A 95,514-nucleotide genomic window follows, 5' to 3' on the forward strand; every position below is an offset into this window, starting at 1 on the left:
CGTCCTCGTCGCGGCCGTCGCCACCGTCGTCCGTCTCGTGACGTCCGTCGCTTCGCCGGACCAGATCACCCAGACCTACGACACGGTCTTCCACGACAACGTCGTGGCGCATATCGTCCAGACGGGCGAGGCGTCGTCGCTGCACGCGCTGCCGCCCATCCGCGACGTCTATCCGATCGCGTTCCAGCAGTTCGCGGCGCTCGGCGACATGGCGTTCCCCGCGCTGACCGCGCCGGCCGCCGTCACGTGCGCCTGGCTGGTGTTCGGCGCCGTGGTGTGGCCCGTGTCCATCCTGTTTCTCGTGCGCACGGTGTGCGGCCGCCACGCGCTTTCCGATTTCGTCGCGCCCCTGCTGGCGGTTTCGGTCGCCGGCGGCCCGTTCCTGCTGTTGGATTGGGGCACGTTGTATTCGATGTTCGCCGGCCAGACGCTGCTGCCGGTGCTGTTCGCGCTCACCTGGCGATGGTGCATGCGCGATTGGCGGCGTGGCGCGTCCGTGTGCGTCTCCGGTCTGGCGTGGATCGCGGTGGCCGGTCTGGCGGTGTCGTTCGCGCATTTCCGCGTCATCATGACGTTCCTGCTGACGGCGATGCCGTTGGCGTTGTTCTGGCTGTGGTCCGTGGCGGTCCGTCTGCGCGAGACGCGCGGCGTGAGGGCGATGCGGATTGCGGTGGGCGCGTTCGCGGCCGTGGTGCTGGCGGTGTTCGCCGCCGGTTGCGCGGTGTTCGCGCGCATGTACGTCTTCGACACGTCCCGCCCGATCTCCGACCATCTCAACGGCGGCCCCGCCCTGCCCACGGAGGACATCCCGTCCGCGATCGGCCGGTTCCTGACGGGCACGCCCATCAATGCGGTGAACCAGCGGTTGGCGACGGATTGGCTGGTGGTGGCGCTGCTGGTGGTGGCGTTGGTCGGCATCGTCACGTGCGGTCATGCCGCCCGTGACGCCCATGATGTCCGGTCCGCCCGTGCCGCCCGCGATGGAGACGCCGATCCCGCCGAACGTCCCGATTCCGCCGGACGTGCGACGCGTCGCGACGGCCTGCTGCTGGTGGCGGGTTTCGTGCTGTTGGGCTTCGTGTTCGTGGCGTGCGCGGGCACGCACACCGATTGGGCGAAGGTCGTGTCCGCGCTGTGGTACAAGGACCAGCGTCGTCTGTTCGCCGCTTGGCCGATGATGGCCGCGCCGATCATCTGCCTGGGCGTGCGGGCGCTGTGCGGCCGCCTTGCGTCGTCCGCCCGCGCCGCGTCGATTGGTCTCCACGATTCTTCCGACCGGTCCGATTCGTCCGATGGCGCTGCCCCGTCCGTCCCGTCCGCCCCCTTCCGCCCGTCCGACGTCGCCACGGCCCACCGTCCCGCCGGAATCGCGCCGCACGCGCTGCGGACGGTGATCGCCGTCCTCGCCGTGCTCGTCTGCGTAGCGAGCCCGCAGATGACGGGCATGATGCATGCGGTGAAGGGCACATACGCGTTCGCGGAGAACGGCAAGGACTATCCGATGCTCACCAGCGACGAATACCTGCTGCTCAAGCGGATCGGCACGCATGTGCCGGAGGATGAGATGGTCGTCTCCGACCCATGGAACGGCAGCGCCCTCATGCTGGCGGTGGGTCGTCGCACCCCGTTCTACGCGCACTTGTACATGGCGTGGGACTATGACCACGCCTATCTCGGCGGCAATCTGAAGAACCTGGGCACCGACCCGCAGGTGTGCGAGATCATCCGCCGCAACGATCTGCACTGGTACGTTTCGATGGGCGGCCCGTATGCGCCGGACGATCCGAACCAGAACGTGTTCGACGGTCTGGCCGTGGTGCCGGACGCCATGCAGGCGGTGGACCGGCAGGGCGACGCCGTGCTGTACCGCATCACCGGTTGTGGTGTGTGACCCTGCGTCCTGTCCCGTGCGTCCTGCCCGCCATGCGCCCCGCCCTGTGCGTCCAAGGTCGTGCTGCCGTGAGACTGTGCGGAAGTGCCGGGAACGTCTGCGCGGCGGCCGATGCACCGCCTCCCGCATCCCCGGCCCCGGCCGCACCCTATAATGGTCGGCATGCAGCTCACCGTTACCGCCGTAGTCGTGTCGTACAACCGCGAAGCCCTGTTGCAGGAGTGTCTGGACGGAATCGCCGCGCAGACGCGGCCGGTCGACCGCATCGTGGTGGTCGACAACGCGAGCACCGACGGCGCGTTGCAGGTGATTCGCAACCACCCGCTGCTCGCCCGCGCGACGTACCTGACCGCGGACGGCGATGCCGCCTCCACGTCGCCCGACATCGCCGCTTCCACCGCACCGGACGCCACCGTCATCGCCCTGCCGCATAACACGGGCGGCGCCGGCGGCTTCTGCGCCGGCATCGCCGAGGCCATCGCCGGGTTCGGCGGCGACGCCGTCGCGCAGTCCCGCCACTACGTGTGGGTGATGGACGACGACACCGTGCCCACGCCGGGCGCGTTGGAGGCGCTGCTCGCCGCGGTGGCGCGCTGCGCGTACGAGAACCGTACGATGCCGGCGGTCCTGGGCTCCAAGGCTTTGTGGGTGGACGGCCGCGAGCATCTGATGAACAAGCCGCGCCAGCGCACGTGGGTGCGTAAGGGCGACCGTCTGCTCGACATGTCCAGCTTCGCCGACGAATCGGAACCGTCCGAATCGTCCGTGCCGTCCGGACCGGCCGCCTATCAGGTGCGTTCGCTCTCGTTCGTCTCCTGCCTGATGAACGCGGGCGCCATCCTGACGCTCAGCCGTCTGCCGCGCGCCGCGTACTTCCTGTGGAACGACGATTTCGAATTCACGTCGGCCCTGCTGCGTCGCGGCATCGGCTACTACGTGCCGGCCAGCGAGGTGGTGCACAAGACGAAGGTGTTCGGCTCCTCGGACGCCGATCCGGGCGCCCGCTTCTACAACGAGGTGCGCAACAAGATCTGGCTGTTCCGCTTCTCGCGCGGCAATTTCTCCGGTTCGGAGCTCGTCGAGTTCCTGTTGAAGACGGCCCGTCGCTGGGTGCTGACCTGGCTGCGGTCGTCCGACCGTGCGACGATCGCCGACTGCTTCCGTCGCGGCCGTCACGACGGCTTCCGCACGAAGCCGGCGTCGAACGCCGAAATCTTCGCGGACGTTCCTGAAGTCGTCGAAGCCATTCGCGTCGTCGAACCCGAACGATAGCGCTCTCTCAGCGCCTCCCGCGATTGCGCAGCGCGGTGAGCGCGCGGTACGCGGCCCGACGCGCGCGCGTGGGGACGAGACGGTAGACGGCGCGGACCGTCACGTTGCGCAGGAACTGCGTGCGCGTGACGAACCCGTCGGCGAGGAACCGACGCTGCAGCCGGACCTCCTCACGGAACATGTCGCGTCCGCCGCGGCGCTCGTAGGCGCCGGCATCCACGCGGTAGAGCACGAGCGGCGCGCCCACGTTGCGCATGCGCGCGCCGCGCAGCAGCATCCGCTCCCACAGCAGATAGTCTTCGAACCGTCCGGCATGCTCCGGATAGCCGCCGGCGGCGAGCACCGCGGATTTGCGGAACACCACGCTGGGGTGGTGCAGCGGGGATTGCAGTCGCGCGTAACGGGCCAGCTCCGGGCCGCCCGCCGGCAGCGTGCGCACCTGGCCGAGATGCGTCTCGTCGCCGCTGAATTCGCGGATGGCGCTGCCCGCCACGTCGATCGCGCCGCTCCGGAACAGCGGCAGCTGGGTGGCGAAGCGGTCCGGCAGCGAGATGTCGTCGCTGTCCGCGCGGGCCACGAGCTCGTGGTCGCAGTGGGCGAGTCCGACGTTCAGCGCGTGCGCCAGCCCGTCGTTGTGCTCGAGCGGGACGATGGTGAAGCGTGTGATGTGGCGGGCGGAATCGTCGTCCTCCAGGTCGTCGAGGTACCGCTGCATGTCCTGCGGCACCGGTCCGTCGCGCACGATGACGCATTGTTCGGGCGGCAGCGTCTGTTCCACCGTGGCCGACGCCACCGCGCGCTGCAGGTGCGCCAAGGTCTCGCCTTGGTAGACGCTCATGAGCACGCAGAACGGTTGCACGGTTTCAGTCATGCCCACCAGTGTAACCGCCGGTTCTTGTGAGCGGATAGGTCCGGGGGATGATTCACAGGAGGTCTGTGTAGGCAAGTCCGTCAGCCGCGACGGCGGCGACGGCGCTGCATCCGCGCCACCACCTGCTTCGAGCCGCGGTCGGCGAGCTGGGAGACGGCCGCGCCCACGGCGGCGGAGACGGCGGCGAACGCGATGCTCATGAGCAGGCCCTGCGGGGCGTCGGCGTCGAGCCCCTTGCGCAGGTTGCGTCGCGCGGTGCCGCGGCGCCACGTGGTGTCGAGCAGCTTGCCCGCCACGAGTCCGGCGATGGACGGCAGTGCCCAGGTGAACAGCTTGTCGCCCAGGGTGTCCGGGTCGTTGAGACGTTGCTCGCGCAGGGCGTCGACCTTGCGGTCGATGCGGTGGAGGGCTTCGACGGCGGCGTCGGCTTCGGAGGGGGTGCTGGTGGAGCGGTGTTTCGCGGCGTTCATGCGTTCCAGTCTAGTCCGCGCCGGCCCGGGTCGTGCGGTTCCGCGCCCGTTCCGCCGGTCGTTGCGGGACCCCGGCCGGTCGCCTTGACACCCGTCCGGCCTTCCCGCGCGGGAGGAAACGGCAACAGGGTTGGAGCCGGATGCGGGGACGGGCTACAGTGGGTGTCATGAGTGAACATGTTGAAGGCGGCACTGTGGCCGTCGACGCCCGCGGCGGCTCCGGCTTCCTGGTGCTGCTGCGTCATGGACAGACCGCGTGGAGCGAATCGGGACAGCACACCGGGCGCACGAACGTGCCGCTGACTTCGGTGGGACGGGAGCAGGCCGCGGCGGCCGGGGAACGCTTGCGCGCCGCGTTCCCCGGAGGGTTCCGTGCCGACTGCGTCTTCTCCAGCCCGCTGAAGCGTGCGCAGCAGACGGCCGAACTGGCCGGGTTCGCGGAGCACGGCACGCTGGACGGCATCGCGGAGTGGGATTACGGCCGTGCGGAGGGTCGCACGCGCCAGCGCGTGCGCGAGATGAGCGGATTCGACTGGGACGTCTGGCGTGACGGCCCGCAGTCGCTGCCGGCATCGATGGACGCCGATTGGACCGAGCGTCTGCCGGAGGGCGGCGAGGTGCAGGTGCACGCCGGTACCGGCGAGACGGTGGAGGAGGCTGCCGCGCGCGCCCGCGGCGCCATCGCGCAGGTGACGCCGCTGCTGGAGGCCGGACATGACGTGCTGCTCGTCGCGCACGCGCACATCCTGCGCATCCTCACCTCGCAGTGGCTGGGCGTGGACCCGCGGTTCGCGCGCCTGCTGCGTCTGGACACGGCCCACTATTCGGTGCTGAGCCGCTACAAGGGCGACAACGTCATTGAACGCTGGAACTGCTAGCGTCGGTATCGTCGGCCGACGGTCCGGACGGCTGACGGCACCGCCGGCCGTCAGCCGTCCAGCCGCGTCGTGCTGGAGCGGACGATGAGCTGCGGCGGGATCTCGTGGAACGGCTGGTCCACGTCGCGTCCGTTGATGAGGTCCATCGTCATGCGTGCGGCGGTGTGCGCCATGTCCACCGGGTCCTGGCGGATGGTGGTCAGGCCGATGTCGTCCGTGTAGAAGCTGTCGTCGTAGCCGATGAGCGACACGTCGCCCGGTACGGACAGGCCGTTGCGTTCCAGCTGGAACATGAGCGGCAGCGCGATGCCGTCCTCCTGGCAGGCGATGGCGGTGGGCATGTCCGGCAGGCTCATGAGCTGCGTGACCACGTCGCCGATGCGGTAGTGTCCGGCGTCGTCCACCTTGCAGACGATGACCTGCGGTTCGATGCCCTCCTGTCGGCAGCGTTCGGTGAACGCGTCGAAACGGCCGCGCACGGAGAAGCTCAGGGACACGTCGCGGTCGGTGCGGATGTAGGCGATGCTGCGATGCCCCAGGTTGATGAGGTGGCGTGCGGCCAGCGTGGAGCCCTGCTCGTCGTTGATGGTGACGGCCGCGGCGAAGCCGTGCTGCGCGGCGTCGGCCGTGTTGATGCCGATGATCGGCACGCCCACGGTGGCGAGCTGCGCGGTCTCCTCGTTGTCGATGTCGAAGGAGACGACGATGACGGCGTCCGCGTTGCGGCGGACGGGCAGCATGTCGAAGAACTCCTTGCGCTCCTCGATGCTGGACACCTGGAAGACGGAGATGTCGTAGCCCTCCGCGTGGAAGACGTCATTGAGGCCTTCGATGACGGATGCGGTGAACCACAGGCGGATGTGGCCGCTCATAAGTACGGCCACGCGCAGCGCGCGTCCGGATTTGAGCGCGGCCGCGGAACGGGAGAGGGAGAAGTTGAGCCGGTCGGCCGCGGCGAGCACGCGTTCGCGCGTCTTCTCCGAGACCAGCGTGGGGCGGGTGAACGACCGCGACACGGTGGAGATGGAGACGCCCGCCGCCTTGGCCACGTCCTGGATGCTGCTGCTCATGGGACCCCCTGTTCGTGCCGGTGAATCGGGTGGGGAGCGCCGTCGAGCCATGCCGGCACCCCGTTATGCTAACGAATGCAGTACCAGTGTACACGCGTTGCCGTGTGCGGTCACATCGTTGGAATGACGGGGTTTGCAGGCGTCTCTCGGCGCGCTCCCGGCGGAGTTTCGGCGCGCGTTCAGCACGCGAGCCAGGCGGCGGCGTCGGCCGGCAGGCGGTCGTCGTCGGTGAGCGGGGCGGAGGTGAGCAGCAGCGCGGCGTCGTCCGGAAGCGGCACCGGCTCCGTGCCGAAATTGGTCACGCACACGAGCGTGCGGCCGTCGGCCGTCGGACGGGCGTAGGCGATGACCTCGTCGCCGGAACCCTCGTCGTCCAGCCACTCCACCGTCGACGTGTCGCCGGTGGCGGTGAGCAGCTTCGCGCGCAACGCCAACGCGCGACGGTACAGGTTGAGCATCGAGGAGCCGTCGGCGGCCTCGACGTCGGCCGCGAAATCCCTGAACCACAGGGGCTGCGGCAGGTGCGGCGCGGCCGCGGGCGTGCCGTCGGGGCGCGTGGCGGGGGAGAAACCGAACGACGTGGACGCGCCGTCCGCGAACGCGGGGTCCCAATCGGCCGGAACCGGGCCGTCGCCGGACCTGTCATCCGCGGTCCACGGCAGCGGCACGCGGCAGCCGTCGCGGCCCTTGTCGGTGAAGTTGCGGCGCGTGTTGAACGGCGTCGGATCCTCCAAGCGGTCCCACGGGATGTTCGCCACCTCGAACAGGCCCAGCTCCTCGCCCTGGTAGATGTACACGGATCCGGGCAGCGCGAGCTCCATGAGCGCGGCGGCGCGGGCGCGGCGCGTGCCGAGCGCACGGTCCTCGGTGTAGGAGGCGCCGTCGCGCAGCAGCCAGTCGTGCGCGAGCTGATGGTAGACCGGCCCCTTCACCTGCGGCAGGCCGTAGCGGGAGGGGCTGCGCGGCACGTCGTGGTTGTTCATCACCCACGTGGTGGTCGAACCCTGCGTCTCCGCGGCCGTCTCGAGCCCGTGGCGGATGGCGGAGCGGAACTCGCCGGCGTCCCAGTTCGCCTCGGCGAACTCGAAGTTGAACACCTGCCCCAGGCCGGCCGGGTCGGCGTACAGATGCTGGTGCTCGGGCACCACCCACGCCTCGCCCACGGCGAAGCGCGGCGGATCGTACTCGTCGAACACCTCGCGCCATTCGCGGTAGATGTCGTGCACCTCGCGGCGGTCCCACAGGGGGCTGGTGAAGTCGTGGTTGAGCACCTGCTGCACGGTGTCCGCGGGCATGTCCTCGAGCGGCGTGGAATCGAGGTCCTTGGCCAGGCCGTGCGCCACGTCGATGCGGAAGCCGTCGGCGCCGTGGTCGGACCAGAATCGCAGCGTGGTCTTGAACTCCTCGTGCACGTCCGGGTTCCTCCAGTTGAGGTCCGGCTGCTCCTTGGCGAAGATGTGCAGGTACCACTGGCCGTCCTCCACCCGCTGCCAGGCCGGGCCGCCGAACAGCGACTGCCAGTCGTTCGGCGGCAGTTCGCCGTTCGCCCCGCGCCCCTCGCGGAAGATGTAGCGGTCGCGCGCGGCCGAGCCGCGGCCGGCCTTGAGGGCCTCCTGGAACATCACGTGCTTGTCCGCCGTGTGGTTGGGTACGATGTCGACGATCACCTTGATGCCGGCCTCGTGCGCGGCGGCCGCCATCCGGTCGAAGTCGTCCATGGTGCCGAGACGCGGGTCGACGTTCCGGTAGTCGATGACGTCGTAGCCGCCGTCCGCCAGGTCGGAGGGGTAGAACGGGCTCAGCCAGACGGCGTCGACGCCGAGCGCCTTGAGGTAGCCCATCTTCTCGGTGACGCCGGCGATGTCGCCCAGGCCGTCGCCGTTCACGTCCTTGAAGCTGCGCGGATAGACCTGATAGACGACGGCCTGCTTCCACCAGTCGCTGCGTTCGTTGTTCGCGGTCATGCGCGTTCCGTCCTTTCCTGTGCGACGCCGCGCCGGCGCGTCTCCCGCGTCCGACGACGATTCGATGACAACGATAGCAGCGTCGTCGCGGTGCTGCCGGCGTTGTCCGATGCTCAGGCGGCGCGGGTCCCCATTGCGTCGTCGCTCGGATCGTGAACCGGAGGGCTGTGCGATTGCACATGACAAAGCCCGGAATCAGAGCGAAAGCCGATTCCGGGCGTGTGTGATGATGTGCGTTTCCGGTTCACGATTTCCACCCTGCGGAAATCGTGAACCGGGGTGGATCACTTGCCGCTCATCACCTCGGCCAGGGACAGCACGCGCGGGTCTTTGAACACCTCGTCGGTGTGCACCACGCGGCCTTCCGCATCCTGCAGCGGGATGCGCCAGTTCGGATACTGGTCCGACGTGCCCGGCTGGTTCACCGAGGCGTGCTGGCCGGTGCCGTCCACCAGCGCCGCCTGCCGCAGCAGCGACGGCGTCTCGGTGAGCATCGCGTGCATCGCCTCCACGATCTCCTGCTCGTAGGCGGGCATGTCCCGTTCGGCTGCGGCCGCATCCGCTGCCGGCAGCCATCCGCCTTCGACGAGCATGTCCAGCATGGCACGGCGTTCGGCGCGTGCCAGGGCCGCGAAGCCGGACACCGGCCCGTCCAGCAGGTGCAGTCGCTCGCGCAGCTTCACATGCTCGAACTCGAGATAGCCGGCCGTGGGCGGCAGGTCGTGCGTCGTCACCGAGGCCAGGGTCTGACGGCGGTAGTCGGTCGGCGGCTTGTACGGGTCGCCCGCGTTCGGCGAATCGTCCACGCGGGAGAACCAGGCCACGTCGGTGCCGAACACGCCGTGCGAGGACAGCACCTCGTGCACGTAGTCGGGCACGGTGCCCAGATCCTCGCCGACCACCACGCCGTTCGCGCGCGTCGCCTCGATGGCGAGCACCGCGAGCATCGCCTCATGGTCGTACGTCACGTACGCGCCGCCCTTCGCGCCCTTGCCGCGCGGGATCCACCACAGGCGGAACAGGCCGAGGATATGGTCGATGCGCACCGCGCCCGCATGCGCGAACATGGCGTGCACCATCTCCCGGTACACGCGGTACCCGGTCTCCTCGAGATAGCGCGGGTGGAACGGAGGCTGGCCCCAATCCTGCCCTTGCTGGTTGTAGAAGTCCGGCGGACAGCCCACGGTGACGCCGTCGGCCGCGAACCGCTCCGGATACCACCAGGCGTCCGCACCGAGGGAATGCACGCCCACGGCCATGTCCATCATGAGGCCCAGCGCCATGCCGGAAGCTTTGGCGGCGCGCTGCGCGGCGGTGAGCTGCTCGTCGGCGATCCACTGCAGCCACCGGTTGAACTCGAACAGGTCCCGGTGCTCCTCGACGAGCTTCCGCACCTCCGGCGAATCGCGGTTCGTGGTGTGGAACCACGAGGGCTCCTCCCACGGCGCGCCCCACACCTCGAACGCCACGCACCACGTGGCGAAGGCGTCCAGATCCGGGCCTGCCTGACGCTTGAACTCCTCGAACGCGGCCTCGCGCTCCGGGCTGCGCGGCGCCTCGAAGATGAGACGCAGGGCCTGGCGCTTCGCCCGCCACGCCTCGTTGAGATCCATTGGCTTCGCGTCGTCGTTGCGGTATGCGACGAGCGCGTGCAGCTCCTGCACGCGGGCCACGGCCCGGGCGTCCATGAGCTCCGTGTCTTGCCTTTCGCCCGCCGAGCCGGCGCCGGCACCGGTCGTGCCCGCCGTGCGGTCCGCCGCGGCCGCGTATTCGGGGATGTCCTGCGGACGGATGTACGTGGCGTTGAGGAAGCGGCGCGATTCCGGCAGATACGGCGAAGGCTCCAGCGGCGGGACGGGCGCGCAGGCGTGCACCGGGTTGATGAGCATGAAATCGGCGCCGGAGCGTTCGCCGGCGTCGGCGAGCAGACGCTTCAGATCGCCGTAGTCGCCCACACCCCAGGAGCCGCGCGACCGCACCGAGTACAGCTGCGTCATCCACCCCCAGCGCGGATGCTCCGCGATGGGCTTCGGCAGCGGAATGCGCTTGGGAGCCACGATGAGCGTGGCCGATTCGCCCGTGGCTTCGCCGTCCGCGGTGGCTGTGGCGGTCGCAGTGTTCACGTCGTCCACGTCTCCGGACAGGGTGACGCGCAGCGTGTGGTAGCCGATCGGCAGGTCCGCCGGCAGCGTGAGGAGCCAGTCGGCGCTGTTGAGGTCGGGCAGCAGGTCGGACTGCTCGTTGCGCAGCGTGGAGCCGTCCTCCAGCGTGAGGGTCACGGACGGCTCCGCGCCCTCCGGGCAGTGCAGGCGGATGACGGCGGGCGTGAGACGGCGTGCGGTCTCCGGCTTCGCGGCGGACGCGGCGGTGCCGGTCGCCCCGGTGTCCGCCGCGCCCTTCGGGGCCGGGCTCCCCTCCGCGACGGTGACGACGATGGTCTTCGAGGGCAGCACGCGGTGGGCGTCCCGTTCGTCGAGGGCGGCCTGCGAGCGGGCGATGGCCTCGGGGGAGGAGGCGTCGACGCCGAGCGCGGCGAGCACGTCGACCAGCACGTCGTCGGCGATCTCCACGTAGTCGCCGAGCTGGTCGATGTACGAGGTGGCCACGCCGCTCGCCTTGGCGAGGCGGATGAGCGGCCGCGCCAGTCGTTCGGCGCTTTCCGTGCGTGCGGATGGTTGATGGGATGTTGCGGTCATGAGTGCTCCTTGAGATGCATCGGTGCGGCTTCCACGCCGCCTCCCCGGTACGGTCGTCCGTGGCGTATCGGGCGGGATGATGGATTGGTGAAGTGACGTTGCCCTCGACCATAGCGCGGAATGACATCGTTTGCAATACGGTCGGGTGTTCGCGCGTGAGGCCGGCGTCGGCGCGGCGGGACCGTATGCGGCGTCGCGGGGAGCCGCATGCGACCGTATACACGCTATGAGGGGTACTTTGCCGCTGTTCCGGAATGCCATCTCGCGTATAAGGGGTGCCACGTTGGAGTATCACTCCCCGGAAACCGCATGGTCGCAACGGCATTAAGCCGATTCGGGCCCGTCGTACCGGGAGCGGATACCCCTCGTAAGCGAGGTGGAATTTCGGAACAACGGTAAAGCACCCCTTGTAACGCAGTCAGCTCAGCACCGCGAAGGATTGGGGTGGCAGCAGCAGCTCCCCGTCCTCGATGAGCGGCCCGCCGATGGATAGGGCGACGGCGCGGTCCTTGTCCGGCCCGTCCAGCGGCAGGCGCAGCGTGTCCCGGCCCGGGTTCATCGCGATGATGACCGATTCGGTGGAGGCGCCGCCGTCATTTCCGGAAGGATGCGCCGCCGTGCGGCGGTAGGCGAACAGACGCCCGTCACCGGAGAGCACCTCGAAGCCGGCGGACGAGGCCAATGCGGGCGTGGCGTGGCGGAACGCGAGCACCGCGCGCATCCACTGCCGCAGCGAATCCGGATCGGCCATCGCGGCGGCCGCCGTGACCGGGGCGTCCCCGTCACCGTCCGCAGGCTCCTGCACCGGCAGATACAGGCGGTCCGCCGGGGCCGTGGAGAAGCCGAGGTTCGGCAGCGAGGCGTCCCACTGCATCGGCGTGCGGCTGCCGGTGCGCACATAGCCGCCCTCCTTGGTGGGCAGCGGGCGGTACGACAGACCGATCTCATCGCCGTAGTAGACGAACGGGCAGCCCGGCATGGTCAGCAGCATGCCGTACGCCACCTTGAGTTCGCGTGCGGAGAGTCGCTGGGCCAGGCGCAGCGTGTCATGGTTGCAGGTGATGAGGTCGAACCGTCCGCCCGCGCGCTCGCAGTCCCTGAGCTGCGGGACGTACTGCTCAAGGAACGGGCGGATCGAGGCGCCGGAGTCTGCGTTGAAGTAGCTCGCGTCGCCCTCGTGCTTCAGCGGCGTATCGGTGTTGCGCAGCAGCATGTTGTAGCCGTTCGGATTGCCGTCCCAACGCCAGTCGAGGTAGAAGTCCATGTCGAAGCCGGCCTGCATGGATTCCGCCGGCCGGCCCCATTCGGACACGAACACGGCGTCCGGGAACTCCGGGCGGATCTTCGAGAACAGGTGTTGCCAGGTGCGGATCGTCGCCGGCTTGCCCCAGTCGTCATGCTTGACGAGGCTGTCGGCCATGTCCACGCGGAAGCCGTCTGCGCCGCGGGAGAGCCAGAAGCGCATCACGCCGAGCAGCGCCTCGCAGGTGGCGAGGGCGTCCGGGCCGAGCGCGGGCTTCTGCCACGGCTGCTTCGGGTGCGCGAAGCCGTAGTTCAGCGCCGGCTGGCACTTGAAGAAGTTGAGGATGTACGTGCCGTCGCGTTCGGTCTCGCCGCCGATGAATGGCAGGCCGTCGCCGCCGGAGATCCAGCAGTCGGTCCAGATGTAGCGTTCGGACACGTTCTCGGTTGTGCCGTCGACGCTCGTGACGACGCGCGCGGCCGCCTCGGGGTGCGCGGAGGCCCGGAACCAGGCGTGCTCCTCGCTGGTGTGTCCGGGCACGAGGTCGAGCAGCACGTGCATGCCGCGTTCGTGGGCGGCCTCGAACAGGGCGACGAGGTCGTCGTTGGTGCCGTAGCGTTCGGCCACCTTCGTGTAGTCGCGCACGTCATAGCCGGCGTCCTTGAACGGCGAGTCGTAGCACGGGTTGATCCACAGGGCGTTGCAGCCGAGGTCGCGGATGTAGTCGAGGTGGACGGTGATGCCGGGGAGGTCGCCGATGCCGTCGCCGTTCGTGTCGGCGAAGCTCTGCGGGTAGACCTCGTAGAAGCAGGCGTCGTCCAGCCATTGCGGGCGTCCGCCGCGCCGCGTTTGCAGACCAGGCTGCGTTGCGGTCTGCGATGCGGCGGCGGGGGAGGTGTTCCACGGGGTGTCGGCGGAGGGTTCGTGCTGGGCGTGTCGCGTGGGTTCGGTCATGGGAAACTCCTGTGTTCGTGCGGTTTTCGGCCGGTGCATGACGGCTGCGCCGGAGGCCTGCAACCATCATATGCCAACGTATGCAAAAACCGTGCTATAGTTGCAGTCAACGATGTTCCGCAGCGTTGCAAACGAAACATTTCAAAGCCATACCGAACCAATGTGAACGTATGCAACGAAGCTTTCAGCACAGGAACTGAAAACGTGGGCATCCGGAGATCGGAAACACCGAACTGAGAAAGGAACGGATCAACGATGATCAACTGGAAGAAGGCCATCGGCCTCGCCGCCGCAACCGCCATGCTGCTGCCGCTCGCCGCCTGCGGCTCCGACAACGACTCGAACGGAGGCTCCTCCGACGGCGGCGCCATCACCCTGAAGGTCTGGGCCCCGCAGGAGGACCAGGACGGCAAGAACTCCTGGCTGAGCCAGGTGGAGGCCGGCTTCGAGAAGGCCCACCCCGAATACCAGATCACGTGGAAGAACGACGTCGTCTCCGAGGGCGACGCCTCCAAGACCGTGCAGACCGACCCGTCCTCCGCTGCCGACGTCTACATGTTCGCCTCCGACCAGCTCGGCACCCTCATCGACTCCGGCGCCATCGGCCAGCTCGGCACCGACGCCGCCAAGCAGGTCAAGGAGCAGAACGGCGACCTCGAGGTCAGCTCCGTCACCGGCCCCGACGGCATCCTGTACGGCGTGCCCTACACCGGCAACACCTGGTTCATGTACTACGACAAGTCCGCGTTCTCCGAGGAGGACGTCAAGAGCCTCGACACGATGGTCTCCAAGGCCGCCGTCGCCTTCCCGCTCTCCAACTCCTGGTACATCGGCGGCTTCTATGACGGCCTGAGCCTGTTCGGCGAGAAGGGCAACAACGCGAAGGCCGGCATGGTCTTCCCGAAGGACTCCGCCGACATCACCACGTACCTCGCGAACCTCGTCGCCAACCCGAACTTCCATGACTCCGCCGACAACTCCGGCCTCTCCGAACTGCAGGCCGGCACCGTCAAGGCCTACTTCTCCGGCACTTGGGACGCCGCCACCATCCAGAAGGCCCTCGGCGGCAACTACGCCGCCACGCAGCTGCCGACCTTCACCGTCAACGGCCAGACCAAGCAGATGAAGTCCTTCGCCGCCACCAAGGCCGCCGCGTACAACCCGAACGCCTCCAACCCGAAGGCCGCCGCCCAGTTCGCCGCCTACCTCGGTTCCACCGAGGCGCAGAAGCTGCACTACGAGGCCCGCCAGATCCCGCCGACCGACAAGTCCCTGTCCGACCTGACCACCGACGACATCGCCGCCAAGGCCCAGGCCGACACCATGGCCAACACCGCCATCCTGCAGTCCGGTCTGTCCGGCATGAACGACTGGTGGACCCCGGCCGAGACCTTCGGCAAGGCCCTCGTCAACAAGGAAGTCACCGCCGACAACGCCCAGGCCAAGACCGACGACTGGGTCAAGCAGGTCGGCAAGTACGCCGAGTGAGCATGACGGCCGGGACTCCGGTCCCGGCCGTCCAGGCCGCCCCGGCCCCGCCGATCGCAGGACCGGCTGACCGACACCGGCACTGACTCCTTCTATCTCTTTACCTCTCCTCCTCCTTCGTGACAGGGCCCGGGCGACATGCTGTTGACGCAGACGGCGCCCGGGCCCTGTCGCGGTTCCTTCATGTTCCTTCCCATCCACTCGATTCGTTCGAAATTCGATTCATTCGAAATTCGATTCGTTCGAACCATCCATCCAATCCATTCACTGAGAGGCGGTAGGGTGCAATGACATCGGCAACCCTTTCCCCACGCGAGATGAAGCGCCGTCGCAAGCTGGGCGCGGACTACGTGGCCCCCTCGCCGTATTCGGTCCGCAACGCGCTGACCCGCGGCGACATCTTCACCAAACTGTCGGCGGTCGTGTTCGGCCTCGGCAACATCGTGCGCAAGCAGTTCGTCAAGGGCATCGCATTGCTGGCCCTCGAGATCGCGTTCATCGTCTTCATGGTCGTGGGCGGCGCGGAATACCTGGGCAAGCTCCCCGGCCTGGGCGACCAGAAGCAGGGCAAGAAGCTGGTCGACGGCTTCTGGGTGTACACCGCCGGCGACAACTCCGTGGTCATCCTGCTGTACGGCGTGTGCACGCTCGTCATCTGCGCGCTGTTCGTCTACTTGTGGACCATCTCCCTCAAGTGCGCGTACAAGGCCGAATGCCTGGCGCGCGAGCACGGCCAGGCCCCGAGCCTCTCCGACGACCTGCACACGTTGACCAACCAGAAGGCCAACCAGCTGCTCATGTTCCTGCCGACGCTCGGCATCCTCGTGTTCACCGTGCTGCCGCTCATCTTCATGATCTCGATGGCGTTCACCAGCTACGACCATAAGCACCTGACCCTGTTCGACTGGGTGGGCTTCCAGAACTTCGCCGAGGTGTTCTCCAACAGCGGCGGCACCGTCAACGCCGGACTGTTCATGTCCGTGCTCGCCTGGACCCTGGTGTGGGCGTTCTTCGCCACGTTCCTCAACTTCTTCTTCGGCATGTTCTTCGCGATGATCATCAACCGCAGGACCACCCGCTTCAAGGGTTTCTGGCGCGCCTGCTTCTCGATGTCCATCGCCGTGCCGCAGTTCGTGTCCCTGCTGGTCATGCGCACCATGCTGCAGCCCACCGGCGCCATCAACCGTCTGCTCATGGAATGGGGCTGGATCGACTCCGCGCTGCCGTTCTTCACGAACGCCACGTGGGCGCGCGTCACCGTCATCGTCATCAACCTGTGGGTCGGCATCCCGTACACCATCATGCAGATCACCGGCATCCTGCAGAACATCCCGGCCGACCTGTACGAGGCCGCGAAGATCGACGGCGCCAACTGGTGGCAGATCTTCGTGAAGATCACGATGCCGTACATCATCTTCGTGCTCACCCCGTACCTCATCACCACGTTCACCGGCAACGTGAACAACTTCAACGTCATCTACCTGCTCTCCGCGGGCAACCCGACGCCCGTCGGCTCGTCCGCAGGCAAGACGGACCTGCTCATCACCTGGTTGTACAAGCTCACGGTGGACAAGAACGACTACAACCTCGGTGCCGTCATCGGCATCATGACCTTCATCGTCCTCGCGGTGGTGTCGCTCGTCACCTACCGCAATTCCGGTTCCTACAAGAATGAGGAGGCATTCCGCTGATGAGTGACCACAGCGTTCAGAAGGCCGAATCGCACGGCCTCATGCACGACGCCAAGAAGCGCCGCATCCTCGGCGACGTCCTGTCGCACCTGTTCCTCGCCGTCATGGCGGTCATCTGGCTCATCCCGATCGTGTGGGTGTTCGCGGAGAGCTTCAACAAGAACACCGCGCCGTACACGAAGACGTTCTTCCCCACCGAGTTCTCGCTGGACAACTACGTGGCGCTGTTCACGGACAAGTCGGTGCTGAACTTCCCGAAGATGTTCATGAACACGTTCATCGTCGCGGTGTTCGTGTGCCTGATCTCCATGTTCTTCGTGCTTTCGGTGGCTTACTGCATGAGCCGCCTGCGCTTCCGCACGCGCCGCACGTTCATGAACGTGGTGCTCATCCTGGGCATGTTCCCGGGCATCATGGCCGTCTCCGCCATCTACTTCATTCTCAAGGCTGTGGGCCTCACCGGCGAGGGCATGACCACCATCGCCCTGATTCTGGTCTACTCGGCCGGCTCCGGAGCGGGCTTCTACGTGATGAAGGGCTACATGGACACCATCCCGACCTCGCTCGACGAGGCCGCCATGCTCGACGGCTGCACCCGTCTGCAGGTGTTCACCAAGATCATCATCCCGATCTGCAAGCCCATGATCGTCTACCAGGCCATCATCGGCTTCCTGACCCCGTGGCTCGACTTCGTCATGGCGAAGGTGATCTGCCGCACGCAGTCGAACTACACGGTGGCTCTGGGCCTGTGGCTCATGCTGGACAAGGAGTACATCCAGAACTGGTACGCCCGCTTCGCCGCCGCGGCCGTGGTGATCTCGATCCCGATCGCCATCCTGTTCATCGTGATGCAGCGCTTCTACCAGGAGTCCATGAGCGGTTCCGTCAAGGGCTGACGCGTTCAGCGGGAAGCCCGGTGGGCTTCCCGTAGCGTCAGCCTGAGTGAGGCGACAGCCGAACGAAGGCAGGATTGGGTCCGGCCGTAGGCCGGTCCGTTCTTGCAGGGCCGGAGGAGACGCGTTCAGCGGGAAGCCCGGTGGACTGTCCGTAGGCTCAGCCTGAGTGAGGCGACAGCCGAACGAAGGCAGGATTGAGCCTCGCGCGTAGCGCGAGTCCGTTCTTGCGGGACTGAGCCAGGTCCCTCACGCACATCATCGCGGCGCTCGCCGGCCTGTCCGGCGGGCGCCGCGTTCCATGAAAGGAGACTTCGATGGAGAAGCCCGAGCAGATTCTGGCCGTGGCCGACGGCACGCCCGCCGAGCCGGCCCTGCCGTGCCCCGACTATCCGGTGTACGCCGGTGACGACCTCGGCGCCGTGCCGGACGACGCGGGCACTACGTTCCGCGTGTGGGCGCCTTCGGCGAGCGGCGTCACGCTGCGTCTGTTCGCCGCCGGTTCCGCCGGCGAACGCCCCGACATGTCCGATGCCGCGTCCGACGATGCCCCGTCCGCCGACGCGTCCGAACCGTTCGCCGTGCGCGACCTCGCCCCCGGCGCGGACGGCACGTGGTCGGTGCGCTGCGACGGCGTGGGCCACGGCGTCTACTACGACTACGTCGTGCGTTTCCCCGACGGCACGGCGAACCGCACGGCCGACCCGTGGGCGCGTGCGGCCGGCGTGAACGGCCGCCGCAGCATGGTGGTGGACCTGCGTCGCACGGATCCGGACGGCTGGGACGTGGACGTGCGTCCGCACATCGCCAGCCGCGACCTCGTCATCTGGGAGACGCACATCGGCGACTTCAGCAACGATCCGCACAGCGGCGTGCCGGCGTGCCATCGCGGCACGTATCTCGCGTTCACGCACGACGGCACCAGCGTGGACGGTGAGGGCGATTTCCCCACGTGCGTGGCGTATCTCAAACGTTTCGGCGTGACCGCCGTGCAGCTGCTGCCGTTCTACGACTACGGTTCCGTGGACGAGTCGGTCACGCCGCCGGCCTGCGGCGGCGCGCGCGGCGACGCCTGTGGAACGTCGCGTGAAACATCCGACGGCGCACGTGAAACCGCCCGTGAAACACCCGCATGCGCATGTGGAACGTCCCGTGAAACACCCGACCGCCCGTTCAACTGGGGCTACGACCCGCTCAACTACAACGTGCCCGAAGGCTCGTACAGCACCGACCCGTTCCACGGCGAGGTGCGCATCAGGGAATGCAAGCGCATGATCCAGGCGCTGCACGCCGCCGGCATCAAGGTCATCATGGACGTGGTCTACAACCACATGTTCTCCACGGACAACTGGTTCGAGCGCATGATCCCCGGCTACTGCCTGCGCCGCCGTGCCGACGGCTCGTTCGCGGACGGCTCCGCCTGCACGAATGACGTGGCCACCGAGCATCCGATGATGCGCCGGTACATCGTGGACTCGGTGACATACTGGGCGCGCGAATACCATATCGACGGCTTCCGCTTCGACCTCATGGGCCTCATCGACGTGGACACGATGAACGCGGTCCGCACGTCCCTGGACCAGTTGCCCGGCGGCGCCACGATCCTCATGCACGGCGAACCGTGGTCGGCCCGCCGCACGGCCCTCGAACCGGGCGCCGGCGTGGTGCTGGCGGACAAGCGCGGCATGCCGTATCTGAGCCCGCGCATCGGCGCGTTCTGCGATTCCACGCGCGACGCGGTGCGCGGCCACGTGTTCTTCCAGAAGGAGCCCGGCTATCTCACCGGCGCGGCCGCCGATTTCGCGGGCGACATCCGCCATGCGTCGGACGCGTGGCGCGGCACGATGCACGAGGCCGCGTCCGTGGGACAGGTCATCCAGTACGTGTCCGCCCACGACGACCTCACCTTGTGGGACAAGCTGTGCGCCGCGATGCGCCGCTTCCCTACGGAGGCCGATTACGCGGCCGACGGCGTGGATGCCGGAGGCCGGTGCGCGGACCTCATGCGCGCGAACCGTCTGGCCGCCGGCATCGTGTTCACCGCCGCCGGCGTGCCGTTCCTGCTGTCCGGCGAGGAGTTCGCCCGCACCAAGCACGGCGACTCCGATTCCTACCGCAGCCCCGCCTCGCTCAACCGGCTCGACTGGCGCCGCGCGCGGCGCCTGAACGCGCTGGTGGCCCATTACGCGACGCTCATCCGGTTGCGTCGCGGCAATCCCGCGTATTTCGGCGGCGCGCGCACGATCGTGCCGCGCACCGACGAGACGGTGGTGTTCCGTGTGGGCGACGACTGTGTGGCCGTGAATCCGGTGGGGGAGACGCGCATGCAGTCCACGGTGGCGTTGGAGACGCCCGCCCCGTACGACGAGGTCTCGAGGATCGCGCCCGACGACTGGCGGTGCCTCTATTGCGCCGCCGACGGGTTCGCGTCCGGTCCGGCCGCGGCATACGATTGGACTGTTCCGTCCGATGCCGAGGGTGCGTCCGGCGATGCGGCCGTCCTGCCGCTGCCGTCCGTGGAGGATCGCGAGATGCCGTTGCCCCCGTACAGCATCACCGTGTGGAGGAGGCGCCGTCATGGTTGAGTACGTCCCGGAACGCCGTTATGACACGGTGTTCTTCGACTTGTATGGCACGTTGGTGGACATCCGCACCGACGAGGAGTCGCCGGCCGCGTGGGAGGCGCTGCGCGAGATGCTGGAGGACCATTCCGGCGTGACGTTCCGTGACGCGGCCGCGCTCAAGGCCCGGTTCGAGGCGCTGGCCTCGTTCGTGTGGGCGCGCGAGGTCGACCTGCGCGGCGGGAACGCCGAACCCGACCTGCTGCCCGTCTACGCGTCGTTCACGGCTGAAAGGACCGTCGTCGACCCCGACTTCAGGGACCCGCGGGCGGTTGCGATGGCCGACGTGGGCGACCTGACCAACATGGGGCCGATGGTGCTTCTCGCGGCCCTTCAGCTGGCCTGGACGTTCCGTCGCGCCAGCACCAGCCTGCTGTGCCTCTACCCGGGCGCCGCGGCCATGCTCGCGCGGCTGCGCGAGGCGGGCCTCACGGTGGTGCTCGTCAGCAACGCGCAATCGGGCTACACGCGGCCGGAACTGCGTGGGCTGGATTTGGAGCCGCTGTTCGACAACATCGTCATCTCCAGCGAGGTGGGCGTGCGCAAGCCGTCGCCGCGCATCTACCGCATCGCGCTGGATGGGGTCCTGGCCGACCCGGGCCGCACGGTGATGGTCGGCAACGACGAACGCGCCGACATCCTCGGCGCGAAGGGCGCAGGCATCGACGGTGTCTACCTGCGCACCGCGATCTCCCCGCAGAACGATCCGCAGGCCAGCGCGCACGCCGTCCTCTCCCTGGACGGCCCCGATTATGCTGGGCTCATGAAGTACCTGGGCGTCTGAACGCCCGGGTCATGCCGGCCGGACGGGCGATGCCGGAAGGCGCACGAACGCAACGGAGGAACGATGAACGACATCGAAATGGAACGGCAGCGCAAGCAGGCCGCGGGCGGCAGGCGCCGCAAGGGCCTGTCCGTGTTCCGGCTCAAGACGATCGCCGCGGTGTTCATGGCCTTGTCCGTCGCCTCCACCACGCTCGTGCCGCTGCTGGTCGGCCCGCCCACGGCGGACAACATGACCGGCCTGACCGTGGCCGTGGTGTGCGAGGTGGCCTCCTGGTGCGCGGTGCCGATCTACGCGTGGCTGCTGGTGAACGGCCTGAACCACACGCGAAGCGTCCCCCGCTATGCGCTGCGGCTGCTCGTCCTGGCCGTGGTGTGCGAGGCGCCGTATATGCGCCTCATGACCGGGCATTGGTTCGACATGCGCGCCCACAACCCGGTGTGGGGCCTGCTGGTCGCGCTCGTGGTGCTCGTGGCCGCCGACTGGATCGCGAAGCGGTACGCGGGCGCGCCGCGCGTGCTGCTCACCGTGGCGGTGGTCGCGGCCGGCGTGCTGTGGGATCTGCTGCTGCGCGTGGGCGTGAGCCAGCAGGTCATGTATACCGGCGTGCTCACCCTGGCGTTCGCGCTGGTGTTCCGTTATCTTGGCGCCCATGAGAACACGATGATGTTCACCGCCGGCCTGCTGGGCGCGGTGATGTGCATCACGCCGGGCGTGGGTGTGGCGTTCCTGCACTACCGCAACGACGAGCCCGGCTGGCGTCACGCGTGGACGCAATGGGTGTTCTACGCGCTCTACCCGATCATGCTGGTGGCCGGCTGCCTGATGCTGGGCTGACGGGCGGGCCGCCCGTCCCGCGGCTAGTCCTCCACCGGGGCGTCGGAGCCGCGCAGGATCAGCTGCGCCTCCACCACTTCGTGCGGCTTGAGCAGCGACTTGCCCTCGATGAGCTTCAGCGCCTTGACGGCGGCGGAACGGCCCATCGCATACGGGTCCTGACGCATGGTGGTGAGGTTGATGGTGTCCGCGTAGGGGCTGTCGTCGAAGCCGACGATCGAATAGTCGCGCGGCGTGCGGTGTCCGTAGCGGCCGAGCTTGATGACGAGCGGGATGGCCATCATGTCCATCTGGCAGCAGATCGCGTCCGGGAACTCGTCCAGCGCGAGCAGCGCGGAGAGCGCTGAGTCGGCGAACGCCGGGCCGCGCGGCACGGACAGCACGCGCCAGTCGAGGTCCATGTTGCCTTTCTCCTGCGCGTTCCGGCAGGCGCGGATGAAGCCGCGGGCGCGCGCGTCGATGGAGGAGTCGAGCAGGGCGGCCTCGGAGCACGGGTAGACGATGCGCTTGTGGCCCAGGTTGATGAGATGCTGGGTGGCGGTGAACATGCCCTTCTCGTCGTCGATGCTGATGGTCGCGTCGAAGCCGTCCGCGGAGGGCGTGTTGATGCCGATGATCGGCACGTGGATGCGCTTGAGCTGCTCCACCTCGTGCGGGTCGATGGCGAACGAGGCCACGAACACGGCGTCCACGTTGCGCCGGATGGGCAGGTCTCCGAAGAACTCGCGGCGGTTGGCCTCGGTGTCGATGTGCTGGAAGAGGGAGATGTCGTAGCCGGCGGGATGCATGACCGATTCGATGCCGGCGAACGTCTGCGTGTTGAACCAGCTGGTGATCTCCTCGTTCATGAGCATGGCCACGCGGTTGGTGCGCCCGGATTTGAGCGCGGTGGCGGAACGGGAGATGTTGAAGTCGAGGCGGTCGGCCATTTCGAGCACCTTGGCGCGGGTCTTCGCGGAGACGAGCTCCGGACGGGTGAAGGCGCGGGACACCGTGGAGATGGAGACGCCGGCTTCCTTCGCCACCTCGTGGATGTCTGACTTGGCCATGGTGCTCCTCCTTGCCGTGTGGTGCGTGCCGTCGCGTGGTCCGTCCGCCGGCGCGTGCGGTTGCGCCGTGCCGTTCCGGCCGTCTCGTCCGTGTCGCCCGTACCTGTGGGGCGATGATACTTCGGTGTGTCGTCGGATGACACGACCATCATACGCTGCAAACGTTCGCGAAACGTCGCGGGTCGGATTGCCAAGCATGTTACAGTGAGTACTGCACATTGTTGCAAACGTATGCACTCGATGGGGAGACCAATGGAGATACATCGGCCGCATCCGCGGCAGGCATACGTGTCACCGAACACCAGGGAAGGAAGGACCTCGCCGATGAGGGACAGGAAGCACACGGGGACGGGAGGATCCGTCCCCATCGTCCGAAGACTGGTCGCGGCAGGCGCGGCGGTGGCGACGCTCGCCGCCGCGCTGACGGCCACGCCGGCCGCGCTCGCGGCCGCGGACACGACGGGCGCGGCGCAGACCGTCGCGCAATCGCAGACCACCACGCAAACCGTCGCACAGACCGCCGCACGATCGGACGCCCACAGCGACGTCATCGCCATCGCGTTCCAGAACAACTGGAACTCCGTCGCCGCCGAATGCACGCAGACCTACGGGCCGGAAGGTGTGGGCTACGTGCAGGTCTCGCCACCCATGGAAAGCATCAAGGGCACCGCCTGGTGGACCTCCTACCAGCCGGTGAGCTACAAGCTCGACTCCAAACTCGGCACCGAAGCCGAATTCCAGAACATGATCAAGGTGTGCAACGCGGCCGGCGTCGAGATCATCGCCGACGCGGTCATCAACCACACCAGCGGCGCCGATCAGGGCACCGGCACCGGCGTGGCCGGCAGCACCTACGACGGCGATGGAAACTTCCCTGCGATCCCGTACACCAAGGAGAACTTCCACAGCTGCACCAAGAACATCGGCGACTACACCAACGCCGACGAAGTGCAGAACTGCCGCCTGACCAGCCTCCAGGACCTCGACACCAGCCAGGAGTACGTGCAGGACAAGCTCGCCGACTACATGAACCACCTGCTCGAACTCGGCGTGTACGGGTTCCGCGTGGACGCGGTCAAGCACATCGCCAACGCGGACGTGAAGGCCATCAAGGCCAAGCTCGCCGAGAAGTCCGGGCGTGACGTGGACGGCATCTTCTTCGAACAGGAGGTCATCGGCAACGCGAGCGAGGCCGCCGCCATCCAGCCCATCAACTACGTGGGCAACGGCAAGGTCTCCGAATTCAACTACAACGCGCACCTGTCCGCCGCGTTCGCCACCGACATCACCAGCGAGACCAAGGGCCTCGGCAAGATCGGCGGCGACGGGTGGCTCGACTCCAGCCAGGCCGCCGTCTGGGTGACCAACTGGGACACCGAACGCAACTCGTCCGCCCTCACCTACAGGAAGGGCTCGAAGTACCTGCTCGCCAACGCGTTCATGCTCGCGTACGACTACGGCCAGCCGCACATCTACTCCGGCTACTACTTCGACAACAACGACGACGGCGCGCCCGGCGCCACCGACACGTCCGTGCCGGACGTGACCTGCCCCACCGACGGCTCCATGGCCGCCGGCACCTGGCAGTGCACGCAGCGCTGGACCGCCGTCCGCGGCATGATCGGCTTCCACAACGCCGTCTCCGGCACCAAGGTGACCGACTGGAAGGCATACGACGCGAACGTGCTCGGCTTCGGCCGCGGCACGAAGGGCTACCTCGCCATCAACAACAGCGCGAAGGCGTCCAAGCAGACCTTCCGCACCTCGCTGCCCGCCGGCGAATACTGCAACGTGTACGCCGTCGGCGACTGCTCGCAGACCGTCACCGTGAGGGACGACGGCACGTTCGAGGCGACCCTCGCCGCGAACTCCGCCATCGCCATCCACGTGGGCGCCACCCCGTCCACCTGGACCGGCACCGCCAAGTCCGACCCCACCGACCCGGACCTGACCGTCAACGACGCGGCCGTCACCGCGGCCACCGACACCAGCCGCACCATCTACTACAAGCTGCCCGCAGGCTGGAAGCAGGCCTACCTGCACTACGGCATCGGCGAGAACTGGGCCGAACAGGGCCACGAACCCATGCAGGACGCCGGCGACGGCTGGGTGAAGCTCACCGTCGACCCGAAGGGCCAGTCGTTCGAATACGTGTTCACCGACGACAACGGCAACTGGGACAACCCGAACGGCGGCGGCAACTACACCGCCAAGGGCCACTGGACGGCCGTCGCCGACCATGAGGCCAGCGCCGGCGTGCCGGAAGACCTCAACACCTACCAGCCGAAGACCAAGGTCGTCGTCCACTACAAGGCGGCGGACGGCGACGCCGTCGCCGACCGCGGCGTGTATATGTGGGGCACCGACAAGGACGGCAAGACGCTCGACGGCGCCTGGCACGCGTTCACCGGCACCGACTCCTACGGCCAGGTGTTCGAAACCACTGTGGACGGCGCGTACGAGGCCGGCAAGATCGGCGTCATCGTCACCACCGAGAACTGGAACAAGGTCGGCGGCGACCGCATGATCGACGGCTCCAACGGCACCGCCGAGATCTGGGTGGACGGCTCCCAGCCGGACACCACTCTCACCGCCGCGCCCGACGGCTACCGGAAGACCGCCGACACCATCGACGTGACCATCCACTACCATCGCCTCTCCGACGACTACGCCACCGCCGACGGCCTGAAGGCGTGGGACATCTGGGGCTGGGCCGACGGCGTCAACGGCGCCGCATACCCGTTCTCCTCCCACGACGACTACGGCCTCATCGCCAAGTACACCCTCAAGGGCAGCGCCATGGGCACGCCGCAGTTCATCGTGCGCTACGGCGGCGACGGCTGGGAGGCCAAGGACCCGGACGCCGCCGACCGCACCATCCCGCAGTCCGCGATCACGGTGAACGCGGAAGGCACCGCCTCCGCGGAGATCTGGCTCGTGCAGGGCGACGCCACCGTCTACACCAACGGCACGCTGTACAACGCCGCCGGCACCATCGTGTCCGCGCAGATGAGCGACTTCACCACCATCACCGCCAAACTCAACAAGACCATCCCCGCCGAAGGCCTCGCCGACAAGGTAACCCTCGACGGCGCGGCCATCAAGGGCGTGAAGGCGGACGGCGCCACCGTCACCATCACCGTCGACGGCGAACTGGACGTCACCAAGCCGTACACGCTCGCCATCGAAGGCTTCGGCAAGCAGACCGTGACCCTCGGCGCGGTCGTGCGCTCCGACGCGTTCGACCGGAAGTACGCGTACGACGGCGACGACCTCGGCGCGACCTACACGGCCGGCAGGACCACGTTCAAGCTGTGGGCGCCGACCGCCACCGCGGTGACGCTGCGCATGTACAAGTCCACCGACCCCTCGTCCGACGTCGTCAACGTGCGCCAGTCGCTCGACAAGGCCGGCGACAAGGGCGTGTGGACGTTCGCCGTCGACGGCGACATGGCCGGCTACGCGTACGACTACGAACTCACGTTCGCCGACGGCACCGTCAACGTGTCCGCCGACCCGTACGCCACCGCCGCCGTGGCCAACGGCTCGCGCTCCGTCGTCCTCTCCGGCAAGGAGCAGGGCAGCGCCGGCAAGCGCATGAAGTCGTTCGGCGACCCCACCAACGCGATCGTCACCGAGGCGAACGTGCGCGACATGACCATCTCGCCCACCTCCGGCGTGAGCGAGCAGAACCGCGGCAAGTACCTCGGCTTCGTCGAGGAGGGCACCACGGTGAACGGCGCGAAGGGCGCGGCCGCCACCGGCGTCGACTACCTCAAGAGCCTCGGTGTGACGCACGTGCAGATCATGCCCGTCTACGACTACGGTTCCGTGGACGAGACCGGCGACCTGTCCTACAACGCCCAGGGCGCGCAGAACTGGGGCTACGACCCGGTCAACTACAACGTGCCCGAAGGCTCCTACTCCTCCGACCCGAGCGACCCCTCCGCCCGCGTCAAGGAGATGAAGCAGATGGTCAAGGGGCTGCATAAGAACGGCCTGTACGTGGTGATGGACGTGGTGTACAACCACGTGTACAACGCCTCCACGCACGCGTTCAACCAGACCGTGCCCGGCTACTACTTCCGCTACGACGCCAACGGCAACCTGCTGAGCAACTCCGGCTGCGGCAACGACGTGGCGTCCGAACGCGCCATGGCCCGCAAGTACATCGTCGACTCGGTCACGTACTGGGCGAAGGAGTACAACGTGGACGGCTTCCGCTTCGACCTCATGGGCCTGCTCGACCAGACCACGATGAAGGAGGTGCGCGCCGCGCTCGACAAGATCGACCCCGGCATCCTCGTCATCGGCGAAGGCTGGGACATGACCGACGCGCTCGGCGACCAGGAGACCACGCAGGCGCACGCCGCCAACGTGCCCGGCGTCGCGTTCTTCAACGACTCCATCCGCGACGCCATCAAGGGCAGCGTGTTCTCCGACGGCGACACCGGCTTCATCACCGGCAAGGGCGGCCAGGAGGGGCTCATCGCCTCCAACGTGCTCGGCTGCCCCAACGGCAAGTCCGGCATCGGCGGCGGCGCATGGTGCGGCAACGCCGACTACGCGAACGCCGGCCAGGTGGTGCAGTACGTGGAGATCCACGACAACCTCACCCTGTACGACAAGCTCGTCAAGAGCGCGCCGAACGACTCCGAGGAGACGCGCCTCGCCCGCGCCAAGCTCGCCGACTCGCTCATCCTCCTCTCCCAGGGCGTGACCGACATGCAGTTCGGTCAGGAGTTCCTGCGCACCAAGGGCGGCGACGGCAACAGCTACAACGCCGGCGACGCGGTGAACGCCATCGACTGGAACCGCGTGGTGGAACAGGCCGACTCCGTCGACTACGTGCGCGGGCTCATCGCCCTGCGCAAGGCCATCGGCGCGCTCCACCTGAGCGACTACGCCGACATCGCCAAGAACATGACGGTCATCGCCCAGTCCGACGGCGTCGTCGCCTACCGTCTCACCGACGGTAAGGACACGTACGTGGTGGCGTTCAACGCCAACGGCTCCGCCGCGCACGTGACCGGCGTGGACGCCGGCGAGTACACCGTGCTCGCCACGGACGGCAAGATCGCGGCTTCCGGCGTGGCCTCGGGCAAGGGCCTCGGCACGGTCACCGTGGGCGACGACGGTCTCGAGGCCGGCGCACTGTCCGCCACCGTCGTCAAGGCCGGCGTGGACGACGGTTCCGACGGCGGGTCCGACGGCGGGTCCGGCGACGGGTCCGGCGACGGGTCCGGCGACGGTGACAAGGGTGACGGCGACAACTCCGGCGACAAGGGCGATGGTTCCGGCGATGGTTCCGGTGACGGCTCCGACAAGGGCGACGCCGGCAAGCCATCCGATGGCAAGCCGTCCGCCGACGGCAAGGCCGACGGCAAGCCGGAAGGCCTGTCCAGGACCGGCGCGTCCGTGGCCGGCGCTGCGGCGGTCGTCACGATCGCGCTCGCCATCGGCGGCGTCACGCTCGTGCTGCGTCGTCGCGGCCTGCGCGACTGATGGTTGCGGGCCCGTCGGCCGACCGTTCCGATCGTGCGGCCGACGGGCCGTACGTCCACCCGTTCCGCCGGTCTCCGGCGCCGCCGAGGCGGCATCCGGGGCCGGCGGAACCCTGCTTTCAAAACCTGAGCGACATTCGCTCAGGTTTTTGTGTCGAAAGTGGGAATAAACCTTGCATGTCGGAAGTTGAGTGGTGTAGGCTCAAGTTCTGGAAGGTCCGGGAGACGGTCCCACCGGAACCCGGGCGAAGAACGTAAGAACGAACAACAACAAAGGAGCACACATTATGGCACGTGCAGTCGGTATCGATCTGGGAACCACGAATTCCTGCATCGCCACCCTTGAGGGCGGCGAACCCACCGTCATCGTCAATGCCGAAGGCGCCCGCACCACGCCGTCCGTGGTGGCGTTCAGCAAGTCCGGCGAGATCCTCGTCGGCGAGGTGGCCAAGCGTCAGGCCGTCACCAACGTCGACCGCACCATCTCCTCCGTCAAGCGTCACATGGGCACCGATTGGACCGTCGAGATCGACGGCAAGAAGTGGACCCCGCAGGAGATCTCCGCGCAGATCCTCATGAAGCTCAAGAGGGACGCCGAGGCCTACCTCGGCGAGCCCGTCACCGACGCCGTCATCACCTGCCCGGCGTACTTCAACGACGCCCAGCGTCAGGCCACCAAGGACGCCGGTAAGATCGCCGGCCTGAACGTCCTGCGCATCATCAACGAGCCGACCGCGGCCGCGTTGGCCTACGGCCTTGAGAAGGGCAAGGAGGACGAGCGCATCCTGGTCTTCGACCTCGGCGGCGGCACCTTCGATGTGTCCCTGCTGGAGATCGGCAAGGACGACGACGGCTTCTCCACCATCCAGGTGCAGGCCACCAACGGCGACAACCACCTTGGCGGCGACGATTGGGACCAGAAGATCATCGATTGGCTGGTCTCCGAAGTCAAGAACAAGTACGGCGTGGACCTCAGCAAGGACAAGATCGCCCTGCAGCGTCTGAAGGAAGCCGCGGAGCAGGCCAAGAAGGAGCTGTCCTCCTCGACCAGCACCTCCATCTCCATGCAGTACCTGGCCATGACGCCCGACGGCACCCCGGTGCACCTGGACGAGACCCTGACCCGTGCGCACTTCGAGGAAATGACCTCCGACCTGCTCGGCCGCTGCCGCACCCCGTTCAACAACGTGCTGCGCGACGCGAACATCTCCGTGGGCCAGATCGACCACGTGGTGCTCGTCGGCGGCTCCACCCGTATGCCGGCCGTCAAGGAGCTCGTCAAGGAGCTCACCGGCGGCAAGGAAGCGAACCAGTCCGTCAACCCGGATGAGGTCGTGGCCGTCGGCGCCGCCGTGCAGTCCGGCGTCATCAAGGGCGACCGCAAGGACGTCCTGCTCATCGACGTGACCCCGCTGTCCCTCGGCATCGAGACCAAGGGCGGCATCATGACCAAGCTCATCGACCGCAACACCGCCATCCCGACCAAGCGTTCCGAGGTGTTCTCCACCGCCGAGGACAACCAGCCGTCCGTGCTCATCCAGGTCTACCAGGGCGAGCGTGAGTTCGCCCGCGACAACAAGCCGCTGGGCACCTTCGAGCTGACCGGCATCGCGCCGGCCCCGCGTGGCGTCCCGCAGATCGAGGTCACCTTCGACATCGACGCCAACGGCATCGTGCACGTGTCCGCCAAGGACAAGGGCACCGGCAAGGAGCAGTCGATGACCATCACCGGCGGTTCCGGCCTGCCGAAGGACGAGATCGACCGCATGGTCAAGGAGGCCGAAGCCCACGAGGCCGAGGACAAGAAGCGCAAGGAGGAGGCCGAGACCCGCAACCAGGCCGAGGCGTTCGCCTACCAGACCGAGAAGCTCGTCAACGACAACAAGGACAAGCTCTCCGACGACGTTGCCAACGAGGTCACCGAGAAGGTCAACGCCCTCAAGGAAGCCCTCAAGGGCGACGACATCGAGAAGGTCAAGACCGCGCAGAGCGAGCTTATGACCTCCGCCCAGAAGATCGGCCAGGCCCTCTACGCCCAGCAGGGCGCCGAAGGCGCGGCCGGTGCCGCGGGCGCCGCGGGCGCCGCGTCCGGTTCCGCCTCCAACGGCGGTGACGACGACGTGGTGGACGCCGAAGTCGTGGACGACGACGACAAGGACAACAAGTAAGGTCCCGTCCGATGGCTGAGTTCAACAAGGACGACTACCTGAACGACCTGCCGGATCCGGACGACGCGAAGAACGCCGCGTCGTCGGCTCCGGCCGACACCCCCGCCGACGCGGCCGCCGCCCAGAGCGGCGCCGCCCCGGCGGACGATGCCGCCAAGACGGACGCGTCGCAGGCCGACGCATCGCAGACCGCAGGCAAGGCCGACGACGCCAAGGCCGACATCGCCTCCGCGGACGACGCGAAGGGCGGCAACAAGGCCGAAGGCGACACCCTGACCCCGCTGGGCCAGGCCAAGAAGGAGGCCGCCGAATACCTCGAGGCGCTGCAGCGCGAGCGCGCGGAGTTCATCAACTACCGCAACCGCGCCAAGAAGGAGCAGGAACGCTTCCGCCAGCACGGCATCATCGACGTGCTCACTGCGCTGCTGCCCGCGCTCGACGACATCGACCGCATCCGCGCCAACAGCGAGATGGACGACTCCTTCAAGGCCGTCGCCGCGAAGATCGACAAGGCGTTCGAGAAGTTCGGCGTCGAGAAGTTCGGCGAGGCCGGCGAGGAATTCGACCCGACCAAGCACGACGCCATCCTCCACAAGCCCGACGCCGCGGCCGAGAAGGACACCGTCGACACCGTGGTGGAGGCCGGCTACCGCATCGGCGACCGCGTGATCCGCGCCGCCCGCGTCGTCGTCGCCTCGCCGCAGCACTGATCCGACATCGATCGAATATCCGGCTCCCCTCCAACCAGGGGAGCCGATGCATACATGACAGACTCCGTACACACGAAATACGCAACACGAAAGGAGACATGAATGGCTGAGAACGAATGGCTGAGCAAAGACTTCTACAAAGTCCTTGGTGTCTCCAAGGACGCCACCGACGCCGACATCACCAAGGCGTACCGCAAGCTGGCGCGCAAATACCACCCGGACCTCAACAAGACCAAGGAGGCCGAGGAGAAGTTCAAGGACATCTCCGAAGCCTACGACGTGCTGAGCAACAAGGACCAGCGCCAGAAGTACGATGCGATCCGCCAGTTCGGCATGGGCGGGGCCCGCTTCGCCGGAGGATCCGGCCAGGGCGGCTTCGACGCCTCCGGATTCTCCGACATCTTCGGCTCCATGTTCGGCGCCGGTGCCGGTGCCGGCATGGGCGGCAACGGCTCGCGCATCCGCTTCTCCACGTCCGGCGGCGGCAACCCGAACCTCAACGACATCTTCTCGATGTTCGGCGGCGCGGCCGGCGCGGGCGCCCAGGGCGGCTCGCCCTACGGCAACGCGGGCGGCTACTCCTACGAGGAGCCGCCGCAGCCCCAGAAGGGCAAGGACCGCAACTCCAAGGTCAGCCTGAGCCTGCGCCAGGCCGCCAAGGGAGCCACCGTGTCCCTGTCCGTGGACGGCTCGAAGTTCAAGACCCACATCCCCGCGGGCATGCGCGACGGGCAGAAGATCCGCCTCGCCGGCAAGGGCCACGCGGGCCTCAACGGCGGCAAGCACGGCGACCTGTACCTGCAGGTCAGCGTGAAGCCGGACCCGGTGTTCACCATGCGCGGGCATGACCTCGTGATGGACCTGCCCGTCACTGTGGGCCAGGCCGTGACCGGCGCCAAGGTCGAGGCGAAGGACATCGACGGCGAACCCGTCACCTTCAAGGTGCCCGCCGGCTCGTCCAGCGGCACCGAAGTGAAAGTCGCCGGCAAGGGCGTGCAGTCCGGCAACACGCCGGGCGACCTCATCGGCCGCGTGATGATCCAGGTGCCCGCCAAGCCGGGCCTCGGCGTCAAGCACGCCGCCAAGGAGTTCGACAAGGCCGCAGGCGACTATCTCAACGCCTGAACCGTCGAACGCCGGTCCACACCGACATGCCCGGCCGGTCCATCCCGTGGTGCGGATGGGCCGGCCGCGGTCGTGCCGGTTCCCGCCCGCCCCGTGCAGGGGCTCGCGGCATGCGCCCGGCATGCCGCCGCATATACGTACGCATACACGTAGAACGCACCGCACGCTTCAAGGAGGTGAACGATGGCGAGAATCGCACGCCAGACGCGCCAGCTGTACGCGATGTGCGCGGCCGCGATCGTGCTCGGACGCGCCGACCTCGACGGCGCCGACGACGCCGGATTCGACCTCGAACTCGCCGTCTTCACCGTGGGACAGGCCGCCGAACTCGCCGGCATCCACCCGCAGACCTTGCGCCAATACGACCGCATCGGACTCGTCGTGCCGCAACGCACCGAAGGCGGCGCGCGGCGCTACAGCCTGCGCGACATCGACCGCCTCGTCCAGGCGCAACGGCTCAGCCAGGACGAAGGCATCGGCATCGCCGGCGTGGTCCGCATCCTCTCCCTGCAGGAGGAGAACCGGCAGCTGCGGCGCCAGGTCAGGCGATTGCAGTCGGCCGGCACGGAAAGCGTGTTCGCCGCCGGACGCGACGGCGACATCGTCGAAATGCAACGTTCCAACAGCGCACGCATGTGGCGTCGCGCCATTCGCACCCAGCTGCGGGAACTGCCGGGCGGCAGCCAGTCGTACGCCGCCGGACGCGGCGGACGCGACGGACGTGGCGGATACGACGGTCGCGACGGCGCGGGATACCGCGGCGACGACCCGGACGCCAAATCGCTCGTCCTGTGGCGGTGACGCCGCGGACGCGACGTGGCGGCCCACGTACGTGACGCACGACTCTGTACGGTCGTGACATCGCCGTGTCCGATTCCGCGATTCCCCACGTCGTGTCCGTCGTACCCGTTTGGTGAGATGATGGCGGAAGCCATGCGCGATCGGAGCGCATCGCAAGGCGGGAGACCGCATTGCGGGCGGTCGGATCGCCGACGCACACGCGCATCGCACGACGGACGGAGGAAACATGCAGGTCAAAGCCGTGTTCTGGGATCTCGACGGCACGCTCATCGATTCCGAACCCCTCTGGCATGACGGCGAAATCGAGATCGCCGCAGCCAACAACGGACACTGGACCGAGGAACTCGGCTGGGAATGCTCCGGCACCCCCGTGCCCGACGTCGCCCGCAAGATGATCGAACACGGATGCACGTTGGGCGTCGAAGCGATCGACAAGCAGCTCAAGCAGTACGTGTTCGACCACGAGAAGGCGCACATGCCGTGGATCCCCGGCGTGCTCGACACCCTGCGCTCCCTCAAGGAGGCCGGCGTGCCGTCCGTGCTCGTCAGCACCTCGCCGCGCCCGATTGTGGAGAACGTGCTCGACGCCGCCCCCGGCCTGTTCGCCGGATACGTGTGCGGCGACGACGACGCCAAGCACAAGCCCTCGCCCGAACCTTACCTGCTCGCCGCCTCCAAGCTCGGCATCGCGCCCGAGGACATGGCCGAATGCGTGGTGTTCGAGGACACGCTCGTGGGCCTCACCGCGGGCGCAGCGTCCGGCGCCACGCTCATCGCGCAGACCTGCACCATCCGCACCGACACGTCGCAGGGGCCGCAGTTCAAGTCCATCGACGGCTACGAAGGCGTCGACGCCGAGGCCGTCGACGGGTTCGTACGCGAACGGCTCGCAAGCGACGGCGAGTGAGGCTGGGCGGGCGGATCGTGGACGGATCGCGGGCGGGCGGTGACGCCGCGCGCACGCGCGCACGCGTGCGTGTGTGTCGTGTGTGTCGTGTGTGTCGTGTGTGGCGTGTGTGTGCGTGCGGTGTGTGTGCGGCGTGTGCGTGGTCGTCGGTCTTCGCGATTCCTTCGCTTCCCGGTGATTTTTCCTAGTGGTTTCTTATGGGGGCTGCTGGTATCGTGATGGACGGTCCGCATGCCGACGTCCGCCCGCCGTCCACCTGACCGGCGACCCGGCGGCCAGACGGCGATCGGCGGCCCCGCCCCACGGGCTCAGGCCCTGGCGGCATGAACCATCGCTGAACAGGAATCACACAGGAAAACATGGGTTTCGTACATTTCATCATCGAACTGCTCAAGGATCCGCGCGCGGCCATCGCCAGCTGGATCGCCATGGGCGTGGCCCCCACGCTCGGCTTCATCTTCCTCATCATCTTCATCGAGACGGGCGTGGTGTTCTTCCCGTTCCTTCCCGGTGACTCCCTGCTGTTCGCCGCCGGCGTGTTCGCCGCACCCGACGCGCAGACCGGCCAGGTGGCCCTGCCGCTGCACTTCCTGCTGCCCGTGGTGTGGTGCGCACCGATCATCGGCGACCAGTGCAACTACTTCATCGGCCACTTCTTCGGCCGTCGCATCATCGAATCCGGCAAGGTCAAGGCCATGACGCCGGAGCGCATCGCCAAGACTGAAGCGATGATCGAGAAGTGGGGCCCGCTCGCCGTGTTCCTCGGACGCTTCTTCCCGTTCATCCGCACGTTCATGCCGTTCATCTCCGGCATCTCCGGCATGCGCTGGAGGCGGTTCACGCCGTTCTCCGTGCTCGGCGGCTTCATCTGGTCGTCCCTGTTCACGCTGCTCGGCTACTTCTTCGGCAACATCCCCGCCGTGCAGCAGCACTTCGAGCTCGTCATCGTGCTCATCCTGCTGGTCTCGCTGATTCCGACCATCGTGGGCCTCGTCAAGGCCAAGTTCGGCAAGAAGAAGCCGGCCGAGGCCGAAGCCGCGGAGTGAGTGCGGGGCGAGTGTGGCGCGCGTGGCACGAGTGCTGGGGCGTCTCGTGGCGTTCAAGGCCCGACTCTTTGGAGTCGGGCCTTTGTCGTATCCGCGTATGTGTTCGTGCCGGGTTGTGCCGGGTCGCGCCGAGGCGGAGGGGCGGACCGGGCTGTCCCCGGTTGCGCCGGGCCGGTCACCGATTCGGATTTCTGTAGTTGGAGAATTCGGATTTTGGTAGTTGAGATTTTCGGATTATTGTAGTTGGAGAATTCGGATTTTGGTAGTTGAGATTTTCGGATTATTGCAGTCGTGAGATCCGGGCGTCGAGGAAGGGGCAGGAATCATGGTCATACCCGAGTCTGCGGGAAGTGGAACGCCGATAGGAGAGAAGACCGCGGGTCGGCCGGAGGGCATCAGGCCTGCCGGATACCGTCCCCGCATCGTCGATGAGCAGATCGAACGATACATGCGCATCTTCGGCGCGGTCGAAATCGCCGGTACCAAATGGTGCGGCAAGACCTGGTCCGCGCGTGCGCATGGTGCCAGCATCACCTACGTCGATCGCAACAACAATCTGGCCGTGGCCAAGGCCGACCCGTCGCTGATGCTGATTGGCGACCGCCCGCACGTCATCGATGAGTGGCAACTCGCGCCGGGCATCTGGGATGAGGTCCGTCATGGCGTCGACGACGAGCCCGGAGAGAAGGGGCGGTGGCTGCTCACCGGCTCATCCACGCCGCTCAAGCAGGAGATGCCGCAGCACAGCGGTGCGGGGCGAATCGGACGCATCCGAATGAATCCGATGACTTTGGCGGAATCGGGCATCTCCAACGGCGCGGTCAGCCTTGCGGCCTTGTTCGACCACCGTTTCGCGTCGGCGCGTTGCGAGACCGATACGCGTACGTTGCTGGATGCTGTGTGCCGTGGGGGATGGCCCGAAGCGGAGGCTATGCCCGTCGTCGACGCGCAGATCCTGATTCGCGAATATGTGCGGCTGACGTTGTCGGAGGGGGTTGCGAAGCAGGGAAGGAATCCGGATGTCGCGCGTCGGCTGCTGGACTCGCTCGCCCGCAACATCAGTCAGGCGGTCACGTTCAAGACATTGCGCAAGGATATGTATGGGGCGGAAGAAAACCTCGACGATTTCGTATCCGAACGCACGGTGTCGGAATACGTGGCGATGTTCGAGAACATGTTCGTCATCGACCCGGTGCGAGGATGGGTGCCTCCGGCGCGTGACCCCAAGCGGCTGCAGACCAAACCGCGCCGGTATTTCGCCGATCCGTCCATCGCGGCCGCCGTTCTCGGCGTCGGTCCCGCCGCGCTGCTCGATGACTGGCAGACGTTCGGTCTGCTCTTCGAAAACCTGTGCGTACGCGATCTGCTGGTCTACGCCCGCGCTCTGCCCGACATCGGCATGGAACCGGTGCGGTACTACCATGACGATTCCGGATTGGAATGCGACGTCATCATCGAACTGGCTGATGGGCGATGGGCGGGAGTCGAAATCAAAGCAAGTGAGGACAAGGTGCCTGCGGCCGCGGCGAATCTGAACCGCATGCGTGAGAAACTGCTGCGCAATCCCGGGGCCAGGACGCGCGAGCCGGAGTTCCTGGCTGTTCTCGTCGGCGTGGGGGAGTTCGCCTATCGTCGGGAGGACGGCATCTACGTGATACCCGTTGCCACATTGGGACGATGATGGCGGCCGTGCCGAAGCCGGCGAGATGGTGCTGGTGCTGGTGGTGCTGGTGCCGTCGTTATCGGTGATGACATCGTCCATGTGGGCAAATTCTCCGTGTGTCGAGTTGCGGGATTGCGAAAAACGACTATTATCAAACGAGTTGTCCTGCAGAGCAAGACAACAAACCAAGGGGCTGTAGCTCAGTTGGTAGAGCGCTTCGTTCGCATCGAAGAGGTCGTGGTTTCGATTACCATCAGCTCCACAAACCCTCCGGAATTCCACCTCCGGAGGGTTTTTCTTTTTCCGCTTGGCCGTCAGGGCGGCTGTCGGGTCCTCGCGGCTGCTGCTCAGCCAAGTCTGCGAACGGTCCGCTGGTACATCACAGCACAGTCCGTCATTGGGGTGTTGTGTACCGCGGACTCGTGGCCCCGGAGTGCGGATTGTGCTTGTTTCCGCGTTCCGGCCCATGACCTGTTGGCCCGGAGTGCGTGAGGGGTGTTGTGTTGCGTTCCGGTGTCACGATTCGTGGCCCCGGAGCACGGAATCGGGCTTCGTGTCAGTTCCGGACCAAGGCCTGTTGGTCCGGAGCGTGTGAGGGGCTGATTTCCTCGTTCCGGGTGCATCGGTCCGTGTGGTATGTGGACCCGGAGTGTGGATTGTGCTTGTTTCCTCATTCCGGCCCGGGAACCGGTGGTCCGGAGCGCGTCGGTGACCGGTTTCCTCGTTCCGGGTGCATCGGTCTGTGTGGTATGCGGCCCCGGAGTGTGGATTGTGCTTGTTCCCGCGTTCCGGACCAGGGCCCGTTGGCCCGGAGTGTGTGAGGGGTGCTGTTCCCCGTTTCGGTGCCACAAATCCCATGGTGTGAAGTCTGGATGGAATCTGGAACATGTCCGCGGGCACATGCTGGACGTCGCATCAACCCGTGTCCCATGACTGCATAGCATGGGGACGCGGAAGGCACGATTCGAATCGCCGCCCCCAGACGCTCCAGACGCCCCCTAGGCGCCCCCAGACGCTCCAGACGCGCCCAGCCGCGCCGAACAACTCCAAGGAAACCCCAAGGAAACCCGAGAACCCACCCATGCTGTTCCAATCCGGCGCGCTGCTGCTCGCCATCATCGGCCCGTACGCGCTCAAACATCTGCACATCTTCGGCGAACGCGACTACAAGGTGGCGCAGGGCCTTGTATTCAATCTCACGTTGCCGTGCGCGATCATCCTTTCGTTCGCCACGAACCAGCATGACATGCGCATGCTGTGGATCGTGTTGTTCGGCTTCTTCGCCTGTGCCATCCCGCTGTTCGTGGTCTACGCGGGCTCGCGCGGCGATGAGCGCAACTACCGTGCGTTCCAGATGCTCAACGCGTCCGGCTTGAATCTGGGCGCGTTCTGTCTGCCGGTGGTGCAGACGTTCATGGGTGCGTCCGCGGGCCTGCCGGTCATCATGTTGGATATCGGCAACGCCACGGTGGCGACGGCCGGTTCGCTCACCATCACGCGCACGCTGCTGCACATGGACGACAATTTCAAGAGCCTGCCGTTGAGTCTGCGTCTGCGCAATATTGCGCGTGATTTCCTTGGTTCTATCAGTTTCGACATCTACATGCTGATGCTCGTGTTCATGTTCCTGCATATCACCATTCCGCAGCCGATCGTCACGCTGATCACGCCGTTCGCCAATGCGAACGCGTTCTGTGCGATGGCGATGATCGGTCTGATGATGGAGGTTCCGGACAGCCGCAAGGACAGAGTGGAGCTCGCCAAAGTGATCGCCTGGCGTGCGTTGTTCGGTGTGCTGATTGCGCTCGCCGCGTGGTTCCTGCTGCCGTTCGACATGCGTATCCGCGAGATCATCGTCCTCGGCGCGTTCGCCCCGATCACGATCTTCTCCACGAAGTTCACGGATTCGCTGACCGGCAATGCGAAGCTCGCCGGCTTCTCCCTGACCGTCACCGCCGTCATCAGCCTCGTCGTGATGACCGTCCTGCACGCGCTGCTGCCCGGCGCGTAGCGACTAGTGTGGCGACTGGCGTGGTCGTCTATTCCAGCAGCCAGTCGATGATGTTGACTTGTCTGATGCCGGCGTGGTCGTCCGTTCCGATGTGGTCCATGGTGAGTAGTGTTTTGGGATGGTTGTCGTCGATGGACTGTAGTGGTTTGAGTTCTCTGGAGAGCGTGGATTCGTCCATGACGGTCAGTGAGACTTGGTAATAGCGGTCACCTTGCGGGTCCGGTGTGTAGAAGTCCACTTCGGTGGTGCCTATTTTGCCGATATGTACGGTTCTGAAACGGCGGAGCAGTTCCAGATAGATGACGTTCTCGATGCGGTGGCCGAGGTCACCGCCGGTCTTGCCGAGGAACCAGAATCGGAACCCGGGGTCTCCCAGATAGTATTTCTCAAGGGTTTTCAGATAGTTCTTGCCTTTGATGTCGTATCTGTCGGCCCGAAACAGCAGATAGTTTTCGCGTAGGGCCGCGATGTATTCGCCTACCGTTGTGGGGGAGATGCTGCGGTGGGTTTGTTTCATGGCGTCTGCGATGCCTTTCACGGAGGTGATGTTGCCGACGTTGTCCGCGAGGAATGAGGCGACTTCGTCGAATGCGATGGTGTCGATGCGGGGGTGGCGCTGTGCGATGTCCTTGACCAGGATGGTGTTGAACACGCCGCCCAGATAGTCGGCGATGTCCTGATCGTGGTCGAGCGTGGCCGCGTAGGGCAGTCCGCCGTACAGCAGGTATCGGTTGAAGGATTGTTCGGGGAGCTCCGTCTGGGGGCGGGTGCTGCGGTATTCCTTGAATGACAGGGGGAGCATGCGGAGTTCCACGTATCTGCCGGTGAGTCGTGTGGCCAGTTCGCTGGAGAGCAGGTCCGTGTTCGAGCCGGTGAGGTATAGGTCCACGTCGTCGCGTACGTAGAGGCCGTCGGCGGCACGTTCGAATTCTCGTACGTGTTGGATTTCGTCCAGGAACACGTAGTTCATGGCGCCTGGCGTCAGCCGGGAGACGATGTAGTCGTAGAGGGGTTTTGCCTCGGTGGGGTAGTCGTCGTCCATGCTTTCGAAGTTGATGGCGATGATGCGATTCGAGTCCACTCCTTTGGTGAGGAGTCGTTCTCGGAAGAGTTTGAGCACGGTGGATTTGCCGCAGCGGCGCAGTCCGGTGATGACTTTGATGACGTCTTTGTCTTGCCAGCGTTCCAGCCAGTCCATGTATGCCGGTCGTTCGATCATGATGTGGCTGTTCCTTCCCCTCTGGATGCCGTTTGCTGTTATCCTTGCAAAACCTATCAGTTTTCTGATAAGTATATAGGTTTTTATGAAGTTCTACCACTTTTTTGGTAGAACTTTTCGTTTTGCGGATTTGAATGCTGTGTTCTGGTAGAAATCGCTTTTTCGTGCGGGCATTGAGACGCCCATCGAGGCACACAACCGAGTCTGCTGGGCATGCTTGGCGTGGATGTCCGCTTCCAGACCATGCACGTGGGTGGGCAATTGTTGCGTGACGCCGTGCTGCGCTCGCTGAATGCCGCTGAGATCATCGGCGCGCGTGCATTGTTGGTGGAGCCGGCTACGGACAGGTCCGCCGCGTTCTACGAGCACTACGGGTTCCGTCATATCGCCGGATCCACGCGCATGTTCACGCCTTTGAACCTTCCCGTGTCGGCGCGGTAGGCGCGTGTGTGCCGCCGGTCGTTGTCCTGCCGTGTGAACGATGCGGGATTGCCCTACCCCCGTGCGAGAATCGGGGGAGTGTTTGGCGCGCGTGGACGTCCGGATGGGGATGTGCGGCGCATGGTCTTGTGCGGTCCGACGCATGGTTCGGTGCGCGGTGAAAGGAATGGTGTGATGGCGAAGAGGATGACGGGTGCGATCGCGTTCGCCGCGTCGGTGGCGTTGGCCGCGGGGGTGTGCGTGGCGCCGGCGTCCGCGTTGGAGGATATGGCGTTGGGCGGCGTGACGAATGCGACGACGGGTATGACGTCCGATGCGTCCGCTTCCGCTTCCGCGGGCTCCCATGCGTCCGGTTCCGGCTTGTCCGCGTTCGCGGCCCAGCCGGTCGCCGCGTCCGATGCAACCGCGGCCGACGCGATGCCGGATAATCCCGACGCCGCGCTTCCGGACAAGGTCGCGTCCGATATCGCGGACGACGACACCGTGGTGTCGGAGTCGCACGCGTTGACCGACGATGGCGAGTTGAAGGACATCGAGACCGGCGAGACGGTGACCGACCCGCAGTTGGTGGGTACGTCCGGCGAGCAGCCGGATCCGTTGGCGAAGACCGACGGCGCGTCGTTCATTCCGGTCGACGCCGCGGAGGTGAAGGACAAGGTCGCCGCGAACGGCGGCGACGTGGAGGGCGATGCGTCCGCGTCCGGCAAGTCAGGTTCCGATTCGTCTGCGTCCGGCGAGTCCGCCTCGTCCGACGGGTCCGCCGATACGTCACGTGAGTCCGACGGTGCGTCCGATTCGTCCGACAAGTACGACGCCGCCGCGTCCGTCGCGCCGACCCGCGCCTCCGACGCTGCCCGCGTGACGGCGGCCGCGCTGCAGAACAACGAGTACGGCGCGTACTGGGGTTCGTACAACGGCACGCCCGCGTTCTTCAGCAAGGGCGGCACCCTGTTCGTCCAGCAGGCGAAGGGCGTGGTGGACGTGTCCGAATGGCAGGGCGACATCGACTGGCAGAAGGCGAAGAACGCCGGCGTGGAGGGCGCGATCATCCGCATCGGCTACGGCTGGGGCAACGGGCTCGACAAGAAGGCGCAACGCAACATCAACGAGTGCAAGCGTCTCGGCATCCCGTTCGGCGTCTACCTGTACTCGTACGCGTACGACGCGTCCACGGGCGCCAAGGAGGGTGCGAACGTGGCGAGCCTGCTCAAGCAGGCGGGCGTGAACCCGGGTGACATGTCGTATCCCGTGTACTACGACCTGGAGGCGTGGTCGTGGACCGGACACGCGCACCCCACCAATCCGAGCGTGTACGAGGGCATCGTGAACGCGTGGTACACGCAGATGCGGAACGTCGGCTACACGAACCTGAGCGTCTACTCGTACACCAGCTACCTGGCCAACGAGCTCAACAGCTCCAGCATCCATGCGAAGACCCGCTGGGTGGCCCAGTACGGTGCCAGGATGCAGTACACGGCGTGGCCGTCCAACGACCGCGGCTGGCAGTACACCAGCTCCGGCACCATCAACGGCATCAGCGGCAAGGTCGACCTCAACGCGTTCGGATACAAGACGTACCAGGCCGCCACGGACGTGCGCACACTGGAATCGATCACCGTGCCGAACGGCACGTACTACATCAACTCCGCCAAGAGGAACTCGGCGGGCGTCGACATCGCGGGCGGCAACACCGCGAACGGCGTGAAGACGCAGCTGTACGATGCCAACAGGACCAAAGCGCAGCAGTTCACGTTCACGAAGCAGCCGGACGGCAGCTACGTCATCAAGAACGTCGGTTCCGGCAGGGTGCTCGACGTCTCGGGCGGCAACGCCGGCAACAACGCGACCGTCCAACAGTACGACGCGAACGGCAGCGCGGCCCAACGTTGGTTCATCCGCGACTCCGGTGCCGGCTGGTACCTGCAGTCCGCGCTCGGCAACTGGGTGCTCGACATCGCCGGCGGCAACACCGCGAACGGCACCACGGTGGCCTTGTACGAGCCGAACGGCTCCGACGCGCAGAAGTTCTCGCTCGCATCCGTCTCCGCTTCGACGCGCGTGCCCACGGGCACGTCCGTCCGGTTGCGTTCCGTGAAGAACACGACGTACGTCATCGACATGACCGGTGCTTCCACGGCGAACAACGCGAAGGCGCAGCTGTACGCGTGGAACGGTTCCGCCGCACAGATCTACCGGTTCAAGGAGATCGGCAACGGCGTGTACGAGATCGCGAACGCGAACTCCGGCAAGGCGTTGGAGACCGCGGGCGGCCGCACCGGCAGCTCGGTGGCCATCCAGCAGTACACGTCCAACGGCACGGCGGCGCAACGCTGGTCCGTGGTCGACGTCGACGGCAAGCTCACGTTCCTCAGCGCGAAGTCCGCGAAGGCCATCGACATTCCGGGCGGAACCGTCGCCTCCCAGGCGAAACTCCAGACGTACACGTACAACGGCACCGTCGCCCAGCAGTGGCTGCTGGACAGGCAGCAGACGCCGCGCGAGCGCCTCGACGCGGCCGCCGCCGCGAACAAGGGCGTCCTTGCGGATGGTACGTACAAAGTCGCGTCGGCCGCGAAGAACAGCATGGTGCTGGATGTTTCGGGCGGCAGCGCGGCGAACTACGCGAACGTGCAGTTGTACGCGGACAACGCCACGGATGCGCAGCGCTGGGTGGTCTCGCATGACGCGAAGGGCTATGTGACGTTGAAGAATGCGAAATCCGGCAAGGTGTTGGACGTTTCGGGCGGCAGCACGGCGAGCGGCGCGAACGTGCAGCAGTTCGCGTCGAACGGCACCTGGGCGCAGAAGTGGATCGCCGTCAAGAACAACGACGGCACGGTGACGCTGCGGTCCGCCGCGGTGGACGGCATCGTGCTGGACGTCGCCGGCGGTTCCACCGCGAACGGCGCCAACGTGCAGCAGTATGCCCCGAACGGCACGAAGGCGCAGCGGTGGACGTTCACCGCGGCCAAGACGCTGCGCGGCAGGTTGGACGAGTCGGCTGCGAAGAACCGGTCCGTGCTGGCGGATGGTGCGACCTACGTGTTCGCGGCGAAGGCGAGGACGAGCCGTGCACTGGATGTGTCCGGTGGTTCCACGGCGAACTATGCGAATGTGCAAATCTATGCCGCGAACGGTACGGCCGCGCAGAAGTGGCGCGTCTCGCATGATGCGAAGGGCTATGTGACGTTGAAGAACGTGAAGTCCGGCAAGGTGTTGGATGTTTCGGGCGGCAGCACGGCGAATGGCGCGAATATCCAGCAGTTCGCGTCGAACGGCACGTGGGCGCAGAAGTGGATCGCGGTGAGGAACGCGAACGGCAGCGTGACGTTGCGTTCTGCCGCCGCGGAGAACATGGTGGTCGATGTCGCGGGCGGTTCCACCGCGAGTGGTGCGAACGTGCAGCTGTACGCCGCGAACGGCACCGCCGCCCAGCAGTGGGTTGCTCAGCGGAAGTAGGCCGCGGTGCGGTAGGTGCTGTGAACGGCTGCTGATTTATCGGCGGGATTGGCGGGTGGCTTCTTTAGAAGCCGCCCGCTTTGTTCATGGACGTGAACAGGTCGATGCATTGCACACCGAACATGTTCGCGACTGTGGGAATCTTCAGGTGTTTCCACGGACGGTCGTTCATGTTTTGGGACTTCTCGAACGTGATGATGGTTGATTGGAACTGACTGGCCGCTCCAATCAACCATGGGTCCGCAATGCTGATGTTATCCCAGTCCCGAATCGCTTTGGGTTGGTAGCCGCTGGAAGGTAGGCCGATTGCTTGTATGACGTGGTGGAATCCGGTGACGATGCGGACATCGTTCTCCGTGGCAATGACGTATGGTGTGATGGAGTCCAGCCAGATATCCAATTGGTCGGAATCGCGCCCTCCGTATGTTTCGTCGCGCACCTTATCCAGCACTCCGACGGCTCCTTGCTCCACCAACGTCTTCAGTTGATTCCAGAAAGGCTGAGACAGCTTGAAATCCGGTGCGTAGTACGTGTTGTACGGCTTGATGAGACAGTTGGTGTCGATGAGATACTTTGGCGCGACGTCCGAGAACAGTGATGCCTGCGTAGATCCGTTGGTTGTACTCATAGCCCTGCCCTCTTCAGCAGTTCAGGGAAGGTCCGTCGGTTCGTGCCGGTAAGTCGGTATGCCTCGACGTAGGAGGTACGTCCTTCCGCGACGGAGGCCACGAGATGGTCCAACAGGCGATTATCGAATCGGCTGAGTTTGGTGTTGTAGTAATTGCCTCCAGGGGAAGACGTCGCGGTCTGTCGTGTAGCCCAGCGTTGTGCGGCATCGGTGATGCGTTCGTATTCCGTCTGGCTGATGGAACCGCTGTTGAGCGCACGGAGCGCGATGCTGGTCCAAGATGCGGGGAATATCTCGTGCATCTTTTCGATGCGCTGCTCAACGGGCACCCCGCTGTGAGTGACCCGATGCCATTCGGCTGTGAATTCCTTGGTTGGCATCAGTATTTCCGCGGCGACCGCATTGCAGGCCTGCTCAAGACCGCTGGTGGCACGAGGTGGTGTGCCGTCGTTGAACAGTTCATCCTGCCCCAGCCACAGGTGGGCGAATTCGTGTACCAGGGAGAACAGCCGTGCGGTCTCCGGTTCGTCCGCGCGATTGATGAATATCAGCGGCGCGTATTCGTCGACAAGAGCGAAGGCCCGGAACTCTTCGGGGTTGAGTTTTCTGTGGGTGTTGTTTCCCACCACTCCGTTCATCATGACGATGATTTGCGTCTGAGCCGCGCATTCACGAAGGAGCGTGAATGCTTCCTCCGCTTTGCGCGTTCCCAGCTGTGTGTACCAGGTCTTTTCGATTCCCAGTGTCTTGCGAATGGAATCGGCTATGCGAACCACACCAGACTTCACGGTCATGGACCCGATGAATGGCAACGGTTCGCCGCCGTTGTCGATTTGATCCTGTCTGGCCCAGTCCTGGATTCTGGACATGTCGGCGACCGTATCCACAAGGTCGCGGGACGGCGTCTTCAATGGTCCGTTGCCGATGGTGCGGTGCTCGAATATCGCCGGGGTGTCGTCTATGGGCTGCGTGAGGAAGAAGTAGCTGAAGGGGATGTGCAGTTTGCGGCTTACCTCGTTGATGTCCCTGATGTTCGGCTGACGTTCCCCGGATTTCCACTGCTGGACGATGCGTCTTTGCGGATCGTCGTGATGATCGGCGGGACTTATGCGCAGCACCCAGTCCAGCACTTCGGGGGCGAGGCTCACGTCCACGGTTGCAGTCATGCGAGCATCTCCTTTCCTGATGCGACGACAAGGGGTGAATTACTTCCGATTGTACGGGGTTTGGCTGGGAATGCGTCTGCGACGTCGCAAAGTCGCGGGCGCGGAAATAGCTGTCGGCCCGCGGCGTTGTAGGTTTCCGTCGATACGATGGAACGGTGCGGCCCGCCGATGGCGTGTGCGGGCGAGGGAATCGTGAAGTCGGAAGACGGGAGAGACGTCGTCATGCGTGGGAATCCGTGGAAGATGGGGGTGGGCGCGCTCGCCGCGCTCGCGATGATGGTGCCGGCGGCGCCGGCCATGGCCGACGGGGCGTCGGCGTCCGATGCGGCGCGTATGGCCGTGCGTGCGGCGTCCGTCGCGTCAGGTGCGGTGTCCGGTGCCGTGACGCCGGCGGCCGACAAGGTCGCGGACACGTCCGCCGACGGCGTGACGAAGGTCGCGAAGACGCACACGCCGAAGACGGCGGAGGAGGCGTTCACGCCGGAATCGGCCGCCGACGGCGGTTCCGACGGCGTCAAGCCGTATTCGTTGGACGAGGACGACGGCACGCAGCCGCAGCCTGGCGAGGCCGTGATGGCGCAGGCCGACGTGTCCGGTCTGGCCACGGTGGGCGTCACGTGGACGCAGCAGGACATGACCGACGCGGACGAGGCGCCCACGTACGAACTGCGGTATCTCACCGACGGCACGTGGAGCGACTGGGTGGAGCTGCCCAGCGTGGACGAGGATTCCGGCACGATAGGCGTGAGCCCGTCCTACTACGTGGGTGCGGCCACGAAGGCGGAGGCGAGGCTCACGCCGAAGAGCGGCCAGACCATCACCGAGGCGAAGCTCGTCGTCATCGACTCCGGCTATTCCGCGGCGGGCGACGCGGAAGGCGGCGCCTACGTCGAACGGGACGGTGGCGTCACGGACGGCGGCGACGCGAATAGCGGCGACGTGGACGCGTCGGATGCCACGACGGCCACTGCGTCGGCTGCGACAACGCGGACCGCGACGGCCGGCACGACGGCCACCACGAAGGCCACGGTGACGAACGCCGCGGCCGTCACCGCGACCGGCACGATCCACACGCGCGAGGAATGGTGGGTCAACGGCAACCCGGCGATGACGTGGAAGCCGGACCGCAGCGGCCATTGGAAGGGCGCGATCGTGCACCACACGGTGGACCGCAACAACTACACGCAGGCCGAGGTGCCGGCCATGATCAACGGCATCTACCTGTACCACAACGTGCACAACGGGTGGGGCGACATCGGCTACCAGCTCATCGTGGACCGGTTCGGCGGCATCTGGGAGGGCCGCGACGAAGGCGTGGCCAACCAGATCGTGCCCGCCAGCCAGGTGGTCGGAGCGCAATCCGTGGGCTTCAACTACGACACGTTCGGCGTCTCCATGCTCGGCAGCTACCATCTCAGCGTGGCGCCCACGGACGCGCAAGTCAACTCCGTGGCTGCGGCCATCGCATGGGAGTTCGACGCGCTCGGCATCACCGACCCGTACGGCACGTTCCAATACAAGGGCACGCAGGCGCGCATCACCGGCCACGGCGACCAGTCGCATTGGGCCGGCGGCAGCCTCAACCGCACCCAGTGCCCCGGCCAGCAGGTGTGGAACCGCATGGGGGAGATTCGGGACAAGGTGAGCGGATACCTGCAAAACGTTTCGAAGATGCCGAAGGTGAGTCTTGCGGACGGCGACTACTACATCAACGCGGTGGCGAAGGACTCCTCCGGCGTGGAGATCGCCGAAGGCGCCACGGATGACGGCGCCGTCACGCAGTTGAACAAGGCGACCGGCGGCGAGAACCAACGGTTCACGTTCACGAAGCAGCAGGACGGCAGCTACGAGATCAAGAACGTGGCCACAGGCAAGGTGCTGGATGTGGAGAACGGCGTAGGCGCCAGCCAGGCCACGGTCCGCCAGTGGACGGCGAACGGCAGCACGGCCCAGCATTGGTTCGTGCGCGACTCCGGCACCGGGTACTATCTGCAGTCCGCGTTGGGCGAGTATGTGCTCGACCTGTCCGGCGGGTCCACCGCCGACGGCACGAAGGTGTGGCTGTATGCGCCGAACAACAGTGCGGCGCAGAAGTTCGGCTTGGCGTCCGTGGATGCGGACGTGCCCGCCGGCAAGACCGTGCGCATCGTCTCCGCGGCCGACAAGACCAAGGTGGTGGATATTGCCGGCGGTTCCACTGCCGACAAGGCCGGCGTGCAGCTGTACGGCTGGAATGGTTCCGACGCGCAGCTGTACCGGTTCAAGGCCGTGGGCAACGGTGTGTATGAGATCGCCAATGCGAAGTCCGGCAAGGTGATCGAGGCCGCCGGTGGCGGCACCACGAACGGCACGCCGTTGCAGCAGTATGCGTCCAACGGTACGGCGGCACAGCATTGGATGGCACGTACGGCCGGCTCCGACGCCGTGCTCACGTTCTTCAATGTCAAGTCCGCGAAGGCCATGGATATCTCGGGCGGCAACACGGCCAGCGGCACGCGCCTGCAGGTGTACACCGGCAACGGCACGAAGGCGCAGCAGTGGACGTTGGATCAGCGTCAGACGTTGCGTGAACGTCTTGATTCGCTGGCTGCGACGAACAAGGATGTGGTTGCAGATGGTACGTACCGGGTGTCCTCGGCCGCGAAGAACAGCATGGTGCTGGATGTTTCGGGCGGGAGCACGGCGAACTATGCGAACGTGCAGTTGTACGGGTGGAACGGCACCGACGCGCAGATCTGGCGCGTTTCGCATGACGGAAAGGGCTATGTGACGCTCACGAACGCGAAGTCCGGCAAGGTGCTGGACGTTTCGGGAGGCAGCACAGCGGACTATGCGAACGTGCAGCAGTTCGCGGGCAATGGCACGTGGGCGCAGAAGTGGATCGCGGTCAAGAACGGTGACGGCACGGTGACCCTGCGGTCCGCTGCGGTCGAAGGTCCGGTGGTCGACGTGTCCGGCGGTTCCACGGCGAATGGTGCGAACGTGCAGATCTTCGCCTCGAACGGTACGAAGGCGCAGCGGTGGACGTTCACCGAGGCCAAGACGTTGCGGACCCGTCTCGATGAGTCGGCAGCGAAGAACAAGTCGGTGCTGACGGACGGTGGCACGGTCACGTTCGCGTCCAAGGCGAACACGTCCAAGGTGATGGATGTGAGCGGAGGCTCGCGCGATTCCGGTGCGAATGTGCAGATCTTCGCGTCGAACGGCACGGCCGCGCAGAAGTGGCGCGTCTCGCATGACAAAGCCGGCTATGTGACGCTCACGAACGTAGGATCCGGCAAGGTACTGGATGTTGCTGGCGGTTCCACGGCGAATGGTGCGAACATCCAGCAGTTCGCGTCGAACGGCACGTGGGCGCAGAAGTGGATTGCGGTCAAGAATGCGAACGGCAGCGTGACCCTGCGTTCGGCCGCCGCGGAGAACATGGTGGCGGATGTGGCCGGCGGTTCCACGTCTAATGGTGCGAACGTGCAGCTGTATGCCGCGAACGGCACCGCTGCTCAGCAGTGGGTGGTGAAGTAGCGCGGTAAAAGCCATGGACGTCGGCATGCGGTGGCGCGGTAAGAACCGGGGCGCCGGCTGACCGGCCATGCGAAGGGCCCTGACGGGTATCACATCCGTCAGGGCCCAACTATTGAATCCGCCGCTACTGGCGATGGCGCCCGCGGCGCTTGAGCAATGCTGTACCGATGGCGCCCATGATTAGGGCTGCAGCCAGGAGACCCGTCACCGCAACACCGGTTTTGGACAATCTGCCGGTTGCCGAGGAACCGGCCTTCCGGTTCGTGCCGTTGCCTGTGCCGCCGTTATCGGGTGTGGTCGGCTTGCCGGAGGCCGTCGTGCCGCCAGTCCCATTGCCGGTCCCACCGGTCCCGCCTTGACCGTCGCCACCGGTGTCTGTCTTCTTCGTGACGGTTACCGTGTACAGCGCCGACGATGTGGCGAATGCGGTGTCTCCGTTGTAGGTGACGGTCAACTTGTGCTCGCCTGCGGTCAGATCCGTCGGCAGGGTGATGGAGACGGTGCCGTCTTCGCCCAGCGTGCCGCTGGCAAGCGTCTGGCCGTTCTCGGTGAGAGTGACTGCTCCGGTGGGCTTCGCGCTCTGGCTGATGCCGATGACCTCGACCTTCACGGAAGTGTCGGAACCTTCCTCGACTGTGGACGGTCCGGAGACCATGGTTCGGCTGTCCGCCAGGTTTCGTCCGGCACATGGGTCCGGGTCGGCGCCCGGGTCCGGAGCGGATTCCGCGTCCTTGCCATTCGTATCCACCACGCCGTCATCCTCGCGGATGGTGAACGGGGCGAACGTGTTCTTCGTGATCGCGCCGGATACTACGGCGATGGTCGATGTGAACGATGTGGTCGGCTGGGTGGATTTCGCGGTATCCCCGGTCACCGGCACATCCACCACCACGCAGTCCTGTCCGGGTTGGAACGTGAACCCGGTGGCGGCGGGGGCTGCGTTCGGACCGTCCTTCACTTTCGAGATCACTTCGAATCGACCGGTCACCGGTTTCGTGGATTTGCGGTCCAAGGTGATACCGACCTTCACGGAACGGGAGCCGTTGCCTTCGTTCACGTACGTACTGCCGACGCTCACCTGCGGCAGGCTGGGTGCGGGCGTGGAGGAGCCGGCGGAGGGGTTCGCGAATGCCAGATCGGACAGGTACGCGGTACCCGTGTCCGTCAGGGAGGAGAAGCGTACGGCGGTCACGTTCGTCAGGTCCACGCCGGTGAATGCGCTTAATGGGATGGACGCCTGTCGCAGTATCGTCTTGCCGATGTAGTCGCCGCCGTCGCCGGGCAACGGGGAGAGCGCGTCGGAATAGTCGGCCGTGGAGACGGAGGCGGAAGCGCCTGCAGCGTCCGTCAGCATGATGGATAGGTCGGTCGCCGCGTTTTCGAACGCTCCGGGAGCGGCGCGGAAGTTCAACGACTGGTATCCGGATGCGTCACGGGAGGCGGAAGGCACGTCGACCGTCAACGAGGTATCCTTCGCGGTCCAATCGAACTTCATCACCGCGGTGCCGGGGGAGGATTTCGCGAACCGCATGGCTGCCCAATGCGGGATGCGTGAGGATGGCAGGTCCGCGCCGCAGCTTTTCGCGTCACTGCAGATCATGGCCGTGGCCGTATCGGATGTGGACGTGGTGGTGGTCGGGCTGGTGAACGGGTTGATGGACGCCTGTGCGTCGCTGGGCGTCTGAACGGTGGAGGAGACCTTCGCTGTGCCGTACACGGAGTTCGTCACATTGCTGCCGTCGAAGAACGGCAGATACTGCTGGTCTCCGCCCATGGTGAACAGGAACCAGGATTGCAGGATGCCGTTGCCCACGGCACGTTCCTGTTCGTCCGTGAGGCGCTCGCTGGTGGGCGAGTTCACGCCGCACACGGGGTTGGTCTGGTCTTCGTCCGCATAACCCCAGTCGTCGCTGGCCGCATGATCGTACTGGCCGGGCGTCCAGACGGTGTTGAAGAAGTTGTGGTTCGCGCCGCGTACCAGCACGGTGGAGCGCAGTACGCCGTCCTGGAACGAGGCGGATGTGTCGTCGATGAAATGCTGACCTTGCAGGTTGCTCACGTCGCCGTCGCAGTATGGCAGGGTGGTCATCAGGGAGACGCCGGGGAGAGTGAGGCGGCTGAAGTCGACGGGCGCCAGTGCGAATACGGATCTGATGGCGTACGGCTGGTCTAGGGTCTGGTTGAGTTGCGCGGCGCGCACCACGCCTTCTCCGCCACGGGAGTGACCCATGAGGCCGATATTGCTGAGGTCGAGACGGCCGGTTAGAGCGGTGCCGAGTCCGTCCACGCTGCCGGCGTTCGCGCGTTTGAGATAATCGAGATGGTCGAGGACGAGCCAGCCGCGTGCGGCGGCGCCGTAATCCGAGGCCAGCTGGTTATCGTTCGCGTTGATGGCGTTGGCGCTGATGGATACCACCGCATAGCCGCGGGACGCCAAGAGTTTGGCCGTGTACTCGTAACCTAGATAGCTGGGCACGTCCACTTGGCCGTCCACGCATGGGTATCGGTTGGGGTTCTGCACGCCTTCCTTGACGGTGGCGCAGGAGGTGTGACGGCCGTGGAGCAGGACGACGAGCGGACTGGGCGTGGTTTTGTTGGAGGGGTAGTAGGCGATGCCGCGGAATTCGCCTTTGATGCCGCCGATGTCCTTGAGGTCGATGGCCTGATCGCCCAGATCATAGGTTTGTTCGGCCACTTGGTATTGGCCGGGTTTGTCCAGGTCCGTGTCGACTACGGTTTTGGCGATGCCGTCCGGTTCCGCATCCGGTGTTGCGTTCGGCGCGCTTTTGCGCGCCTTGGCTTTACTTCTCGGTGTGATGCCGGTGTCGTCGAAGCCGATGGCGAACGTTTTGGCGGCGTCAGCTGTGGGGTTGTCGGTGATGAGGGTGACTGCGGAACCGTCCAGGGTTTCGTGTGCCGCGCCTAGGTCGGTGCCGTCCGCGTAGATGTGCGGTGCCGCGTCACGCATGGGCAGGTCACCGGTGATGGTGACGGAGACTTGGTAGCCGCCGGCGACTTTGGTGACTGTCCAGTTGTCGCCGGATGAGATGGTCTGGCCATTTGCCGATTGCGTTTCGGTGGGCGATTGGGGTGCTGCCGTTGCGGTCAATGGCGCGATGCCCAGCGAGATCGCCAATGTCAACGCTCCTGCGATGGCGACGAGCCGCTTTCCGTGTGATGTGATGAACAGTCCCATGCTTCTTCCTCTCTGTGAGACCGGTGGAGAGGAGATGGGAACGGTTGCGCGCATATGCCACGGCATGCAGGCATGCGCGATGGTCTATGCGCGGAAAAACGTCTGGTTGGTTCGGCGGTGCTGTTGCATCGGACTCTCTCCTCTTCACCGTTCATGGTGCGGGTAGGAGGTTTCCGGAAGCTTGCCGAACGATATCGGCTGGATTGCGTTGGCATTACGCGGTGAACCGGCTGCACGAAACAATGTCATCCGGTGGAAATGTTCAGCAGGTGGGTGACCATTGTAAATGAGAATACAGCCTGTGATGAATCACACTCCGTTGGGTTACCATATATCTGGTTGATTGACTGTGTATTGAGGTGAGATATGGACGTAAAGGTCGGAGAACAGCTAGTTTCCGATAGACGGACGATTACGGTGCTGATTCCTTGCTATAACGAGCAGGAATCGTTGCCGTTGCTGTTCGAACGTATGGATGCTCTGGTGGGTAATACCAGTGACATCGAATATACGGTGCTGTTCGTGGATGACGGTTCCAAGGATGAGACCCGTCCATTGATTAAGCGGTACGCGCGGGAACACGCGTATGTGGAGTACATCTTTCTGTCGCGTAACTTTGGCAAGGAGAAGGCCATGTATGCGGGCATCGAGAACGTACATACGGATGGCCTGGTGATCATCGACGCCGACCTGCAGGATCCGCCGGAGTTGATTCCTCAGATGGCTGAACTGTGGCGTCAAGGCTATGACGATGTGTACGCACGCAGACGTTCCCGTGAGGGGGAGAGCTGGTTGAAGAAGGCGACCAGCCGCTGGTATTACGATCTTCTGCAGAAGGTGTCCGGCGTGGCCATCCAGAAGGATACCGGTGATTTCCGTCTGTTGGACCGCAAGTGCATCGATGCGTTGAAGCGTCTCAACGAGTCCGAAAGGAACTCCAAGGCGTTGTTCAGCTGGATCGGGTTCAAGAAGATTGAGTTCCTGTACGACCGCGACAAGCGCGTGGCGGGTAAGACCAAGTGGAACTACATGAAGCTGTTCCATCTGGCCATGGACGGCATCACCAGCTTCACCACGATGCCGTTGAAGATTGCCACATGGGCGGGCAGTCTGGTGTCCTTCGCAGCCATTGTGTACGCCATCGTCATTCTGGTGCGAACACTGGCTTGGGGCGTGGACGTACCTGGTTATGCGTCCACCATGGTGGTGGTGCTGATTCTCGGTGGCATCCAGCTGCTAAGCCTCGGCATTATCGGCGAGTACCTCGGGCGTGTGTTCATGCAGACAAAGAATCGGCCTAATTATCTTGTACAGGAGCAGCACATTGTCAAGTGAACAGATGCCTGCAATTCGCTACGGGGGGGGGGCTTGAGGCTGCGCAGAAAAAGCGTGTGCTCGTGCTGCTCTTGTTGGTAGTGTGGGCTATCGCGAGTATCCCAATGTTCATGACTTACTTGCCCATTACGGACGGTCATGACATTTTATTCCATCTGTACCGTATCCAAGGCATCGCGGATGGACTAAGGAACGGACAATTTCCGGTTCGTATGCAGTATGTGCAACTTGATGGTTACGGGTATCCTGTGTCCATTATGTATGGGGATATATTTCTTTACCCCTCTGCGATCCTGCACATACTGGGGCTGTCCGTCAACACTGCTTACAAGCTATTTGTGTTAGTGCTGAATTTGCTGACGGTGGTGACCACATTCGTTCTTGTAAAGCGTGTCTTCAAGTCCGATTTCGTCGCATTCGTGGGCGCTGCCTTATGGACACTGGCTCCTTACCGTTTGGAGGATGTGTATCTCCGCGCTGCTGTGGGTGAATACACGGCGTTGTTCTTTTTCCCGATACTTCTGTATGGCTGGTATGCAATCGTGTATCCGGGACTCAGCAAGCATCCATGGATTTGGACTTCCATTGGCGCCTCCGGCATCGTCCTGTCTCATGTAATCAGCGTGGTGCTTGTAGCTGTTCCCATGGTGGTGCTTGTTGTAGTTGGTATCCGGGTCAATTGCACGAAAACCATGTGGAAACAGTTGGCTTTATCAGCAGTGTGCTCGGCGGGGCTTTGTCTTTGGTATGTAGTGCCATTTTGGGATTATTACCGTAGTGTCGATATGAAAGTCACGCAGATTGATGCTGCTGAGAAGGTCGGCAGCGCAGCAGCCAACGCAGTACAGCCGGCGCAGCTATTAATGTTCTTGGTGCCGATGCGTGGCGGCAGTGACGGTGATGTCAATCGAATTTCTCAAGATATGCCCTTTGCACTTGGCTGGTCGTTGTTGTGCGGCCTTGTTGTGTTCGCCGCACTGATAGCACTGAGGAAAGCCGTGTGTGGAAATCAGCAGAAGCGAATGCTTGATGTAGGTGGCATTATGGTTGCGGCGAGCATGGTCGCATTGTATTGCTCGATGACCGTGTTTTATTGGCGTATGAACCGCTTCGCCTTGTGGAATAAGCTGATTGCGGTGTTGTCGTCCATTCAATTTCCGTGGCGGTTCCTCGGTGTAGCGTCTGCTTTGCTGGTTGTGGTATCCTGCGCTGCCATCTATTGCTTACTCCTTAATAAGGATTTTGCGATATGGGGACGAAGGGCCGGGGCGCTGATGGTAATTATCGCCGCATGCGAAGCCGGCTTCGCTACAACCAGCTGGATGCAGAATTCCATTTCATCCAGTCCTTTCTCCGATACGGTAGATAATCATGCTGCTTCATATGGGGTGATGAGCGGCGAGTATCTTCCTGCCGGTTTTGACGTTGCTTATTTGGATAGACATTCGGCTGTTCCTACGAGCACGAAAGTGAGTATCGGACAGTACATACAGCGTGATGGAACCGTCGATTTGACGGTTTCCGCATCTTCGCGCGGCACGGTAACGTTGCCGTTACTGATGTATCCGTATTATCATGCCGTTACAAAGTCTGGTGATGAGTTGATGCTTACGGCGTCACGTAATGGAATGATGCAACTCCACGTGCCCAATGGATACAAAGGTACGGTGCATATCGCCTATACGGAGCCTCTCGTATGGAGATTATCTGAAGTTGTTTCAGCCTGTGCGGTCGGCGGCTTGCTTATGTATGGCGTATGGGCGCGGCGAGAATTCTGCGAATGGCATAGGCATAAGCCCCGTTCAGAGGTTGTTACCCGCTAGATTTGCGATACACGTTTCTTGCGGGGTGGCTGAATGATGAACAAAGGAGGCGGCTCTCACGTAGTGAGAGCCGCCTCCTCGCCATATGGGCGGTTGTCGACTTGCCGTCGCATGATATAGCGGAACCGAGAGATGGAGAACCATAACCATGATGTATAAACACGGTCTGTCCCATGCGATGAAGGGGCTTGCCGCGGGGCTGTCGGTCATCTCGATGCTGGCTGTCACCGTGTGCGTTCCCGCGTTGGCTGCGGAAGGCACGGCAACCCAGCCGCAGACGACGCAGATGGAGTCTTCTTCCACAGATCCTTCGACTTCCGCAAGTCCCACTCAGGAGGGGACAGAAGGCGCAGCTCCTTCTGATACGGGAGACTCAGCCTCCACATCGACGACCGAGGGAAACACGTCATCCCAGACGAATTCCGCCGCCGATGGCTCACTCAACGGCATGCAGCAATCCGCGCCCCGGCAGCAGACGGAACAGCCTCAGGCGCAAAGCGCTGATACCGCGACCAGCAAGCTGAATGCCTTGGCGGCTGCGAACAAGGATCTTGTCCCCTCTGGTGAATACACCATCTCCAGCGCGCTGAACACCGATCTGGTGCTGGACGTGGCCGGCGGCGACACCCGTTCCGGTTCCAACGTGCAGATCTACACGGACAACGCCACCGCCGCTCAGCGCTGGAAGGTCACCAACGACAACGGGTATCTGACCATCGTCAACGAGAAATCCGGCAAAGCGTTGGATGTGGCTTGGGGCAGCAACCAACCTGGAGCCAACGTGCAGCAGTACACGTCCAACAACTCGCAGGCGCAGCGGTGGATCGCCGTCCCCAATGGTGATTACGTCACGTTGCGTTCCGCGGTTGACCCTTCCAAGCAGCTCGTCTTGGATGTGACCGGTGGCAACGCCCGCTCCGCAGCCAACGTGCAGACGTTCACCGGCAACGGCACCAAGGCTCAGCAGTGGAAGTTCGAGACGCCGCGGCCGAGCATGGCGGACAGGCTTGATAGTCTCGCCGCTGCGAACAAGGACGTGGTGAGCGCCGGTGAATACACCGTCTCCTCGGGACTGCGCTCCACCTTGGTGCTGGACGTCTCCGGCGGCAGCAAGTCCAATGGTGCCAACGTGCAGAACTACGAGGATAACGCCACTGCGGCACAGCGTTGGAAGGTCGTCAAGGACTCCAAGGGTTACCTGATACTCATCAACAAGGCGTCCGGCAAGGCGTTGGACGTGGCCGGCGGCAGTGCTGCCAGCGGTACCAACGTGCAGCAATTCGCTTCCAACGGCAGTCGTGCGCAGAAATGGATCGCCATTCCCGTAGGTAACAAGGTCGTGCTGCAGTCCGCCATCGCGGTGCTGCATCCACCGGTGTTGGATGTGGCCGGCGGCAGCGCCAAGTCTGGTGCCAACGTGCAGGTGTATACGCGCAATGATTCCAACGCCCAGCAATGGACCTTCGAGGCGCCCCGTCCCGGTTTCGACAAGCGACTTGACCAGCTGGCAACTGACAACAAGGGCACGATTGCCCCGGGCACCTACAGCATCACGTCCGCGTTGAGCGCCAATCTCTCTCTGGATGTGGCCGGTGGCAGCACTGGCAACAGTGCCAACGTGCAGATCTACACGGACAACATCACTCCGGCGCAGCGTTGGAAAGTCACCCAAGACGCCACCGGCTACCTGACCATTACCAATGAGGGATCGGGCAAAGTCCTGGATGTGGATAACGGCAATAATAAACCGGGCACCAATGTGCAGCAGTTTGTGTCCAACGGTACCCGTGCGCAGAAGTGGGTCGCCATCCGTACTGGAGACAACGTCATCCTGCGGTCCGCACTCGTCAGCGGTAATACGGCAAGGGCTTTGGACGTGGCCGGTGGTACCGCCAAGTCTGGTGCCAACGTGCAGATTTTCACAGCGAACGGCACCGTCGCGCAGCAGTGGAAGTTCGTCGCGTTGCCCGAGGTCAAGGCGCCAATCCGCACTTACTGGAACAAGAACCTGTGGTTGGGCCGCCCCACGGCTACCGCCGTCACCACCGAAGGCGGATACAAGCAGACGTTCCAGAACGGCGTGGTGTACTACCGTTCCTCCTCGCAGTCCGTGTTCTCCGTGCGCGGTGAGATCCTGAACAAATACAACAGCCTCAACGCCGAACAGGGAGTCCTCGGCTTCCCCACCGGCGAAATGAAGACCGACAGCACCAAGCACGCGCAGACCCAGCAGTTCGAGCGCGGGCAGATTGCATGGTCCCGGAACAACGGTGCCTTCACTCTGCAGGGCGACATCGCGGCATTCTGGACCGAACACCAGTCCGGCCCTTACTGGGCGGGCTACCCCAAGTCCGATGCCACCACGCAAGAGGACGGCTCCGCCACTCAGACTTTCGAACAGGGCACGCTCATCAGCGACGTGAACCACACCGCCGTTCCCAGCATCTGGACCCGCTGGACCAACGAAAATGGAGCGGATGGCGCTCTTGGTAAAGCCGCGGACAATATCGTGGTGCAGCGTACCGATGGTAGTTACGTCAAGCAGTTCGCCAACGGCATCATCGCGGCCACGTCCAACACGGACGTCGACGCCACACGCGTGGTCAGCGGCGAAGTCTATACGTACTGGCTGAAGCATCAGACCCTCGGCGACCCCACCAGCGAGCTGACCGACGTCAGGTCCGGCTCTTGGCAGTCGTTCACTGGAGGCACCGTGTACGTCTCCGCAAAGTACGGCACGCACGCAGTGCGTAGTCCCATTCTGGAGAAGTATGTTTCACTTCAGTCCGAGCGGGGAACGCTTGGGTATCCGACCTCCGAACAGCGTTTGCTGAAGGGTGGGGTATCCCAGTCTTTCCAGCATGGTGAGATTCATTGGTCGTCTGCCACTGGGACGCACTTCACGCGTGGTGCGATTCAGGATTACTGGAAGACCAATGGCGGACAAACAGGCTGGTTGGGATATCCGACCACGGATGAGACGACCGGCCTGCGTGACGGTGGTGCTTCCCAGCGTTTCCAAGGCGGTACCGTGTTCAAGGCTCCTCAGACTAGTGCGCATGCCGTGAAAAAATCCATCCTCAAAAAGTATGCCGATATCGGTTATGAAAACAGCACCCTTGGGTATCCGACGTCCGAGGAAAACAACCTCGGCAGTGGCGTGTCGCAGGTTTTCCAGCATGGTGAGATTCATTGGTCGTCTGCCACTGGGGCGCACTTCACGCGTGGTGCGATTCAGGATTACTGGGCGGTTAACGGTTGGCAGGCAGGCTGGTTGGGATATCCGACCACGGATGAGACGACCGGCCTGCGTGACGGTGGTGCTTCCCAGCGCTTCCAAGGCGGTACCGTGTTCAAGGCTCCTCAGACTAGTGCGCACGGTGTGACTGCATCCATTCTGGCGGACTATGCATCCCGTGGTTTCGAGAACAGCTCGCTGGGGTACCCCACCTCCGAGGAGTACGACTATGGCAAGGGCCGCGCTCAGAACTTCCAGTACGGCAGGCTGGTGTGGAACGGCTGCGGCAAGCGTGGATGGCAGAACCCCGCCGGATTCTTCCAGGTGAGCTCCTGCGACGTCTCCGTGCCGCAGAACGGCAAGTTCGGCTACGCCTCGCCCTCCCGCATCGGCATGAGCGCCACGCGCGAGCAGGCCGTGGAAGCGATGATCAGCCGCGCCTACGACTACCTCGGAACACGGTACGTGTGGGACTACGCACTCCGTCCCGGCGAAGGCGTGGACTGCGCCGGACTGGTCATGCAGTCGCTGTACGCCACCGGCATGAACCTCGGCGACTATAACCCCTCCGCCCACTGGTACGACCCGTATCACAGCCATGACGCCAACAACATGGCCGGCGACGGCAGGTTCAAGTCCGTCGGACTGAACGACCGCAGACGCGGCGACCTGCTGTTTTGGCCCGGCCACGTGGCCATCTACCTCGGCAACGATCAGATCATCGAGGCATGGCCCGGACAGGTGCGCACCGCCAACATGTGGGTGCACGGCACGCCCACCGTGGTGAAGCGTCCGTTCGTCTGATCCTCGGACCGCGCGTAGTGTTGAGGCCGGGTCGGCATTCTCTGTCGGCCCGGCCTCAACACTACCTACCGTTCCATTCGTTCGTAATCCACCGCCCCAACCAATCAAGTCTTCCAACCACCGTCAATCAGGAAAGCCACGCATCATGTCTTCCGAATCGTCCAACACCACCGCATCGCACACCGTCCGCAACCGCATCATCGTGGCGGTCGTCGCAGTTATCGCGGTCGCAGTCATCGCAATCGGCATCGCCGCGTTCAAGAACCACTCGTCCGCACAACGGCATGCGACACCGCAATCGAACAACCAGCCGGCGGACGTATCCCCGCTGCCCAGCAAACTGCAGCGAGCCGTCAAGAAGTGTGACCCGCACACCGACTTCGACTCCTCCGACAACACGAAGGAATCCCTCATCGCCGACGGAGCCGGCAAATCCCTCACCCTGCTGTCCGGATCGCAATCGGACTTCACCACCTTCGACTGCGTGGCGAAACAGCTCGACATGCCTGCGGACGACATCACCGCCATGACCTCCAAACAGGACCAGCCGGACCAGCAGACCTTCACTTGGGACGGACTCACCGCCAGCTGGATCTACAACGCCAACAGCGGACTCAGCCTCACCATCACCGCGGCTGAGTGATTCGAACGATTGTGGTAGTGAAGGGGAAGAAAAGCGGATATTCCATACCGCCGCGCTGAGGTGGATATCGGATTAAATGTGTGAGGCGGACTATATGGGGAATATCCGCCTCATCTCGTTACCTTTCGACGTTCACTCGCGGTACCGCTTTCTCTATGACCTTTGTTGCTGCTGAGGAGATGATTTGGATACCTGCGCCGGCTAGCGGAAGCATCAATATATATGCTGGCATGATGTATTGAGATTGCGCTTCCCAGAATAGGTACAGGATAGCCACTCCTACAGGCGTGATAATGATAGGAATCAGCTGGGCCTTTATTGTTTTCCAGTTCCTAACAAGATATGCGAAACAACCTGCAAGAATCAAGAATTGTAGTCCATCTATGGCTGCGAGAATCAGCTTATGGAGCTTCCCGTAATATATAGAACGCAACACAGGACTGATTGAGCGTTCGGACATTATCGGGCGATCGGCGCCATGGCTGGACCAGTTGCTCGCCAAGAGAGATTCGTATAGAGGATCAGTCCATTCGGAAGTAAATTTACGGGAAAAGAAAGTCCAAGCGTATGCGGGATCATTTGCAAATTCTGATATCGACTGCTTTATTGACGAAATCGATTCTTCTTTGATGACATGCTGGTCGTAATCTTCGGGATTCCATTTCAGAGGATACCCATTATACCACCCGTAATTATTGGAAGATTCATCCGAGGGGCGTTGCGTACCCATGGCGAACCAGACGGTTTTGGGCTCTCCAATGTTCGGATTCAGATTGAGATAGTAGGCACTGGCCCCCACGGCGAGTCCAGGCAGCAAATAGCAGATGCATGCCAGTAGGAGACACAGAACATCCTTCAAACTATGCTCCTTGAGCGCATGGATTATCCATGCCGCTACCATTGCCGCCAGAACGTAAATCATGCTTGACTTGAATGTGAGGCCAAGAGCAACAAGGCCAAGGGCGATGATTGCCTGGAGTAACTTGCCTGTGTTGAAATACTTGACTTGGAATAAAACCGCTCCGGCGATGAAAGGCAAGCTTATCGTGTTGCCATAGGCAAAGGTCACGTAGAAAATCAAGGGGAGGAATGTAAAGCCGAGTAACAGAGTAGTGTTCGTGTAGGCGGCGTTACCGAACAAAGCGTCCGTTATTCTGCCGATCAGCACCAGTGTTGCGGCGACACAGATGACGTTAATGACTTCGAAAGCGAGATATGCGCCTTGTCCAAAAACAAATAGCAGGACTCTGTCGACAATGACCAGGGGAATCTGATAAGGGAACCGTTCCAAATATCCGCCGGGGCAAAGAATCCACGAAACCTCATCTCCTGGGCATTGCAGCTGCAAGTTGGGGTCACTTGTCGCTTCCGCTGCTTTCAGAACATACAAGGGATCCCACTCAGGCCATACGTTGGCCATTGCAATCCAAAATACGCCCACTAATGCGCTATAAAAAATAAGTGCAAGCGAGAGTTTCTTCGTGTTAATTCTTGCTAGAAGGCCTTTCTTGTCGAGATAAGCTACAACGAGTATTGCCAAGACCGAAACAATCGTTACCTTCCACCAGCCCTTAGTCGTAAACTCGACATTATAGGTGTAATTCGGCATAGTGGTTGTCACTATGAACGACAGAAGTCCCGTAATGGCAAAAAAAGCTATTGCTATCCAGACTGAAATCTGAGTGAGGACTTCTCCTATTGTCGCAAGTACGCGGGTAGCCTTTGTCGGTTGCGGTATATTCATTCGGTCATTCACCTATTAATGTCGTGTATAAAACATGTTTTACATACGTTGGGGCGCACACATATCGCAGTGCGCGCCCCCAATACGCCTTGTTCAGTGTGTTCTCTTGCCCAGTCGTGCCTTAGCCTGCGCTTGCGCAATCAGATTAGACGGCGAGAGTTTCTTCACCGTCTCGACAATCGTTTCGCCTGTCTTGAAACGCGTGGAGTTTCGAATATCGTTGATCTCCTTATCGAGCTCAAACAAAATATTCTCATCTCGCAGAACGCGTTCTTCGAGCCAGAGATTCAGGTTCGGACTAAACACGATTTTCTGGAAGTCGTTGAAAGCATCCGCGTCATAGAAATACAACGCGCCATGGTCTTTTACATCCAGAAGGTTCACAACCTTCTCTTGGTATGTGGACAGATACTTTTCGATATGCTCAGGCGTGTATCGACCATAGATGTCCTGCATGAATGCGGTCAATATCGCGTTAAGGTATCCGCGCTCAAACTTGTCGTACAGGCCCTGAGTGTGAAGTACCTCACCGAACTCAAGAACGGATGGCATGATGGGATCCGTTTCGCTGGAATACGGGATGTTCTTCACCAAGGCCAGCCAGAATGCCGATCCGACCTGCTGACGTTGCACATTACGAATCTTCCAATCCTTTTTCAGATCCAGGAAGGCGATCTTATCGGCATGCAGGAGTGTTTGGCCGGCAAACCCGTAAAGCGCATTGGTGACGTCGGAGCTACTCGCAGTGATATGGTTTTCCTTGAGGAAGGCCGTCCTGTACAAGCGCAGCCAGCTGAATGTCCTGTTCAGCGTGAACATCGCATCCGGAATATCCGAAGCCTGGAACGGGCCATAAATCGGGCCTCGAGTGGAGTCAGGGGACTCAACGGCGGAGGAAGGCAGAGCCAGATTCAGCGAGCGCATGCGATTCAGCAAATAGTCGGCGTGTGCGTTGCCATCATCCGGCAGTGCGACGTCCGCTTGTGCCTTCTTTGCGCCGGCGACGCTTGCATACAACATCTTCTCGCCGATGACGTAGTTCGATGGGACGAATATCGTGTACTCGCCATGAGCGTTCTCGATGGCTAGCCGAATCTGCTCGGCAAGCTTGAGATGCTCACCATTGCCTGTGCCCGCCGCACGGCTGGCGTTCAACTTGACAACGAATCGTCTATCCTTCTGTGCGAAATTGTCGGCGATGTTCATCGTGCTGTCCTGGGAGCCCTCATCGATTAGGATGAACTCACAGGACAGACGATTGAACTTCGCGTATGATTCCAGCGTCTCCACAATCCACGAGCGGGCATCCTTGGTAAGTAGCACGATGGACAAATCCGGATGTGCGTTGACCTCGTGATGCTTGGCCTCATACGATTCGCCCATGAAATCCATGTAGTAGTCAAGGAATTCCGGACGCAGATTGTCCATGAGGAACACCTCGTTGCGGTCCATGGATTCGAACACCTCACGGATGAGCTTGCGGACCTCGGGGTTCTTGTCGTCATAGCCGAACTCGCCAATGACGGATGTCACGTAATCGAACTCGCGGGAATAGAACGCGTGCAGGACTGGCCGTGAGATACGCTGTTCATCAAGGAACTCACGCATGTCGCGAAGACGGTCGAAGGGGAGACGGAAATCCTTCAGGAACGTGGATGCCCCCGGATTCGTTTGACGATAATAGTAATACTGACCAGGCATCCACACGATGCGGTCCGCCAGTACCATCGTCTCGGCGAAGAACGGGTTGTCGGTCCAACCTGCACCGGGAATCTGCTTGAACCGGATCTTGCGACCGGCCTTGTTGTCTCCGTTCAGAAAATCGCGGCGATATACCGCCGACCAGATGGACGGATGATGATAGAACGGCTCGGTGAATTCGTCGAGAGTGAAATCGATACGACGCTTCGGCATGAAGCGGGCGAGGTTCGGAGCTTCCAGAGCCTCTGTATACGGTTCCCGTGCATCGTAGTACAGCCAGTATGAGCCCTTGATAACATCGACCTTGCCTTTTTCGGAACGGTCTGCGCTCAAAAGGTTCTCATACATGTTCGGGTCGATGAAATCATCGGGTTCCACGACACAGACCCAGTCGCCTTGGGCCATGTCAAGACCACGGTTGCATGTGGTGCCATAGCCTTCATTCTGCTTGTCGATCACCTTGAAGCGGGCGTCCTCGGCGGCGAAACGCTTCATGATGTCGATGGAACCATCTTTGCTTCCATCGGAGAACAGCAGGCATTCCCAATCCTCGAACGTCTGCTTGCGGATGGACTCCAAGCATTGGTCAAGGAAGCTCTCGACGTTGTAGATAGGTACGATAATCGATAGTTTAGGCATACTGTGATGGTACCGCCCCGACTGGAACTGCACATATGTGATGTTCCAGTCGGGGCGGTACCTGATTCAGCTACGGCGCAGCAGGCGACGTGTAAGCACCTTGATGAGATGAGGTGGCAACATCAGCACCTTGCCAATGCGGAATGCGTGCGAGGACTCGATTTCCTGCAATCGATGCTGAAGGCGGGCTTCAGAATCCTGCAGGGTTTGGAGCGCTGCTCGTACATTCCCCAACTCTTCCGAAGTCTGGTCCAGCCTGGTGGTCAATCTGGCTCGTTCATCCTCAAGATAATTTGCCCAGGACCAGGTCCTGTAGAAGCGGTAAGCGCCCCTTTCCGCGCTGAGTACGGAGAGCGTATAAGCCGAGGAGAAGGGCTCAATCTGTCGTTTATGAACGGACTGCAGTAATACAGGCAGCACACAATCGATGGAATAGCGATTAATGAAGGATTCGCGATTATGCGTGTGATAGGCGAGAGCTTGCGGATAATGAGTGATGATGTCGTCGGCAATATACTCGGCTGAGTGCTGGCTACCCCCTCGACCGGAGAAATTATTCTCTGCGGCTAACGCGAAATTACCATCATCAAGGTAGCCAAATCCTCCGAAATGATCATAAACGTACACCGGAATCCCGGCGGTCAGACAATACTGTACGGTTTTCCCGATGGTAATCACCGCGTCGTAGCCGCTTAGTCTCTCTGGCGTGACTAATGTGGGGCGTCCCCCCCCCTCACCAAAATGAGCCACTTCGATTCCTCTGGACTCCAGAAGCGCGGCGGCATCGTGTATCTCCTGTGGTGCGTGATTGGAGACGATGAGAACGCGCTTAAGGGTTTGTTCGGGCATATCGTGATGCAGTTCGGAGAATGCCGTTGGTGCGGGATTCGGGAACAAGGCATGCGGAGGAATTACATCGAAGTAGGGAAGGATTTTGCGCTCGACTTCGGGCGCGATGGTGAGTACCAGTGAGGCCAGACGTTCTTCAAGCCCATAGATGTACGGGAACTCGTCCGCAATTTTGTCTAAGGCAGACATGTGGTTGAAGATAAAAGCGGGGAGGGTTTCCTGAACAGGATGCTTAAGTTCTTCTACTAGGGAGAGGGGAAGCACCTGGCTGTTCAACCAGATGATGTCATAGTCTGCCAAATGAAAATCATGATTCTCGTCGTCAATTACCTTCAGATGACGTTCCTCGAACAGACTGCGTACAGGTTCTGCATACTCACTGCAGAAAACAGTGACGTCCGCGCCTTGCTGTTGAAGATAGTCGGCGAGTTCTAGGGTCAGGACGGTGGATCCCATAAGACGTTGAATGAATACGTGCGTTATTAATATGCGTTTGCCCTTGATGATGTTGTCCATGAGAGCGTCCTTTCCTAAATGGGTGCCTTCATTCTAAGAGGTATGGGCGTCTGCATCCGGGTGATTTCGACATTGACGATTAGACTGAATCAAGGAAGCCTTCTCCGATTAACTCGAAACACTGATGGAGAAGGCTTTCATATTGTGGAGGTTCGTTGGGAGTAGCGTGTACAGTCGTCTCACCGGCTCGTGCCGATAGAAACCCCGTTGTTAGAATAGGTGACCGTGCAAGAACTCGTAAGCAAGCTGAAGGCCCGCTATGACTATGCGTGGGTCGTCCTCCAAGGACTGGTGAAGACTGATTTCCGGCTCCGCTATCAGGGGTCCTTCCTCGGCATCGCATGGTCCGTGCTCAAGCCGCTCATGATGTTCTGCGTCATGTACGTGGTGTTTGGCAAATTCCTGCGCATGTCTGATGGTACCCCCACATACCCGGTTGTGCTGCTGCTGGGCATCAGCTCGTGGCAGTTCGTCACCGAGTCCACGAACACTGGTCTTCGGTCGGTGGTTGACCGTGGCGATCTGCTGCGTAAGATTCATTTCCCGAACTACATTGTGGTGGTTTCCGCCACTGTGGGTGCCATGATTAGCTATGCCATCAACCTTTGCGTGGTGTTGCTGTTCGCGTTGGTTTCGCGCGTCGACTTCACATGGCGGGTGGTACTGGTCCCCATCAACATCATCCAGCTGTATGCGGTGACGCTTGGCTGGACCCTCATCATGGCCACCATGTACGTATACTTCCGAGACATCGCGCACATCTGGGAAGTGCTGCAGCAGCTGGTCTTCTATGGCATGCCGATTATCTACCCGCTCAGTTACGTCATCAACCGTGGCGGCATCTATGCGGAGCTGGCTCGTTTGGAGCTCATCAATCCCTTTGCCCAGACCATTCAGGATATCCGACATAATCTTGTTGCTCCGGATACCCAACCGACTGTGTGGAACACGTTGGATAATCCAGCATTGCAAGCTATTCCTGTGGTCCTGACCATCGCGTTGCTGTGGTTGGGTGTTTATCTGTTCCGCCGCAACAGCCGTAAATTTGCAGAGGTCATGTGATGTCGAACCAACTTTCCAATAACGTCATGGAGAATCCGGTCGTTCTCTCAGTGGAACACGTGTCCAAGGTGTTCAAGCTGCCTACGGAACAGGCCACTGGTCTGAAGCAGGCCTTCATCAACTGGACCAAGGGCATCAAGGGATATAAAAAGCAGCAGGTGCTGAAGGATGTCTCCTTCGAGGTGCATCAGGGCGAATTCTTCGGCATCGTTGGCCGCAACGGTGGTGGTAAGTCCACTCTGTTGAAAATCATTTCCCAGATTTATTGCCCAGAAACCGGCAGCGTGACGGTCAATGGCAAGCTCGTGCCGTTCATCGAACTCGGTGTGGGCTTCAACCCGGAGCTCACCGGCCGTGAGAACGTGTACCTGAACGGTGCGTTGCTCGGCTTCACCCATGAGGAAGTCGACGCCATGTACGACGACATCGTGGAATTCGCCGAGCTCGAAGAATTCATGGACCAGAAGCTCAAGAACTACTCTTCCGGCATGCAGGTGCGTCTCGCATTCTCCGTGGCCATCAAGGCACAAGGCGATATCCTCGTGCTCGATGAGGTGCTCGCCGTGGGCGACGAGGCGTTCCAACGTAAGTGCGACGATTTCTTTACCGAAATCCGCAAGGATCCCACGAAGACGGTTATTCTCGTGACCCACGATATGAATTCGGTCAAGAAGTATTGCACCCGCGCCATGATGATCAAAGACGGCGAGGTCGCCGCCATCGGCGACAAGGAGACCGTGACCAGCAAGTACACCCTTGAGAACCTGAACGCGGAGAAGAAAGAGCAGGAGCGGAACCGCAAAGAGCAGCTCGCCAAGCACCAGTACCCCTCGGGACTGAATGAACGCTGCCCGCTCCTCCGCACGTTCGCCGTGGAAGACAAGGTGTACAAGAGCACGGACACCTTCCGGTTCGGCGTCGAATACCAGTATGATGAACCTGGTGATTTCTATCTGGCAATCGCCATGCATGACATCCGTCGAGGCGGCATCACGTATGACACTGGTGCCAAGACAATCAAAATGACGGAGCATGGTCACCGGACCGTGTATTTCGAGCTGCCTCTCACACTGTTCAACAATGGCGAGTTCCGCTTGTTCACCTCGTTGAGGACGCCGAGCCCGGTGGACCCATACAACACAGACATGGTCGCGGTCGCTGTGGATGACAACGCATGCACGTTCGTCATCCGAGACAATCGCAATCGCGATTATGCGCTGCTCAGTGATCGGGCGTTGACCATCAAGCAAATTGACGAACCTGAAATCGCCACCAAGGAGTGATCGTCATGACGAACACTGTTGAAACCACTACGTGGGAATCCGTGGTCCGTGTCGTCTACCCTACGCAGGATGTGGATCAGGTATGGCCGCTGTATGCGCTCGACTGGACCCAGCCCATGCTCTCGGACGCCACTCTTGAATTCGGCATCGACATGCGCCAGCTCAACTTGGGCGGTATGAACCAGTCCCAGTTCCAGCGGCTCATCCGGCGAGGCCTTACCGGCAGCAAAAGCACCGGTGCTACAAAGGCCACGTTCCGATTTGTCAACCGTGACGAACTGCTCGTGCGCGCGGGCATGAAGACCTCCACATGCACGTTCTTCAACGCGTTCCCCGCAGGCCACTGGCGTCGCTGGACGCGCGTGGACGTCATGCGGTTCGTCGCCCGCGCCAAAGGACAGGGCAGCATCAGCCTCAACCGATCCGACGGCCGCGGACTCCTGTTCCCAGCCGGTTCCATCGTTGTAGACAGCCCGAACGACTGGCAGGACATCGCCATCGAAATCCCCATGACCGACCTCATGGACGGCGGCTTCTTCTGGTTCGACGCCGAAGCAGAATCCGGCATCGACCTGCACATCGCGGACGCCGCATGGCAGGCGCCCGCCGCCAAACGCGCGACGGCCGGCGATACCAAACTCTCCATCGCCATCACCACGTTCAACCGCGCGCCCTACTGCCTCAACCAGCTCAAGACCATCAGCAAGGCGACGGCGTTGCGCGAACGCCTCGACACCATCTACTGCACCGACCAAGGCACCGATCACGTAAGCGACCAAGCCGACTACCCGGCAGTCGCCGACGAACTCGGCAGCCAACTCACCTACATCCGCCAACGCAACCTCGGCGGCTCCGGCGGCTTCTCCCGCGGCATGTACGAAACCGTGAAACACGGCACCAGCGCCTACTGCCTCCTGCTCGACGATGACGCCATCAGCGAACCGGAAGCCATCCTGCGCGCTGTCCAATTCGCCGACTACGCCATCAAACCCGTGCTCGTCGGCGGCGGCATGCTCCACCTCGACAACCGCACCATGCTCTACACGCAAGGCGAACGGTTCGACTGGCAGCGCATGTGGATGAAGCCATCCCTCGAACTCGGCTACAACCACGACTTCGCCGCCGAACCCCTGCGTGACACGCCCGAACGGCATCAGCGCATCGACGGCGACTTCAACGGCTGGTGGATGTGCCTCATCCCCGTCGCCGCCATCAAGGCCGTCGGACTTTCCCTGCCCGTGTTCATCAAATTCGACGACATCGAATACGGCGTGCGCGCCAAGCGGGCCGGTTTTCCCACCGTCTGCCTACCCGGTGTGGCCGTATGGCATCAGGCATGGCACAGCAAGGATCCCGCCCGCACCTGGGAGGAGTACTTCTTCGTCCGCAACCGGTGGATCGCCGCGCTGCTCCTGCAGCCCGAACGCCCCTTCAACCGGATGATGCTCGAATTCATGTACGCGGACGCCGTCCTCGGCATGCGATTCATCTACTCCGGCATGGCGCTGCACCACCAGGCGCTCAAGGACATTCTGCGCGGGCCGCAATACATCGTGGACTCGTTCCCCACCAAGCTCGCCGAAGTGCGTGAACTGCGCGGCAAGTACGCGGATACCCAGACCAAGCCCAGCTTCGAGGACTTCCCCGAACCGGACCGCGAATACGTGTCCGCCCGCCGCCACCCCACGGGCACCAAGTACCGTCTCAAGAAGGCGCTGAAATACGTGACCGGCAGCATGCTCTCCTCCGAGAACGACGGCAATGCCGAGCGTCCGGACATGGCCATCCCCGCCCAGGACTCCTACTGGTGGACATGGGTGTCCGCAGGCCATCCGCGTTCCGTGCTCGTCACCTCGCCGGACGGCAACTCCGTGGCATGGCTCAAGCGCGACGACAAGCTTTTCCACAGGAACATGTGGGAAGGCTACCGCCTCGTCAAGCGCATCCTGCGCAACTGGAAGCGTCTCGCCGCCCAGTACAAGGCCGCCGATCTGACCTCCATGAACACGTGGGCGAAAATCTTCGGCGATAGCCCAGCGAAGGGCGAATGACGGACATCGGGGGCATCTACTGATTGCTGTCTCCGGCCGGGACTGTCTCTTGACCGGAAACAGCAATCAGACCCTTTTGAGTGATCTCCGTTCTAGATCGGTCAGTCCCGCCGGAACAGGTCCCTCGTGTAGACCTTGTCGCTGACATCGGCGAGGTCGGCGTTCCAACGGTTGGAGATGATCACGTCGGCGTCGCGCTTGAACGCGGCCAAATCGTGGGTGACGGGGCTGCCGAAGAAATCAGGCTTGTCGAGCGTCGGTTCGTAGACGAGCACGTCCACGCCCTTTGCCTTGATGCGCTTCATCACACCCTGGACGGCGGACTGGCGGAAATTATCCGAACCGGACTTCATCGTAAGCCGGTACACGCCCACCACCGGACGCTCCTTGCCGGCGGCACGGGCGGCGTCCACCAATTGCAGGACCTCATCGGCGACGAAATCCTTGCGCGTGGTGTTCGAGTCCACGATTGCCTCGATGAGGTTCTGCGGGACCGTATCATAGTTGGCGAGCAGCTGCTTCGTATCCTTCGGCAGACAGTAGCCGCCATAGCCGAAGCTCGGGTTGTTGTAGTCGTCGCGGATGCGCGGATCCAGGCACACGCCCTTGATGATCTCGCGCGTATCCAATCCGCGGCTCTCAGCATACGTGTCCAGCTCGTTGAAATAGGCCACGCGCAACGCCAGATACGTGTTCGCGAACAGTTTGATGGCCTCCGCCTCCGTGGGACCCACCACCAATTCCGGAATACCCTTGGAACCATCCGGGTTCGTGCGCTGGGCCTCCTCGGGAGCCGCGCCCTGCGCCAGCAGGCCGACGAACGTGTGCGCGGCCTTCACCGCCTCCGCATCATCCTGCGGAGCGCCCGCCACGATGCGGCTCGGATGCAGATTGTCATACAGCGCGTGACCCTCGCGCAGGAACTCCGGGGAGAACAGGATGCGCCGATCGCCGAGCTTCTCGCGGATCTGCGCGGTGTAGCCCACCGGAATCGTGGACTTGATGACAATCCACGCGGTCTCGTCATACTTGCGGATCGCGGCGATCGCCGCCTCCACACTGGACGTGTCGAAATAGTTCTTCCGCGGATCATAGTTCGTGGGCGTCGCCACCACCGCGAAATCAGCACCCGAATACGCCTGCTCGGCATCCAGCGTGGCCTGGAAATCCAACGGACGCTCACCGGACTTGTCCGCATCCAGGAACGCGGTGATCTCCCTGTCCACGATCGGGCTCCTGCCGGCATTCAGCAACTCCACCTTCTCCGGCACGATATCCAGCGCATGCACCTCGTTATGCTGCGCCAGCAGCAACGCCACCGACAACCCCACATAGCCCGTACCGGCAACCGCGATTCTCATATCTCACTGACTTCCCCTGCCGTGTTTCGTCCTGGCTTCAGAATAACCGGATATGGGGTTGCCTAGCCCTTAATTGGGTAATCGCAAGGTGACTAGTGTCTTGATTGCAAACGAACCATGACAACGGCTGGCAAAGCCACAGGAGTGCAGGGTCTATATGGGTGATTGAGGTGCTGTCAGATGGTCACCGACGGGGTGCTGGTAATCGGGTAGTAGTTGAGACGGTCCTCGGACTGCTTCTGCCAACGATCCGGGTCGGCGAGGAACTCCACCATGCCCTTCCACGCGGCGCCCAACGCCACCGTGTTGTTCGTCGACACGGATTTGAGCACCTTGATATCTGCCCACTGCGAGGACAGCACCCGCCGTTTCATCACCTGCTGCAACGGGGGCTCCAGATATTCGAACAGCTGCGCGTACAGGCCATCCAGCACGATGGTGGACACGTCGCAGATGTTCACGAACGCGGAAAGCGCGATTCCCAGACACTGGGCAGCGGTATCCACGGCCTTGCAGGCTTCCGGTTCCTTGCGGGACAACGCTGCGAACAGGTTGCCGGTAGAACCATTCACCGGCAGGCCGCATGCGGCCATGATGGCATGCTGCCCGGCGAACGATTCCAGACAGCCTGTGTTGCCGCAGGAGCATTGCCGGGTGCCCTCGGCCACGAACACGTGTCCTAGCTCGCCGGCCCAGCCGTGGGAGCCGGTATCGAACCCGGTACCGGTCACCAGGGCCGTGTCGATACCCACGCCACCGGAAACATAGAGATAATCCCCTAGTGTGCGCCCCTGTTTGTTGCGCAGATAGGTCTCTGCATAGGCGCCGGCATCGGCGGCGTTCATGAATGAGACTTGTGGCAACATATGGGAGGGGGAGGCGTTGCGCAGTTCTCCCAGCAGGTCGATGTTGCTCCAGCCGAGATTCGGACTGCTGAGCAGGTACGTGCGGTTGGCGTCAATCAGGCCGCGCAGCGCCACAGTGATGCCCACCACGGTGAGCTCGGCATCCACGGCACGCTGGTACATGTCGTCAATGATGCGACGAACCACGTTCAAGGTCTTCTGCGGTCTGACGGTGCTCAGCTGCTGGTAATGCTGCGCGAGCGTTTCCCCGGACAGGTCCACCACAGTCGCCTCAATGGAGCCGGTGGAGATGTCCACGCCGATGGAGGCGTATGTGTGCAGCGCCGGAGCCAGAGGGACGGCAGGGCGGCCCGCGCCGTTGCTCTCGCTGCCGAGCTCGTGGATGATGCCGCATTTGACGAGGTGCTCCACCAGACGCGTCATGGTGGAACGGTTGAGGCCGGTCATGCGTGCGAGATCAGCCCGCGAGGGATGGGTGGCTCCGGTCACGACGGCGTTGGCAATCATCGACAGATTGTGGTTACGCACGGTGACGCCACGTGCGGCGTCCAGTGCGCCATTCGTGCCTACGGCGACATTGCGGTCGGCGGTGTTGGGCTGTGTGGACATACATCCAGTATGCCGTATGTCCAGCGGCGTCTGGGCCGATTATTTCGTAGTCGGTGTGACAAAATGGAAGAAACGCCGATTTGTTGCCTGTATGGACAAACTAGAAGACGTGTTTTAGTATATTGCACAAGGCAACAAACCTAGTGGCGGAATCACTCCAACGAAGACGTTGAAGGGGGACATATGCAACAACTCGTAGCCGGCGTGGACTCATCGACGCAATCCTGCAAAGTGGTCATCCGTGACCTGCATACCGGTAAACTCGTGCGTTCAGGCGCAGCCCGGCATCGCCGCGGCACGGAGATCGACCCGCGAATCTGGCGCTCCGCATTCGACGAAGCCGTCAAGCAGGCCGGCGGTCTGGACGGCGTGGTCGCCCTCTCCGTGGCAGGACAGCAACACGGCATGGTCACGCTCGATGACCACGGCGACATCGTCCGCGACGCCATTCTATGGAACGACACACGCTCCGCGCCGGACGCTGCGAACCTCATCGCCGAACTTGGCTCAGGAGATTCCAACGAAGGCAAGAAACGCTGGGCCGACATGGTCGGCAGCGTGCCTGTCGCCTCGCTGACCGTCACCAAGATTCGGTGGATGGCCGAACATGAGCCCGCCAACCTGGCGCGTACCGCCGCCGTGGCTCTGCCTCACGACTGGCTGACTTGGGACCTCCTCGGCGGAGGCGACATCGAAACGCTTGCCACCGACCGTTCGGACGCCTCCGGCACCGGATACTTCTCCTCCGACGTCAACGAATACCGGCGAGATCTTCTGGAGCTCGCCGCCGGCAAGGAATTCGCCGGCAGAGTGGTGTTGCCTGCAGTGGCCGGCCCCTCCCAGCGTGTTGCCGAAGCCAATATCGACGGCCACACCATCGCCATAGGGCCTGGAGCCGGAGACAACGCCGGTGCGGCCCTCGGGTTGGGGCTCAAACCCGGGGAAATTGCCATGTCCATCGGCACCTCGGGCGTCGTTTCGCTCGTCTCGACCGTCGCCACCCACGATCCGCAAGGCTACGTCACCGGCTTTGCAGACGCCACCGGCAACTATCTGCCGCTGGTCTGCACACTTAACGCCTCCCGGGTCATCGACACGTTCCGCGCACTGCTCGACATGACCCATGAGGAATTCTCCCGGGCCGCGCTCTGCGCCCCGCCCGGAGCGGAAGGGCTCGTCGTGCTCCCATACTTCGAAGGAGAACGCACTCCGAACTATCCGGACGCCACCGGATCCATCCACGGCGTCACCTGTGAGAACCTCACCACATCGAACCTCGCCCGCGCCGCCATCGAAGGCATGCTGTGCGGAGTCGGCGTGGGCGTACGCGCCTTCCAGAAACTCGGCATCCCCGTCACCAAGATCAACCTCATCGGAGGCGGCGCCCAATCCGAAGCCGTACGCCGCATCGCGCCATCAGTGCTCGGTTTGCCGGTCAGCGTGCCCGAATACAGCGAATACGTGGCCGACGGCGCCGCGCGGCAAGCCGCATGGATGCTGAACGGAGGCGCGGAGCCACCAGCATGGACCTCCCGCATGTCCAGCGACTACATCTGCGACTACGCCCCATTCATCCTGGAACGCTTCCAGGAAGTCTCGTCACGCTTCATGCGCCAGCACGAAGCCCAGGCCGCAACCGGACGATTCTCCGGCGAAGCCCCACACCATAACTGAACAACGCAACCACAATCAAACGCACATCACATCAAAGGAGACAGAAGATGCGCAACACACTGAAGACCACCATGGCCGCCGGACTGGCGGTCGCGCTCCTCGCGCCGCTGACCGCATGCGGCGGAGGAGGCCTCGTCGGCGGCAACAACGCCTCGAACGGGGACACTGTCAAAATGGTGCTCGTCGCCAAGCAGGAAGGCATCCCGTGGTTCGACGACATGCGTACCGGCGTCGAGCAATTCGGCAAGGACAACGGCAGCAAGGTCGACGTCAAGCAGATCGCCCCGGACTCCGGCGACTCCGCCAAGCAGGTGCAGATGGTCTCCGACCTCATCTCACAAGACGTGGACGCCATCGTCGTCGTACCGAATGACCCGCAGGCGTTGAAGCCTGTCATCAAGCAGGCCAAGGCCAAAGGCATCGTCGTGGTGGCGCACGAAGCCAGCAACATCGCCGACGACGTGGACTACGACATCGAAGCCTTCCAGAACAAGGATTTCGGTGAATCCTTCTGCAAGCCGCTCGCCGAAGGCATGGGAGGTAAGGGCAAGCTCGCCGCCGTGGTGGGCTCAAAGACCATGGAGACCCATATGGCCTGGTACAACGCCTGCAAGAGCTACCTGAACAAGAACTACCCGGACATCTCGTTCGTCTCCGACGAACCCTACGAGGACAACAACGACGACGACACCGCGCGCAAGGTCGCCACGGAGATCCTCAACGCCCACCCGGACATCACCGGATTCTTCGGCACCTCCGTCTCCGCCGGCTCCAACATGGCCGCCGTGCTCAAGGAACGCAACAACAGGAACGTGTACGTCTCCTCGCTCGGCATCCCCTCCGTGGACATGCCGTATATCGACGAAGGTTGGGTGCAGTACGCGCAGACCTGGCGTCCCGCAGACGCCGGTTACGCCGCGCTCCAGCTCGCCTACAACAAGGTCAAGGGCACGGACGCCAAGACCGGTGACGACCTCAAGGCCGACGGCTACGGCGACGTGACCGTCGAAGGCCATCAGGTCTACGGCAACGCCCCGCTCGTGCTCAAGAAGGGCGACTACGCGGACGGCAAGTACCCGTTCTAATCGGCACGGTCGCATAATCAACCAACAATCAGGAAGCAAGGTGATGAACGTGCAACTGCGTGCGACGGACATTTCCAAAAGCTTCGGCGGCGTGCACGCGCTCAGGCACGTGAACGTGGACATCGCCGAAGGCGAGGTGCATTGCCTGGCCGGAGAAAACGGATCCGGCAAATCCACCATCGTGAAGATCCTCTCCGGCGTACTGCAGCCGGACGGCGGCACCATCACGGTGAACGGCCAGGACTATCCCAACCTCACCGCCAGGCAGGCGATCGGGTTCGGCATAGCGGTGATCCATCAGGACCTCTCGCTGTTCGGCACCATGAGCGTGCGGGACAACATCTGCCTGCCCGAGCACGTCCATCACCGGCGCTCCCTCATCAACCCGCGATACGCCGACCAACTGGCCCATCGTGCCCTCGACCGCATCGGCGCGAAGCTCGACCTCGACGAACGTGTGGAGAATCTGTCCATGGCAGGTAAGCAGCAGGTCGCCATCGCCCGCGCCCTGGCCTTGGACGCCAAGGTCATCTTCATGGACGAGCCGACCACCGCATTGACCTCCACCGAAGTGGACAGCCTTCTCGCCACCATCGAGGGGCTCAAGGCCTCCGGCGTCTCCGTCATCTTCATCTCCCACAAACTCGACGAAGTGTTCTCCGTGGCGGACCGCATCACCGTGTTCCGCTCCGGAGAGGTCATCGGCACCTACCGGGCGAGCGAACTGGACAGTCGTAAACTGTCCACGCTCATGACCGGCCGGGACGTGGAATTCGGCACTCCCGAAGACCACGTGGACCGAAACGCCGCACCGGTGCTTGAAATGACCCACGTCAAAGCCTCCCGGGTGACCGACGTGAGCCTCGCCGTGCAACCCGGCGAAGTGGTCGGCATGAGCGGACTGCTCGGCTCCGGACGTACCGAAACCGCGCTCACCCTCTTCGGGCTCAACCAGGTCACCGGCGGCACCATCGCCATCGAAGGCGAACCGGTCAGAATCGGCAACCCGCGCGACGCCATCGCCAACGGCATCGCCCTCGTACCCGAAGACCGCCACAACGAAGGCCTCTTCCTCGACCGCAACCTGATGCAGAACAGCGCCGCCAGCGTACTCGGCACAATCTCCAACCGGTTCGGCGTGGTCGACGCCAAAGCGGAACGGCGCATCGGCGAGGAGACGCTCGTCGACCTCCAAGTCAACACACGGGACCTGAGCCTCCTGGCCCAATCCCTATCCGGCGGCAACCAGCAGAAAGTGCTTCTCGGCAAATGGGTGGCCACCAAACCCAAGCTCCTCATCCTCGACTCGCCCACCGTCGGCGTGGACGTCGGATCGAAATCGCAGATCTACGACATCATCCGCAACCTCTCCGCACAAGGCATCGCCATCCTCGTCATCTCCGACGAGGAGGAAGAGCTCCTCGCCGTCTGCAACCGCATCGCCATCTTCGTACAAGGCGCGGTGACCACGGAACTGTCCGGTTCGCAGCTCAAACCCGGATTCTCCGCCATCTATCGCAACATCGACCGGAAAGGAGGAGCACGCTGATGCACGTCAAGAAGCTCAACTCCATGGAGATCACTCTGCTGGTCATCATCGCCGTGTACGCGGCGGTCGTCTCCCTCGTGAACCCCAACTTCCTCACCCTGGGAACGCTCGCCGACCTCACGCGCAACGGCACCGGCATGGCGATTCTCGCCGCAGGCGTCACCATGATCATGATCTCCGGCGGCATCGATGTCTCCTTCCCCGCAGTGGCCATCATGTCCGGATACACTTCTGTGGTCATCGCCGTGAACGCAGGCATCGACTCCATTCTCGTCATCCTGCTGCTCGCCGCGGTCATCGGCGCTCTATTGGGCGCCATCAACGCTCTGCTCATCCACTGGCTCGCCCTGCCTACGTTCATCGTCACGCTCGGCACATCCTCCGTGTTCTACGGACTCATGGCCACCGTGGTGGGCACCAAGCCCGTGACCATCAGCCAGATGCCGAAATCCTTGCTCGCCTTCGGCCGGTGGAACATCATCTCCTTCACCAGCAACGGTCAGCAGAGCGGCATCGCCGGATTCTTCCTCATCGCCGTACTCGTCTACGTGGTCATCTGGTTCATCATGAACCACACCACGCTGGGACACAGCATCTACGCCATCGGCAACTCCGAAGAATCCGCCCGCAGAGCCGGCCTCTCCCCGCTCAAAATCAAACTGTTCATCTACCCGCTGATGGGTGTGCTCGCCGCGCTGATGGCCATCATCTCGTTCGCGAACCTCAAATTCGTAGACCCCACCAGCATCATGGGCACCGAACTGACCGTCATTGCCGCAGTGGTCATCGGCGGCACGCGCATCACCGGCGGCTACGGCACCCTGTTCGGTACGTTCCTCGGCGTGGCCCTCGTGCAGTTGCTCAACAACACGCTCGTGTTCCTCGGCATCCAATCCTCCTGGAACAGCCTCTTCATCGGCGCGGTCATGGTCTGTGCCGTGGTCGCCATCTACTACGGCGAAAAACGCCGCAACCGCCGCAACATGTCCTTCCTGGTATGAGGTGATCAGCATGGCAAAGGAAACGCAACAAGCCAAGAAGCAGCAAACCAAGAGGAACCCGCTCGCCGCGTGGTGGCACGGCGTGGACCGCCCAAGCAAAGTGCTGTACGGCACCGTGCTCGTGGTCTGTCTGGTGTTCTACATCCTGCTCGGCAACACCCTGTACAACATAGGCACCCTGCAATCCATGGGATTCCAAATCGGCGAATTCATGTTCCTGGCGCTCGCCATGGGCATCGTGATGCTCACCGGCGGCATCGACCTCTCCGTGGTGGCCAACATGAACGTGTCCGCCATCATCATCGCGTGGATGCTTTCCGGCAGCGAAACCGGGCGCGCAGGATCACCGGGGACGTCCATCGCCCTGGCCGTTGCGCTCGGCATCCTCGCCACCGTGTTGTGCGGCGTAGTCAACGGATGTCTGGTCTCCCTGGCCGGTGTTAACCCCATCGTTGCCACGCTTGGCACGCAGCTGCTGTTCACCGGCGTGGCTTCCGCGGCCACCAACGGCTCATCCATCGGCGTCTATGTGGACGGCTACTCCACGCTCGGCATCGCCACCGTGGCCGGTATTCCCGTGGTGTTCCTGCTGGGACTCGTCTGCTACGCCATCGTCGGATGGGTGACCAGCCGCACGCGCTACGGCCGTGAACTCTACTTCTACGGATCCAACCCGGTGGCGTCACTGTTCTCCGGTCACCGCGTGAACCGCACGCTCATCCTCACCTACGCCGCGGCCGGCGTCTTCGTGGGACTGGCCGCCATGGTGATGGTGGCGCGCGTCAACTCCGCACGTGTGGGATTCGGTGAAACCTACCTGCTGCAGGCGCTGCTCGTGGTGGTGCTCGCCGGATTCGACCCCTTCGGCGGCCGCGGCCGCTTCGGCAACCTCCTCCTCGCCGTCGTCATGCTCCAAGTACTCCAGACAGGCTTCACCATCCTCAACTTCTCCCCGTTCGTCAAGAACCTCGCATGGGGTGCGGCGCTCATCATCGTCATGGTGCTCAGCCGGGGACTGGAACTCTGGAGCGCGGCACGCAAAGTGGGTCGGCCGACAGCGACGAAACCAGTCACAGCCAAACCGACGGCGACGGCGCAATGACCGGCGGGCGGTCGGCGCAACGTACGTCGCAACGGCCGACGTGGTGAACCGAATCGAACGGAAAGGAACGGAACAATGAGCGAAACAAACAAAACGACAGATACGGCATCAGCCGAAACGTCGCAGGAGACGCTGGGCGCCGCCAAAGTCGAACACATCCTCGACGAACTGCGCGAAACCTTCGAACGCGTGGACTATGCGGACCTTGAAACGGTCATTCCGCTACTGGAATCCGCCAACCGCATCGTCTGCGCAGGCGTGGGACGCGAAGGACTGACTTGCCGCGCGTTCTGCATGCGACTGATGCACCTGGGGTACGACAGCCACTGGGTCTGGGACGACACCGCGCCCGCGCTGCACGAAGGCGACGTGTTCTTCTTCACCTGCGGATCCGGCGAAATCGCCCACCTGCTCACCATCGCAGAACTCGCGAAACGGACCGGTGCGACCGTCATCTGCGTCACCGGCGTGCCGGACAGCGACGCGGCGAACCTCGCCGACGAGGTGATCTTCATCCCCGCATCCGTCTACAAGGGCAGCGGCGACCTGGTGCCCACCACGCAACCCATGGGAACGCTGTGGGAAACCGCCTCGTGGATTCTGCTCGACGCCATCATCTACGAACTGCACGAACGCAACGGCATCACCTATCCGGACATGGCGGCCCGCCATCGGAACTACGAGTGACGGACCGGGCGGTACGTGATGGTGTGCGACTGCGTCGTGGTGACGTGAGATGGCAAGGGGTTGGGTGGAAGCCCGTCAACGGGCTTCCACCCAACCCCTTGCCGTTGGTGGCTTGTTGGTGGCGTGAGTTGTGTTGTGTTATCCGTGCACGAGAACGGGTCGCTCTGCAATTTCCCCGGTGAGCCCAACGGCGTTACCTCGTCTCGTGCAATACGTGAGTATGAGGAAAGTTAAGGAAAGTTAGCATATGCAGTGTCAAGCACGGTTAAAGGTTGAGAATACAACGATACTGCGAGCTATGACGGTAATTGGCGACGACAAAATCGGCGAAATGGAAAGTTGAGGAAAGTCGCGGTCTTGACTGAGTCGGTGCCTGTCGCTGGCGTGTCGGACAGGGATGGCGACACGTCGAATCCCACTGACGAGAGCGCATGAAGACCTCGACGCCGGCGACAACCCTGTTGCCATCCACTCCACCAGCGCGATTCTGGAACACCGGTTCACCGTGTCCGTGGGAGACAAGGTCGCCGGGAACGTGGCATTGAGCTGGAAAGGCCATGTCGACGACGGCGAACAGGTGCGCCTGTCCTCGCATGTTTCGCCACATATGGAGCGATGGTCCTGAGCGCTACATTTCGATGTCGTCGTCGGGTATGGCGTTCGCCGGATCGTTGTCGGGGGAGAAATAGGGGCCTACAGCCCATAGGGGAACGTTGGTCAGCCAATCCTGCTCCCGGAACCCCCGCATGGAGGACCGGTATCCGTGAAGCCCCGTCTGCGCGCAGAGCAGTCGCAGGCTTTTGGCATGCACGTTCTCCTCGGCTTTGACCTCGAGCGGTGCCGGGCTGCCGTCGCGGCGGGTGATGAAGTCCACTTCGGCGCTGCCTTTGCCGGAGGTCCAATAGTATGGGGTGCGGCCTGCGGCCACAAGCTGCTGGCAGACGTACTGTTCCGTCAAAGCCCCCTTGTACTCCTCGAACGCCTTGTTGGACATCAATACGTCGCGTGCATCGACGTCCATGGCGGCGCCCAACAGGCCGACATCGTGCATGTACAGTTTGAACGCCGACAGATCCTCATAATCACGCAACGGCAGTTGCGGCTTGTCGACCCGGTAGACGCGATACGCCAGTCCGGAATCCACAATGAATTGGATGGCGGTCTCATATTGCGCCCTTCGGGCTCCGGGCGCGATATGACCGAAGATGAATTTGTGGTTCTCCCTTCCCAGATGCGCAGGAATGGACCGGAACGCCAGTCTGACACGTTCGGAGTCAAGATCCGACGCCTTGGCGGCATGCTTGGAGAAGTCATACTCGTAATCCGACAACAGGGACCGCTGCACCCGCCGTGCCGCCCGGTAGTCGTTGTTCCCCTCCAGAAAAGTGGCCACCGCCTCCGGCATGCCGCCCACATAGTAATAGCGGCGCAACGCGCGCTCCAATTGGGAGGAGAACGCCGCCGCTCTGGTGAAATCCAATGCCCTGACCATCCCGGACAATGCCTCGAGACCGCAAGCGTCGAGGAATTCGGTGAAAGTCAAGGGATACATGTCCAACATGTCGACCTTGCCCACGGGGAACGATGCGCCCGCATGGTAGGCGAGTCCCAGATACGATCCGGCTGCGGCCACATGCTGCTCGGGAAGCTCCTCGGCGAACGCCTTCATGAGCGTCAATGCCCGGGGATCCTCTTGGATTTCGTCGATGACGATCAGTGTGCGGCCGGGGACAATGTTCACCCCGGTCAGAATGCCGATGTTCTCAAGCACTTGATGCGCGTCGTATCCTGGCGCGAACACCGCCTTGGCGGCTTCGCTCATGAGGTTGACGTACGCGCAGGAATCATATGCCGTCTTCCCCAACTCGCGAAGCGCATAGGTCTTGCCGACCTGTCTGGCTCCGCACAATACCAACGGCTTGCGTCGTGCGGAATGGGTCCATGCTTCAAGCCGCATCATGATGTCTCTGCGCATGCGTTGTCACCTTCCGTTCCGGGTTGATGCATCATGTGCATGATATCCGAACATACCGCTACGATGCAATTTTCCTGACGAATATTCGGCGATTTCTGCAATTATTCCGACGAACAAATCGGCGTTTCGTGCAATTTTCCTGACGAACATTTGCTGATTCGTGCAATTTTCCTGACGAATGCGGCTCCCGGCCTTGCCCTCGAGGCCGGATCATTGCCATAACATTGACGTAGCAAGGACCATAACATTGACATAGCAAAAACCATAACATTGACACAGGGGTGTCACTGCACCTTGGGATGCGTGCTCGTCCGAGCACTTTCCGTGCGGTTTTCCTGACGAACGAAGCCCTGCCGGGCGATGGGCGTGGTGCTTTTGGACGTAGGTGCAGATTTATACTGTACTCGAAATGCATGCATATGCGATGTTGATTTTATAGTATACTATAAAACAATAAGAAATCCTGCTTGGATTTCTAGTGTACTGATAATGAATCGGCGGGAGAGACGAACGAATGAACTACTTCACGCGGCAACATCTCATGACGGTGCTGGAATCCCACCGGAACACGCCCGAAGTCAAAGTGCTGACAGGCGTACGCCGCTGCGGCAAAAGCACCCTGCTGGACCGTTACGCGCAATCGCTGATCGACGAAGGCGTTCCGAAAACCAACATATTCAGCCGAAGATTCGACTCCTTCGACATCCCCATCGGATACTCCGCACAAGACCTCCATCACGAACTGCAACAGGCCGTCGCACAAGCCGGGCCCGGCGCCTTCTACGTCTTCCTGGACGAAATCCAAGACGTGCCGGGGTGGGAACAGGTCGTACGCAGACTCCACACGAGACCGGACACCGACGTCTACATCACCGGATCCAACGCCTACCTGCTCTCCGGAGAACTCGCCACATACCTCGCAGGACGCTACGTCTCCATCGACGTATACCCGCTGTCGTTCGACGAATACGCCACCCACATGACGCAGACGCACCCCGAAAGAAGCGAGGACCGGCTCTTCGCCGACTACATGACCTACGGAGGCATGCCGGGCCTGTACGTCGCCGGCGAGCCGGACCGAACGAAAGCGGGCGAAATCCTGTCCGCCATCTACGAATCCGTCGTCATCAAAGACGTGGCAAGTCGATACGCCATACGTGACATCGCCGCACTGGGGAAACTCAGCCGATACCTGTTCGCGACCTCCGGCAACCTGCTCTCCGTCAACAACATCGTCAACACCCTCAGAAGCGCCGGGCAGACCATCGCGTACGCCACCGTCGAAAACCAAATCAACGCGCTGGAGCAGGCGTACATCATCAGCGGCTGCGAACAGGCGCGGCTACGCGGCAAACAGCTCCTGCACCCCCAGCGCAAGTACTATCCGGTAGACAACGGATTCCGCAACCTCACCAACGGATTCAACGGATCGGACCGCGGCGCGCAGCTCGAAGGCATCGTCTACACGGAACTGCGGCGGCGCGGATACGCCGTATCCATCGGCGCCGCGAACGACGGCGAAATCGACTTCGTCACCAAACGGGAAGCCGAAACGCACTACATCCAAGTCACCCTCAACATGACCGAGGAACACACGCGGCAGCGCGAACTCGCCCCGCTGCAACGCCTCACCGACGCGTTCCCACGCACCGTGCTCACCCTCGACCGGTTCAGCACCGGCGTCACCGCCGAAGGCATCCGCATCGCGAACGTCATCGACTGGCTCCGGTCGTGACCTGACGGAGCTCCCACGGGGCGCGGATTACGTCTTGTCGCGTGACGGAGCAGGATGTATCATAATCTTGTCGTATTAGACGACAAGATTTATATAAAACTTGCTATCTAGTAAGACAAGAATGGGTTTGCAGGTGTGTATTTCGTACGCGCCGTGGTTGTCGTGGGCGATGTCGTGACGGGAGGATGACCGTGAGTGAATTGGTCAAAGGAATCATCCGGGAATGGGAGGAGGTCGGCATCCCCGAAGTGTTCCGGCGTGATCTCGATCTCGGCGACGTCCCCGAACCGAAGCGGGGAAATCTTGTTCGTACCGTCGTGGGAGTGCGCCGATGCGGCAAAACCTATCGTCTGTTCCAGGAGATGCGGCGCATTCAGCGTGCCGGAGTGCCAGTTTCCCGGATGCTGTACTTCAACTTCGAGGACGAACGGTTGAAGCCGTTCACCCCGGAGCTGCTGCAGGACGTGCTGGACTCATACGGTGAACTGCACCCCCACGCGCGTGAGGACGGCATATACCTGTTCTTCGACGAGATTCAGGAAGTCCCCGATTGGGGCATGTTCCTGCGGCGCCTCGTGGACACGCTCAACGCGACGATCTACGTGACGGGATCATCGTCGAAGATGCTGTCACGTGAAGTCGCCACGGAGTTCCGCGGCCGTGCACTGCCGCGTGAACTCTTCCCTATGAGCTTCTCCGAATACGTGCGATTCCATGACAAGGACATGGCGGTGACGTCATCGCAACCGTTCACGTTCAACGAAACCGCCCGTCTGCGGCACCATTTTCACGGATATCTCGAGCGTGGAGGATTCATCGCCGTGCAGTCGCTCGGCATGCCGGATGCGATATCCCTGTTGCAGGAGTATGCGACAAGGACATTGTCCAGCGACGTCATCGACCGGTACGGTGTCCGGAACCCCGTCGCGGCATCGGCGTTCCTTGCGCAGGCACTCGCCTCTTCAGGACGCGAGCTGTCCATCAACAAGACGGCCAATCAACTTGCCGGTCGCGGGCTTCGCGTGTCCCGTGAGTCGCTCGCCTCGTTGCTCGGCTACTACGAAGAGGCGTACCTGCTGTTTCCGGTACGGGAATTTTCGCGGGCGTTGTCGGCGAACTCCAGATCCGCAGCGAAGGTCTATGCCGTGGACCCCGGCATGTTCGTGGCGTTCTCCAAATCCGCTGCTCAAGAACGGGGCCAACGTTTGGAGACGGCAGTGTTCCTTAAACTCAGGCGTGACATCCGATGGCATCGCGATGGTTCGGTTTCGCGTCTCCTGTTCCAGGAGAACGGCAGCCGGCATGAAATCGACTTCATCGTCGGCGATGCGCTGACCATGCAGGCTTCGAAACTCATTCAGGTCTGCTGGGCGTTGGATGACGGAGCAACGCGTCTTCGTGAAGTCCGGGCCCTTCAGGCTGCGATGCGTCGTTTCGGGCTCGACTCCGGCACCATCGTCACCGCGGATCAGCGAGAGGTCATCGACGTGCCGGAAGGGCGCATCGACGTCGTGTCGGCGTGGAGCTGGCTGCTGGACGAGTAGGACGTTCCGCCGTTCCATGGTCGTATGAGTCGCACGAACCGCACGAACCGCACAGGCGGCGTGTGCGGTTCCGTCGGACGGTATCGGGGCGCGGCGGTACCATGGAACGCAACCGTGCCCCCGCGCATCGGACGGACGCGCGAGACGACGGCGACGGCCGACATCGGCCGGCCGCCGCGGGCACCCATCGGAAGACCGCACAGAACAGACAAAGGCAGTAAGGACAAACCATGGCGGACAACACGCAGCAGAACCCGCAGTACCCGGACCTCGTGATCGTGGGCGCGGGCCTGTTCGGCCTCACCATCGCGCAGCAGGCGGTGGAGCACGCGGGCGCACGCGTGCACATCATCGACGTGCGCAACCACATCGGCGGCAACGCCTACTCCTACTTCGACAAGGAGACCGGCGCCGAAATCCACCAGTACGGCGCCCACCTGTTCCACACCTCCAACAAGCGCGTGTGGGACTACGTCAACCGCTTCACCGAATTCACCGGCTACGTGCACCGCGTGTACGCCACGCACGACGGCGTCGTCTACCCGCTGCCCATCAACCTCGGCACCATCAACCAGTTCTTCGGCAAGGCGTACACGCCCGCCCAGGCCAAGGCGCTCATCGAGGAGCAGGCCGGCGAACTCGCCGGCACCGACCCGCAGAACCTCAACGACAAGGGCATCCAGCTCATCGGCCGCCCGCTCTACGAGGCGTTCATCAAGAACTACACCGGCAAGCAGTGGCAGACCGACCCCTCCGAACTGCCCGCCGACATCATCAAGCGCCTGCCCGTGCGCTTCAACTACGACAACCGCTACTTCAAGGACACGTGGGAGGGCCTGCCCAAGGACGGCTACACCAAGTGGATGGAGCGCATGATCGACGACCCGCGCATCACCGTGGAACTCGGCGTCGACTTCTTCGACGAATCGCAGCCGTACAACAAGAAGGCGCTGCAGGCCGCCGGCGTGCCCGTCGTGTACACCGGCCCCATCGACCGCTACTTCGACTACGAGCTCGGCGACCTCAAGTGGCGCACCGTCGACTTCAAGGAGGTCCGCTACGACGAAGGCGACCACTTCGGCTGCCCCGTCATGAACTTCTCCGACGCCGACGTGCCCTACACCCGCGCCATCGAATTCAAGAACTTCAACCCGGAGCGTCGCGACCAGCAGAACCCGGACAAGACCGTCGTGTGGGAGGAGTACTCCCGTTTCGCCGAGCGCGGCGACGAACCGTACTACCCGATCAACACCGACGAGGACAAGGCCCTGTACGCGCGTTACGCCGAAAAGGCCGCGGCCGAACCGAAGACCGTGTTCGGCGGCCGCCTCGGCACGTACAAGTACTACGACATGCACAACGTCATCGACACGGCGCTGACCGCGTACGAGGAGCAGGTCGCCCCGCTGCTCGGCTGAGTAGTTCGGTTGGGTTCGGCTGGGTTCGGCTGATGGGGCGACCGGCCGATTCGGTTACGCCTGTTTGCTGACGTCCGGTCGGGTCTGCGTCCTGCTTTGCATGAGTGCCGGTGGGGAGACGTGCGGTGCTTCCGTGCGTCTCCCCACCGGCATTGTGCGTTGTGGGTTGCGCATCGTGCAATTGGACTTGTGTGGGGCATACCGATGGCGGAATGCCGGTGATTGCGGCACCTGATGAGATCCGGCTCAGGCGTCGGCCGGAGCGTATTCGTGGCGGAAAGGCGGATAAAGTGGCGGATGCCGATGTCATGAGGTTCATTCGTTTGGACAATCTATCCGAATCGGACGTGCGATTGCTGCGGGAGAATAACCGCATAGAAGCGTAGAAGGCCAATCCTTGCCGCCACTGGTCATCCGGAACGAAGCCCGGACGTATGGCGGCAGGGCATAAAACCGCCGCGGCCCATGACAACCCGGTGTCCGATAAGACACCCGGCTTATCACAAACCTGGTGTCCGATAAGGTTCCCGGCCTATCGCGGCCCGGTGTCCGATAAGACTTCCGGCTTATCACAACTTGGTGTCCGATAAGACATCCGGCCCATCACAACGTCGCCCGTCATGCTTCAGGCCGCACAGCCTCACCCAGCCGCACGTCCGACCCACGTCGCCGTCTCACCTGGTCATGCGCACGTCCACCTGTACCCGACGCGCAACATCGCACACACCGCACCGCCGATGCAATCGCGCCACACCGCCATCCGTCGGACGAGGCGGTGTCTCATCGGACACCAGGCTGTTATGGCCATGCGAGCACAAGCACACGCTCCTCCGAAGAACCTGACATAGCACAGCACAGCTCCGGCCGCGACGTACACGCGGCCGAACATATCACGCCGCATATCCACACGTCTCGTCGTGCAATCGCATCGTCGTGCAGCCACATAAGCCACGCCACATATTCGCCCGCACGCCCCACGCCCGCACAAACGAAACGGTGGCTCATCGGACACCGACCTGCCACGACCACGACAACACAACCACAGTTCCCACGTCAGACAACCCGTCCCGCCCGACGCCGCCGCGACGTCCAGGTTCAATGGTCGTCGCTCAGTGCCCGCTCAGTGGCCCTGCAGCCGGTACTTCTCTTCGGTGGCCTGCTTGTCCGGCAGCCACCAGGCTTCGTGCGTCTCGTACCAGCGGATCGTCTCGTCGAGGCCTTCGGCGAAATCCGTGAACCGCGGCCGCCAACCGAGCTCGCGTATGAGCTTCGAAGCGTCGATCGCGTAGCGTTTGTCGCCGCCCGGGCGGTCGGCCACATGGTCGAAATCATCCGCCGGACGCCCCATGCGCTGGAGGATCATGCGCAGCACGTCGATGTTGCTCATCTCGCCGTCCGCGCCCACCAGATACGTCTCACCGATACGCCCGCGCGTGAGGATCGCCCACACGGCCGAGCAATGGTCCTCCACGCTGATCCAGTCGCGCACCGCCAGCCCCTGCCCGTACAGCTTCGGACGGATGCCGGCCAGGATGTTCGTGATCTGCCGCGGTATGAACTTCTCCACATGCTGGTACGGGCCGTAGTTGTTGCTGCAGTTGCTGATCGTGGCCCTGAGCCCGTACGTGCGATGCCATGCGCGCACCAGATGGTCGCTCGCCGCCTTCGAGGCCGAATACGGGCTCGACGGCCGGTAGGGGCTCTCCTCCGTGAACCGGCGCGGCTCGTCCAGCGCGAGGTCACCATACACCTCGTCCGTGCTGATGTGATGGAACCTCAAGTCATGCCTGCGCGCCGCCTCCAACAGCACGTACGTGCCGTCCACGTTCGTGCGAAGGAACGGGGAGGCGTCCAGAATCGAATTGTCGTTGTGGGATTCGGCCGCGAAGTGCACGATCGCGTCGATGGGCGGCAGGGGAGCCGCCCCGCGGAACCATTCGCCGGAGACCACGCGCTCCACCAATGCGGCGTCGCATATGTCGCCATGCACGAACGTGAACCGGTCTTCGGGCAATCCCTCGAGACTCTCCCGCTTGCCCGCATACGTGAGCTTGTCCAACACCGTCACATGCACGTCCGGCTGTTCGCGCATCACCCAACGCACGAAATTCGCGCCGATGAACCCGGCCCCGCCCGTCACCAGCACATGCCGCGGGACGAACGCGGCTCCGTCCCTTTCTTCGCAATCGTTCATACGGCCTATCGTAACGGAGCGCATACACTGGAGGACATGAGCGCAAGCGGACGTGCATACGCCACCATGATCACGAACTTCGACTCCACCGAGCAGCGCGGCCTGTGGGAGCGCATCGCGGACGACCTCCGCGCCGGACGGTCCGTCCCCGGCTGGGACCGGCTCTGGTTCAAGAACCGGACCATACGTGTGGGTGAGCGTCTGCTCAACGACTACCCCGAATTCGCCACGAGGTTCGCCGGCATCATCCGCACCGCCTACCTGTACTGTCCGATGATCATGCTCACCGACGCCCAGCTCTTCGACGGCGTCTTCTTCCTCGCCTTGGGCCCGCGCACGGTCAACGGCATCGTCGGCACCTCGTACAAGGACGGTCCCGCCATCATCGTCTCCGGACGTTCCCCCACGCTCGAAGGCTGCCTGCTCGAATTCACCGTCAGGACCGTCGGCGACGTGCGCAGGTCGCGTCCCGACCTCGCGTGCGCCGGCGACGACGACCAGTACACGATACGGCCATTGGAATACAGCGCGTTGGGCGACGTCACCGTCACCGCGGAGGACGCGTTGGGACTCGACGCCGACGCGTACCGCACGTTCACCGAGGAACTGCGGCAGGCCGACGACGCGTCGTCGGCCCCGCATACGCACGACGGCGACGGGAAGGCGGGCGCCATCGCCCGCATGATGGCGCGTGTGCTGCGTGCGAAGACTGACGGCGCCGTCGCGACGTCGGACGGTCGGACCGACGCGACGGCGGGTACGCGCGGCACCGCAGGCGACGACGTCGCCGACCGGTGTCGCTTCCTCGGCGAACGATGGCGGGAGTGGATCGACGCCGAACGCGAAGGCCTTGCCCTCTACGAGAGCCAGAAGGACCCGGCCGTGCAGGCGCGCGTCCGCAGCGCCGGCTTCGACCACTACCTCAGACAGTACGGCAGCGCTTACGCGGCCGGCATCCTGGAGCATTGCGGCCTGCCGGCGTCGGCGGTCGAGACGTGCCGCAGCGAGGCGGAACGCATGAAACGGCTCGGGGAGACGACGGCGGAGAGCGGCGAGGCGGCGGAAACGCAGGAGATGCGGGAAGCCCGGGAGACGCGGGAGACGGCGGAGACGCGGAAAGTCCGGGAGACTCGGGAGACGCGGGAAGCCCGGGAAACGCTGGAACGCAGACGTTTCCGTGAACGGCTGCTCGCGGATCTGCCGAAGACGGACACGATGGACACGCGCGGCAAGCCGTTCCTCACCGTCCTCGCCGACGTGCTGGACACGCCGAAACGCTCGGACGCGTTCGCGCTCATCGCGCGGAGCGACCTGCCGGACGCGCCGCGGGACGGCTTCCGCTACGGGCAATGCTGCAAACGGCTCCTGCACGACTGGTACCAGCTCGTCTACCAGCAGACCATGGCCACGCACCTTGGCGCGCAGCTCATCGCCGTGGACATCGCATCCAACTCCGTGGAGCAGATCGTGGGCCGCTCCTCGCGCGGCGCCTCGCTCATGCTCGCCGGCGACATCACGCGCATCCTCGGCGGCATGCCGTACATCCGGTTTGCCACGTTCTGCTACGAGTCGCGCGGCACCATCGCGCGATGGCGCGACTGCACGCCGGACGACGACGCGGCGTCGGAACGCGATGGGGCGGACCGTCCGCGGGTGCGGCGCCGGCTGGAACGATGCGGACGATGGCTCCTCCACGACGTGCTCAGAATGGACCGCAACCAGCGCGCCACACACAACGTGGCGTACGCGGTGGAACAGGCAGGCGAGGAGAAAAGCCTCGTAGGCGACGCGAAGAGCCTGCTGTTCGGCGGCGGGGTGGCCGCCGCGCTCGCGTTCGTCTCCGCCATGGCGGACAACGTGTGGTTCGACAACCACACGCCCATCTGGATCCTGGTGGGTGTGGCATGGGTGGTGGGCATCGTGCCGAACATCATCGACGCCGTGCAGTGGCTGCGCGGCGTGTACTCCAGTGCGACGACCGTCGTGTACATGGGGTGAGCTGGTGGGGCGGCGTCGTGTGGTGCGGCGTCGGATAATGGAAGGCATGACTGACGAAGTGTGCGCATGCGGCGACGCGGCCGCGGACGGAATGACAGGTGCGGACGGTGCGGCGGACGTGCGGAATTCGCGGGATGCGCGGGACGATTTGGACGTGCGCGATCCGCAGCCGCCGTTGGAGATGCTCGGCGAGCGTGAGGTGTTCCGCGAGGCGCCGGGAGGCGCCGATTTCCGCGTCACGGCCGCGGCGGCGCGCGTGCGCGCCACCGGGCAGCTGCTCACGCTGCACATGGCGTCCGTCAAAGGCGGCCGGCCCGGCGCGGTCTGCGTCGCCGTGCTCGGCGACGCAGGTGACGTGGGGGAGCCGCGTTACCTGCTGGCCCGGCACTGGCGCGCCACCACCGGCGAGTGGGAATGGGAGTTCCCGCGCGGCATGGGCGAGCCCGGCGAGACGATGGAGGCGACCGCCGCGCGCGAATTCGCGGAGGAGACCGGCATCGTGGTGGACGAACGTAGGGTGACCGTCCTGCAGACCATGCACGCGGACACGGGCATGCTGCGCGACGTCATCGCCGTGGCCCGCATCGACGTGCGGGAGACGGACCTGCCGGAGCACGCCGTCGCGGGACAAACCGTCGGGGAACACAACGCGACGGGGCAAACCGTCGGGGAGCAAGACGCCGCAAGCCGTGACGGTGCGAATGGGACCGGCACGAACGGGACCGGCGCGAACCGCGTCGCAACCGACTGGGAGCTCGACAACCTGCGGTGGGTGACGGCCCGCGGGATGCGGACGCTCATCGCGCGGGGCGACATCGTCGACGGCATCACGCTGGCCGCATACGCGGTCGCGGCCGTCGCATCGGACGCGCCGACTGCGACGGCCTACTTCACGTCGAAGAACGACGTGTCGGCCAGATAGTTCTTGCCGGCCGTCATGTCGTACTGGATGAGACGGTACTCGCGCATCAGGCGCTTCGTCTTGGCGTCGAACTTGCGCGGCTTCACCACACCGCCGTTCGCATCCAGGTACGTGGTGGACGTGTCCGTCGAGAAGCCGCCCGCGCCGAGCACCAGACGCTCGAACGCCGGCTCCTGCATGCGCGCGGCGGCGAGGAACGCCAGATACGGCGACACCTTCGCGTTCATATGCTCGCTGGCCAATTCCATGAAGTAGTTCGGCGACGTGACGTTCGAGGATGTGGCGGCCGGATCGAGCTTCACGTTCGCGGAGGCGCTCGCCTGGTTCGACCAGATGAACCAGTCCGACTGGTGCAGCGCCAGATCGTTGTCCGGACTCTGCGAGGCGGTCTGGTAGATGCCCGGCAGATGGTCGCCGTAGAAGATGACGGTGACCGGCTTGTCCATGGCATTCAACTGGTTGAGGAAGTCGGCCGTGGACTGGTCGGTGATGCTCACACCCTTCGCATACGTGTTGATCTGGGAGCGTTCGTCGTCGCTGAGATTCTCGGAGACGTTCGCCCAGTCGAACTGGTTGTCGTTGTACCAGCCGCTGTACGGCATGTGGTTCTGCATGGTGACCAGCTGCACGAACTGCGGATGCGTCTCGGCGTTGATCTGGTCGATGACGTTCTGGTAGGAGGCGGCGTCGCTCACATACGGGGAGTTGTCCACGCGGTCCTGATGCGTGATGGCCGGCGTGCTGTCCAACGTATAGAACTTGTTGAAGCCGAAGCGCTTGTAGTTCCCGTCGCGCAGATACATGTTCTTGTAGTACGGGTGGAACGCCGTGGAACCGGTCTTGCCGTAGCGCTGGTTCCAGATCTGGTTGAACGAGTACGGGCTCTTCTGATGCGGCACCAGCTCCTGATACATGGACTGCATCGAATCGTCGAATAGCGCCAGGTCCAGGCCGGTGAGCGTCTGGTATTCGATGTTCGCCGTGCCGCCGCCGTAGCCGGGCGACAGCATGAGGCCGGACGTGGTGGCGTTCTTGATGCCGCGGATGTTCGGCATCGGATCCTCCAACATGGTGATGCCGGGCACGCGCGTGGGGTCGGAGAACGTCTCCGAAAGGATCATGATGACGGTGCTGTCGGTCAGCTCGTTCGCACGCGTCTTGTTCACGGCCTTGGCCTGTTTCGCGTACTTGGCGGCGATCGCCTCCATGGCGTCCTTGCTGTAGCCGTCCGGCTTGTCCATGATCTTCGGGCGGGACAGGCGCAGGAAGTTCACGGTGGGGCCGTTGACGTTCGCGTCCTCCGCCGCGTTGTACAGGCGCGGCGAATCGCCCATGCGCTGCGCCCACTCGTACGACCACGCGCCCGGCGAACCCAGATTGCCGGCGAACGAGAGCAGCAGCGCCACGCTTACGCCCAACGCCACGAAGCGTGTGAGATTGCCGATGATGGTCTTCACGTTCCGGAACGGACGCCACCAGTGGAACGGGATCACGCAGCGACGCCCGTCGAGGAACTGGATGATCAGGCAGGCCACGGTGAGCCAGACGAGCATGGTGATCGTGCCCTGCACGAGGGCTTCGGAGTCCTTCGGGATGAACGAGGAGATCTCGCCGCCGTTGCCGCTGGACAGGAAGCTCAGATCCGAGGGGATGATCGGCTCGTTGCGCAGCTGGAGCTTGATGCTGTTCGCCACCGCGAACGACGACGTGATGATCGCGAACACCGCCGTGGCCACCCAGAACCGGTTGAACAGGAACACCAGCACCAGATAGATCATGGCCAGCGCCGCGAAGTTGAGCAGCCACACGTACCGCTGCTCCATCCACATCTGCGCCACGAACCGCGTGAGCTGGCCACGCACGCTGTTCAGCAGCTTCGTGGTCTCATCCACCGAATTCGGGTCGTCATACGTGGGTTCGGAATACATGCCCCACTGGATGAACAGCACCGAAGCGGCGTCGACGAGCGCGAGCACCAGCGCGTACAGCGTGTACGGGCACTTCGGGCGCTTGCGCCACGTCGCGACGATCGCCTTGACGATGGGAGCCGTCACGGCCACGGCGCGAGCTCCGCCCCGCCACGCCTTGGATTGCGTGACCGGTGCCGCCAGCGCCGCGACGCGTGCGCGCAGACCCCCCCCTGAGGCGTCCGCCGTGTCCGGTTCGGTGCTCGTTTCTTCAGAATCGGACGTAGGGACGGGTTCTGGCTCGCTGGTTTCGTCCGATTCTATAGGTTCGGACGTTTGGTCGGTCTCGGATGCGTCCGTTTCGTCCGTTTCTATAGAATCTGGCGTGAGAGCGGGGTTTGGTTCGCTGTTTGCGTCCGTTTCTATAGAATCGAGCGCAGACAGGGGTTCCGTCGCGTCCATTTCGCCCGTTTCTATAGTTTCGGACGTTTGGTCGGTCTCGGATACGTCCGTTTCGTCCGATTCTGAAGAATCGGGCGTGAGAGCGGGGGCTGGTTCGCTGGTTTCGTCCGATTCTATAGGTTCGGACGTTTGGTCGGTCTCGGATGCGTCCGTGCTCTCGCCGGCGTCCGTGTTCTCCTTCATCGCCTCGCGCGTTTCGGCATCATTGCTCTCGAGGTTTTCCACGACCGTTCACCCATCCAACTGCATTAACAACGTACGCGTGCATTGTAATAACAGGTTCGGGACGAATTCACCTGAACTTCATCTGAAAAGCGCTCGGCATGCCGGAAGTAGGCTACGCCGTCGGGCGCCCATGACGGGAATCAGGCACGCCGGTAGTCGAGCGTCGCATCCACGTCGGCCATCGCACGCATGCGCCCGTACAACGCGGCGCGCATGGCGTCGGACGCGGGGAATCGCAGATCCTCCCACATCGCACGCCGGTACAGACGGCAGGACACGGACTCATCGAACCAGAGGGAGTCCCAGTCGCGGCCCAACATGCCGCCGGCGTACCGCACGCACTTGCGGAACACGTTCTCATACGCGTGCAGCGGATTCGGCGTGACGGTGACATGGTCCGGCTCGCGGGCGCCCGCGGCCGCGACCTCCGCCACCTCGTACAGGTCGGCGGCGTCGAACCGGTCGCGACGGCCCTTCGCCATGTCCGCGTCCGTGCGCGTCAGTGCGTGCAACAACAGCTCCACGGCGCGACGGTCCAGAATGTCCGTGCTGTCCACGAGCATCACGAACTCGCCGGTCGCCTCGTCCAGGCCGGCGTTCCACGCGGCGAACCGCGGCGAACCGGAGAACGACGACGGCAGGGACGGAATGACGGCATCCTTCGGGTCGGACAGGACGACTGCGACGGTTGGGTTGGTTGGTGCGGTCGGTGCGTCGGCGGACGGGCCGATGGGGGACGGGGCGTCGGGGGACGACGTGACGGGAGGAAGTGCGTCGGGGGAGGACGTAACGGAAGGAAGTGCGTCGGCGGACGTCGCGTCGGAAGCAGGCGCGATGACGGGCGAAACCGCGGGCACGTGCAGCACGGACACGCGGTCGTCGCGACGTACGTACTCGTCGAGGATCGCGGGCGTGGCATCGGAGGAACCGACGTCGACCAGCAGCACCTCAAGCCGGGCGTGACTCTGCCGCAACACCGAATCCACGGCGTAGCGCACCTCATCCTGCGCATTGGAGGCCGAAACGACCACCGACACCACAGGCAGGGTGTTCGGCGCGTCAGGCGGCGTGGTCAGCAGCATGCAACTCCCCGGTCGAAGACTCGACGCGGCCGTCGCGCTTCGCTTCGGACGTCGTCGGCGGTTGCGTCGCCGGGTCCACGGAGCGGACAGGCCGCGCCGTTACGGACGGGGACCAGTATGGCACACCAACGATGGAGGCTTCCGCGTTTTCACCGAGCGCACGCGGAATGTTCGTCGAATCTCCATCNTGCG

General features: G+C 63.3%; 60 protein-coding genes and 1 tRNA gene. 41 read left to right on the top strand and 20 right to left on the bottom strand.

What is annotated here, in order from left to right; genetic code table 11:
- Window positions 1-1,891 (top strand): DUF6541 family protein (locus tag KIH78_RS07980; RefSeq protein ID WP_219131928.1); only part of this gene is annotated, 1,891 nt, incomplete at its 5' end.
- A gap of 162 nt (window positions 1,892-2,053) precedes the next feature.
- Window positions 2,054-3,163 carry a glycosyltransferase gene (locus KIH78_RS07985; RefSeq protein ID WP_219131929.1) on the top strand — a complete coding sequence of 370 codons (1,110 nt, stop codon included), beginning with the start codon at window positions 2,054-2,056 and terminating at the stop codon, window positions 3,161-3,163.
- A 7-nt stretch (window positions 3,164-3,170) separates the two neighbouring features.
- On the opposite strand, the gene KIH78_RS07990 is transcribed toward KIH78_RS07985, so the two are convergent.
- Window positions 3,171-4,034: a glycosyltransferase gene (locus KIH78_RS07990; RefSeq protein WP_236034517.1), complete on the bottom strand. Its 864-nt coding sequence runs from the start codon at window positions 4,032-4,034 to the stop codon at window positions 3,171-3,173.
- 80 nt (window positions 4,035-4,114) lie between these two features.
- A complete protein-coding gene (locus KIH78_RS07995) occupies window positions 4,115-4,504 on the bottom strand; it encodes a DUF4235 domain-containing protein (RefSeq protein WP_214315060.1) in 390 nt (129 codons plus the stop codon).
- 167 nt (window positions 4,505-4,671) lie between these two features.
- Here KIH78_RS07995 and KIH78_RS08000 point away from each other — a divergent pair, with 167 nt between their 5' ends.
- Window positions 4,672-5,382, top strand: a complete 711-nt coding sequence (locus KIH78_RS08000) for a histidine phosphatase family protein (RefSeq protein WP_214315061.1) — start codon at window positions 4,672-4,674, stop codon at window positions 5,380-5,382.
- A 50-nt stretch (window positions 5,383-5,432) separates the two neighbouring features.
- Here KIH78_RS08000 and KIH78_RS08005 read toward each other — a convergent pair whose 3' ends face one another.
- The 4 genes from KIH78_RS08005 to KIH78_RS08020 all read right to left on the bottom strand — a co-directional run bounded on the left by KIH78_RS08005 (window position 5,433) and on the right by KIH78_RS08020 (window position 13,309).
- Window positions 5,433-6,452: a LacI family DNA-binding transcriptional regulator gene (locus tag KIH78_RS08005; protein WP_219131930.1), complete on the bottom strand. Its 1,020-nt coding sequence runs from the start codon at window positions 6,450-6,452 to the stop codon at window positions 5,433-5,435.
- 179 nt (window positions 6,453-6,631) lie between these two features.
- Complete coding sequence (locus KIH78_RS08010; protein WP_219131931.1) at window positions 6,632-8,416, bottom strand: glycoside hydrolase family 13 protein; 1,785 nt, start codon at window positions 8,414-8,416, stop codon at window positions 6,632-6,634.
- A gap of 284 nt (window positions 8,417-8,700) precedes the next feature.
- Window positions 8,701-11,112: a 4-alpha-glucanotransferase gene (gene malQ, locus KIH78_RS08015; RefSeq protein ID WP_219131932.1), complete on the bottom strand. Its 2,412-nt coding sequence runs from the start codon at window positions 11,110-11,112 to the stop codon at window positions 8,701-8,703.
- A gap of 418 nt (window positions 11,113-11,530) precedes the next feature.
- Window positions 11,531-13,309, bottom strand: a complete 1,779-nt coding sequence (locus tag KIH78_RS08020; RefSeq protein ID WP_219131933.1) for an alpha-amylase family glycosyl hydrolase — start codon at window positions 13,307-13,309, stop codon at window positions 11,531-11,533.
- A gap of 255 nt (window positions 13,310-13,564) precedes the next feature.
- Between KIH78_RS08020 and KIH78_RS08025 the strand changes: the two genes are divergently transcribed.
- The 6 genes from KIH78_RS08025 (at window position 13,565) to KIH78_RS08050 (ending at window position 21,623) form a co-directional block, all read left to right on the top strand.
- A complete protein-coding gene (locus tag KIH78_RS08025) occupies window positions 13,565-14,797 on the top strand; it encodes an extracellular solute-binding protein (RefSeq protein ID WP_219131934.1) in 1,233 nt (410 codons plus the stop codon).
- 317 nt (window positions 14,798-15,114) lie between these two features.
- Window positions 15,115-16,488 carry a carbohydrate ABC transporter permease gene (locus KIH78_RS08030; protein WP_219131977.1) on the top strand — a complete coding sequence of 458 codons (1,374 nt, stop codon included), beginning with the start codon at window positions 15,115-15,117 and terminating at the stop codon, window positions 16,486-16,488.
- On the top strand, window positions 16,488-17,384 hold the full coding sequence (locus KIH78_RS08035) for a sugar ABC transporter permease (RefSeq protein ID WP_214315077.1): 897 nt from the start codon (window positions 16,488-16,490) through the stop codon (window positions 17,382-17,384). The genes KIH78_RS08030 and KIH78_RS08035 overlap by 1 nt, the downstream gene beginning before the upstream one ends.
- Window positions 17,385-17,698: 314 nt before the next feature.
- Window positions 17,699-19,966, top strand: a complete 2,268-nt coding sequence (locus KIH78_RS08040) for an alpha-amylase family glycosyl hydrolase (protein WP_219131935.1) — start codon at window positions 17,699-17,701, stop codon at window positions 19,964-19,966.
- On the top strand, window positions 19,959-20,786 hold the full coding sequence (locus tag KIH78_RS08045) for an HAD family hydrolase (RefSeq protein WP_219131936.1): 828 nt from the start codon (window positions 19,959-19,961) through the stop codon (window positions 20,784-20,786). The genes KIH78_RS08040 and KIH78_RS08045 overlap by 8 nt, the downstream gene beginning before the upstream one ends.
- 63 nt (window positions 20,787-20,849) lie before the next feature.
- Window positions 20,850-21,623 carry a TraX family protein gene (locus KIH78_RS08050; RefSeq protein ID WP_219131937.1) on the top strand — a complete coding sequence of 258 codons (774 nt, stop codon included), beginning with the start codon at window positions 20,850-20,852 and terminating at the stop codon, window positions 21,621-21,623.
- Window positions 21,624-21,646: 23 nt separating this feature from the next.
- Here KIH78_RS08050 and KIH78_RS08055 read toward each other — a convergent pair whose 3' ends face one another.
- Complete coding sequence (locus tag KIH78_RS08055; RefSeq protein ID WP_219131938.1) at window positions 21,647-22,672, bottom strand: LacI family DNA-binding transcriptional regulator; 1,026 nt, start codon at window positions 22,670-22,672, stop codon at window positions 21,647-21,649.
- A gap of 324 nt (window positions 22,673-22,996) precedes the next feature.
- Here KIH78_RS08055 and pulA point away from each other — a divergent pair, with 324 nt between their 5' ends.
- The 10 genes from pulA to KIH78_RS08105 all read left to right on the top strand — a co-directional run bounded on the left by pulA (window position 22,997) and on the right by KIH78_RS08105 (window position 38,607).
- Window positions 22,997-28,177, top strand: coding sequence for a type I pullulanase (gene pulA / locus KIH78_RS08060; protein ID WP_219131939.1), 5,181 nt, complete (start codon window positions 22,997-22,999; stop codon window positions 28,175-28,177).
- Between the two features lie 286 nt (window positions 28,178-28,463).
- Window positions 28,464-30,344 (top strand): molecular chaperone DnaK, encoded by a 1,881-nt coding sequence (dnaK, locus tag KIH78_RS08065; protein WP_214315089.1) that lies wholly within the window; start codon window positions 28,464-28,466, stop codon window positions 30,342-30,344.
- A gap of 11 nt (window positions 30,345-30,355) precedes the next feature.
- Entirely contained in the window at window positions 30,356-31,054 is a 699-nt protein-coding gene (gene grpE, locus KIH78_RS08070; RefSeq protein ID WP_219131940.1) for a nucleotide exchange factor GrpE, read from the top strand.
- Between the two features lie 102 nt (window positions 31,055-31,156).
- Entirely contained in the window at window positions 31,157-32,179 is a 1,023-nt protein-coding gene (locus KIH78_RS08075; RefSeq protein ID WP_219131941.1) for a DnaJ C-terminal domain-containing protein, read from the top strand.
- A gap of 183 nt (window positions 32,180-32,362) precedes the next feature.
- Complete coding sequence (locus KIH78_RS08080; protein WP_219131942.1) at window positions 32,363-32,980, top strand: heat shock protein transcriptional repressor HspR; 618 nt, start codon at window positions 32,363-32,365, stop codon at window positions 32,978-32,980.
- 226 nt (window positions 32,981-33,206) lie between these two features.
- On the top strand, window positions 33,207-33,887 hold the full coding sequence (locus KIH78_RS08085; protein WP_219131943.1) for an HAD family hydrolase: 681 nt from the start codon (window positions 33,207-33,209) through the stop codon (window positions 33,885-33,887).
- A gap of 359 nt (window positions 33,888-34,246) precedes the next feature.
- Entirely contained in the window at window positions 34,247-34,933 is a 687-nt protein-coding gene (locus KIH78_RS08090; protein ID WP_214315098.1) for a DedA family protein, read from the top strand.
- A gap of 325 nt (window positions 34,934-35,258) precedes the next feature.
- Window positions 35,259-36,614, top strand: a complete 1,356-nt coding sequence (locus KIH78_RS08095; RefSeq protein WP_219131944.1) for an ATP-binding protein — start codon at window positions 35,259-35,261, stop codon at window positions 36,612-36,614.
- 171 nt (window positions 36,615-36,785) lie between these two features.
- Window positions 36,786-36,858, top strand: a tRNA-Ala gene (locus KIH78_RS08100).
- 819 nt (window positions 36,859-37,677) lie between these two features.
- Window positions 37,678-38,607 carry an AEC family transporter gene (locus KIH78_RS08105; protein ID WP_219131945.1) on the top strand — a complete coding sequence of 310 codons (930 nt, stop codon included), beginning with the start codon at window positions 37,678-37,680 and terminating at the stop codon, window positions 38,605-38,607.
- 28 nt (window positions 38,608-38,635) lie between these two features.
- Here KIH78_RS08105 and KIH78_RS08110 read toward each other — a convergent pair whose 3' ends face one another.
- Window positions 38,636-39,826 (bottom strand): ATP-binding protein, encoded by a 1,191-nt coding sequence (locus tag KIH78_RS08110; protein ID WP_219131946.1) that lies wholly within the window; start codon window positions 39,824-39,826, stop codon window positions 38,636-38,638.
- 213 nt (window positions 39,827-40,039) lie between these two features.
- On the opposite strand from KIH78_RS08110, the gene KIH78_RS08115 reads away from it, so the two are divergent.
- Both KIH78_RS08115 and KIH78_RS08120 read left to right on the top strand, forming a co-directional pair.
- The gene (locus KIH78_RS08115) at window positions 40,040-40,267 is read left to right on the top strand and encodes an N-acetyltransferase (RefSeq protein WP_219131979.1); all 228 of its coding nucleotides are present in this window, start codon (window positions 40,040-40,042) and stop codon (window positions 40,265-40,267) included.
- 174 nt (window positions 40,268-40,441) lie between these two features.
- Entirely contained in the window at window positions 40,442-43,726 is a 3,285-nt protein-coding gene (locus tag KIH78_RS08120; RefSeq protein ID WP_219131947.1) for an RICIN domain-containing protein, read from the top strand.
- Between the two features lie 64 nt (window positions 43,727-43,790).
- On the opposite strand, the gene KIH78_RS08125 is transcribed toward KIH78_RS08120, so the two are convergent.
- The gene (locus KIH78_RS08125; protein ID WP_219131948.1) at window positions 43,791-44,354 is read right to left on the bottom strand and encodes a DUF4411 family protein; all 564 of its coding nucleotides are present in this window, start codon (window positions 44,352-44,354) and stop codon (window positions 43,791-43,793) included.
- Entirely contained in the window at window positions 44,351-45,520 is a 1,170-nt protein-coding gene (locus tag KIH78_RS08130) for an ImmA/IrrE family metallo-endopeptidase (protein WP_219131949.1), read from the bottom strand. The genes KIH78_RS08125 and KIH78_RS08130 overlap by 4 nt, the downstream gene beginning before the upstream one ends.
- Window positions 45,521-45,712: 192 nt before the next feature.
- On the opposite strand from KIH78_RS08130, the gene KIH78_RS08135 reads away from it, so the two are divergent.
- Window positions 45,713-49,042 carry an RICIN domain-containing protein gene (locus KIH78_RS08135; protein ID WP_219131950.1) on the top strand — a complete coding sequence of 1,110 codons (3,330 nt, stop codon included), beginning with the start codon at window positions 45,713-45,715 and terminating at the stop codon, window positions 49,040-49,042.
- Window positions 49,043-49,166: 124 nt separating this feature from the next.
- Here the strand turns inward: KIH78_RS08135 and KIH78_RS08140 are convergent, their stop codons facing one another.
- A complete protein-coding gene (locus KIH78_RS08140; protein ID WP_219131951.1) occupies window positions 49,167-52,238 on the bottom strand; it encodes an Ig-like domain repeat protein in 3,072 nt (1,023 codons plus the stop codon).
- A gap of 366 nt (window positions 52,239-52,604) precedes the next feature.
- Here KIH78_RS08140 and KIH78_RS08145 point away from each other — a divergent pair, with 366 nt between their 5' ends.
- The 4 genes from KIH78_RS08145 to KIH78_RS08160 all read left to right on the top strand — a co-directional run bounded on the left by KIH78_RS08145 (window position 52,605) and on the right by KIH78_RS08160 (window position 60,081).
- On the top strand, window positions 52,605-53,573 hold the full coding sequence (locus tag KIH78_RS08145) for a glycosyltransferase family 2 protein (RefSeq protein WP_214315119.1): 969 nt from the start codon (window positions 52,605-52,607) through the stop codon (window positions 53,571-53,573).
- A 56-nt stretch (window positions 53,574-53,629) separates the two neighbouring features.
- On the top strand, window positions 53,630-55,396 hold the full coding sequence (locus tag KIH78_RS08150) for a hypothetical protein (RefSeq protein WP_219131952.1): 1,767 nt from the start codon (window positions 53,630-53,632) through the stop codon (window positions 55,394-55,396).
- A 148-nt stretch (window positions 55,397-55,544) separates the two neighbouring features.
- Window positions 55,545-59,438, top strand: a complete 3,894-nt coding sequence (locus tag KIH78_RS08155; RefSeq protein ID WP_219131953.1) for an RICIN domain-containing protein — start codon at window positions 55,545-55,547, stop codon at window positions 59,436-59,438.
- A gap of 145 nt (window positions 59,439-59,583) precedes the next feature.
- The gene (locus KIH78_RS08160) at window positions 59,584-60,081 is read left to right on the top strand and encodes a hypothetical protein (RefSeq protein ID WP_219131954.1); all 498 of its coding nucleotides are present in this window, start codon (window positions 59,584-59,586) and stop codon (window positions 60,079-60,081) included.
- A gap of 118 nt (window positions 60,082-60,199) precedes the next feature.
- Here the strand turns inward: KIH78_RS08160 and KIH78_RS08165 are convergent, their stop codons facing one another.
- From KIH78_RS08165 to KIH78_RS08175, 3 genes are all read right to left on the bottom strand, one after another.
- Entirely contained in the window at window positions 60,200-61,825 is a 1,626-nt protein-coding gene (locus KIH78_RS08165) for a hypothetical protein (protein WP_219131955.1), read from the bottom strand.
- Between the two features lie 93 nt (window positions 61,826-61,918).
- Entirely contained in the window at window positions 61,919-64,165 is a 2,247-nt protein-coding gene (locus tag KIH78_RS08170) for a glycosyltransferase (protein WP_214315633.1), read from the bottom strand.
- A gap of 66 nt (window positions 64,166-64,231) precedes the next feature.
- The gene (locus KIH78_RS08175; RefSeq protein ID WP_214315635.1) at window positions 64,232-65,530 is read right to left on the bottom strand and encodes a hypothetical protein; all 1,299 of its coding nucleotides are present in this window, start codon (window positions 65,528-65,530) and stop codon (window positions 64,232-64,234) included.
- A gap of 225 nt (window positions 65,531-65,755) precedes the next feature.
- Here KIH78_RS08175 and KIH78_RS08180 point away from each other — a divergent pair, with 225 nt between their 5' ends.
- The 3 genes from KIH78_RS08180 to KIH78_RS08190 are packed head-to-tail and all read left to right on the top strand — an operon-like array spanning window position 65,756 to window position 69,926.
- The gene (locus KIH78_RS08180) at window positions 65,756-66,592 is read left to right on the top strand and encodes an ABC transporter permease (RefSeq protein WP_219131956.1); all 837 of its coding nucleotides are present in this window, start codon (window positions 65,756-65,758) and stop codon (window positions 66,590-66,592) included.
- A complete protein-coding gene (locus KIH78_RS08185) occupies window positions 66,592-67,875 on the top strand; it encodes an ABC transporter ATP-binding protein (RefSeq protein WP_219131957.1) in 1,284 nt (427 codons plus the stop codon). Before KIH78_RS08180 ends, KIH78_RS08185 begins: the two co-directional genes overlap by 1 nt.
- A 5-nt stretch (window positions 67,876-67,880) precedes the next feature.
- Window positions 67,881-69,926: a glycosyltransferase gene (locus KIH78_RS08190; protein WP_219131958.1), complete on the top strand. Its 2,046-nt coding sequence runs from the start codon at window positions 67,881-67,883 to the stop codon at window positions 69,924-69,926.
- A gap of 101 nt (window positions 69,927-70,027) precedes the next feature.
- Here KIH78_RS08190 and KIH78_RS08195 read toward each other — a convergent pair whose 3' ends face one another.
- Entirely contained in the window at window positions 70,028-71,287 is a 1,260-nt protein-coding gene (locus KIH78_RS08195) for a nucleotide sugar dehydrogenase (protein ID WP_219131959.1), read from the bottom strand.
- A 176-nt stretch (window positions 71,288-71,463) separates the two neighbouring features.
- Window positions 71,464-72,762, bottom strand: coding sequence for an ROK family protein (locus KIH78_RS08200; RefSeq protein ID WP_219131960.1), 1,299 nt, complete (start codon window positions 72,760-72,762; stop codon window positions 71,464-71,466).
- Between the two features lie 183 nt (window positions 72,763-72,945).
- Between KIH78_RS08200 and xylB the strand changes: the two genes are divergently transcribed.
- The 7 genes from xylB to KIH78_RS08235 all read left to right on the top strand — a co-directional run bounded on the left by xylB (window position 72,946) and on the right by KIH78_RS08235 (window position 80,485).
- A complete protein-coding gene (gene xylB / locus KIH78_RS08205) occupies window positions 72,946-74,436 on the top strand; it encodes a xylulokinase (protein WP_219131961.1) in 1,491 nt (496 codons plus the stop codon).
- A gap of 47 nt (window positions 74,437-74,483) precedes the next feature.
- Window positions 74,484-75,521 (top strand): autoinducer 2 ABC transporter substrate-binding protein, encoded by a 1,038-nt coding sequence (locus KIH78_RS08210; protein WP_219131962.1) that lies wholly within the window; start codon window positions 74,484-74,486, stop codon window positions 75,519-75,521.
- 43 nt (window positions 75,522-75,564) lie between these two features.
- Entirely contained in the window at window positions 75,565-77,070 is a 1,506-nt protein-coding gene (locus KIH78_RS08215) for a sugar ABC transporter ATP-binding protein (RefSeq protein ID WP_219131963.1), read from the top strand.
- Entirely contained in the window at window positions 77,070-78,071 is a 1,002-nt protein-coding gene (locus tag KIH78_RS08220; protein ID WP_219131964.1) for an ABC transporter permease, read from the top strand. The genes KIH78_RS08215 and KIH78_RS08220 overlap by 1 nt, the downstream gene beginning before the upstream one ends.
- Window positions 78,072-78,282: 211 nt before the next feature.
- Window positions 78,283-79,173: an ABC transporter permease gene (locus KIH78_RS08225; RefSeq protein WP_420830143.1), complete on the top strand. Its 891-nt coding sequence runs from the start codon at window positions 78,283-78,285 to the stop codon at window positions 79,171-79,173.
- 75 nt (window positions 79,174-79,248) lie between these two features.
- A complete protein-coding gene (locus tag KIH78_RS08230) occupies window positions 79,249-79,860 on the top strand; it encodes an SIS domain-containing protein (protein WP_219131966.1) in 612 nt (203 codons plus the stop codon).
- 397 nt (window positions 79,861-80,257) lie between these two features.
- The gene (locus tag KIH78_RS08235; protein WP_219131967.1) at window positions 80,258-80,485 is read left to right on the top strand and encodes a hypothetical protein; all 228 of its coding nucleotides are present in this window, start codon (window positions 80,258-80,260) and stop codon (window positions 80,483-80,485) included.
- Between the two features lie 3 nt (window positions 80,486-80,488).
- Here KIH78_RS08235 and KIH78_RS08240 read toward each other — a convergent pair whose 3' ends face one another.
- Entirely contained in the window at window positions 80,489-81,835 is a 1,347-nt protein-coding gene (locus KIH78_RS08240) for an ATP-binding protein (RefSeq protein WP_219131968.1), read from the bottom strand.
- Between the two features lie 514 nt (window positions 81,836-82,349).
- Here KIH78_RS08240 and KIH78_RS08245 point away from each other — a divergent pair.
- From KIH78_RS08245 to glf, 3 genes are all read left to right on the top strand, one after another.
- Window positions 82,350-83,570, top strand: a complete 1,221-nt coding sequence (locus tag KIH78_RS08245; protein WP_219131969.1) for an ATP-binding protein — start codon at window positions 82,350-82,352, stop codon at window positions 83,568-83,570.
- 191 nt (window positions 83,571-83,761) lie between these two features.
- Window positions 83,762-85,114: an ATP-binding protein gene (locus KIH78_RS08250; protein WP_219131970.1), complete on the top strand. Its 1,353-nt coding sequence runs from the start codon at window positions 83,762-83,764 to the stop codon at window positions 85,112-85,114.
- Between the two features lie 230 nt (window positions 85,115-85,344).
- Window positions 85,345-86,532 (top strand): UDP-galactopyranose mutase, encoded by a 1,188-nt coding sequence (gene glf, locus KIH78_RS08255; RefSeq protein WP_219131971.1) that lies wholly within the window; start codon window positions 85,345-85,347, stop codon window positions 86,530-86,532.
- A 1,120-nt stretch (window positions 86,533-87,652) separates the two neighbouring features.
- Here glf and rfbB read toward each other — a convergent pair.
- Window positions 87,653-88,726, bottom strand: coding sequence for a dTDP-glucose 4,6-dehydratase (gene rfbB / locus KIH78_RS08260; protein ID WP_219131972.1), 1,074 nt, complete (start codon window positions 88,724-88,726; stop codon window positions 87,653-87,655).
- A 36-nt stretch (window positions 88,727-88,762) separates the two neighbouring features.
- Between rfbB and KIH78_RS08265 the strand changes: the two genes are divergently transcribed.
- The gene (locus KIH78_RS08265; RefSeq protein ID WP_219131973.1) at window positions 88,763-90,724 is read left to right on the top strand and encodes a hypothetical protein; all 1,962 of its coding nucleotides are present in this window, start codon (window positions 88,763-88,765) and stop codon (window positions 90,722-90,724) included.
- Window positions 90,725-90,770: 46 nt separating this feature from the next.
- Entirely contained in the window at window positions 90,771-91,646 is an 876-nt protein-coding gene (locus tag KIH78_RS08270) for an NUDIX hydrolase (RefSeq protein ID WP_219131974.1), read from the top strand.
- Here KIH78_RS08270 and KIH78_RS08275 read toward each other — a convergent pair.
- Together KIH78_RS08275 and KIH78_RS08280 are read right to left on the bottom strand one after the other, a co-directional pair.
- Complete coding sequence (locus KIH78_RS08275; protein ID WP_219131978.1) at window positions 91,610-94,015, bottom strand: sulfatase-like hydrolase/transferase; 2,406 nt, start codon at window positions 94,013-94,015, stop codon at window positions 91,610-91,612. The two genes, KIH78_RS08270 and KIH78_RS08275, sit on opposite strands and share 37 nt — an antisense overlap.
- A gap of 365 nt (window positions 94,016-94,380) precedes the next feature.
- The gene (locus KIH78_RS08280) at window positions 94,381-95,322 is read right to left on the bottom strand and encodes a glycosyltransferase family 2 protein (RefSeq protein WP_219131975.1); all 942 of its coding nucleotides are present in this window, start codon (window positions 95,320-95,322) and stop codon (window positions 94,381-94,383) included.
- Window positions 95,323-95,514: the final 192 nt, after the last annotated feature.

This window comes from Bifidobacterium saguinibicoloris, assembly GCF_019331725.1.
Classification (GTDB): Bacteria; Actinomycetota; Actinomycetes; order Actinomycetales; family Bifidobacteriaceae; genus Bifidobacterium; species Bifidobacterium saguinibicoloris.

Bases quoted from the DNA above. Each gene is read 5' to 3' on its own strand.
- KIH78_RS07985 (WP_219131929.1), top strand. From the start codon at position 2,054: ATGCAGCTCACCGTTACCGCCGTAGTCGTGTCGTACAACCGCGAAGCC.
- KIH78_RS07990 (WP_236034517.1), bottom strand. From the start codon at position 4,034: ATGACTGAAACCGTGCAACCGTTCTGCGTGCTCATGAGCGTCTACCAA.
- KIH78_RS07995 (WP_214315060.1), bottom strand. From the start codon at position 4,504: ATGAACGCCGCGAAACACCGCTCCACCAGCACCCCCTCCGAAGCCGAC.
- KIH78_RS08000 (WP_214315061.1), top strand. From the start codon at position 4,672: ATGAGTGAACATGTTGAAGGCGGCACTGTGGCCGTCGACGCCCGCGGC.
- KIH78_RS08005 (WP_219131930.1), bottom strand. From the start codon at position 6,452: ATGAGCAGCAGCATCCAGGACGTGGCCAAGGCGGCGGGCGTCTCCATC.
- KIH78_RS08010 (WP_219131931.1), bottom strand. From the start codon at position 8,416: ATGACCGCGAACAACGAACGCAGCGACTGGTGGAAGCAGGCCGTCGTC.
- malQ (WP_219131932.1), bottom strand. From the start codon at position 11,112: ATGACCGCAACATCCCATCAACCATCCGCACGCACGGAAAGCGCCGAA.
- KIH78_RS08020 (WP_219131933.1), bottom strand. From the start codon at position 13,309: ATGACCGAACCCACGCGACACGCCCAGCACGAACCCTCCGCCGACACC.
- KIH78_RS08025 (WP_219131934.1), top strand. From the start codon at position 13,565: ATGATCAACTGGAAGAAGGCCATCGGCCTCGCCGCCGCAACCGCCATG.
- KIH78_RS08030 (WP_219131977.1), top strand. From the start codon at position 15,115: ATGAAGCGCCGTCGCAAGCTGGGCGCGGACTACGTGGCCCCCTCGCCG.
- KIH78_RS08035 (WP_214315077.1), top strand. From the start codon at position 16,488: ATGAGTGACCACAGCGTTCAGAAGGCCGAATCGCACGGCCTCATGCAC.
- KIH78_RS08040 (WP_219131935.1), top strand. From the start codon at position 17,699: ATGGAGAAGCCCGAGCAGATTCTGGCCGTGGCCGACGGCACGCCCGCC.
- KIH78_RS08045 (WP_219131936.1), top strand. From the start codon at position 19,959: ATGGTTGAGTACGTCCCGGAACGCCGTTATGACACGGTGTTCTTCGAC.
- KIH78_RS08050 (WP_219131937.1), top strand. From the start codon at position 20,850: ATGAACGACATCGAAATGGAACGGCAGCGCAAGCAGGCCGCGGGCGGC.
- KIH78_RS08055 (WP_219131938.1), bottom strand. From the start codon at position 22,672: ATGGCCAAGTCAGACATCCACGAGGTGGCGAAGGAAGCCGGCGTCTCC.
- pulA (WP_219131939.1), top strand. From the start codon at position 22,997: ATGAGGGACAGGAAGCACACGGGGACGGGAGGATCCGTCCCCATCGTC.
- dnaK (WP_214315089.1), top strand. From the start codon at position 28,464: ATGGCACGTGCAGTCGGTATCGATCTGGGAACCACGAATTCCTGCATC.
- grpE (WP_219131940.1), top strand. From the start codon at position 30,356: ATGGCTGAGTTCAACAAGGACGACTACCTGAACGACCTGCCGGATCCG.
- KIH78_RS08075 (WP_219131941.1), top strand. From the start codon at position 31,157: ATGGCTGAGAACGAATGGCTGAGCAAAGACTTCTACAAAGTCCTTGGT.
- KIH78_RS08080 (WP_219131942.1), top strand. From the start codon at position 32,363: ATGGCGAGAATCGCACGCCAGACGCGCCAGCTGTACGCGATGTGCGCG.
- KIH78_RS08085 (WP_219131943.1), top strand. From the start codon at position 33,207: ATGCAGGTCAAAGCCGTGTTCTGGGATCTCGACGGCACGCTCATCGAT.
- KIH78_RS08090 (WP_214315098.1), top strand. From the start codon at position 34,247: ATGGGTTTCGTACATTTCATCATCGAACTGCTCAAGGATCCGCGCGCG.
- KIH78_RS08095 (WP_219131944.1), top strand. From the start codon at position 35,259: ATGGTCATACCCGAGTCTGCGGGAAGTGGAACGCCGATAGGAGAGAAG.
- KIH78_RS08105 (WP_219131945.1), top strand. From the start codon at position 37,678: ATGCTGTTCCAATCCGGCGCGCTGCTGCTCGCCATCATCGGCCCGTAC.
- KIH78_RS08110 (WP_219131946.1), bottom strand. From the start codon at position 39,826: ATGATCGAACGACCGGCATACATGGACTGGCTGGAACGCTGGCAAGAC.
- KIH78_RS08115 (WP_219131979.1), top strand. From the start codon at position 40,040: ATGCTTGGCGTGGATGTCCGCTTCCAGACCATGCACGTGGGTGGGCAA.
- KIH78_RS08120 (WP_219131947.1), top strand. From the start codon at position 40,442: ATGGCGAAGAGGATGACGGGTGCGATCGCGTTCGCCGCGTCGGTGGCG.
- KIH78_RS08125 (WP_219131948.1), bottom strand. From the start codon at position 44,354: ATGAGTACAACCAACGGATCTACGCAGGCATCACTGTTCTCGGACGTC.
- KIH78_RS08130 (WP_219131949.1), bottom strand. From the start codon at position 45,520: ATGACTGCAACCGTGGACGTGAGCCTCGCCCCCGAAGTGCTGGACTGG.
- KIH78_RS08140 (WP_219131951.1), bottom strand. From the start codon at position 52,238: ATGGGACTGTTCATCACATCACACGGAAAGCGGCTCGTCGCCATCGCA.
- KIH78_RS08145 (WP_214315119.1), top strand. From the start codon at position 52,605: ATGGACGTAAAGGTCGGAGAACAGCTAGTTTCCGATAGACGGACGATT.
- KIH78_RS08155 (WP_219131953.1), top strand. From the start codon at position 55,545: ATGATGTATAAACACGGTCTGTCCCATGCGATGAAGGGGCTTGCCGCG.
- KIH78_RS08160 (WP_219131954.1), top strand. From the start codon at position 59,584: ATGTCTTCCGAATCGTCCAACACCACCGCATCGCACACCGTCCGCAAC.
- KIH78_RS08165 (WP_219131955.1), bottom strand. From the start codon at position 61,825: ATGAATATACCGCAACCGACAAAGGCTACCCGCGTACTTGCGACAATA.
- KIH78_RS08170 (WP_214315633.1), bottom strand. From the start codon at position 64,165: ATGCCTAAACTATCGATTATCGTACCTATCTACAACGTCGAGAGCTTC.
- KIH78_RS08175 (WP_214315635.1), bottom strand. From the start codon at position 65,530: ATGGACAACATCATCAAGGGCAAACGCATATTAATAACGCACGTATTC.
- KIH78_RS08185 (WP_219131957.1), top strand. From the start codon at position 66,592: ATGTCGAACCAACTTTCCAATAACGTCATGGAGAATCCGGTCGTTCTC.
- KIH78_RS08190 (WP_219131958.1), top strand. From the start codon at position 67,881: ATGACGAACACTGTTGAAACCACTACGTGGGAATCCGTGGTCCGTGTC.
- KIH78_RS08195 (WP_219131959.1), bottom strand. From the start codon at position 71,287: ATGAGAATCGCGGTTGCCGGTACGGGCTATGTGGGGTTGTCGGTGGCG.
- KIH78_RS08200 (WP_219131960.1), bottom strand. From the start codon at position 72,762: ATGTCCACACAGCCCAACACCGCCGACCGCAATGTCGCCGTAGGCACG.
- xylB (WP_219131961.1), top strand. From the start codon at position 72,946: ATGCAACAACTCGTAGCCGGCGTGGACTCATCGACGCAATCCTGCAAA.
- KIH78_RS08210 (WP_219131962.1), top strand. From the start codon at position 74,484: ATGCGCAACACACTGAAGACCACCATGGCCGCCGGACTGGCGGTCGCG.
- KIH78_RS08215 (WP_219131963.1), top strand. From the start codon at position 75,565: ATGAACGTGCAACTGCGTGCGACGGACATTTCCAAAAGCTTCGGCGGC.
- KIH78_RS08220 (WP_219131964.1), top strand. From the start codon at position 77,070: ATGCACGTCAAGAAGCTCAACTCCATGGAGATCACTCTGCTGGTCATC.
- KIH78_RS08225 (WP_420830143.1), top strand. From the start codon at position 78,283: ATGTTCCTGGCGCTCGCCATGGGCATCGTGATGCTCACCGGCGGCATC.
- KIH78_RS08230 (WP_219131966.1), top strand. From the start codon at position 79,249: ATGAGCGAAACAAACAAAACGACAGATACGGCATCAGCCGAAACGTCG.
- KIH78_RS08235 (WP_219131967.1), top strand. From the start codon at position 80,258: ATGGCGACACGTCGAATCCCACTGACGAGAGCGCATGAAGACCTCGAC.
- KIH78_RS08240 (WP_219131968.1), bottom strand. From the start codon at position 81,835: ATGCGCAGAGACATCATGATGCGGCTTGAAGCATGGACCCATTCCGCA.
- KIH78_RS08245 (WP_219131969.1), top strand. From the start codon at position 82,350: ATGAACTACTTCACGCGGCAACATCTCATGACGGTGCTGGAATCCCAC.
- glf (WP_219131971.1), top strand. From the start codon at position 85,345: ATGGCGGACAACACGCAGCAGAACCCGCAGTACCCGGACCTCGTGATC.
- rfbB (WP_219131972.1), bottom strand. From the start codon at position 88,726: ATGAACGATTGCGAAGAAAGGGACGGAGCCGCGTTCGTCCCGCGGCAT.
- KIH78_RS08265 (WP_219131973.1), top strand. From the start codon at position 88,763: ATGAGCGCAAGCGGACGTGCATACGCCACCATGATCACGAACTTCGAC.
- KIH78_RS08270 (WP_219131974.1), top strand. From the start codon at position 90,771: ATGACTGACGAAGTGTGCGCATGCGGCGACGCGGCCGCGGACGGAATG.
- KIH78_RS08275 (WP_219131978.1), bottom strand. From the start codon at position 94,015: ATGGACGCGACGGAACCCCTGTCTGCGCTCGATTCTATAGAAACGGAC.
- KIH78_RS08280 (WP_219131975.1), bottom strand. From the start codon at position 95,322: ATGCTGCTGACCACGCCGCCTGACGCGCCGAACACCCTGCCTGTGGTG.